This is a genomic window from Hallella mizrahii (assembly GCF_009695775.1).
Taxonomy (GTDB): domain Bacteria; phylum Bacteroidota; class Bacteroidia; order Bacteroidales; family Bacteroidaceae; genus Prevotella; species Prevotella mizrahii.
In genome coordinates, this window is sequence record NZ_VUNG01000001.1 from 1 (window position 1) to 115,343 (window position 115,343).

At 51.8% G+C, this 115,343-nt stretch carries 91 protein-coding genes and 1 tRNA gene (1 of these 92 running past the window's edge); 43 read left to right on the forward strand and 49 right to left on the reverse strand.

Going from position 1 to position 115,343, the window contains the following annotated elements:
- Positions 1-88 precede the first annotated feature (88 nt).
- Positions 89-685 carry a LemA family protein gene (locus FYJ73_RS00005; protein WP_154532337.1) on the reverse strand — a complete coding sequence of 199 codons (597 nt, stop codon included), beginning with the start codon at positions 683-685 and terminating at the stop codon, positions 89-91.
- Positions 686-720: 35 nt separating this feature from the next.
- Entirely contained in the window at positions 721-1,548 is an 828-nt protein-coding gene (locus tag FYJ73_RS00010) for a TPM domain-containing protein (RefSeq protein WP_235899159.1), read from the reverse strand.
- 194 nt (positions 1,549-1,742) lie between these two features.
- On the opposite strand from FYJ73_RS00010, the gene FYJ73_RS00015 reads away from it, so the two are divergent.
- Complete coding sequence (locus FYJ73_RS00015; protein ID WP_235899160.1) at positions 1,743-2,630, forward strand: SGNH/GDSL hydrolase family protein; 888 nt, start codon at positions 1,743-1,745, stop codon at positions 2,628-2,630.
- 30 nt (positions 2,631-2,660) lie between these two features.
- On the opposite strand, the gene FYJ73_RS00020 is transcribed toward FYJ73_RS00015, so the two are convergent.
- A complete protein-coding gene (locus FYJ73_RS00020; RefSeq protein ID WP_154532339.1) occupies positions 2,661-3,359 on the reverse strand; it encodes a peptidylprolyl isomerase in 699 nt (232 codons plus the stop codon).
- 235 nt (positions 3,360-3,594) lie between these two features.
- On the opposite strand from FYJ73_RS00020, the gene FYJ73_RS00025 reads away from it, so the two are divergent.
- From FYJ73_RS00025 to FYJ73_RS00045, 5 genes are read left to right on the forward strand one after another with little or no spacing between them, the layout of a single operon-like run.
- Positions 3,595-4,467 carry a hypothetical protein gene (locus FYJ73_RS00025; protein WP_336509560.1) on the forward strand — a complete coding sequence of 291 codons (873 nt, stop codon included), beginning with the start codon at positions 3,595-3,597 and terminating at the stop codon, positions 4,465-4,467.
- A gap of 48 nt (positions 4,468-4,515) precedes the next feature.
- A complete protein-coding gene (locus tag FYJ73_RS00030) occupies positions 4,516-6,030 on the forward strand; it encodes a TolC family protein (RefSeq protein WP_154532343.1) in 1,515 nt (504 codons plus the stop codon).
- Between the two features lie 35 nt (positions 6,031-6,065).
- Positions 6,066-7,061: an HlyD family secretion protein gene (locus tag FYJ73_RS00035; RefSeq protein WP_154532345.1), complete on the forward strand. Its 996-nt coding sequence runs from the start codon at positions 6,066-6,068 to the stop codon at positions 7,059-7,061.
- Positions 7,062-7,109: 48 nt separating this feature from the next.
- Positions 7,110-8,288: an ABC transporter permease gene (locus FYJ73_RS00040; protein WP_154532701.1), complete on the forward strand. Its 1,179-nt coding sequence runs from the start codon at positions 7,110-7,112 to the stop codon at positions 8,286-8,288.
- 3 nt (positions 8,289-8,291) lie between these two features.
- The gene (locus FYJ73_RS00045) at positions 8,292-9,566 is read left to right on the forward strand and encodes an ABC transporter permease (protein ID WP_154532347.1); all 1,275 of its coding nucleotides are present in this window, start codon (positions 8,292-8,294) and stop codon (positions 9,564-9,566) included.
- Between the two features lie 94 nt (positions 9,567-9,660).
- Here the strand turns inward: FYJ73_RS00045 and FYJ73_RS00050 are convergent, their stop codons facing one another.
- The gene (locus FYJ73_RS00050) at positions 9,661-11,772 is read right to left on the reverse strand and encodes a DNA topoisomerase 3 (RefSeq protein WP_154532349.1); all 2,112 of its coding nucleotides are present in this window, start codon (positions 11,770-11,772) and stop codon (positions 9,661-9,663) included.
- A gap of 247 nt (positions 11,773-12,019) precedes the next feature.
- Here FYJ73_RS00050 and FYJ73_RS00055 point away from each other — a divergent pair, with 247 nt between their 5' ends.
- From FYJ73_RS00055 to FYJ73_RS00070, 4 genes are all read left to right on the forward strand, one after another.
- Positions 12,020-12,757, forward strand: a complete 738-nt coding sequence (locus tag FYJ73_RS00055) for a (Fe-S)-binding protein (RefSeq protein WP_154532351.1) — start codon at positions 12,020-12,022, stop codon at positions 12,755-12,757.
- 5 nt (positions 12,758-12,762) lie between these two features.
- A complete protein-coding gene (locus tag FYJ73_RS00060; RefSeq protein WP_154532353.1) occupies positions 12,763-14,142 on the forward strand; it encodes a lactate utilization protein B in 1,380 nt (459 codons plus the stop codon).
- An 81-nt stretch (positions 14,143-14,223) separates the two neighbouring features.
- Positions 14,224-14,808, forward strand: a complete 585-nt coding sequence (locus FYJ73_RS00065; protein ID WP_154532355.1) for a LutC/YkgG family protein — start codon at positions 14,224-14,226, stop codon at positions 14,806-14,808.
- A gap of 67 nt (positions 14,809-14,875) precedes the next feature.
- Positions 14,876-15,646, forward strand: a complete 771-nt coding sequence (locus FYJ73_RS00070; protein WP_154532357.1) for a hypothetical protein — start codon at positions 14,876-14,878, stop codon at positions 15,644-15,646.
- A 40-nt stretch (positions 15,647-15,686) separates the two neighbouring features.
- Here FYJ73_RS00070 and FYJ73_RS00075 read toward each other — a convergent pair whose 3' ends face one another.
- From FYJ73_RS00075 to FYJ73_RS00090, 4 genes are all read right to left on the reverse strand, one after another.
- The gene (locus FYJ73_RS00075; RefSeq protein ID WP_154532703.1) at positions 15,687-16,805 is read right to left on the reverse strand and encodes a DegT/DnrJ/EryC1/StrS family aminotransferase; all 1,119 of its coding nucleotides are present in this window, start codon (positions 16,803-16,805) and stop codon (positions 15,687-15,689) included.
- Positions 16,806-16,894: 89 nt separating this feature from the next.
- Complete coding sequence (locus FYJ73_RS00080) at positions 16,895-17,845, reverse strand: GNAT family N-acetyltransferase (protein WP_154532359.1); 951 nt, start codon at positions 17,843-17,845, stop codon at positions 16,895-16,897.
- Positions 17,846-18,187 carry a PH domain-containing protein gene (locus FYJ73_RS00085; RefSeq protein ID WP_206081651.1) on the reverse strand — a complete coding sequence of 114 codons (342 nt, stop codon included), beginning with the start codon at positions 18,185-18,187 and terminating at the stop codon, positions 17,846-17,848.
- An 86-nt stretch (positions 18,188-18,273) separates the two neighbouring features.
- On the reverse strand, positions 18,274-18,684 hold the full coding sequence (locus FYJ73_RS00090; RefSeq protein ID WP_154532363.1) for a sugar 3,4-ketoisomerase: 411 nt from the start codon (positions 18,682-18,684) through the stop codon (positions 18,274-18,276).
- Between the two features lie 86 nt (positions 18,685-18,770).
- On the opposite strand from FYJ73_RS00090, the gene FYJ73_RS00095 reads away from it, so the two are divergent.
- The gene (locus FYJ73_RS00095) at positions 18,771-19,802 is read left to right on the forward strand and encodes a transposase (protein WP_154532365.1); all 1,032 of its coding nucleotides are present in this window, start codon (positions 18,771-18,773) and stop codon (positions 19,800-19,802) included.
- 165 nt (positions 19,803-19,967) lie between these two features.
- On the opposite strand, the gene purT is transcribed toward FYJ73_RS00095, so the two are convergent.
- The 6 genes from purT to FYJ73_RS00125 all read right to left on the reverse strand — a co-directional run bounded on the left by purT (position 19,968) and on the right by FYJ73_RS00125 (position 25,358).
- The gene (gene purT, locus FYJ73_RS00100) at positions 19,968-21,149 is read right to left on the reverse strand and encodes a formate-dependent phosphoribosylglycinamide formyltransferase (RefSeq protein ID WP_154532367.1); all 1,182 of its coding nucleotides are present in this window, start codon (positions 21,147-21,149) and stop codon (positions 19,968-19,970) included.
- 133 nt (positions 21,150-21,282) lie between these two features.
- Positions 21,283-21,615, reverse strand: coding sequence for an RNA polymerase subunit sigma (locus FYJ73_RS00105; protein WP_154532369.1), 333 nt, complete (start codon positions 21,613-21,615; stop codon positions 21,283-21,285).
- Positions 21,599-22,765 (reverse strand): dTDP-glucose 4,6-dehydratase, encoded by a 1,167-nt coding sequence (gene rfbB, locus FYJ73_RS00110; RefSeq protein ID WP_154532371.1) that lies wholly within the window; start codon positions 22,763-22,765, stop codon positions 21,599-21,601. The genes FYJ73_RS00105 and rfbB overlap by 17 nt, the downstream gene beginning before the upstream one ends.
- A 61-nt stretch (positions 22,766-22,826) precedes the next feature.
- Positions 22,827-23,324: a metallophosphoesterase family protein gene (locus FYJ73_RS00115; protein ID WP_154532373.1), complete on the reverse strand. Its 498-nt coding sequence runs from the start codon at positions 23,322-23,324 to the stop codon at positions 22,827-22,829.
- 12 nt (positions 23,325-23,336) lie between these two features.
- Positions 23,337-23,993, reverse strand: a complete 657-nt coding sequence (locus FYJ73_RS00120) for a cytidylate kinase-like family protein (RefSeq protein WP_154532375.1) — start codon at positions 23,991-23,993, stop codon at positions 23,337-23,339.
- Between the two features lie 15 nt (positions 23,994-24,008).
- Positions 24,009-25,358 carry an MATE family efflux transporter gene (locus FYJ73_RS00125; protein WP_154532377.1) on the reverse strand — a complete coding sequence of 450 codons (1,350 nt, stop codon included), beginning with the start codon at positions 25,356-25,358 and terminating at the stop codon, positions 24,009-24,011.
- A gap of 84 nt (positions 25,359-25,442) precedes the next feature.
- Here FYJ73_RS00125 and FYJ73_RS00130 point away from each other — a divergent pair, with 84 nt between their 5' ends.
- From FYJ73_RS00130 to trmB, 5 genes are all read left to right on the forward strand, one after another.
- Complete coding sequence (locus tag FYJ73_RS00130) at positions 25,443-26,852, forward strand: S8 family serine peptidase (RefSeq protein ID WP_154532379.1); 1,410 nt, start codon at positions 25,443-25,445, stop codon at positions 26,850-26,852.
- Complete coding sequence (gene xseA, locus FYJ73_RS00135; RefSeq protein WP_154532381.1) at positions 26,849-28,192, forward strand: exodeoxyribonuclease VII large subunit; 1,344 nt, start codon at positions 26,849-26,851, stop codon at positions 28,190-28,192. The genes FYJ73_RS00130 and xseA overlap by 4 nt, the downstream gene beginning before the upstream one ends.
- Entirely contained in the window at positions 28,179-28,385 is a 207-nt protein-coding gene (xseB, locus tag FYJ73_RS00140; RefSeq protein WP_154532383.1) for an exodeoxyribonuclease VII small subunit, read from the forward strand. Before xseA ends, xseB begins: the two co-directional genes overlap by 14 nt.
- A gap of 105 nt (positions 28,386-28,490) precedes the next feature.
- Entirely contained in the window at positions 28,491-29,507 is a 1,017-nt protein-coding gene (locus FYJ73_RS00145) for a branched-chain amino acid aminotransferase (RefSeq protein WP_154532385.1), read from the forward strand.
- Positions 29,508-29,780: 273 nt separating this feature from the next.
- Positions 29,781-30,551 carry a tRNA (guanosine(46)-N7)-methyltransferase TrmB gene (gene trmB, locus FYJ73_RS00150; protein ID WP_154532387.1) on the forward strand — a complete coding sequence of 257 codons (771 nt, stop codon included), beginning with the start codon at positions 29,781-29,783 and terminating at the stop codon, positions 30,549-30,551.
- Positions 30,552-31,024: 473 nt separating this feature from the next.
- On the opposite strand, the gene porE is transcribed toward trmB, so the two are convergent.
- The 3 genes from porE to FYJ73_RS00165 form a co-directional block, all read right to left on the reverse strand.
- The gene (gene porE / locus FYJ73_RS00155; protein ID WP_154532389.1) at positions 31,025-33,085 is read right to left on the reverse strand and encodes a PorE family type IX secretion system protein; all 2,061 of its coding nucleotides are present in this window, start codon (positions 33,083-33,085) and stop codon (positions 31,025-31,027) included.
- Between the two features lie 64 nt (positions 33,086-33,149).
- Positions 33,150-34,208: a bile acid:sodium symporter family protein gene (locus FYJ73_RS00160; RefSeq protein WP_154532391.1), complete on the reverse strand. Its 1,059-nt coding sequence runs from the start codon at positions 34,206-34,208 to the stop codon at positions 33,150-33,152.
- Positions 34,209-34,439: 231 nt separating this feature from the next.
- Complete coding sequence (locus tag FYJ73_RS00165; RefSeq protein ID WP_154532705.1) at positions 34,440-35,549, reverse strand: Mrp/NBP35 family ATP-binding protein; 1,110 nt, start codon at positions 35,547-35,549, stop codon at positions 34,440-34,442.
- A 180-nt stretch (positions 35,550-35,729) separates the two neighbouring features.
- Here FYJ73_RS00165 and FYJ73_RS00170 point away from each other — a divergent pair, with 180 nt between their 5' ends.
- The 3 genes from FYJ73_RS00170 to FYJ73_RS00180 are packed head-to-tail and all read left to right on the forward strand — an operon-like array spanning position 35,730 to position 39,824.
- Positions 35,730-37,886 (forward strand): glycosyl hydrolase 115 family protein, encoded by a 2,157-nt coding sequence (locus tag FYJ73_RS00170; protein ID WP_154532393.1) that lies wholly within the window; start codon positions 35,730-35,732, stop codon positions 37,884-37,886.
- Positions 37,887-37,923: 37 nt separating this feature from the next.
- A complete protein-coding gene (locus FYJ73_RS00175) occupies positions 37,924-39,336 on the forward strand; it encodes a methyltransferase RsmF C-terminal domain-like protein (RefSeq protein ID WP_154532395.1) in 1,413 nt (470 codons plus the stop codon).
- The gene (locus FYJ73_RS00180; protein WP_154532397.1) at positions 39,333-39,824 is read left to right on the forward strand and encodes a dihydrofolate reductase; all 492 of its coding nucleotides are present in this window, start codon (positions 39,333-39,335) and stop codon (positions 39,822-39,824) included. The genes FYJ73_RS00175 and FYJ73_RS00180 overlap by 4 nt, the downstream gene beginning before the upstream one ends.
- On the opposite strand, the gene FYJ73_RS00185 is transcribed toward FYJ73_RS00180, so the two are convergent.
- The 5 genes from FYJ73_RS00185 to FYJ73_RS00205 form a co-directional block, all read right to left on the reverse strand.
- Complete coding sequence (locus FYJ73_RS00185; RefSeq protein ID WP_154532399.1) at positions 39,821-40,342, reverse strand: Lrp/AsnC family transcriptional regulator; 522 nt, start codon at positions 40,340-40,342, stop codon at positions 39,821-39,823. The genes FYJ73_RS00180 and FYJ73_RS00185 overlap by 4 nt on opposite strands.
- A gap of 118 nt (positions 40,343-40,460) precedes the next feature.
- A complete protein-coding gene (locus tag FYJ73_RS00190; protein WP_154532401.1) occupies positions 40,461-40,940 on the reverse strand; it encodes an ExbD/TolR family protein in 480 nt (159 codons plus the stop codon).
- Positions 40,937-41,488: an ExbD/TolR family protein gene (locus tag FYJ73_RS00195; protein WP_336509557.1), complete on the reverse strand. Its 552-nt coding sequence runs from the start codon at positions 41,486-41,488 to the stop codon at positions 40,937-40,939. Before FYJ73_RS00195 ends, FYJ73_RS00190 begins: the two co-directional genes overlap by 4 nt.
- A complete protein-coding gene (locus tag FYJ73_RS00200) occupies positions 41,485-41,997 on the reverse strand; it encodes a hypothetical protein (protein WP_154532403.1) in 513 nt (170 codons plus the stop codon). Before FYJ73_RS00200 ends, FYJ73_RS00195 begins: the two co-directional genes overlap by 4 nt.
- Entirely contained in the window at positions 41,994-42,866 is an 873-nt protein-coding gene (locus FYJ73_RS00205; protein WP_154532405.1) for a MotA/TolQ/ExbB proton channel family protein, read from the reverse strand. The genes FYJ73_RS00200 and FYJ73_RS00205 overlap by 4 nt, the downstream gene beginning before the upstream one ends.
- Positions 42,867-42,932: 66 nt before the next feature.
- Here FYJ73_RS00205 and FYJ73_RS00210 point away from each other — a divergent pair, with 66 nt between their 5' ends.
- Complete coding sequence (locus FYJ73_RS00210) at positions 42,933-43,160, forward strand: hypothetical protein (RefSeq protein ID WP_154532407.1); 228 nt, start codon at positions 42,933-42,935, stop codon at positions 43,158-43,160.
- On the opposite strand, the gene FYJ73_RS00215 is transcribed toward FYJ73_RS00210, so the two are convergent.
- The 4 genes from FYJ73_RS00215 to FYJ73_RS00230 form a co-directional block, all read right to left on the reverse strand.
- Positions 43,124-43,211 (reverse strand) — tRNA-Ser (locus FYJ73_RS00215). The two genes, FYJ73_RS00210 and FYJ73_RS00215, sit on opposite strands and share 37 nt — an antisense overlap.
- 151 nt (positions 43,212-43,362) lie before the next feature.
- Positions 43,363-44,187 (reverse strand): TatD family hydrolase, encoded by an 825-nt coding sequence (locus tag FYJ73_RS00220; RefSeq protein WP_154532409.1) that lies wholly within the window; start codon positions 44,185-44,187, stop codon positions 43,363-43,365.
- 11 nt (positions 44,188-44,198) lie between these two features.
- Positions 44,199-45,173 (reverse strand): polyprenyl synthetase family protein, encoded by a 975-nt coding sequence (locus FYJ73_RS00225; protein WP_154532709.1) that lies wholly within the window; start codon positions 45,171-45,173, stop codon positions 44,199-44,201.
- An 86-nt stretch (positions 45,174-45,259) separates the two neighbouring features.
- Positions 45,260-45,964, reverse strand: coding sequence for an energy transducer TonB (locus tag FYJ73_RS00230; protein ID WP_154532411.1), 705 nt, complete (start codon positions 45,962-45,964; stop codon positions 45,260-45,262).
- Positions 45,965-46,074: 110 nt separating this feature from the next.
- On the opposite strand from FYJ73_RS00230, the gene porQ reads away from it, so the two are divergent.
- The 10 genes from porQ (at position 46,075) to FYJ73_RS16100 (ending at position 62,686) form a co-directional block, all read left to right on the forward strand.
- The gene (porQ, locus tag FYJ73_RS00235) at positions 46,075-47,022 is read left to right on the forward strand and encodes a type IX secretion system protein PorQ (RefSeq protein WP_154532413.1); all 948 of its coding nucleotides are present in this window, start codon (positions 46,075-46,077) and stop codon (positions 47,020-47,022) included.
- Positions 47,023-47,091: 69 nt separating this feature from the next.
- The gene (gene cmk / locus FYJ73_RS00240; protein ID WP_154532415.1) at positions 47,092-47,784 is read left to right on the forward strand and encodes a (d)CMP kinase; all 693 of its coding nucleotides are present in this window, start codon (positions 47,092-47,094) and stop codon (positions 47,782-47,784) included.
- Between the two features lie 578 nt (positions 47,785-48,362).
- Positions 48,363-53,876: an alpha-2-macroglobulin family protein gene (locus FYJ73_RS00245; protein WP_154532417.1), complete on the forward strand. Its 5,514-nt coding sequence runs from the start codon at positions 48,363-48,365 to the stop codon at positions 53,874-53,876.
- 262 nt (positions 53,877-54,138) lie between these two features.
- Complete coding sequence (locus FYJ73_RS00250) at positions 54,139-55,173, forward strand: DUF1573 domain-containing protein (RefSeq protein ID WP_154532711.1); 1,035 nt, start codon at positions 54,139-54,141, stop codon at positions 55,171-55,173.
- 12 nt (positions 55,174-55,185) lie between these two features.
- Positions 55,186-56,043: a 4-hydroxy-3-methylbut-2-enyl diphosphate reductase gene (locus FYJ73_RS00255; protein ID WP_154532419.1), complete on the forward strand. Its 858-nt coding sequence runs from the start codon at positions 55,186-55,188 to the stop codon at positions 56,041-56,043.
- 71 nt (positions 56,044-56,114) lie between these two features.
- On the forward strand, positions 56,115-58,703 hold the full coding sequence (gene clpB, locus FYJ73_RS00260) for an ATP-dependent chaperone ClpB (protein WP_154532421.1): 2,589 nt from the start codon (positions 56,115-56,117) through the stop codon (positions 58,701-58,703).
- Between the two features lie 451 nt (positions 58,704-59,154).
- On the forward strand, positions 59,155-59,544 hold the full coding sequence (locus tag FYJ73_RS00265) for an HU family DNA-binding protein (RefSeq protein ID WP_154532423.1): 390 nt from the start codon (positions 59,155-59,157) through the stop codon (positions 59,542-59,544).
- A gap of 22 nt (positions 59,545-59,566) precedes the next feature.
- Entirely contained in the window at positions 59,567-61,549 is a 1,983-nt protein-coding gene (locus FYJ73_RS00270; protein ID WP_154532425.1) for an OPT family oligopeptide transporter, read from the forward strand.
- 60 nt (positions 61,550-61,609) lie between these two features.
- A complete protein-coding gene (locus FYJ73_RS00275) occupies positions 61,610-62,476 on the forward strand; it encodes a BRO-N domain-containing protein (RefSeq protein WP_154532427.1) in 867 nt (288 codons plus the stop codon).
- Positions 62,477-62,557: 81 nt separating this feature from the next.
- Positions 62,558-62,686, forward strand: a complete 129-nt coding sequence (locus FYJ73_RS16100) for a hypothetical protein (RefSeq protein ID WP_262885108.1) — start codon at positions 62,558-62,560, stop codon at positions 62,684-62,686.
- 12 nt (positions 62,687-62,698) lie between these two features.
- On the opposite strand, the gene FYJ73_RS00280 is transcribed toward FYJ73_RS16100, so the two are convergent.
- The 4 genes from FYJ73_RS00280 to FYJ73_RS00295 form a co-directional block, all read right to left on the reverse strand.
- On the reverse strand, positions 62,699-65,422 hold the full coding sequence (locus tag FYJ73_RS00280; protein WP_154532429.1) for a 3'-5' exonuclease: 2,724 nt from the start codon (positions 65,420-65,422) through the stop codon (positions 62,699-62,701).
- A gap of 57 nt (positions 65,423-65,479) precedes the next feature.
- A complete protein-coding gene (locus FYJ73_RS00285) occupies positions 65,480-68,878 on the reverse strand; it encodes a trifunctional glycoside hydrolase family 18/polysaccharide deacetylase/glycosyltransferase family 2 protein (RefSeq protein WP_154532431.1) in 3,399 nt (1,132 codons plus the stop codon).
- Positions 68,879-69,255: 377 nt separating this feature from the next.
- On the reverse strand, positions 69,256-70,047 hold the full coding sequence (locus FYJ73_RS00290; protein ID WP_154532433.1) for a rhamnogalacturonan acetylesterase: 792 nt from the start codon (positions 70,045-70,047) through the stop codon (positions 69,256-69,258).
- Between the two features lie 304 nt (positions 70,048-70,351).
- Complete coding sequence (locus FYJ73_RS00295) at positions 70,352-72,769, reverse strand: alpha-L-arabinofuranosidase C-terminal domain-containing protein (protein WP_154532435.1); 2,418 nt, start codon at positions 72,767-72,769, stop codon at positions 70,352-70,354.
- A 453-nt stretch (positions 72,770-73,222) separates the two neighbouring features.
- Between FYJ73_RS00295 and dnaA the strand changes: the two genes are divergently transcribed.
- Positions 73,223-74,641, forward strand: coding sequence for a chromosomal replication initiator protein DnaA (dnaA, locus tag FYJ73_RS00300; RefSeq protein ID WP_154532437.1), 1,419 nt, complete (start codon positions 73,223-73,225; stop codon positions 74,639-74,641).
- Between the two features lie 67 nt (positions 74,642-74,708).
- Here dnaA and FYJ73_RS00305 read toward each other — a convergent pair whose 3' ends face one another.
- The 4 genes from FYJ73_RS00305 to FYJ73_RS00320 form a co-directional block, all read right to left on the reverse strand.
- Complete coding sequence (locus tag FYJ73_RS00305; protein ID WP_154532439.1) at positions 74,709-75,632, reverse strand: MlaD family protein; 924 nt, start codon at positions 75,630-75,632, stop codon at positions 74,709-74,711.
- Positions 75,633-75,644: 12 nt separating this feature from the next.
- On the reverse strand, positions 75,645-76,985 hold the full coding sequence (locus FYJ73_RS00310; protein ID WP_154532441.1) for an N-acetylmuramoyl-L-alanine amidase family protein: 1,341 nt from the start codon (positions 76,983-76,985) through the stop codon (positions 75,645-75,647).
- Positions 76,986-77,114: 129 nt separating this feature from the next.
- Entirely contained in the window at positions 77,115-77,486 is a 372-nt protein-coding gene (folB, locus tag FYJ73_RS00315) for a dihydroneopterin aldolase (RefSeq protein WP_154532443.1), read from the reverse strand.
- A 20-nt stretch (positions 77,487-77,506) separates the two neighbouring features.
- On the reverse strand, positions 77,507-80,089 hold the full coding sequence (locus tag FYJ73_RS00320; RefSeq protein WP_154532445.1) for an adenosylcobalamin-dependent ribonucleoside-diphosphate reductase: 2,583 nt from the start codon (positions 80,087-80,089) through the stop codon (positions 77,507-77,509).
- Positions 80,090-80,286: 197 nt separating this feature from the next.
- Between FYJ73_RS00320 and FYJ73_RS00325 the strand changes: the two genes are divergently transcribed.
- Complete coding sequence (locus FYJ73_RS00325; RefSeq protein ID WP_154532447.1) at positions 80,287-81,024, forward strand: nitroreductase family protein; 738 nt, start codon at positions 80,287-80,289, stop codon at positions 81,022-81,024.
- A 16-nt stretch (positions 81,025-81,040) separates the two neighbouring features.
- Positions 81,041-82,183, forward strand: a complete 1,143-nt coding sequence (locus FYJ73_RS00330) for an N-acetyltransferase (protein WP_154532449.1) — start codon at positions 81,041-81,043, stop codon at positions 82,181-82,183.
- A 47-nt stretch (positions 82,184-82,230) separates the two neighbouring features.
- On the opposite strand, the gene dinB is transcribed toward FYJ73_RS00330, so the two are convergent.
- Positions 82,231-83,328: a DNA polymerase IV gene (gene dinB, locus FYJ73_RS00335; RefSeq protein WP_235899161.1), complete on the reverse strand. Its 1,098-nt coding sequence runs from the start codon at positions 83,326-83,328 to the stop codon at positions 82,231-82,233.
- A 212-nt stretch (positions 83,329-83,540) separates the two neighbouring features.
- Here dinB and FYJ73_RS00340 point away from each other — a divergent pair, with 212 nt between their 5' ends.
- The 4 genes from FYJ73_RS00340 to FYJ73_RS00355 all read left to right on the forward strand — a co-directional run bounded on the left by FYJ73_RS00340 (position 83,541) and on the right by FYJ73_RS00355 (position 89,338).
- On the forward strand, positions 83,541-86,315 hold the full coding sequence (locus FYJ73_RS00340) for a TonB-dependent receptor (protein WP_154532451.1): 2,775 nt from the start codon (positions 83,541-83,543) through the stop codon (positions 86,313-86,315).
- A 135-nt stretch (positions 86,316-86,450) separates the two neighbouring features.
- Positions 86,451-87,845, forward strand: coding sequence for a hypothetical protein (locus FYJ73_RS00345; RefSeq protein ID WP_154532453.1), 1,395 nt, complete (start codon positions 86,451-86,453; stop codon positions 87,843-87,845).
- A gap of 44 nt (positions 87,846-87,889) precedes the next feature.
- A complete protein-coding gene (locus FYJ73_RS00350; RefSeq protein WP_154532455.1) occupies positions 87,890-88,849 on the forward strand; it encodes a metallophosphoesterase in 960 nt (319 codons plus the stop codon).
- Between the two features lie 222 nt (positions 88,850-89,071).
- Complete coding sequence (locus tag FYJ73_RS00355; RefSeq protein ID WP_154532457.1) at positions 89,072-89,338, forward strand: hypothetical protein; 267 nt, start codon at positions 89,072-89,074, stop codon at positions 89,336-89,338.
- Between the two features lie 11 nt (positions 89,339-89,349).
- On the opposite strand, the gene FYJ73_RS00360 is transcribed toward FYJ73_RS00355, so the two are convergent.
- The 11 genes from FYJ73_RS00360 to FYJ73_RS00410 form a co-directional block, all read right to left on the reverse strand.
- Positions 89,350-89,964 carry an HAD-IA family hydrolase gene (locus tag FYJ73_RS00360; RefSeq protein ID WP_154532460.1) on the reverse strand — a complete coding sequence of 205 codons (615 nt, stop codon included), beginning with the start codon at positions 89,962-89,964 and terminating at the stop codon, positions 89,350-89,352.
- A 184-nt stretch (positions 89,965-90,148) separates the two neighbouring features.
- Positions 90,149-92,098: a TonB-dependent receptor plug domain-containing protein gene (locus FYJ73_RS00365; RefSeq protein WP_154532462.1), complete on the reverse strand. Its 1,950-nt coding sequence runs from the start codon at positions 92,096-92,098 to the stop codon at positions 90,149-90,151.
- The gene (locus FYJ73_RS00370; protein ID WP_154532464.1) at positions 92,095-92,838 is read right to left on the reverse strand and encodes an HmuY family protein; all 744 of its coding nucleotides are present in this window, start codon (positions 92,836-92,838) and stop codon (positions 92,095-92,097) included. Before FYJ73_RS00370 ends, FYJ73_RS00365 begins: the two co-directional genes overlap by 4 nt.
- A gap of 72 nt (positions 92,839-92,910) precedes the next feature.
- Complete coding sequence (locus FYJ73_RS00375) at positions 92,911-93,447, reverse strand: calycin-like domain-containing protein (RefSeq protein ID WP_154532466.1); 537 nt, start codon at positions 93,445-93,447, stop codon at positions 92,911-92,913.
- Positions 93,448-93,651: 204 nt separating this feature from the next.
- A complete protein-coding gene (locus FYJ73_RS00380; protein WP_154532468.1) occupies positions 93,652-95,667 on the reverse strand; it encodes a glycoside hydrolase family 97 protein in 2,016 nt (671 codons plus the stop codon).
- A 73-nt stretch (positions 95,668-95,740) separates the two neighbouring features.
- A complete protein-coding gene (locus FYJ73_RS00385) occupies positions 95,741-97,288 on the reverse strand; it encodes an ATP-binding protein (protein ID WP_154532470.1) in 1,548 nt (515 codons plus the stop codon).
- A 24-nt stretch (positions 97,289-97,312) separates the two neighbouring features.
- Positions 97,313-98,860: an ATP-binding protein gene (locus FYJ73_RS00390; RefSeq protein WP_154532472.1), complete on the reverse strand. Its 1,548-nt coding sequence runs from the start codon at positions 98,858-98,860 to the stop codon at positions 97,313-97,315.
- A gap of 89 nt (positions 98,861-98,949) precedes the next feature.
- Positions 98,950-99,921 carry a hypothetical protein gene (locus tag FYJ73_RS00395; RefSeq protein ID WP_154532474.1) on the reverse strand — a complete coding sequence of 324 codons (972 nt, stop codon included), beginning with the start codon at positions 99,919-99,921 and terminating at the stop codon, positions 98,950-98,952.
- A 608-nt stretch (positions 99,922-100,529) separates the two neighbouring features.
- Positions 100,530-100,952, reverse strand: a complete 423-nt coding sequence (locus FYJ73_RS00400; protein ID WP_154532476.1) for an Hsp20/alpha crystallin family protein — start codon at positions 100,950-100,952, stop codon at positions 100,530-100,532.
- Between the two features lie 167 nt (positions 100,953-101,119).
- Positions 101,120-103,192: a cellulase family glycosylhydrolase gene (locus FYJ73_RS00405; RefSeq protein ID WP_154532478.1), complete on the reverse strand. Its 2,073-nt coding sequence runs from the start codon at positions 103,190-103,192 to the stop codon at positions 101,120-101,122.
- A 284-nt stretch (positions 103,193-103,476) separates the two neighbouring features.
- Positions 103,477-105,546, reverse strand: a complete 2,070-nt coding sequence (locus FYJ73_RS00410) for a TonB-dependent receptor plug domain-containing protein (RefSeq protein WP_154532480.1) — start codon at positions 105,544-105,546, stop codon at positions 103,477-103,479.
- A 174-nt stretch (positions 105,547-105,720) separates the two neighbouring features.
- On the opposite strand from FYJ73_RS00410, the gene FYJ73_RS00415 reads away from it, so the two are divergent.
- From FYJ73_RS00415 to FYJ73_RS00440, 6 genes are all read left to right on the forward strand, one after another.
- Complete coding sequence (locus FYJ73_RS00415; protein ID WP_154532482.1) at positions 105,721-106,470, forward strand: HAD family hydrolase; 750 nt, start codon at positions 105,721-105,723, stop codon at positions 106,468-106,470.
- Between the two features lie 101 nt (positions 106,471-106,571).
- Positions 106,572-107,528, forward strand: coding sequence for a methylenetetrahydrofolate reductase (locus FYJ73_RS00420; protein WP_154532484.1), 957 nt, complete (start codon positions 106,572-106,574; stop codon positions 107,526-107,528).
- On the forward strand, positions 107,528-108,673 hold the full coding sequence (locus tag FYJ73_RS00425) for a DNA polymerase III subunit (protein WP_154532486.1): 1,146 nt from the start codon (positions 107,528-107,530) through the stop codon (positions 108,671-108,673). Before FYJ73_RS00420 ends, FYJ73_RS00425 begins: the two co-directional genes overlap by 1 nt.
- A 3-nt stretch (positions 108,674-108,676) precedes the next feature.
- The gene (locus FYJ73_RS00430) at positions 108,677-110,020 is read left to right on the forward strand and encodes a PSP1 domain-containing protein (protein WP_154532488.1); all 1,344 of its coding nucleotides are present in this window, start codon (positions 108,677-108,679) and stop codon (positions 110,018-110,020) included.
- Between the two features lie 5 nt (positions 110,021-110,025).
- Positions 110,026-110,529, forward strand: a complete 504-nt coding sequence (locus FYJ73_RS00435) for a gliding motility lipoprotein GldH (RefSeq protein ID WP_154532490.1) — start codon at positions 110,026-110,028, stop codon at positions 110,527-110,529.
- Positions 110,530-110,557: 28 nt separating this feature from the next.
- A complete protein-coding gene (locus tag FYJ73_RS00440) occupies positions 110,558-111,274 on the forward strand; it encodes a hypothetical protein (RefSeq protein ID WP_154532492.1) in 717 nt (238 codons plus the stop codon).
- A gap of 230 nt (positions 111,275-111,504) precedes the next feature.
- Here the strand turns inward: FYJ73_RS00440 and rodA are convergent, their stop codons facing one another.
- The 3 genes in view from rodA to mreD are tightly spaced (at most 39 nt apart) and all read right to left on the reverse strand, a layout consistent with a single transcriptional unit that may run on beyond the window.
- A complete protein-coding gene (rodA, locus tag FYJ73_RS00445) occupies positions 111,505-112,974 on the reverse strand; it encodes a rod shape-determining protein RodA (RefSeq protein ID WP_154532494.1) in 1,470 nt (489 codons plus the stop codon).
- The gene (locus FYJ73_RS00450) at positions 112,955-114,805 is read right to left on the reverse strand and encodes a penicillin-binding transpeptidase domain-containing protein (RefSeq protein ID WP_154532496.1); all 1,851 of its coding nucleotides are present in this window, start codon (positions 114,803-114,805) and stop codon (positions 112,955-112,957) included. Before FYJ73_RS00450 ends, rodA begins: the two co-directional genes overlap by 20 nt.
- A gap of 39 nt (positions 114,806-114,844) precedes the next feature.
- Positions 114,845-115,343, reverse strand: partial view of a rod shape-determining protein MreD gene (mreD, locus tag FYJ73_RS00455; RefSeq protein WP_154532498.1) — the 3' portion only. 5 nt of this gene lie beyond the right edge of the window; 499 of the gene's 504 nt are visible here — the last part of the coding sequence; its start codon lies off the right edge, out of view; the stop codon is at positions 114,845-114,847.

A 115,343-nucleotide genomic window follows, 5' to 3' on the forward strand; every position in this document is an offset into this window, starting at 1 on the left:
GGAAACAAAAAAATAGTCCGCTCGACTCTAGATTGAGAGTTGAAGCGGACAAGCTTTTGTATGAATATTTCAGGAAAAGGAGAAATGATCACTCATTGAAGTTGAGCTCCGGTGCCTTTTCCGCACCTGCTGCAGCCTCAAACTTTTCCATGCGATTGAAGCCGAACATACCGGCAAAGATCACATTGGGGAAGGTGCGCACATCCTGATTGTATTTCTGCACAGCCTCGTTGTAATTTTGTCGAGCATAGTTGATGCGGTTCTCCGTGCCCTCCAGTTGTATTTGCAGACTATGGAAGTTTTGGTTCGCCTTCAGTTCGGGATAGCGCTCCGCGACTACCATGAGTTTGCCGAGCGCCTGCGAGAGCTGCCCCTGTGCGGCCTCAAACTGTTTGATTTTCTCGGGTGTGAGATTGCTGGCATCAAGTTTTATCTGCCCCACGGAAGCTCTTGCCTTGGTGACTTCCTCAAAGGTCTGTCGTTCATGCTTGGCATAGGCCTGCACCGTTTTGGCGAGATTAGGAATGAGATCGGCACGCCGCTGATAAGTAGCCTGCACGTCGGCCAACGCCGTAGTGGCCGTTTCCTGTTTTTCAACCATACCGTTATAGGTACTGCAAGCGCCAATACCAAACAATACTATCACCGCGACGATGATGAGCATGATCAAAGTACTTTTCTTCATATTGATACGATTTAGTTATAATTTTCATGATGATATTACCATCCACCACCGGCTCCGCCGCCGCCAAAGCTGCCACCTCCGAAGCTGCCACCGCTGAAGCCTCCACCGGATTCACCGCCGAAGCCTCCTCCGCCACCAAAGATGAAGGGCGGGAACCAGTCGTCATCATCACGACGGTGCCGGCGTTTCTTCTTAGGATGATACCATCCGAGTTTGACCAGCAACAGCATGATGAGTTGATAAATCGGAAAGCCAAAGCAAACCAAAAGAACAAAAAGGATCGTGAGCCACGAGACTTCATCGTCTTCGGAACCGATTTCCTCGCCATCAACGACGGCCTTTCCTGTTTTGAACTTAGAGTAGAGCGCCTGTGCCGTAGAGCAGACAGCGGCATCGATGTCGTTGACCTTCATATTCTTGACGATGCACTGCCGGGCTATGTCGTCGCACTCTACGTCGGTCAGATCAGCTTCAAGCCCCTTACCCGGTGCAATGAAATAGCGACGGTCACCCACAGCCAGGACGATGACCAACCCGCGCCGGTCCTTCTTCGTCCCCACTCCATAATGGTTGCCGATGTCTTCAGCCATACGGAAACAATCAGCGTCTTTGACATGCCCCACGACCACGAAGACCGTCTGAATGCCGCATTCGGTCTGCAAGCGACGGAAACAGACATCAGCAGAGTCGCGCATGGAGGGCGACATGAGCCCCTCTGGGTCGCAGACATAGCGGTTGCGATCCTGCAAGTGCACCATCGGTACGTCATCAGCTGTCCACACCTTAGCCGAGACAGGTTGGGCAAAGAGCCAAAACAAGATGACGATCATTTGCACAAAGAAACTTTGACGAAGCTGTTTCATGCCATTTTGAGCCTTTTAGCGTATGATTACTGCAAATATAATGAATTTCGATGAAGAGCAAGGACAATCGCAACAAATAATAACAACTTTTCATAAGTAATCATAGTTTTAGAAAGGAAAAAGACAGCAATCATGAAAATTTGATTATCTTTGCACAGAAATCATCTACGAAACATCTCTAAAAAACACCATCTATGACCAAAATCATGAAGTCCATGACAAACGTTTCATGGCGACAATCCCTCAAGACTTTAGCCCTCACCGCGGCACTGTCAGCCACGATGCTCACCACACAGGCACAGCAAAGATCCCTCACACCCCCTACCCTCACTCCACTGACCAGCCTCAAGGGCATCCATCCATGGTGGGGCGCACGTGTAGCTTTCTTCGGTGACTCACTGACCGACCCGCGCAACAATGGTTCGAAGAAGAAATACTGGAACTATCTGCAAGAGATGATTGGCATAACACCTTATATATATGGTGTCAGCGGACGGCAATGGAACGACATTCCGCGGCAAGCCCAGGCACTGTTGTCAGACCACGGTCGCGACTTCGATGCCATTGTCATTCTCATGGGTACCAACGACTATAACCATGGAGTAAAAATCGGACAATGGTACGACGAGAAGGACACCACCGTCTATGCTGCCGTAGGACAACCCAAGACGCTCGTCAAGCGCCGCTACCGCACGATGAGTTACGATGCCCAAACCTACCGCGGCCGCATCAACATTGCGATGAAAATGCTGAAGGACAGCTTCACCACCAAACAGATCGTGTTGCTCACTCCCATTCATCGCGCCATCTTCGACCCCAACGACAAGAATGTGCAACCCGATGAACGCATACATAACAGCTGTGGCGAATATATCGACGCCTACGTTTCGAGCGTCAAGGAAGCCGGCAACGTGTGGAGCATACCCGTCATCGACCTCAATGCCGTCAGTGGTCTTTATCCGCTCATCAACGGCACCACCTATTACCACAACCCACACGACCTGCTCCACCCCAATGATGACGGACACATAAGGTTGGCTAAGACACTGGTATGGCAGCTGTTGTCTCTGCCAGTGTTGTGACAGCCGACAATACGAAAAGGCAAGAACCGATCACTTAATGACCGAGGCTTTGATGATTCTCACATCCTCCAGCGGACGGTCGTACTCATCGGTAGCCACATGATCGATGGCATCCACCACATCCATTCCTTGGATCACCTGTCCGAAGACAGTGTACATGCCATCGAGATGGGGCGTACCGCCGATGGTCTTGTAATACTCGCGAATCTCCGGCGTAAACTTCACGGCACCATGCGTCAATGAATCCGTCTTGTGCTGAATGCGGTCGAGCGACTTGTCGGAATAGGTCCGTCCCCATACAATATAGAAATGCGCACCTCCGGAAGCCCGCTGCGGATTGACGCTGTCGGGCTCTCTTGCAGCAGCCAGAGCTCCCCGCTTGTGAAAATACTGAGGATAGCGGAACTCAGCAGGCACGGTATACCCCAGGTCATAATCGCCCAACTGCGCGCCCGGCTTAGCGTGGCGCGAGGTAGAGTCGCCCGCCTGAATCATGAAATCGGCGATGACCCGGTGGAAGAGAATGCCATTGTAATAACCCGAGCGCACCACCTTGAGGAAATTGTCGCGGTGGAGCGGTGTCTCGTTGTACAGTTCCACTACGATATTGCCTTTTGTCGTCTGCAACATTACCTGATGGCGCACGGTGTCGGTCTTTGTCTCTCCCTGTGCCCATGTTGCCGACACAGCGAAGAGCATGAGCGTCAATAACAATGCAATTTTTTTCATAGTCACTGATTAGAATTCTGATAACATGTGGTAAAATTACACAATCCTCGTTTAATTTTGGTCGTTTTTTCCCCAAAAATACTAAATTTTAAGATTTAAAAGGCTTAAGCGGTTGAAAAGACTTTGCCGTTTAAGATAAATAGCCTAAATTTGCATGTGATAATATAATCCATAAGGCGTGGAGAAGATACCATCATCCACTTCTTTACAACTCACTATTAAAAGGACAACAAAAATCATGAAGAAGATCATCATTCCGCTCGTCATAGTCGTATTATTGCTATTGGGAGGCATTGCCTGGCTCTATACCAGCCTGAACAAACAGAAGGAGGAGAACAAGGAAATGGTACAGCTTGCCGACTTGGACAAGAAGGAGATGGAAAACGAATACCAGCAGTTCGCCAATCAGTACGGCGAGATGAAGACCCAGATCAATAACGACTCCATCATCGCCCAACTGACCCAAGAGCAGGAGCGTACCCAAAAGCTGTTGCAGGAGCTGCGCAACACCAAGAGCACGGATGCCCGTGAGATCGCACGACTCAAACGCGAACTGGCTACGGTGAGAGCCGTACTGCGCAGCTATGTCATCCAGATCGACTCGCTTAACCGCGCCAATGAGCATCTCACAGCAGAAAACACACGAATAAAAGGACAATACGATCAGGCCACCCAGCAGATTGCCGGACTCAACAGCGAGAAAGCCGGACTGGCCGAGAAAGTAGCCATCGCCGCACAGCTTGATGCAACCGGCATCAACCTCTCGGCCATGAGCAAACGTGGCAAGGCAACGAAGAAAATCAAGAAAGCCAAGGCTCTGCAAGTCTCCTTCTCTATTGCAAAGAACGTCACGGCTGCCAGCGGCATGAAGACCGTATATGTCTGCATCAACACACCTACAGGAGCACTGCTTTCGGGCGGCGGCTCGTTTAACTACGAAAACCGTACAATTCCCTGCACCATGAAACGTACAGTGGAATACAACGGCAACGAGACACCCGTCACCCTCTTCTACAATATCGGGCAGGCACTGGAAGGCGGTACCTACCGCGTGAGTATCTTTGCCGACGGCAACATGATCGGCTCGCACAGCTTCACGCTGGAATAAGGACCTCACGGTCCGAACAAAGACACGGATAAACGTCAGTAAACAGATATGAGAAAGTTCACTTTCGCCATTTTACTTTCAGGATGCGTACTGGCCGCCCACGGACAGACCGTGCTGACACTGGACAGTTGCCGGGCTTTGGCCCTCCGCAACAACAAACAGATCAATGTCTCACGGCTGGGAAAAGAGGTGGCAATGAACACCCGCAAGGCAGCACGTACGAAATACCTGCCAAAAGTGGATGTTCTGGCCGGTTATGAGTTTACCAGCCGCGACATCAACTTGCTGAGCAATAAGCAAAAGAACCTGCTCAACAACATGGGCACCAACCTCGGCACACAGGTCAGCGGAGATCTGCAAAAAGGCATTTCCGAGAAGATGACCGAACTTGTCAAGCAAGGAGCCATCAGCATGGAACAAGCCCAGCAGATTGGGGCTATGATGCAACAGGCAGGCGCACCCGTCGGACAGTATGCTGCCGGGCTCGGCAACACGATAGGCCAACAGATTGTCGATGCTTTCCGCACCGACACAAAAAACGTTTTCGGCGGTGCCGTCATCCTGCGCCAGCCTATCTTTATGGGTGGAGCCATCAAGGCCGCCAACGCCATTGCCGACATAATGGAAGAAATGGCAGGCAACGACGAGAGCCTAAAGACTCAGGGAACAATCTATGACATCGACAAGGCCTACTGGACTGTCGTATCCCTCAAACATAAACAAAAGTTGGCATACAGCTATCGCGATCTGGTGAAAAAGCTTGATGACGACGTCAAGAAGATGATCCGTCAGGGTGTAGCCACAAAGGCCGACGGTCTGAAAGTAGACGTAAAGGTCAATGAGGCAGAAATGGACATCACCCGTGTCGACGATGGTGTAACACTGGCCAAGATGTTGCTTTGCCAGCTTTGTGGCATCCCAATGACCGACAAGATCACACTGGCAGACGAGGACAGCAACGGATTGGAAAAGAGCAACGTCCGATACACCGATTATCAGCCCGACTCCACCTTCTCAAGTCGCCCTGAAGTACGCCTGCTTCAAAATGCGGTGGATCTGAGTGAGCAAGGCACTAAAGTCATACAAGCCGAATATCTGCCTCACGTTGCACTGACAGGCGGATATATGATCACCAACCCCAATGTCTACAACGGATTTCAGAAACGCTTCTCTGGCGTGTGGAACGTAGGCATCACCGTGCAGATGCCGGTATGGAACTGGTTTGAGGGACGCTACAAAGTCAGAGCCTCGCAGGCTGCCACCAGCATGGCACGCATGGAACTGAGCGACGTGCAGGAGAAGATCAACCTGCAGGTGACCCAAAGCCGTTTCAAGGTGAAAGAAGCCCGTAAGCGTCTGACCATGGCCAACAACAATGTCAAAAGTGCAGAAGAAAACCTCCGATGCGCACAAGTGGGATTCCGCGAAGGCGTCATCCCCTCTACCGATGTCATGGCCGCACAGACGGCATGGCAGAAAGCCCACAGCGACAAGATCGACGCAGAGGTGGACCTGCGTGTCAGCGAGGTGAACCTGGAAAAAGCATTGGGTATACTCGAATAAACTATCAACGAGCCATTTAGAAAAAACATATAGAGATGTCAGCAAAATCACAACATAACAACATACTGCTTGCCGTGCTCGGATTCACTGTAGCAGTGGCGATCGTAGGTGTCATTGGTTTCTTCGCCTTCGGCAAGACCGACGAGATTATTCAGGGCGAAGTGGAAGTCGGCGACTATCGCGTCAGCTGCAAACTGCCGGCGCGTATCGAGGAAATACGTGTCAAAGAAGGCGACTACGTGCATGTAGGCGACACGCTTGCCATCCTGCAGATTCCTGAGGCCAACGCACAACAGAAAGTGGCGGAAGCCACTGAGGGAGCCACTCAGGCTATCAGCGATCTGACCGATGAGGGCGCACGCAAGGAACAGATCCAGAGTGCCTACGACCTGATGCAGCAGGCTATAGCCGCTGAGGACATCGCACGGAAGACTTACACACGTATGCAAAACCTCTACAACGAGGGCGTGATGAGTGCACAAAAACGCGACGAGGCTCTGGCAGCCTTCAAAGCTGCTGAAGCACAAGTGAAAGTGACGCAAAGCCAGTATCAGCTGGCCAAGAGCGGTGCACGCAAGCAAGAGAAGATCGCTGCCGCCAAAAACACTCAGGCAGCCAAAAGTGCCGTTGATGTCGTCAAGTCAATTCTGAGAGAGACCGTGCAGATCTCTCCCGTAGAGGGCGAGGTCAGCGATGTCTACCCAAAGGTTGGCGAGTTGGTGGGCATGGGCTCACCAATCATGAACATCAACATCATGTCGGACATGTGGGGAACCTTCAACGTGCGTGAAGACCAACTGAAAGGTTTGAAGGTCGGCGACGAGTTTACCGCTTTCTCTCCAGCTTTCAACAAAAACGTAAAGATGAAAGTCTACGACATCAAGGACGAAGGTTCCTATGCCGTATGGAAAGCCACAAAAAGCAACGGACAGTATGACTTGAAGACCTTCGAGGTGAAGGCTCACTTTGTCAACAAGTTCGATGGACTGCGTCCTGGCATGTCGCTGATTATCAAGAACACTAAGAAATAGCACAAAAGATTGAAAGAGAATAACCTCTACACCTATCGCCCCAAGAGCATGACACTCCACGAGGTCCTCTCCCGCATCTATCACATCTCGCTGCGGGAGGTGGGGATCATGCGCCAAAATCCAATCTACGGATTCTGCACGGTGATTTTTCCCATTGTCGTCATCATCTTTTTCACCACACTCATGGCAGGCGGACAGCCTACCGAGATGCCTATCGGCATTGTTGATCAGGACAACACCACGACCACCCGCGCAATGGTAAGGCAACTCGACGCCTTCCAGTCGTCGAAGGTCGCAGGCTATTATCCCAATGTCAACGCAGCCCGCGAGGCCATTCAGCGCAACGAGATCTTTGCCTTTCTTTACATCCCCAAAGGCACAACAAGCGGACTGATGACGAGTACCCAACCTAAGGTGTCGTTCTATTATAGCAATGTGACACTTGTGGCAGGTAATATGCTCTTCAAGGATTTGAAGACCATCTGCACGCTGGGCTCGGCGGCTGTCGGAAAGACCAAACTACAGGCAATAGGAAAGACCGACGATGAGGTGCGCACCTTTCTCCAGCCCATCGCCGTGGATACCCATCTGATCCAGAATCCTTGGGTAAGCTACAACATCTATCTGACCACCAGCATGGCACCGGGTGTGCTCATGGTCTTCATCTTCCTGCTCACCCCTTACTCCATCGGCACAGAGTTGAAGTTCAAACGCTCACGCCAACTGATGAAGATGGCGGGCAACAATATCTACATTGCCATTGCGGGCAAGATACTGCCAATGACGCTGCTCTTCCTTACAATGATGTATGGCTTTGAGTTCTACATCTTCCACACACTCGACTTCCCGCATCCGGGTGGTGTCATACCTTTACTGTTGATGGGACTCCTCAGCGTGCTGGCCTGTCAGGGATTCGGCATCTTTGCCTTCGGACTGATGCCCTCCCTGCGCATGTCAATCTCGATCAGCGCACTGTGGTCGGTACTGAGTTTCTCCGTAGCCGGTGCCACCTATCCGCTATCGGCCATGGATCCTGAGATACAGTCCCTGGCACAGTTGTTCCCCCTGCGCCATTATTTCATGTTGTATCAGATGTGTGAGTTCAATGGCTACCCGCTGTCTTACGCCTGGTTCAACATTATGTTCCTGTTGATGATAGCCGTGCTGCCCATCTTCACGTTAAGAAATATCAAGAGGGCAATGCTGGTATATGTATATATTCCCTAAGCCATGCAAAACGAGAACTTTTTCAGCCAAGTCAAGCAAGGACTCCTTGACACTTGCTATATCTGCGTGAAAGAGATGCGCGGCCTCGTCACCGACGAGGGTGTGCTGATCTTCTGCGTCCTCGTGCCGCTGTTCTATCCCCTGCTCTACTCTTGGATCTACAACAACGAAGTAGTCAGAGACGTACCGGTGGCTGTCGTGGATTTATCCCATTCCGAGGCCTCACGCGAATTTATCCGCCACTACGACGCAGGCTCTGACGTGAAGGTTGCTTATATGTGCAACTCGCTTGACGATGCGAAAGAACTCATCGGCAAGCAACAAGTGCATGGCGCACTCTATTTCCCAGAGGATTTCGAACGCCGACTGGGGCGTGGCGAGCAAGCCACGGTAGGCTTGTATTGCGACATGAGTCTGATGCTCCACTACAAGGCAATCTATCAGACCGCCATGGCAGTGGCCGGAGAGATGAACAGCCGCATTCAGCTCAGTCAGAGCAACAGTTTCACCAACCGCGACGATGAGACTACCACCAAGCCACTGGATTTTGATGAGGTGCCTATATTCAATGTCACTGACGGCTACGGCAACGCCATCATCCCCGGCGTGCTGATGCTCATTCTGCAGCAGACACTGCTACTGGGTATTGGACTCGCTGCCGGTACAGCCCGCGAAAACAACCGCTATCAGGATCTCGTACCTATCTCGAAACACTACAATGGCATCTTCCGTATCGTACTCGGTAAGTCATGGTGCTACTTCATGGTGTATATGGTTATGGCGGCTTACATCAGCCTGGTCGTGCCACGTATGTTTCACTACATCTCTCTGGTGACACCGTGGACAATACTCGGTCTAATGGTACCCTACCTGCTGTCGTGTATCTTCTTCGGAATGACGCTGTCGTGTATGGTACGCTACCGAGAAAATGTGATGCTATTGGTAGTCTTCACCTCTGTGCCTTTCTTGTTTATGACCGGTGTGAGCTGGCCACAGTCCAACATCCCAAGCTTTTGGCAGGGTGTGGCGTGCCTCATCCCCTCAACCTTTGGCGTGAGAGGCTTTCTGCGTATCTCGTCGATGGGAGCCACACTACAGGACATCAGCGTGGAGTATCATGCACTGTGGATCCAGACATTTGTCTATTTCCTCACTACGTGCATGGTCTACCGCTACCAAATCGCGGCCACCCGCAAGCGTGCCTTCGACCACATGCAAGCGGTGAGAGACAAGATAGAATTGGCAAAACAAAAGAAGTTGAGCAGCCAGGCTAAATAGCGAGAGCCAGGCCTCAAAGATAACACTTACCAACTATCATTATTTCAAGAAGAAGTCACATCCCTGCCACATTCTCCAATCATTTATTCACTATTCACAACAGCTGACGGAAGTCACAGCCCTCACGCCACCGCGAGCAGCCGAGAGCAGTCTTGCCCTGGATGATATGGCCCTGATGGCATTTGGGACATGGGTCACCGACTTTGAGTTTGCCCTTGGTGAGCACGGGAGCAGAAGACGGAGAAGCGGCGAACGCCGCTGCCGAAGCTGATGACGTGGCTTTTTTGCGCGAAGCGGCTGACCGCTTGGTGCTTTGTCTGGCTGATCCCGCCCCACCCTTCTTTGGACCGGACGGCTTCGGAGCGGGCTCAGGCTCACCGCTCTCTATCTGTCTGTTACTGTTATCGTGGAGTACATCCTGCACAATCTTTGTTACCTGCTCTTTCAATCCGTCGATGAAGAGTTGTGGCGAATATTTGTGATGCTCTATGTCGCGGAGCTTCTTCTCCCAAATACCAGTGAGTTCACAACTGGTGAGGAGCTTTTCGTGGATGGTGTCGATGAGTTGTATGCCCGTGGGAGTAGCCACGAGGTTCTTGCGTTCCCGGCGGATGTAGTGGCGCTTGAACAGCGTCTCAATGATGCTGGCACGTGACGAAGGGCGTCCGATTCCGTTTTCCTTCATCGCCGCACGCAATTCATCGTCGTCGACAAACTTGCCGGCAGTCTCCATGGCACGCAGGAGCGAGGCTTCGGTATAGTGTTTCGGTGGTTGCGTCATCTTTTCTGTCAACGTGGGCTTATGCGGTCCCGACTCTCCTTTGACAAAGGTTGGCAACGTCTTCTCCTCGTCCGTCGACTTACTGTCTTCTGCCGTCTGTACCAGTTCATCCTTGGCATACACAGCGCGCCATCCCGGTGAAAGGATTTCCTTGCCGCTGGTTTTGAACTCCACCTTATCGACTTTTCCCTTGACCGTGGTCGTAGCAAACTTGCAGTCGGGATAAAATACAGCAATGAAACGGCGCGCGATGAGGTCATAGACTTTCATCTCGGCATCGCTCAGCCCGCTTGGCACCTGACCTGTAGGGATGATGGCATGGTGATCGGTGACCTTGGAAGTGTCGAAAACGCGCTTCGACTTCGGCAGCTTCTTGCTGACAGCAGCCAAATCCTTGATGATTTGCAGATAAGGTTTCTGTCCGGCTTTTGTCATCTGACTAACGCCATTAAGGATACCCGGGCACTTGGGATAAATGTCATCAGACAAATATTGTGTGTCGACACGCGGATAAGTGGTCAACTTCTTCTCGTAAAGTGCCTGTATGAGATTGAGCGTCATCTCAGCGGAAAAACTGAACTTACGGTTGCAGTCAACCTGCAGCGAAGTAAGGTCATAGAGCTGTCGCGGTGCCTCCTTACCTTGTTTTTTCTGCACATCAGTGACCACGAAAGGCTTATCCTGAATGAGCGAGAAAGCCTGTTCTCCTTCCTCTTTACTGGTATATTTGCCAGCCGTGGCAGTGAACAACGTGTCGCGATAGAGGGTAGAGAGTACCCAGTAAGGTTCGGGCTTGAAGTTGTCAATTTCCTTTTGGCGGTTGACAATCAACGCCAAGGTAGGAGTCTGTACACGACCGATGGAAAGCACCTGATGGTTGCGGCCGTACATGCAGGTATAGAGGCGCGTACAGTTCATGCCCAACAGCCAGTCGCCGATGGCACGGCTTAGTCCTGCCATGTAAAGGCTCTCGTAGTCCTTCTGCTCTTTTAGGTTTTGAAATCCTTCGCGGATGGCCTCATCAGTCATCGACGAAATCCATAAGCGCTTAACAGGACACTTCACCCCCGCAAGCTGCATCACCCAGCGCTGGATGAGCTCACCCTCCTGGCCGGCATCACCGCAGTTGACAATCTCGTCAGCCTTGCTGTAGAGATCGGCAATCACGGCAAACTGACGTTTGATCGTTTCCTCCGGGATGAGTTTGATGCCAAAGCGCAACGGGATCATCGGCAGCGCAGCCAGCGTCCAATAACGCCAGTTCACCTGATAGTCATTGGGCTCCTTGAGCTCGCACAAATGTCCAAACGTCCAGGTCACTTGGTAGCCGTTTCCCTCCATATAGCCATTCTTGGGCACGTTGGCACCCAAGATACGCGCGATGTCTTTTGCTACGCTCGGTTTCTCCGCTATACAAACGATCATATATTCAGTGGTATATCTATTTGAAATACAAAAGTACGAAATAATCTCCTAACTGAGAAAAAAACAAAAGTTTTTTAGAGTCATGTCATCCTTACAAACAGATCTGCTTGCCTTTTGACCACAGTAAAAGAAATAGACCCAAGCTATGATTATGACTGAATGGAAAAATAATATGGTTAAAGTTATGCAAAGTAATGGCGGGTTAGAAAAAAATAATTAATTTTGTAGGGTTAGAATTAAGTGAGAAATGAAAATAGGATTGTTTATACCCTGCTATGTAGACGCTCTGTACCCTGAGGTCGGAAAGGCTACATATAAACTATTGTGCCATCTTGGATTGGATGTGACCTATCCCGAAAGGCAGACCTGTTGCGGCCAACCGATGTCCAACGCCGGCTTTGAGCCTATGGCCAGGCACCTTGCCAACAACTTTGAGGATATGTTTTCAGGCTTCGACTATGTGGTAGCTCCATCAGCGTCGTGTGCCGCTTTCGTTCGGTTTAACTATCCCCGACTATTGCCCAAAGACCACGAATGCGTCACGCCGAAGAACACCATGGACATCGTAGAGTTTCTGCACGATATCGTGAAGGTGAAGAGTCTGCCCGGCAGCTTCCCCCATGTGGTCAGCGTGCACAACAGTTGCCATGGTGTACGCGAACTGGGACTGTCATCACCATCAGAGCGTAACATTCCAAGATACAATAAAATTATCGATTTGCTGCAACTCAAAGAGGGCATCACCATCAAAGAGCCCGAGCGCGTGGACGAGTGCTGCGGCTTCGGCGGCATGTTCTCTGTGGAAGAGCCCGACGTGTCGGTGCGCATGGGTGAGAACAAGATCGAGCGCCACATGGCCACAGGAGCAGAATATGTCACCGGTCCCGACTCGTCCTGCCTGATGCACATGGAAGGCATCGCACGGCGGGAGAAGAAGCCTATCAAGTTTATCCATGTCGCACAAATATTAGCAAACGGTATCTAAGCATTATGAGCACTATACATTCAGAAAGAGCACACGAAATATTAAAGCACCGCGACAAGGTCAATCACCACGATGCTACTTTCTGGCAGTTGCGGCAAGGTCGCGACAAAATGGCTAAAAGCCTGCCAGAATGGGAAAGTCTGCGCGACCATGCATCAGCCATCAAGCGCCACACGCTCACGCATCTGGCCGACTATCTGGAGCAATTCAGCAGTCAGCTCGAAAGTCGTGGCGTCATCGTCCATTGGGCCAAAGACGCCAACGAACTCAACGAGATGGTCTATGGCATTCTCGAATCGCATAAGGTGACGAAGATGGTGAAGTCGAAGTCGATGCTTACCGAAGAATGTGGCCTCAATGCTTATCTTGAGCAGCGTGGCATCGACGTGGTGGAGACCGACCTCGGCGAGCGTATTCTGCAACTGATGCATCGTGCTCCGGCACATATCGTGGTGCCTGCCATGCACATCACCAAGGAAGAGGTGGCCGAGACTTTCGAAGCCAAAGGTATGTCCACAGACAAAGGAAACACAGATCCCACTTACCTGACCTATTGTGCCCGCAAGAGCCTGCGCCACGAGTTCATGGAAGCAGGTGCCGGTCTTACCGGTTGCAACTTTGGCGTTGCTAAGACAGGTGACATCGTCGTCTGCACCAATGAGGGCAATGCCGACATGACGACGTCTATGCCGAAACTCCATATCGTGACGATGGGCATAGAGAAACTTGTACCCGACTATGAGAGTCTGGCTGTATTCCAACGTTTGCTCTGCCGTAGTGCCACTGGTCAGCCGACCACCGGTTTCACTTCACACTTCCGCCAAGCCCGTCCCGGTGCCGAGATGCACGTGGTGCTTCTCGACAACTGGCGCAGCGACGCTCTCGCCAATCCCGAGCATTGGGAGACACTGAAATGCATCCGTTGCGGTGCCTGCATGAATACTTGTCCAGTCTACCGCCGCTCTACCGGTGCAAGCTACACCTATTTCATTCCGGGTCCCATCGGTGTAGACTTAGGAATGCTGGCCAACGCCCGTCGCTACAGCGACAATGTTTCAGCCTGCTCGCTCTGCCTGAGCTGCGACAATGTGTGCCCGGCAGAAGTGAAACCCGGCTCACAAATCTATCTCTGGCGACAAAGTCTTGACAGCATTGGCAAAGCCGACCATCTCAAAAAGTTCATGTCAGAAGGCATGGAACTGCTCTTCGATCATCCTACACTCTACACCGATGCACTGAAACTGTCACCACTGGCTAACTTCGTGCCAGAGATGCTTACTCACTACAGCCATCTGAATCCATGGGGACTGGGACATGCCAAGCCAAAGTTTGCCAACCAGTCGTTCCACAGCTGGTGGAAAGAGCAACAGAAAAAGAAGAAATAGCCAACGACGTCAAGCGATTAGTAATAATCGACAACGATGTCAAACGACTCGGAATAACAGTTATCAAAGTAACGACAAGCAATGAGAAAAGAAGAATTGCTCCAGAAACTACGCGCCAACACCAAGGTGCAATACGATATGCCTGCCATGGACGATCTCCACGGCATCACCTATGCTGACCCTTATCAGCAGTTCGCCGAGATGACAAAAACAGTAGGTGGCCGCATCGTGGAAGCAAGAAAAACCGATGACCTCAACCAGATCATCCGTAACCTCTACCCCAATGCCAAGATATTTGCCAGCAACCTGCCCTATATCTCCATCGCCCAGCGCAATCCCGACTCCGTGGAGGAGGCTCAGGATCTCAATGGCACTGATGTAGGGGTCGTTGAAGGACAACTCGGTGTGGCCGAGAACGCTTGTATCTGGGTGCCTCAGACGATGAAGGAGAAAGCCGTGTGCTTCATCTCGGAGTATCTCGTCATCATCCTTGACAAGCAAAACGTTGTGAACAATATGCACGAAGCTTACCGCCGCATCGAGATGGATCCACGCTATAACTTCGGCACGTTTATCAGCGGACCATCAAAGACAGCAGATATCGAACAGGCTCTCGTTATGGGAGCTCAGGCTGCCCGCGGTGTCACCGTACTGGTACTGAGCTAAACTATCATATCATACACAGCAGGAGGGGGATAGCCCTTCCTGCTTTTTTAAAACTGCAAACAAGGAAATGAAAGTTGCGACCTTCCTCACGACATTGGGACTATTGGCTACCTCTTCCCTTCTGACTACTCAAGCAGCAACAGAAAATCGTCAGACGGACTCACTGACCATAAAAGCGGACAGCCTCAATACCGACAGCACCACGAGTGCATTCCTCTCGCAGAAGAAGATAATCATCAGCAAATGGCAACGACAAAGCAAACTTCATCTCACAAGTTTTATAGCTTTAGCTGTTGAAGGATCACTGAGAGGCATGATGGCTCAATGGTTGCCAGACGACAAGACGAAGATCGTAGCACTATATAATAAGGTGTGCGGTGCTCAGCTGTCAGCTACAGCCATGAAGGCAATCATTGCCAAGGACGTCAACGCCATGCTACGGGAACTCAATGCTCAGCGCAAAGCTTTCGCAACAGAGCATCCTCAACTGGCCGTACAAATGGGACTGAACCATCGCGTGGGTGGATTCACCTATCCCATTGCGCGTCAGAAAGTAAACTGTCCGATCGACGATTTTCTAAAGATGCAAGCCTTACAGCGCGAAGTGGACTGGATGGCTTTGGGGCTGACTGCTGAGCAGGCAGTACCGAAAGGATGCGGTCAACAACTATTAAAAGGCATCGACCTGATAAAAATCGATCAGCATGCTTCACCAGACCTTAACCGTATTGCCCCGCTCGTCAACCGCATAGCAAAGCAGATGACTTGGTACATCAGCAAATCTGTCTATGCAACGGTGGATCATAGCTATGACGCCGTCAGAAAGAAATTGCAGTAAAAGCAAAACATATTTACTTGTCAACAAAATGCAAACGATGTCATTTCTCGAAGCGATTGATGACATCCACCACATAGCGTACTTCCTCATCCGTCATCGTCTGATTGCAAGGAATGCTCAACTCTTCACGATGGATACGTTCAGTAATGGGCAATGAAAGAGAGTGCCATTCGGGATAACATTCTTGCTGATGTGGTGGAATAGGATAATGTATCATCGTGCCAATACCTTTTTGTTTCAAATATTCTTGCAACTCATTACGACAAGCACAGAGCACGGGGAAGATATGGAAGACATGATTCACGTCTCCACACATCCAAGCCTCTGCACCAGGAAGCGTGATCTTTGGGTTGGAGATATGCTGAGCATAATAAGTGGCGATCTGCCAGCGTCGCCGATTGTCAGTATCCAGGTAGCGCAACTTCACGGAGAGCACAGCAGCCTGTATCTCGTCCATGCGACTGTTGCGGCCTTTATAGGGGAAGACATACTTGCGCGAAGAACCGTAATTGCCCAAAGCACGGCAGAGATCAGCCAGAGAAGCATCGTCTGTGGTAATAGCCCCTGCGTCGCCCAAGGCTCCAAGATTCTTGCCAGGATAGAAGCTATGAGCAGCAGCATCCCCAAAAGAGCCCGTACGGCGACCGCCATACATACAGCCATGAGCCTGCGCATTGTCCTCGATGAGTAGCAGATGACGACGATGACAGAAGTCGGCAACTTGCTGCGTCATGGCACAACGGCCATAGAGATGCACCAGCAATACGGCACGCGTGCGGTCACTAAGATGAGTCTCAAGCTGACTGTAATCAAGTTCAAGCGTATCAATTCGTGGTTCCACGAGTACAGGTTTCAATCCGTTTTCAGTGATGGAGAGGATAGAAGCTATATAGGTATTGGCCGGCACGATGACTTCATCACCATTCCGTAACTTACCTAATTCTTTATAAGCACGAAAGATAAGTGTCAGCGCATCGAGTCCATTGCCGCAGCCCACACAACACTGTGTACCAATAAACCGGGCATAATCATTCTCGAATCGTCGCGTTGCCTCACCTTGGAGATACCAGCCGCTCTCGATGACCTGCTTCACAGCAGCCTCTATCTCATCTTGATGCTGCGCCGTGACCTTTTGCAAAGACAGATAAGGGATACGCATCTGCTTACTCTGATTAAATTCTACGCATTTATCATTCATCATTCGTAACTTATCATTGTGCTTTCAAACAAGTCATCATTCAATATTCATCACTCGACATTCCAAGAGTACCAGTCGTAGCACACGGCACGACCGCCGAAACCTTCCTTCTGATAGATAAGCCCCTCGTTGAGATAGCGACCTCTGTCTTCGTTAGAGATGCCGAAATCAAAATAGCGACAGTCCCTGTAGTCTTCGGTGAGGACTTTGCGGTAGATGGCATCGATAGCATGCAGATGCTTGCCCTCAGGTGTGGCGGATATATACTGTGCATGCGCCACCTGCGAGGTGATGTACAGCAGAGTCCCCCCAATGACTTTCTCATCAAGGCAAGCTACATAAAGTCGGATGTTATCAGGGAAAGCGTCATGCAGTCGGCTGATCTCCGCTAAGGTATGCACGGGCCGAGTTTGGTAGGTATGTAGGAGATTGTCTGTCAAGACCTGCCAAAAGTCAGCATAAGCACTGTCATCTTGTACGACACGGATGCCCTCCTTTTCCGCCTTATCAGCACCATATTTGCGGATACGCCGCCACTTCAGCGCCCTGTCCTGCTCAATGGTAGACGACACGTTGCGTACCATCAGCTGAGCATGGCAACGGTTAAAGATGGCATAAAGATCCTCTTCCGCCGGCAACTGCTGATAGATCCACGGCATGGCTTTATAGACCACATGGCGGATACCGTGGTCATGAAGATAAGCGTTGAGCTCCTCAAAGAGCGTACATACCTCGGCTGTCGTAGCATGCGTATTGGTGATCAGCCCACCATAAGTCAATCCCTGATGTGACCATAGCGTGTCGCCGTCGATATTGGCGGGCAACAAAGCATAGAGTTTCCCCTTCTTATAGAAGAGAAGTGAGTAGTCGGAAAAACGGTCGCGATGGTAGTCCATATAATGGCGGTCGAAAAGGAACGTGCCTTGCTTCGACAGTGCTACAAAGTCGTTCCATGCCGTGCTGTCGGTGTCATTGTCTGTGTATTGCCGGATGTCAAACATTTACAAAGCTTTGGATATGTCAATATCAGGATTTATCGCTTTAAGATCTTCAACAAAATCTATTCTGTTACGCGGTGAGATCAGAATGCTGTCTGTATTCTTTTCCTTGAAGACAATCTCCAACCGGTCGACAGACAAAGCCGGAGACGCCAACAAGTTATGGCTGCGCCGCACATAGATAATCTGCGAGATAGAGATACGCTTACGCTGAAAGCCACAACAGATGAGGAGGTTGTCTCCGTCGATAATGTATTTGACGGGGAAAAGCAGAAGAAACATAGCCATCCATCCCATCACTATCAATAGGGTAATCAGCCATGACAACAGGGTTCTACTTTCCATCGCAGCTTTGATGGAGGATGCCAAAGAAACTATCAAACAAATAATAATAAAGATAAAGATGTCTTTCTTAGAAGGATATACCTTGTTCATGGGTTGTTTGCTTTATATGTTAGAAAATCTTGATAATCATAGATATAGTCACTCTCGTCGTAGAGTTCGTCGGCCAACACCATGCAGACAGCACCAGACGAGAAATCATCTAATGTCCGCCAAATACCCGGTTCTATCAGCAAGCCTTCCCAAGGGTGATTAAGAAGATAGCTGGCTTTACGAAAGCCGTCATCTAAATTGACAGTGAAACTACCACTCATCGCTACCAACAGCTGATGCAAAGCTTTATGGGCATGTCCTCCGCGGCTCTCGCCTGCCGGAACATCATACACCCAATATGCCCTTTTGATTTCAAAGTGCACATCCTTGCATTGTTCCACCACAGTGAGGTTGCCGCGTGGGTCTACTATCTTTTTCAGAGAAATGATTTTTCCTAACTGATCCATGTATTGATAACGACAGCCCCACGGTTTTATTTTGGCCTAAGGGGAATTATTAAACAATAAACACTAAGACATGGCGTTACAGAGAAATGGAACAGAGACATTCATCAGACCTGAATTCTGACAAGCCAACACTTCGCCATGCCACAATACCTTCGATGAAGCGAAGGATGAAAGGCAAGGATTACCATGAACGGACTATCTATATGATTACACTCGTCGTCGCCGGCAGGCGGAAGTTGTTTGGAGAGATAGAGGGGGATATTCGTTCGTGTTACGGCGAGGCCAGCTATCCGCATATCGTCCTCTCGACGTTAGGGGAGGCGGTGAAGGAGCAGATAACGGGATTACCCAGGTACTACCCACAATTAACGGTTAGTGGGTATCAGATCATGCCCGACCATCTTCATCTCATTCTCTTCGTGCATGAGACGCTTCCCTGCCACCTTGGAATGGTAATACGGGGATTTGTGCAAGGTTGCAACAAAGCCTACCGCCGCATCGTTCCACAGAAGGCAGTGACAGCCCCGGCAACGGAAAAGCGTGACCGGCGTGGTGACGGTATTCTCTTTGAACATGGCTACAACGACAAAGTACTACTTCACCAGGGACAGCTGAAGACATGGATACACTATCTTGCCGACAACCCCCGGCGTCTGATGGTAAAACGCTCCTACCCTGACTACTTCCGCGTTCAGCGGAATATTCAGGAGAAAGGGGTCACCTTTTCAGCTATCGGGAACCTTTTCCTCCTTCGCAAACCGTTGCTGCAGGTACAGTGTTCACGCCGTCTCTCCGAGACGGAGATTCAGGCTGTGACAGTGCGCGCCTTGACGGAATGTGCCGCAGGGGCGGTGATGGTGTCTCCCTGCATCTCCCCCGGGGAGAAAGCAGTGATGCGCACAGTCTTTGAGAAAGGCTATCCGGAGATCGTCCTGCTGGAAAACGGCTTCACGGCTCTTGCCAAGCCTGGCGGAGCTCGCTTCGATGCCTGCGCCCGAGGCCAGCTGCTGCTGTTAGCACCCTGGGAACATCATACTGACAAAAGGGTCATCACCCGCCTGCAATGCACCATGCTCAACAACATGGCTGCTGCCCTCTGCAACGGAAAAAGGCTATGAGCCACAACTCCTCGCCTTAAAAAGGCGAAGCACAGAACGAGACGCACCCCTTTACGAGGCGAAACCCTGAACGAGGGGAAAACCTGAACGAGGGGAAAACCTAAACGAGAGGGCATTCTATGCTTCGCCTTTTCAAGGCTAAGGCGCAGATGGCATGCCTAAAAGCTACTTCTTCATATACGGATCGGTGCCAAGAACGGTCTTTGCCAGGCGCTTGGTCTTGTCACGCAATGCATCCATGTCACAGCCAACCTTGTCGTAGCAGACAACGACGCCCATGCGACGGCCGACATGTGCCACGGGCTTACCGAAGATGCGCACACGGGCATGATCCTCACGGCAGACATCCTCCAGGTTGTAGCTTAGCGGCTTGTCGCTGTCTACGGGAGAAAGTACCACAGCCGAGGCACCACTGTGCTCAAGATGGATAGCCGGGATATCCAGTCCCATCACAGCACGGAAGTGCAGTTCAAACTCGCTGAGGTTGGTACAGTGGCTCAACGTCACCATGCCCGTATCATGCGGACGGGGACTCAGCTCCGAGAAGATCACCTCGCCCTGTTTGGTGAGGAAAAACTCCACACCCCAGATGCCGTAACCCGTGAGTGCCTTTGTCACCTCGGCAGCGATATGTTGTGCCTGCTTCAAGGCCTCATCACTGATAGCGTAGGGCATCCAGCTCTCGCGATAGTCACCGCCTTTCTGTACGTGGCCGATAGGCGGACAGAAGATGGTAGGCCCGTGCTTCTGTGTAACTGTGAGCAAAGTAAACTCCGATTGGAAGTCAATGAACTCCTCAATGATCACTTCCTTCACGTCTCCACGTCCTTCCTCCATGGCATCACGGAAAGCCTCTTTCAGTTCATCGTCGTTGTGGACATAGCTCTGGCCGTGACCTGACGAGGACATCAACGGCTTGACAACACAAGGGAAGCCAATCTCGTCAGCAGCATGTTTGAACTCATCGAAAGTCTTGGCATAGAAATACTTCGCTGTACGCAGTCCCAACTCCTTTGCTGCCAGGTCGCGGATAGCCCGACGATTCATCGTGTAGTTGACAGCGCGAGCCGACGGCACCACCTGTATGCCTTCCTTCTCAAAGTCGAAGAGACGCTCCGTACGGATAGCCTCAATCTCCGGTACGATGAGATCGGGATGATGTTTCTCCACCACAGCCGTGAGCGCGTCGCCGTCGAGCATGGAGAACACCTCACGCTCATCGGCCACCTGCATGGCCGGCGCATTGTCGTACTTGTCGCAAGCGATAACATACTGCCCTGCACGCTTGGCAGCAATGGTGAACTCCTTGCCCAGTTCACCGGAACCCAACAACAATATCTTTTTCATAATTACGAATGTTGAACGATCGATTACGAATGTTGAATGACCAATACTAAATGGCCAATATTAAATGGCCAATACTAAATAACCAATATTTAATGGTCTAAGAAGAGAGATCTGTGTCGAATGCTAAGGCTGATCATAGATGCATAGCCTCAGCACGCTTTTTCACCAACTCGGGCAACTTGCGCCACATCATCTGCCACTCTGGAGAGATGGCGATGCGACGCAGGTCTGTGTCAATGATATGCTGCATCTGCTCAACGCTGATATGATGCTTAGCGGCCAACTGCTCCACACTTTGCGGGGCTTGATTTCTCAATCCGAAATAGCTCTCGACGATATCTTTGTCAAGAGCACCAAGCATTGTGAGCAGTACATCCATGTTGGCTCTGTCACCATCCGTGATGAGCAGAGCCGATGAACGCATCAGTCGCAGAAAAGCAGCTAAGCGATTAGAGAGTGCGTCCATGACGCTCCTTTCCGTACATGATATCGTAGTATTTCTGGTAGTCACCCGAAGTGACCTCCTCGATCCATTTCTGATTTTCGAGATTCCATTTGATCGTCTTGACAATACCGTCGGCAAACTTCGTCTCAGGATACCATCCCAATTCGGTCTTAATCTTTGTCGGATCGATGGCGTAACGCGCGTCATGACCGAGACGGTCAGCGACATGCTCGATGAGCGAGTCGTTGATCCAACTGATATCAATGTCACCGTTAGCATCCTTGACCTGCTTCTTCAACACTTGGCGCAGGTTCTTGTCGGCAGCCATCATGTCGTGGATTGTCTTGATGGTAAGCTTCACGATGTCGATGTTCTTCATCTCGTTGTGGCCTCCGACATTATAAACCTCACCGGCTCTGCCCTCACGCACAACCAGATCTATGGCTTTGCAATGGTCTTCGACGTAAAGCCAGTCACGCACATTGAGTCCCTCGCCATAGACAGGCAGTTTCTTGCCGTGCAGAATATTGTTGATGATCAACGGAATGAGCTTCTCGGGGAAATGGTACGGACCATAGTTGTTGGAGCAGCGTGTGATGCTCACCGGCATGTGGTAGGTATCGCGATAAGCCTGTACAAAGAAGTCGGCACTCGCCTTACTGGCAGAGTAAGGGCTATGCGGGCACAGTGGCGTGGTCTCCGTGAAATAGCCAGTCTGGCCCAATGCTCCATAAACCTCGTCGGTGGAAACCTGGTGATAACGCTTACCAGGTTTCCAAGTAGGATAGCCCTGCGCATCCTTACCCGTCACCCATGCACGCCGTGCAGCATCCATCAAATTCTGTGTACCGAGAATGTTCACGCTCAGGAAAAGCTGGGGATCCTCTATCGAACGGTCGACATGACTCTCAGCTGCAAAGTTAACAACATAATCAATATCGTTCTCAGCAAACAGTTTATCCGCCAACTCGCGGTCGCGGATGTCACCCTTTACAAAGAAGCAACGCTCATTGTCTATGTCGTCCTTGATGGTACCAAGGTTTCCGGCATAGGTCAATGCGTCGAGGATAATCACCTTGATGTCTTCGTTCACATACTTTTTGTGGAGCAGATACTTGATGAAGTTTGAGCCGATGAATCCAGCGGCTCCTGTCACAAGATAAGTTTTCATATGATGCTTATTAAAATATTGTCTATTCTTTGAATGCTACACCTTATTATATATAGGGAGGCTATCGTGTGCCCAACTTCACGACTTCGCAATCACGGAAATCGTTCCCGTCAATCGTCAGTCTGACGATCGTTCGTTCCAATTGCCATCCCGACATTCCTGCGGCACCAGGATTGATGTGAAGGAGGTCCAGTTTCTTATCAGGCATGATTCTCAATATATGAGAATGCCCATCGACAAAGAGTTGTGGCGGATTGCGTCGCAGCATGTCTCTTACCGAGGGATCGTAATGACCGGGATAACCGCCGATATGCTTCATCAATACATCCACTTCCTCACATTTAAATCGCAGGATCTCAGGATAACGTGCACGCACGTCCACGTCATCAATGTTTCCACAGACTGCCCGAAAGCGTGGATGCATATCCTCAAAGGCGTTGGCCAGCGACAGGCTGCCGATGTCACCTGCATGCCAGATCTCATCACAATCTGCCATATAGGTGACATACTTCTCGTCCCAAAAGCCATGTGTATCACTGATGATCGCTATTCTTTTCATAGATTGTCTGTGTCAAGGTTTTATTTCAGAATGAATCTCGTGCTGCTGCAAGTCAAAACGTTTACGGATAAACCGGGTGATAAAATCCAAAGTACCTTCCATCCCGAGTACACTGGAGTTGATACACAGGTCGTAGCTTTCCGCTGCTCCCCACGTCTTGCCAGTATAGTAATTATAATAGGATGCGCGCTCCTCCTCATGCTTGTGGATATATTTCCGTCCGTTTGCCCTGTCGAGACCATGCCGTTTGCAGACACGCTGCAACCGCTGGTCGATATTTGCAGAGATAAAAATGCTCACCGTGTTTTTCATATCCCGAAGCACATAGTCAGCAGTACGTCCCACGAAGACACAACTGCTTTCTTCGGCAGCCTTGCGGATGGCATCGCTTTGAAACTGATAGAGGCTTTCCTGCGAGAACTCATTTTTGTAATAAGGACTCTCGCCAAAGAGTGAACCGTGGATATGAAAGAGAGAACGAAGGAAACCTTTATGCTCATCGTTCTGCTCGAAGAACTTCTCACAGAATCCACTTTCCTTGGCAGCCAAGTTGAGAAGTTCCTTGTCGTAAAACTTACAGCCGAACTGTTCTGCTAACTGCCGGGCGATGATCCGGCCACCGGAACCTATCTGCCGGCCAATGTTAATGATTATCTTCTTGTCCTCCATGTCGAGTCAGTTGTTTTACATATTAGATTTTCTGACAAACCAAATCATGGTCACACCCGCCATCACTGCCGCAATAAAGTCCGAAGCCGGTAAGGCATACCAAACACCGTCAATTCCGAAGAACAGCGGTAACACCAGCAGCAAAGGCAAGAGAAAGATCAGTTGTCGGGAAAGAGAGAGGAATATGCTTAGTTGTACTTTTCCTATACATTGGAAGAATGTCGTGATCACCATTTGCGCTCCCACGACAGGGAATACCAGCATGTTCAGCCGGATGGCCTTCACTGACATCTTGATCAACTGCGGATCGCTCGTGAACAAACGTGCCACAGCATGCGGCAGAAACATTGCTACCAGCCAGCCCACCGTCATGATACACACGCCAGCCATAATGGAGATGTCTACTACACGACGCAGACGGTCGAACTGCTGACTGCCATAGTTATAACCTGCTATTGGCTGCATACCCTGGTTGAGTCCCATGACAAACATCATAAACACCATGCTCAACGCATTGGCGATGCCATAGGAGCCGACGGACAGGTCTCCGCCATAGCGCACCAACTGGTTGTTCATGAAGATGACAATGACACAGGCGGTGGCGTTCATCAGGAAAGGAGAGACACCTATACTCAGAATCAACTTCACCAGACTTCCCTTCAAACGATAGATGCCCCGCTTGAGATGGAGCAACTGACGTTTGTCGGCAAAGAACTTCATCTGCCACGTCAGCGCGATGCTTTGGGCGACAACAGTTCCCAAGGCTGCTCCCCGTATGCCCCAACGCCACCAATAGATGAAGATGAAGTCAAAAACTATGTTCAAGCCCACCGACATGATAGTAGCCATCATCGCCTTGCGTGGCTTACTCGCTGCACGCAACACGGCGTTCATGCCAAAATACATGTGAGAGACGACGTTGCCCAACAGGATGATCTGCATGAAGGCACGTGCATACGGGAGTGTATGGTCGCTTGCGCCAAAGAAGCGAAGAATGGGATCGAGGAAGATAAGGCTGACCACGGAGAAGGCTACTCCTATAATAAGGTTGAGTGTCACCGTGTTGCCAAGAAGCTGTTCTGCCGTCTGATAATCACGTTGTCCAAGCTTCACCGATATAGAAGTAGACGAACCGACACCTACTGCTGCACCGAAAGCGGCGCCAAGGTTCATAAAGGGAAAGGTGATGGCAAGACCGGAGATAGCCATCGGACCCACCACCTGACCGATAAACACACGGTCGATGATGTTGTAGAGCGAAGCTGCCGTCATTGCCACCATTGCCGGCAATGCATACTGCAACAACAGATGCCCTACGGGTTTTGTGCCCAGCGCCAATGTCTCTTTCTTATTATCTGCTTCCATATAATTGCAAAAGTACGAAAAATATTTGGAGTTTTGCCTTTTTCCACGTACTTTTGCAATTCTAAACAATAGTTTTTTAGTTTTATGCGCAACGTCGTAGCCATCATTGTCTTCTTTTTACTGCAAAACCTCGGTGCTTTTGCGGCAAAGGGACGCATTGCATATCCTGGTGGCAAATTCTATATCTACCGTCTTTCCTTAACCGACAAGAAGGGTTCGCCCGGTACGCTTGACCATCCCGAGAAGTATCTTTCCCAAAAGGCTCTTCTCCGCCGTGAGCGCCAACACATATCCATCGACTCGCTCGACCTGCCCCTGTCGGCAGTCTATCTCAACGGGCTCAGAAACGAAGGCGCACAAGTCATCGGCGGCAGCAAATGGAACAACACTGTACTCGTCCGCACCAAGGACACCACTATCATGGCTCGTCTGCGCACCCTACCCTATGTCAAGAGTTCCATTCGTGTATTCAAGGCTCCCGATTCCACGACCGTGATGCTTCCCGACGACATCAACAAAGAGGCTCTTGGACAGAAAGCCTCCGGCGATCTCTATGGTCGCGGAGCCATCCAGCTCGACATGCTCAACGGCCGCAAGATCCATCAGGCAGGCTTTCGGGGCAAGGGCATGCTCATTGCCGTCATTGACGGCGGATATATGAATGCCGACAAACTCGCACGCCATTATCACTTCAACATCGTCGGGCAACACGACTGTGTGTGGCCTTACGACGACAACGTATACCATCTGCTGAGCCACGGCACAATGGTGCTCTCCACCATGGCTTCCAATGTCGACAGTGTATTCATCGGCACGGCTCCCGACGCATCTTACTTGCTGCTGCGCAGTGAGGACGGACGCAGCGAGCAGCTCGTGGAGGAAGACTACTGGGCGCAGGCAGCGGAATACGCTGATTCCGTGGGTGCCGACATCATCAACTCATCGCTGGGCTACACCATCTTTGACGACGAAAACACAAGCATCCGCTATCGCGACCAAGACGGAAAGACACAACTCATCTCCCGCGCTGCTTCCACACTGGCCAGCCGGGGCATGGTGCTCGTGTGCAGCGCGGGCAACGAGGGCATGAAGTTCTGGAAGCGCATCGGCTGTCCCGCCGACGCTTTTGACATTCTCTCCGTGGCAGCACTCTCCGACGACAGTGTCAACGCGCTCTTCTCCTCACTCGGACCTTCTATCGACGGACGCGTGAAACCCGACGTGGCGGCTCTTGGCGTGGGGGCTACAGTAGTCAGCGGAGCCGGAAAGATCATCCATGCCAACGGCACATCGTTTGCCTCGCCCATCCTCTGCGGCATGGTGGCGTGTCTGTGGCAGGCCATGCCCGACAAGACCGCCTACGAGATTATCGATATGGTCAAGAAAGCCGGCAACCGCTACAGCCATCCCGACAACATCTTCGGCTATGGCATTCCGGACTTTAACCAGATCTTGGAAAGCCAACGCACAACCATACCCATGCCCCGACAATGAAAGCCTTAACCCTATACGAACTCAACAATCTCGTCAGAGGTGTCATCGCGGCTACGCTCGACAGACCTTATTGGGTCGAAGCCGAAGTGTCTGAGGCTCGTGAAGTGCGTGGGCACTGCTACATGGAACTGGTGCAGAAAGACGAGCTATCCGCCACGCCTGTGGCACGCGCCTCGGCAAAATGTTGGCACAGTGTATGGATGAGGCTCAAACCGCGCTTTGAGCAGGTCACAGGGCAAACGCTCCACGCAGGCATGAAAGTACTGCTGCATGTCACTGCCAATTTCCATGAGGCGTATGGCTTCTCATGGATAGTCCAGGACATTGACCCTACCTACACGATGGGCGACATGGCCCGTAAGCGACAAGAAATCATCCGACAGCTCAAGGAGGAAGGAGTCTTCGACCTGCAACGGCAGTTGGAGCTTCCGCTTTTTGCCCAACATATCGCTGTCATCTCGAGTGAACAGGCTGCCGGATACGGTGATTTCTGCAATCAACTCGACAACAACGACTATGGTTTCTACTTCTCCTACACGCTCTTCCCAGCCATCATGCAGGGTGAGCAAGTCGAGAGCAGTGTCATCCATGCACTGAATGACATCTTTGACCGGGCCGACGATTTCGATGCCGTAGTGCTCATCCGTGGTGGTGGCGCCACTGCCGACATGAGCGGCTTCGACACGCTGGCACTCGCCGAAAACGTGGCCAACTTCCCCCTTCCCATCATCACGGGCATCGGACACGAGCGCGACGAGAGCATCCTCGACATGATCTCGTTCCAACGGGTGAAAACGCCGACAGCAGCAGCAGCCTTTCTCATCGACCACTTAGCGGCGGCCGACAGCCACTTACAACTGCTCGGGCAACGCACCGTGACGTATGTCAACACGCGTATGCAGCAAGAGCACAACCGTCTCGACCACCTCACCCACCGCATCCCAATGCTGTTTTCCCTTGTCAAAACCCGTCAGGGAGCAATTATCGACCGGTTGTCACAGCAGATCCTTTCGCTCATGCGGCAACAGCTCTCTCAGGCACGCTACCATCTTGAGCTGATTCATGGACACACGTTGCCAGCCCTCACGCAGAGACTCAGTACAGAGAAGCACCGGCTCGAACAGTACGGTCTAAGATTGAAGGCCGTGGATCCACAGATCATCCTGCAACGCGGTTATAGCCTGACAACTCTTCATGGCAAAGCCATCCGCGATGCCTCCACCCTCAAAGAGGGCGACACCATCGTGACCCGCTTCGCCCAAGGGTCTGTTTCCTCTATCGTGAAATCACATCAAAACACATCCGTAAAACCATCACACATCGATCATGAAAGCAATTAAATACGAGGATGCCATCCGACAACTGGAAGACATCGTAGAGAAATTGGAAAACAACGAGTTGGACATCGACGAAATGCCCGAGGCATTGAAGCGAGCCCAACAGTTGCTCAAGCTCTGCCGCGACCGGCTCACCAAGACCGACGCTGAGATACAAAAGATACAAGAGGAAGCGAAAGATGCACCTAATGCATAATTTTTCGCGATCTGTTCAAAAAACAAGATTAGAAAGTTGCAAATTACAACTATTATGTGTAATTTTGCACTAAATTATAAGAAAGCAATTTAAAACGTATTGTGTATGAAAGATTTAGATTGGGGTAATCTGTCATTTGGTTACATGAAGACAGACTACAATGTTCGTTGTTACTATCGTGATGGTAAGTGGGGCGAGATAGAGGTCTGCTCCGACGAATTCCTGAAGCTTCACATGGCAGCCACCTGCCTCCACTATGGTCAGGAGGCTTTCGAGGGACTGAAAGCTTATCGCTGCCCCGACGGCAAGGTACGCATCTTCCGCGTCAAGGATAACGCTGAGCGCTTGCAGAGCACCTGCGAGGGTATCGTCATGCCAAAGGTGCCGACAGAGCTGTTTGAAGAGATGGTCAAGAAAGTCGTACGCCTCAATCAAGAATATATCCCCACCTATGAGAGCGGTGCCACGCTCTATATCCGTCCGCTGCTCATCGGTACGAGCGCACAAGTGGGCGTGCATCCCTCCAAGGAATATCTGTTCATGATCTTTGTCACACCGGTAGGTCCTTATTTCAAGGGGGGCTTTGTCTGCAACAAATATGCCATTGTCCGCGACTACGATCGTGCCGCTCCACTGGGTACAGGCCGTTACAAAGTCGGCGGCAACTACGCTGCTTCCCTGCGTGCCCACATGTACGCAGCCGGCAAAGGCTATGGCAGTGAGTTCTATCTCGACGCCAAGGAAAAGAAATACGTCGACGAGTGCGGTGCCGCCAACTTCTTTGGTATCAAGAATGGCACTTATATCACACCGAAGAGCACGTCTATCCTGCCTTCTATCACCAACAAGAGTCTCATGCAGATTGCTGAGGATCTGGGCTTAAAGGTTGAGCGTCGCCCGGTTCCCGAGGAAGAGTTGCCTACCTTTGAGGAGGCTGGCGCTTGCGGTACAGCAGCCGTGATCTCACCGATCTCTGAGCTCGACGACCTCGACACAGGCAAGAAATATGTCTTCGGCGACAAGCCGGGCCCCTGGTCTACCAAGCTCTACAACACGCTGCGTGGTATTCAGTACGGCACCGTAGAGGACAAGCACGGCTGGACTACCGTTGTCATCGAGTAAGCATCAAGCAGATGATTACCCATATACTTAACCGGACAAGTTTCTTGCCCGGTTTTTTGTTTCTATACCGCCTATTCTCTTAGCAAGAATCTGGGGAAAGACAATTCTTCGTCCCCTACAAGACAAAATTCCATTGCTCTTCTTGCCTATCTCAGGGAAATACCGTATATTTGCACGTAATAAGACGATAAGCTATCACAGGAAGGGGACAAGCAGACTCTTCCTTTTATATCAATTTTTATCAAGAAACAAGAAACTGGAGTATTCCAAAATATGGGAAAAGGTAAGTTAGCCAAGTTTGCAGAGATGAAGGCGATGAGCAACGTCTTCGAGTATCCGTTCTCCGTCATCGACAATGTGCCCTTCGACATGAAAGGACACTGGCGCGAGCAGTATTTCCACAACGACAATCCCATCGTGCTGGAGCTTGGCTGCGGCAAGGGAGAGTATACCGTAGGACTGGGAAAACTCTTCCCCGACGTCAACTTCATCGGTGTGGACATCAAGGGCGCACGCATGTGGACGGGTGCCAAACTGGCTTTGGAGGACGGGATGACCAATGTGGCATTTCTGCGTACAAGCATTGAGATCATCGACCGCTTCTTTGCTGAGGATGAGGTGCAGGAGATTTGGCTGACATTCTCTGACCCTCAGATGAAAAATCCACGCAAGCGACTCACCTCCACCTATTTCATGGAACGCTACCGCCGCTTTCTCGTCGACGGTGGACTGGTGCATCTGAAGACCGACTCCAATTTTCTCTTCACCTACACGCGGCTGATGGTGGAGAAAAACCAACTGCCCGTGGATATGTGCACAGAGGATCTCTACCACGCTACCCCCGCTGCGCTCGTGGGCACACCACTGCTCACCATACAGACTTACTATGAAAAGATGTGGATGGAACGAGGACTGAACATCCGCTACCTGCGCTTCCATCTGCCTAAACAAGGCACACTCGTGGAACCCGAAGTGGAGATTCCACTCGACGAATACCGCAGCTACCACAGAAGCAAACGCAGCAGCAAGGAGACGGCTCGATAATACGTCAAGAAAGATATGTCGCTTTTTTAAACAAAAAGCAGTCGAGTTGAACTTGCAATCTAGAGAGTCAAGAACGCGGAAAACCAGAGCAGACCCACTAAAAAACTACTCTTTCACGCACAAACAAGTGAGATGACCACATCAAACTTATTGTTTCTGCCTCTCAAATCACTGGTTTCATCAAGTCAGAACAGTGTTTTTACACGAAATTCTCTAGAGAATTTCGTGTAAAAACATAGGTTTCATCCAATGTGAAAAATTAATTTTCTATAACTCATTATACATCAATAAGTTATAAAAATCGCTTATTTTGGCAGAAATTAGGTCAAAGGACACTTTGATTTCAAAGAAACGAATCTCAAGGCCCGAAAAATGTCAGTTTACAAGACAAAGTCTTCTCCTTACGCCGCATTGTAGACTCTATCAATTCAACCCAATTCCAGTAAATCCAAGAACGACACCTCTCCCTCACTTTACTGCAGGTCGAAGTACACGCCACCGTCGTCCTGCTTGTCCTCAGTCTTTTTGGGCTTAGGCGTCTCCTTGAGTTTGCCATTCTTATCGAAGAGTCCATAGGTAGTGCGCAGCACAGAGAACTCGGTACGGCGGTTGAGCTGGTTGCAGATCTCCTCTTTTTTCTTGTCCTTGAGTGCTTTGATGAAATCTTCCGTGAGCACGTCGCCCTCTTTCAACCACTGATATTTCTCGGTCAACTTCTTCTTGATCTTCTTTGGGCGCTCCTTGCCATAACCCACCGGCGTGAGTCGGTCGGCAGCGATGCCATGGGCGATAAGATAGGCCACTACGGCTTCTGCACGTCGCTGCGACAAACGTTTATTGTACTCCGCAGAACCCTTATAGTCGCAGTGAGCACTGAGCTCGATGGTCACATGGGGATTTTCGTTGAGCAGAGCCACCAGTTTATCAAGAGCCGTCTTGGACGAGTCGCGCAGCGTAGCCTTGTCGAAATCATAGAAGATGTTGTCGATGAGTGTCGGCGCAGAGATGTTTGCCAAGGCGAACTGCAAGGTTGTGTCGCGGCTTTCCTTTGGATTGACCAGTGCCTTGACTTGTTCCTGATGGTTGAGATAGCCTTTGCAAGTGGCAAGAAAGAGATAGCTGACACCGGGATCCAACACCTTGGTGAACGATCCGTCGCTGTGCACACTCATCTTCTCATTGGTCCCATCATCGCCGATGACATAGACTTGGGCGGCAGGAAGCTCATAGCCGTCCATCTCGTAGACCCACCCCTTGACCGTCTGCATGATCTCCGGGTTGACAAACGAGTAGATATGATCCCAGCCACGTGCGTCGCCACGGTTGCTGGAGAAGAATCCACGGTTGTAAGGACCCTCGAAGGTCATGCCGAAGTCATCGCCTTGGGAATTGAGCGGATAGCCGGGATGGGATAGATGATAACGTCCGTCCTTGCCTACCTTGGCGATGAAGATGTCAAGACCTCCAAGACCGGGATGGCCATTGCTGGAGAAATAAAGGTCGCCATTGGGACGGAATGTCGGGAAAGCCTCGTCGCCAGGGGTGTTGACAGGCTCGCCGAGGTTCTCCACGCCACCGTATCCTGCCGGTGTGATGCGTACGCGCCAAATGTCGAGACCGCCTTTTCCTCCCGGCATGTCACTCGTGAAATAGAGCCATTCGCCGTCGGGCGAGATAGCCGGATGGGCATAACTCGACAGCGTGTCGCCAGTGAGCTTCACCTCTGTGGCCTTGCCCCAAGCCGCGTCGGAACGACTTGACTTCACGATCTGAGCATAGCGGGGATAAGAAGGATCTGTGACGCACTGCGTGAGAAACATCTCACGGCCATCAGCAGAAAAGCAACAAGCACCCTCATCATAGGCTGTGTTCACGCCGCCGCTGACATCCTCAGGCTTCGACCACTTGCCTTTGTCGTCCTTCTGGGAGAAGAAGATGTCGCCCGGCTTGGTGCCTGTGATGCCGCTGAGCTCATCGCCCTGGGCCTCGTTGCGGGTGGAGGTGAAGTAGAGCTGGTCATACTCGTCGCCAAAGAGCATGGGACAGTAGTCGGCCCGGCGGGAGTTGAACACCTCCATGCGCTTGACCGTATAGCGGCTACCCAGCTGTTTGATGTCGGGAGCCTTGCGGGCTGCAAAGAGTCCGTCACGCGCCAGCTTGTCGTGGGGCAGTGAGTCCAGCACGAGCTGAAACTGCTCTTCGGCTTCCCGGTAATTGCCATTTTTCATCAACGTCTGTGCAAAGGCCAGACGGTCCGCCGTATCAGCCTGCTGATAGCGTATGGCATTGCGCCATGCCGCCAGTGCTCGTGCCGTCTGCAGGCTCTTGTCGTAGCACATCGCCATCTTGCGCGCTATCTGTCCGCGCTTGGCCCGCTCCTTGGCAGGAGTCTTTTGATAAGCTTGCCGAAACTCGTTGGCTGCATCGTAGTATTCGCCAAGAGCCAGATATTTCTCGCCCCGACGGAGATTGAGGTCAGCACCACAGGAGGTGACCAGCCATAATATCATAAAAAACAAGAGTGTCTTCTTCATTACCTTAGTAACGGAGAAGACACTCATATATTGTTCCAAAGAGTGTCAAACGACATGTCTACGCCTACTTCGTCGTGACAGCCTCAGGCTCAACGGCCTCAGCACTCACAGACCCGGAAATCTGAGCAGCGCGCTCGGCCTCGGCAGCCTGGACTGCAGCCGGATGGCGCAAGTCCCAACGCAGATAGAGTCCTGCCAGAATCGTACCGGAGATGCTATGCCAGGCACAACTGATGGCACAAGGCAGGAGCGTAAGCGGCTGAGCGGCAAAGAAGTTGGAAGCCAGCACGGTGGCCAGTCCGGCATTCTGCATACCCACCTCGATGGAAATCGTGCGCTTCTTGGCCACGTTGAAACCTGCCAAGCGTCCGGCGAACCATCCCAAAAGATAGCCCAGCGAATTATGACAGAACACCACAGCAAAGGTCCAGATGAACAGCACAAAGCCACGCGCCACAAGATCGTCATGAACGGCGGAGATCACACCACCGACAATGATCGCCAGACACGTGACACTCAGTCCGGGCATCAACCCTTGCAGCGTGGGGAAGAAGCTGCGGCGACTGAAGAAGTAGTTCAGCGCGCAACCTACGGCTACAGGTATGATCGTCACAATGATAATATTCTCAAACATGCCAACGGTGTCGATGGCGATAATCTGTCCGCCAAGAAACTGCATGAGCAGAGGAGTCATCACTGGCGCTACTAAAGTGGAGGCACACGACATACCCACCGAGAACGCCACATCGCCATGACACAGATATGACATCACATTGCTCGACACGCCACCGGGGCAGCAACCCACCAACAGAATGCCCAAAGCCAGGGCTGGCTCAAGATGAAACACGTGTACCAGCGTCCAAGCCACACCCGGCATGATGATGAACTGGGCACAGGCACCTATGAAGATATCGAGAGGCCGACGGGCCAAAATGCGAAAGTCATCGGTGGTCAGGGTCAGTCCCATGGTCAGCATAATAATACCCAGAATGACCGTCTGCGTGTTGCCACGTACCCAATCAAAGATGTGGGGGAAAAAGAAAGTAAACACAGCGATACCAATCACAAAGGCTGTAGCATTCTTTGCCAGCCATCCTGAAAACGATACTAACGATTTAACCATAAGACGTTTTTGTTTTATAACAATCTATTATCTTTTCTCGAAAGATGGTGCAAAGTTACAACTATTTTTGATAATAGAGTAATAAAACATAAGTTTTTCTTTCTGAAAAGTATGTTTTCATCAGAATTAGCACTAAAGAACTGCAGATTCTGCCATTCTCTTGATACCTCAGAGCACAAAAAAGCCCAACACCGACGGTTGGGCTTTGAGATTTTTGAAGGAAAGGCAATGCTATTCTTTGCCGTTGTTGACTTGCACGATCTTGGTCTTCGGCAGTTTCTTATTGCGCACGTTGACGGTAGTGACCACTGCTTGTGCCAGATTCAGGAAAGCCTGTCCCACGATGGAGTCTACATTCACGGCAGCCGGCTCACCGGCATCGCCGCTCTCGCAGATGCTCTGCACAATAGGTATCTGCGCCAGCAATGGGCACCCCATCTCCTTAGCAAGGTTCTTGCAACCGTCTTTGCCAAAGATATAGTATTTGTTCTCTGGCAGTTCTGCCGGTGTGAACCATGCCATGTTTTCCACGAGACCGAGGATGGGCACGTTGACTTTATCATTGCGATACATGTCAATGCCCTTGCGTGCATCGGCCAGTGCCACCTTCTGCGGTGTGGAGACGATGACGGCACCGGTGATGGCGAGCGTCTGCAACAGAGTCAGATGGATGTCGGAAGTCCCCGGTGGCGTGTCGAGCACGAAATAATCGAGGTCACCCCAGTCAGCGTCTGCGATGAGTTGCTTCAATGCTGAGGTAGCCATGCCGCCACGCCACAGCGTTGCCGTGTCGGGATCCACAAAAAAACCTATGCTCAGAATCTTCACGCCATACTTCACGATCGGCTCGATCAGATCACGGCCTTCTTTCTCTACAGCATTGGGCCGGGCATCTTCCACGCCAAACATCTTAGGCACCGAGGGGCCGAAGATGTCGGTGTCGAGCAGACCCACCTTATAGCCAAGCTTGGCCAGGGCAATGGCGAGGTTGGCAGCTACGGTGCTCTTGCCCACGCCGCCCTTGCCGGAGCTCACGGCAATGATGTTTTTCACCTGTGGCAAAAGCTTTTCTACCGAGGGACGAGGTGCGGATTTAAACTCTGTCTGAATGGTCACTTCCACATCGGGACTGATATGATAATGGATAGCAGCCTCAGCAGCTTTCACTGTTGACTGCAGGAACGGGTCGGTATTGCGTGGAAAGACCAGAATGATTCTCACCTTCATGCCGTTGATGCTCGGCGTGTCGGCGAGCATACCGCTCTCGATGAGATTCTTCTTCGTGCCTGGATAGATGACTGTTGCCAGGGCTTGTTCGATGAGTTTGGGATATAATGTCATTTGTATGTCTGAAATATGGTTGTCACCTACAAATGTAGCCATATTTCGTGGAAAGGACAAATTTTTTTTATTATTTATGTTAGCTCTTCTCAAAAAAAGAAAAATTAGCCAAAAGCAAAGACGCTACCTTACAGAAAATAGCTATCTTTGTTTGATACACAAAACGAAAAGACAATTCACATGAAGCGTATACACCTTATTATATTATATCTGGTTCTCACCCTTGGCTTTGCGCCCAACCAACTCTTTGCCGGCAACATCGTTTGGTACAATGGCAAGGGACATGTCACCTACTCCATACAGAAGAAACACGCCAGTGTGGTGGACAAGGCTCTGGACATGTTCGCCGCTGACATGAAAGCCGTCACAGGTAAAAAAGCTGAGAAAGGAGGTGACGGGATCATCAACATCTACCAGCTCGACCGTTCCAGCAACAAAGACATGCAGCAACTCAAAGAACTCGGTGTGCCTTTCATGAATTTCATCACCCATGACGATGCCTTCTGGCTGGGCGTACGCCAAAAACGAATCGTCATCGTGGGCAGCAACGGGCGTGGAACAGCCTACGGCATTCTCGAACTGTCACGGCTCGCCGGTGTGTCGCCATGGATCTGGTGGGGTGATGTCACACCGGAACATAAGAGCCGGCTGACACTCAGCGACCGATACGAGACCATGCAGAGTCCGTCTGTAGCCGAGCGCGGCATCAGCCTGCAGGGGACGCAATGGTCAACACTTGCCTGGGACCACCAGCAACTCGACAAGCATTTCCGCCAGGACGCATTGGGGCCGAGGTATTACCATCAGCTCTTTGAGCTCATGCTCCGGTTGCGCGCCAACACCTTATACACCGGAATGCCCACGTCGTCCAAGTCTCACCATCATATCAAGGACGACAACGAGGTCGCAGACTCCTTTGATATCAACGTCATCAACCACCCAAAAGGAAAGTTTTACTCCGACGACGGCTATGGCTATCTGCAAAATATGCCCGCCAGTGAACGACAGGATGGGCATGACAACGGCAAGCTCTTGTATCATCTCAGCTACCAAGGTACACCTCACGATTACCTTTGGCTGGCCACAACACAACCGGGACTGATCTACCAATCGCTGCGCAACTGTTGGGACAAAGACATCCGGCAGCAATGGATCGCCGTCATCCACGACCCCAAAGTGGCGGCCTATCCGCTCTCTCTCTTCATGGATATGGCATGGAACATCAACGCCACAGGGCCTGACGCGCTCAAAAAGCACCTCACAGAATGGCTCGTTCAGCAGTTTGGACAAGAAGCCGGTGAGCAACTGGCCAAGCCGATGACAAAGTTCTATTGGCTCTGCGGACTCCGCCGACCGGAATTTATGGGATGGAACCAAACGGGACTGAGCGAGAAAGAGCACGGCATGGACGAGCTACCGGTGCAGGTCTCAGAGTTCAATGCCGAGCAATTTGGCAATGAGTTGGAACGGTTCCTCAACGACTATCAAGAAATAGAGACCGACATCAACCGTGTCGAGGCTTCGATACCTTCACGGTTGCAGGATGCCTTCTTCGCAGCCGTAAAGTATCCGGTCTGTGCCGCAGCCGACATGGCCACCAAGCAGTTGCAGGCACAGGAAGCAAGGACCATCGGACGAAAGGAGAGCTTTCATCACGATGACGAAGCACTCGAGTCGGCGGTGAGAAGTTGGAAGGCTTACCAAGACATCATTCGTCTGACCAACTACTACAATGAGAAGATGGCCGACGGCAAGTGGAACGGACTGATGAACATGGCACCCCGTGGTCTTCAGGTCTTCCTTGCTCCCACGTTCATCGACAATCTGACGACCGGCGAACTGAAGAAATACGACGGCTATGACGGCATCGACGCTCCGATGGACGACGATGGCTGTGTCGTCAGAAACGCTTGTGATTATACTTCGGCCTCAAAGAATGTCAGCACCATCGAGATGCTGGGGCATTCCATGAAGGCCGTGTTGCTGCCCGAGGGCGCCTCTATCTCGTTTCAGTTCTATGCCCCTGAGGGAAATGCTGCCCTGCGCACGGCTTTAATACCCACGCTTCCCTGCAAGAAAGAGCAGTTGCGCTATCGCGTGACGCTCGACAGCGACACGACTTTCACTTATTCGCTGAGCGAACAAGGCATGTCGGAACGCTGGAAGGTAAACGTACTCCGGGGGCAGGCCATCCGCACCGATGACGTGAGACTCTCCTCCGGCACGCATACGCTGACCATTCAGGCTCTCGACGACGGCATCATCGTCGACCAGTGGATGCTGGACTATGACCGCGACCGACAGTTCTATTTGTTCCCCGTCAAGCCCGCCATCTAACTGGCTGAGATTCTTCCACCTTCAACATTCCAATCACATGACACTTCCTAAGTCTTTTGAAGATTATACCCTTCAGCTCATGGGAGCTGAACGTTTCACCCGTCTGTGCCAGGCACTCGACACGCCTTCGCCGGTCAGCATCCGGTTCAACCCGTTCAAGACAACCAACGAAGAACGGCAGAGCATGACATTTCCAGGGCACGATGGAGAAAGAATCAAGCAGACAGATAAGGTCTCCTGGTGCAACGAAGGGCACTATCTTGAGAGTCGTCCGGTGTTTACTCTCGACCCACTTCTCCATGCCGGTGCCTACTATGTGCAGGAGGCTTCGTCGATGTTCATCGACCACGTCATCAGAGAGTATGTCACGGAACCCGTGAAAATGCTTGACCTCTGTGCTGCTCCTGGAGGCAAGACAACAGCCGTGAGAGCGGCACTACCCGAAGGAAGCCTGCTCTTCTGCAACGAACCCGTCAAGTTCAGAGCAAACATCCTGTCAGAAAACATGCAGAAGTTTGGACATCCCGAGGTGATCGTGACCAATAACTACCCCAAGGACTACGCCCGCTCAGGACTCCGCTTTGACGTGATTCTGGCTGATGTGCCTTGTTCGGGTGAAGGCATGTTCCGCAAAGACGAGGACGCCGTCAGACTTTGGAGTCCACAAAACGTGGAGAAATGCCGTGACCTGCAACGGGAGATCATCGAGACGATATGGCCCTGCCTCAACGCGGGCGGCATTCTCATCTACAGCACATGCACCTACAACGCGAAGGAAGATGAGGAAAACATCGCATGGATCGCGGCCAACTTAGGGGCTGACGTATTGAAAGTACCCGTCGAGGATGGTTGGAACATCACTGGACCCTTAGTGGGCAACAATCCCGTATGCCGTTTTCTCCCTGGCTACACGATGGGCGAAGGCCTGTTTATGGCTGTACTCAGAAAACGGGGAGAACAAGAAGAGGCAAAAGAAAACAAAGTGCGGGAAGCAAGACAAAGAAAGAAGGAAAAAGGAAAACAAGACCACCAGCAGCCCACCACCGCCTACCAGCAATGGTTGAAAGAGCCGGTGAACTTCCACTGGGTAGCAGACCGGTTGGTAGCTATGCCGCAACAGTGGGACGCATACTACCTCCAAGCCACCAAGTATCTGCATATTCTTCACGCAGGCATCACCATCGGCACGGCAAAAGGCAAGGATCTGGTGCCCGACGAAAGCCTGGCCCTCTCTACGGCTCTCAGCACTGAGGCCTTCCCAAGATGGGAGGCAGACTATCACGAGGCACTGCAATATCTTCACCGAGAGGCTGTTGCCCTGCCCGCAGAAATGCCTAAAGGCTACGTGCTCGTCACCTATCAGGGGCATCCACTCGGCTTCGTGAAAAACTTAGGCTCACGTGCCAACAACCTCTATCCCAAAGAATGGAAAATCAAAATCGCGCTATGATCAGTATCATTGTGGCTATGTCACGCCAACGGGCCATTGGCTTCCGTAACCGACTGCCGTGGCATCTGCCCGAGGATATGGCTCACTTCAAGGCTCTCACCACCGGGCATACGGTCATCATGGGACGCAAGACCTTTGAGTCTCTGCCAAACGGTGCCCTGCCCCACCGTCGCAACGTGGTCATCACACGACAGACTGAAAACATGAGGCAACATCGTCACGACATCGTGCTCTATGATTCTTTGGAAGAAGCACTCAAGCGGGAAGCCAAGGAGCAGGAGATCTTTATCATCGGCGGGGAAAGCATCTATCGTCAAGCACTGCCTTTTGCCGACAAGATCTACGCTACCCTCGTCGAACAGGAGCCCCAAGAGGCTGATGCCTGGTTCCCGGAAATAGACATGAGAAATTGGCAGATAACAAAAAAGGAGAAGCACTCTGGCTTCTCCTTCCTACTCCTTGAGAGACTTGCTAACTCCCAGGATTAATCTACATTGTCGTTGATCTCAGACTCAGAATTATCGTCCTCGTCGTCATCTTCATCATCATTGGGGATCGGCAATTGCCGGTCGATGACAGCGTTGAAGTTGACGATGGTCTCACTGCGCGACAAACCCAATGGTTGGAGCTTGTCATGGATGATGTTCATCAGATGATGGTTATTGCGGGCATACAGCTTGATGAACATGTCGTAACCACCCGTAGTGATGTTGCATTCGGTGACCTCGGGAATTCTTTTCAGTTTCTCCACCACATCGTCAAATGTGGTTGGATCTTTCAGATAAAGACCAATATAAGCACAAGTCTCATAGCCGATCTTCTCAGGATCTACGATAAACTGAGAGCCCTTGAGGATTCCGAGTTGAGTAAGTTTTTGAATACGTTGATGAATAGCAGCTCCACTGACATTGCAGGCGCGGGCAACCTCCAAAAAAGCGATGCGCGCGTCTGACGAAATAAGCTGCAAAATCTTTCTGTCTAAAGCATCTAATTTGTGTCTAGCCATTGTTTCTATTAATTTGCGTACAAAGATACATATTTTTCTTCATATACACAACTTTTATAAGCAAATATATTATCAAATGATACTTTTACTTTAAAAGTTCATCAACAACAGAAGTCTTTTAATGCTTAGACGCACCTTTTTCTACTGGTGTAGCCGAATAACTGATCTTGAGAGCCTTCGCCTGACGCAGTGCTTGCTTTACGTCTGTGATGATCCCCATGGGCGTGTGGCGGTCGGCTTTGATCGACACAGTCATCTGCTGCTGGTCTTCCGGTGACATCCTGTCCTTTTCTTGTGAGACATAGTCCGTCACGTCGGCAGGAGAACCAAATTTGTCGTTCAACTGTATCATGGTACGACCGTGAGTGGCCTGTCCCATCGTACCCGCAGCCTTGCCTATATATATATAGGTGACGGCGGTTTTCTTCGTCAGTCGCGTCAACTCAGTACCTTGCGGTGTGCGATACTGCACCTTCACGGCCACCTTCTGCATGTGCGTGACTATCATAAAAAAGAACAGCACACTGAAGATCAAGTCCGGCAGCGACGCCGTGTTGAGTCCCGGAACCGTATGTTCTCTACGACGAAACATGCTCATGGCTGCCCTCCTTCCTGTGTTGGCTGCGTCGCATCCTGACTGCCATTATACTGCTCAGCAATGCGCTGGGGGATTTCATCTTTCACCTTGTCGCGCTGATCTTGCGACAATGCGGCGTAGCGGCGACCGAACTGGGCCATAGCGCGGCGGTCGCGCAAATTGCGATAAGCGTCGACGAGCTGGTTCTGCATATGGAAATAAATGTCGTAGCTGGCTTGAGGATCCACGCTTACCTTGATGAGATGACGCTTTCCAAGCCGTGTGACGAAGGCCTCTACACGCTGCTGCAGACGGTTCACAGCAAAGGGCTTACCATCGACAAGCAACCGGTTGCCACCCGTGATCTGCAAATCCAGTACCGTGCTTTTCTCCACAAAGGACTGCTCACTCTGCTGTTGTCCTTGTGGAGGCAGCTGGCGCGTGATGCCCTTGTCCACGTCCATATTGGTGGTAACGAGGAAGAAAATGAGCAGCATAAACGAAATATCGGCCGTCGACGTTGTATTCAGCTGAGGTACACTACGCCTGCGATGATGGAAATTCATCATAACTTTCGATTATATTTTGTGGCACCATAGATGACTGCGGCTACCGCAATGAGCATCATCACCAATGACGTGACAATGAACATATCGGATGTCCTGAGCCAAAATCCACTTGCATAGGTGGCACCATTGATCTTCATCGGTGCGGTACTGCCCAAAGCAAAGGTCAGCAGCAGCAATACTACGACACTACCAGCAACCAAGTAACCGATCTTCTTCACGGGGATTCCATTCTCCACAGCCTCGGTCTTGCCCCGCTTCTTCAGCAAACTGACCACCGACCATACAGAGAAACCGATACCCAACATCAGGTAAAGAACCATGAGCAACAACAAAGCATTGGTGAACAGAGGCGCATTGAAGTTGGGATCATCCTCAAACGGACGATCGTAGCCGACAAGCCAGAACAGCACAAAGATAACCAACGCAATGCCTACAAGCAGGTAGAGTGCACGCGAGGAAATCTTCTCCGCTGGCCAGCTCCGAAGCTGATGAATATTCAACCGTTTCATTTCTTCAACTTATATTTTACTACTGAGTCCAACAAAGAGATGGCACTCTCCTCCATCTGCGCGGTGAGATGCTCTATCTTTGAGAGGATATAGTTGTAGAAGATCTGGAGGATCAGGGCCACGATAATACCGAAGATTGTAGTGATCAGAGCCACCTTCATACCGGAAGCGACGATCGTCGGACTGATGTCGCCTGCTGTCTGTATCTGGTCGAAAGCCATCACCATACCAATCACAGTACCTAAGAAACCGAGCGAAGGAGCCATGGCTATGAACAAAGTAATCCATGAGCAGCCTTTCTCCAAGTTGGAACTCTGCACGGAGCCATAGCTGGCTACCGAACGCTCAATGTCTTCGATCGGCTCATCGATGCGTTCCAGCCCTTGGTAGCAAATGGAAGCTACAGGACCACGCGTGTTGCGGCAAAGCGTCTTTGCGCCCTCTACATCACCATCCATCAGCTTGTCGTCGACATCCTTCATGAGTTTCTTGGCATTGATCTCAGAAAGGCTCAGATAGATGACACGCTCTACACAAAATGCCAAACCAAGTACCAAGGCCAAAGCGACCAATGACATGAAGCCGGCATTGCCTTCTATGAACTTTGTTTTCAAGGCTTTGTAGAAACCGCCGTTGTCAGAGGAAGCATCGTCGCCACCGTCGGAAGACGCTGCCTGATCCAACATGCTCTCGGCAGTAGCACTGTCGAGATCCGCGTCATCAGCGTTGGATGACGCACTGTCTGTGGATACCTTCTCCTGCTGCGTTGTCGGTGTAGCCTGAGCTGCTGCTTTCTTTTGAGCCTGCGCCAGGCTGCAGCACGAAATAAATGACACGAGAATAATGAGACGCTGTATCAATCTATTCATCTCTTTTTTAAATGTATTGGTCTATCTATGCTAACTATTTACTATGTAAGTGCAAAGATACTACTTTTGAAGCATATAGAGACGAAAGAAAAAACTTTTTTAATACTTACTGCGAAAAAGGGGACTCTGACTGCAAAAAAGACAAATCAAGCGATCGTGAGGAAGATAACGAAAGAAGGCAAAGGAAAAGGGCAAAAAGAAAATCAAAAAAATAAATCACGTCTCTCAAACGAGAGCCGTGATCCATTCTTGCTTTGCGGAAAGAGGGGGATTCGAACCCCCGAAACGCTTTAGACGTTTACACGCTTTCCAGGCGTGCCTCTTCAACCACTCGAGCATCTTTCCCTTTCGTGTTTGAATGCCATTTTGCAATAGCGACTGCAAAAGTATTACTTTTATCGCAAACCGCAAACGAAACGCAAGAGCTTTTAAGACTCTTTAAGATTTTAAACACGCTTGTCCGCTTCCAAACCGCCACCATGCTGTCATTTTGCCGTCAGCATACAGCCAATGGACGTACTCCAAAGAGCGTTTCAACGTTTTTGTTGGTCACCAAAGCCACTTCGTCTGCCGACACGCCATAGGCTTGTGCCAACGTCAGCCTGACATCAGCCACATAAGCACTCTCGTTTCTCTTGCCCCGATGCGGTACCGGAGCCATATAGGGGCTGTCGGTCTCCAGAACAATACGGTTCAACGGCACTGCTGCGGGCAGATCCTCACGCAGATGGGAACTCTTGAACGTGGACACGCCACCCACACCTAAGCAGAAGCGGTCAAAGCGCAGATAGGCTTCTGCCTCTTTCTGATTGCCTGTAAAACAATGGAAGACGCCACCGGGAAGCACTTTCTCGTAAGGCTTCATGATGTGGAGGAGTTCATTCTGCGCCTTACGGCAATGGATCATCAGCGGCAACTGATATTGAACCGACCACTCTACCTGACGCTCAAAAGCCTTGAGTTGCTGTTGTTCGAACTCACGGCTCCAGTAGAAGTCCAGTCCGCACTCGCCCACTGCAATGTAGCGAAGCGGAGCGTCAGCCGCCAGAGAGTTACGACTTGACTCCAATTCCTGCTGCATGACACCGAGCACGCGCTCCCAGTCATCGCGCACCTCCTCTGGCTGCAAGCCTATCATCGGATAGCAATAGCCGGAATATTGACGACAGACAGCCATTACAGAGGCAATAGACGACTCGTCGATGCCGGGGACGAGAATGGCTCCTACCCCGGCATCCTTTGCCCGCTGTATCGTCTGCGGCAGGTCATCCTTGAATTCCTCACCATCGAGATGGGCGTGGGTATCTATAAAAGGTATCATCAAAAGATATTTTAGAACTTACGGTTCATCAGTCGCTCGACATACTGACGCAACTCTTGCTTACGGCCCTCGTCTACCTTTACAGCATCGAGATAGCCTTTGCTCTGCTCAAAACAACTGGCAATCTTCTCCTGAGCGAGTTTGTCTACTCCGATCTCATTATAGAGCCTTGTCACAGCCTTCACCTTTTCATCCCTGTCAAAGTCTGTTGACGAGATCCAACGGTCCAACTCTGCTCGTTGCGTAGCATTGGCATGATTGTAAGCATTAATGAGCATGAAAGTCTTCTTGTTGCAGGTAATGTCACCGCCGATGGCTTTTCCAAACACTTTCTCATTGCCGTAGACATCAAGATAGTCGTCCTGTAACTGGAAAGCCAAACCAATAAGTTCACCAAACTGATAGAGTCGCTCAGCATCGTCATGCGGAGCTCCAGCCAGCAGTGCTCCCATCTTTAAGGCACAGGCCAGCAAGACACTTGTCTTCAGACGTATCATCTCGAGATACTCCTCCTCGCTGACATCTGTACGGGTCTCAAAGTCGATATCGTATTGCTGTCCTTCCCCAATCTCCAAAGCAGTGGTGGTGAAGAGTTCAAGCACCTGCGGCAGTTTGTCTGCAGGGCACTCTGCCATCCGCTGATAAGCGAGCACAAGCATTGAGTCACCCGAAAGGATAGCCTGATTGGCATTCCACCGTTTATGCACAGTCTCATGTCCGCGGCGTAAGTCAGCATTGTCCATCAGATCATCGTGAAGAAGTGTATAGTTGTGATAAGTCTCCAAAGCCACAGCCTGCATGAGAATGTTTTCGGGATCATCCTTGTACAGATTATAAGCCAACAGCATCAGCACGGGGCGCATACGTTTGCCGCCCATTGACAACACATACTTCACAGGCTCATAAAGGCTGGATGGCTGACGGTCGTAGGGCAACCGGGCCAGAAAATCATTGACCTCTCCCAACAGTTCAGAGGCTGACTTCATTGATATTTCCTCATTCATCATCTATAAATTGATCATTCGTAATTGCGTAAACAACGGTTTTGTTTCTGCTACATTGTACGTTCTTGTCAAATAACAAAGTTCACGGGTATAGCAAACATCGTCCGACAAGGCTTTCCATTCATAATGCCGGGCTTCCATTTCGGCATCATCTTGATGACCCGCAAAGCCTCAGCGTCAAGCATAGGATGCGCTGACTTCTGCACTTTCGGTGAAGCGATCGAACCATCCGCATTGATGATGAAGCTCACCACCACCTTGCCTTCTATCTTCTGCTGCCGTGCTAAAGGTGGATAATGCAGGTTGCGTGTGAGCCACTTCATAAACTCCACGATGCCACCGGGGAACTCCGGCAACTGCTCAAGTGTCTTTTCCTCCAGCGAATCCTTGTTGGTGGTGATCTGCGGCAAAGCCTCCGTGACATTGGCATCCTTGGCCACACCCTGTCCGTCACCGATAAGCAGCTTGCTGGTAACGGGTGCTATCTGATCCGTACTGTTGCTCGTATGCTCCACCGTCTTCACGTTGTCAGTGATAGACTTCGAAGCCGGTGCCGGCGCAGCAGATATCATATCTTTCATATCCATGGCCGGTTTCATGTCCATCTCCTCGGTCATATCGTCAGAGAGATCACTGTCGTCGGCAGCATTCTGCGGCCGTGTCGTATATTCTAAAGCAGTAAACAAAAGGGCAAGCGCAAAGATCAGCCCCATGAGGAAGTACTCTCCCCGGTGCTGCTCCAAATTGGCTTTGTCGCTCTTCTTCGTTTCCATGATTTATAATAAATCTACCTGTCTTTCCGTTATCATCAAAGATTCACACTGCAAATTTACTGCAAATCTCGAAAAAAAGCGTATCTTTGCCAAAGAATTAGAGTAAATAAATGAAAAAAGCCGCTTTCTCCATTCTTCTCGCTCTTTGCGTCTCCTCTTCGTGGGCACAGTCTGAAAGCGAGACCGCGTATAATTTTCTGCGTCTGCCTGTCGGGGCTCACGCTGCAGCTATCGGAGGCGACAATGTGAGTTTGGTGGAAGACGACGAGAATCTGGCATCCAACAATCCTGCTCTACTCTCTTCATCCACACCGAAAACCATCGCGCTCAACTACATGAGTTACATGCAAGGGGTCAAAGCCGCCAGTGCCGCGTTTAACTGGGCAAGCGGGGAAAGAGCTACTTGGGCCGTCGGTGCGCAATATCTCGACTATGGCAAGATGAAGCAAACCGATGAGAACAACATACAGACCGGTGATTTCTCGGCACGCGACATAGCGGTGAACGGTACCCTGGCCTATATGCTGACCGACAAAATAGCCGGCGGTATCACTACAAGACTGATTACTTCCTATATCGGCGACTATAATTCCATCGGTTTCGGCGTGGACTTGGGACTGAACTACTACGACGATGCCCATCAGTTGTCAGTGTCTCTTACTGCCAAAAATCTTGGCGGGCAACTCAAAGCCTACGACGAGAACTATGAGAAGATGCCTTTTGACCTGCAGGCGGGCGTCACCAAAGGACTCTCAAGCATCCCTCTCCGGCTCTCATTGACGCTGGTGGATCTCAACCATCCTCATTATAAGTTCCTCAACCATGTCGTCGTTGGCGGCGACATTCTGCTTGGCGACAACCTTTGGCTCGGCATGGGATATAACTTCCGGCGCGCTGATGAGATGAAGATCACCGACGGCGACAAGGACAGCAGCCATGGCGCAGGGCTCTCGCTCGGCGGCGGTATCGACCTCAACAGACTGAAGATTGGAGTCAGCTATGGCAAATACCATGTCTCCAGTTCCAGTCTGATCTGCAGTGCTGCCTTTTCACTGTAATCGAGTCCCCTACTCCTTATTATATATATAGCAAACAGAAATAATCACAATCGCACTATCATTCATATCATGAAAAAGATTACTATCGCAATAGATGGATTTTCCTCTTGTGGAAAAAGTACAATGGCTAAAGCACTGGCAAAGAAACTCGGATATGTCTACATTGACACGGGTGCCATGTACCGTGCTGTTACACTCTTCGCCCTGCGCCATCAGCTGTTCAACGCCGACGGCACTGTGAAAGAAAAAGAGCTCAAGACACTCATGCCAGACATACATATCCGTTTCCAACTGGATCCGTCGACAGGCAATCCCCGTACCTTCCTTAACGGTGAATGCGTAGAAAAAGAGATCCGGGGCATGGAGGTCAGCCAGCATGTAAGCCCCATCGCCGCCATTCCCTTCGTTCGTGAAGCACTGGTAGCACAGCAACAGACTATGGGCAAAGAGAAAGGCATCGTCATGGACGGCCGCGACATCGGTACGACAGTCTTTCCCGATGCCGAACTGAAGATCTTCGTCACAGCCTCAGCACAAGTACGTGCACAGCGCCGCTACGATGAGTTGAAAGCCAAAGGGATGCCCGCTGACTTTGACGACATTCTGAAGAATGTGCAGGAGAGAGACTATATCGACACGCACCGCGAAGTATCTCCACTGAAAAAAGCCGATGACGCCGTAGAACTGGATAACAGCAAACTGACAATCGCCGAGCAGGATCAATGGCTCTACAAGCAATATCTTAGTCACCTGCCAGTCTAAAATAAGGTCTGTCAACATCTTGCTTAGTTCTTGAAGTAACCCTGTCTAACGAGGTATAGAAATTGTACATCTCATATCTGCTGATATTGTAAGGGGATGATGAAGCAACAGACTCTTTACTGAAGAAATATCACTTTTTACTGAAGTTTATTTGCAGAAACGAAACTTTTTCTTATCTTTGCAACCGAAATCAGAAATAGTCGAACAGACACCTTAGTAAAAAGGTATAGTTCGTCCGTCTGATGAAAATATAAAATTAGATTAGGGACAAAAGCAAGTCAATAGATTATAAATTTTGAGTTAATTACTGTTTTTTTAAGAACCCACCCGTGAGGGCAGGTTCTTTTTTGTTTCTATACTCTATCCCTTCTTGTTGCATTGGAAAAAATAGTCTTCAAAAAGGCAATCCACACAGTTATTCGGTCCTTTTACTGTTTTGTCTACATGGGCAATTACTCATTAGCCCCCCCTTCCCCACTATACTCTATTGTAAAAGCTACTAATTAAAGTTAGCAGATGAGGGCTAATCAAAAAAATATATTTATCTTTGCATTTACAACTAGCGTAAATTCTTCAATATGAAAAAGATAGTATGTGTTTTAGCCGCCTTGGCTTTGTCGGCGAGCATGTATGCCGACAGTTTCACAAGTCTGTGGAAGCAGGTCACCACTGCCCGGCAGAAGGACTTGCCAAAAACCGAACTGCAATGTTTGGATCAGATCGTCAGAAAAGCCCGACAAGAGAAAGCTTACGGACAACTGCTGAAAGCCAAATGGATGGAAGTGGAAACACAAAGCCGTGTCGCACCCGATTCACTCGAGGTGATGCGGCAGCGGTTGGAGACGGACTACAGCCTTCTGACCGACCCAACGCTCCGCGCCGTCTATGCCGCCGCACTCGGCAAAGCCTACCAGGGAAGCTCTGACAAGGACAGTCAGGCAAAAGAAAAACTATGGTTTGGCCGGGCTATGGCCAATCCCGACCTGTTGGCCAAACACAAATGCGAGGATTATGAACCCGCCATCGTGGAAGGCATTGACAGCAAAATCTTCTACGGTGACCTGCTCCACGTCATCGGACTTGAGGCAAAAGACTATAAAACGCTCCATGACTACTATGCCAAGCAGGGCAACCGACCGGCTGCATGTCTGACAGCACTGTGGATGCAGCAGGCAAAAGGCCAGCAGACCGACTGTGCCCTGCGTAAGTCGAAGTGCGTACAATGTCTCGACTCACTGATGAACGCCTATCAGGATCTGCGAGAGTGCGGTGAGATCGCCATCGCCCGATACAATGCAATGAGTCAGGCCAGCGATGTCACTGCTGAGCATCGCGTCAACTTCATCAACTACGCCCTCAGCCGCTGGGGCGACTGGCAGCGCATGAACGTTTTGCGCAACGCCCTTGAAGAACTGCAGGCTCCCTCGTTCAGCATCAACGCGGGCGACGGCGTGCTGCTCCCCAACCAGGAGCGGCTCGTACGCATCAACTCCATCAGAAACATCAACACGCTCACGCTGAAGGTCTATCGGTTGAACCTGAATGGTGACACCAAACTGAACCCCAACAACAAACGCGACTACGAGCGCATTGCCAAATTGATTTTCCCCGGTGAGATCCAGTCCGTCACGCGCCAATACTATGGTCAGCCTGCATGGAAAGAGAGCACCGACTCCATTCGTCTCAAGGCCCTGCCTGTGGGTGTATACCTGATTGAGACCACCACCAGCAACGCCAGCATTGATCCTCAGCGCACCCTGCTGCGCGTAAGCGACCTTAGCGTACTCCATCAACCTCAGCCCGGCAAGGCCATCCGCTTTGTCACTGTCAACGCCACCACCGGCAAACCTATAGCCGGAGCGCACCTGCGCTTCTTCAACTACGACGGCAACACACAGAAGACACTGCAAACGCTCACCACTGACCGCAACGGCGAAGCCGTCCTACACTATGGTGACAAGCGCCCCAACTACTTCGTGGCCTACACCAACGACGACAAGGCTCTGCCCATCCAAAACGTCTACGACAACTTCTACTACTGGAACAACAAGCGTGAGCATCACAACATCAGCCTCTTCACCGACCGCTCACTCTATCGTCCCGGTCAGACGCTGCACGCCACCGCCATTGCCTACAATGTCAACGACAGCACAATGAAATCTGCTGTTGAGGGCGGAAAGGCCATTACCCTGACGCTGCGCGACGCCAACGGCAAGGAGGTGAGCCGTCAAAACGTCACCACGGACGACTTCGGTACAGCATCGGCTGACTTTGCCCTGCCGCAGCACGGCCTCACTGGTGCGTTCTCGTTAACAGCCAGCAGCGAAAACTCGTCCATAGGCTACGCTTCCGTACATGTGGAACAGTACAAGCGTCCTACCTTCCAAATCGACTTCGACAAATACACCCAGACCTACCAAGCTGGTGACACGCTCCGCGTGCATGGTGTGGCGAAGACCTATTCAGGCGTACCCGTACAGGGTGGCAAGGTGGTCTACACGGTTCGCCGCAGTCCCATGCTGTGGTGGTATCGCACCGTAAGCGGTGAGACGACACTGCTGACCGACTCCACCGTCACTGCCGACGACGGCTCTTTTACCGTGAAACTGCCAATGACCTACCCCGACAACATCGACCTCAACCAGCGGTTCGGCTATCGTATCACTGCCGAAACGAAAGTCACCAGCCTCTCCGGCGAGACACAGGAGGCCACAACGACGATGCCGCTGACCAACCGCACTGCCATTCTCTCCTCCACACTGCCCAAACAAAGTCTGCGCGACAGCTTGAAGACTTTCCTGTTCTCCTGCAAAAACATGAGCGGTGAGAGCATCAAGGCCAGCGTCAGCTACCGCTTCAACAATGGAGCATGGGCAACCGCTCAGACAGACACACCTATTTATATATATAGGAAACTCGCTCCCGGTGAACATCATCTTGAGGCTATCTGCCAAGGCGACACGCTGCGGAGCGACATTGTGGTGTTTACCTATTCCGACCGTCATCCGGCCACAACCACACACGACTGGTACTATCTCTCCTCCCACCAATTCACCGAAGGCAACCCCATCTACCTTCAGGTAGGTTCTTCCGACAAAGATGTCCACGTCTTCTACACGGTCTTTGCCTCCGACAAGATCATCAAGCAGGGACAAGGCACACTCAGCAATGAAGTGAAAACCGAAAAAATTCAGTATAAACCCGAGTACGGCGACGCACTCACACTGGCTCTGGCTTGGGTCAAGGACGGCAAATGCTACACCCACTACGATGTTCTCTCCCGTCCCGAGCCCGACAAGCAACTCCATCTGACATGGAAGACTTTCCGTGACAAGCTCGTGCCCGGACAGAAAGAGACGTGGACGCTGCAGGTGACCAACGCCAAGGCTAAGCCCGCAAAGGCACAACTGCTGGCCGCCATGTACGACAAGAGCCTCGATGCCATCTATCCCCACAACTGGAACTTCTCCCTCGACTTTGCATCCAGCATGTTGTCGGCTCAGTGGAACACCAGCCGTTGGTCGGCCATCGGACTCTATGGCTATCAGAACTATCGTGCCTATAATGTGCGCGACCTCAGCTTCAGTCACTTCGACCCCGCTATGGAGGGCATCTTCAATCCTTACTTGACAGTTAGTACCATGCTGATGTCCACCAACCAGCTCCACGTTCGCGGAGCCAAGATGGCCTTACTACAAAAATCACGTGCCACCAGCCTGGCAGACAACAACGTTGCTTTAGCTGCTGCGCCGGAGGCTGCCATTGGCGAAGTTGACCACGATGAAGCACAACAGAAAGAAAGCGCTCCTACATCTAAAGCCAGCACACCAGCAGCTCTGCGTGACAACCTCAACGAGACCGCCTTCTTCTTCCCCAACCTCATGACCGATGCCAATGGCAACGTGAGTTTGACGTTCACCCTGCCCGAGAGCGTCACCACATGGCAGTTCATGGCCTTGGCTCACGACAAGGAAATGAACTACGGTCTGCGCAACGATGAGATTGTAGCCCAGAAAACAGTGATGGTACAGCCCAACTTGCCGCGTTTCATCCGCGCCAACGACCAAGCACAAGCTACAGCACTCATCGCCAACACCAGCAACCGCAACGTCAGTGGACGTGCCCATCTGCAACTGCTTGACGCTGAAACCGAGCGTCTGCTCGCTGAGTGGGAGAAGCCGTTTACGGTAGAAGCCGGAAAGACGGTACCCGTAACCTTTGACTTTGCCGGCAACCAACTGCCCACCGACGCCCGTCATGAAGGCCTGGTCATCGCCCGCGTCTTGGCTGATGGCAAGGGCTTCAGCGATGGTGAACAGCACTACATGGCCGTCATGCCAAGCCAGGAATACGTCAGCAACACCCGTCCATTCACGCTCAGCGGATCCGGCAACACTTCCTTCGACCTCAGCCAGCTCTTCCCCAAGAAGGCCAAAGACTGCAAGCTGACCATCGAATACACCAATAATCCCGCCTGGCTGATGGTTCAGGCTCTGCCTACCGTGGCCAATCCCAACAGCCGCGACGCACTCTCTCTGGCCGCGGCCCTCTACGCCAACACCATCGCACGCAGCATTGTCAACGCCGATCCAGCCATCGGCAAGACACTGAAGCTCTGGCAACAGGAAACCGGCAAGGAGACTTCTCTCACCAGCAGCCTGCAAACCAACGAGGAGCTCAAGAGTCTTGCACTCTCCGAGACGCCTTGGGTAGCTGACGCTGAAAGCGAGACCGCACAGAAACAACAGCTCGTCAACTATCTCGACAGCACACAGATCGATTACCGTCTCAGCAACTTCACCGACCAGCTCCGCAAGCTGCAGCTCTCCGACGGCTCGTTTGCCTGGTGGCCGGGCATGCCGGGCAGCGCTTACATGACCATGAGCATTGCCGAAACGCTTACCCGTCTCAACACCATGACCGGTGCCTCAAAGGAAGTGAACGACATGGTCAAGCGATCCTTCCCCTTCCTTGACAAGTACATCGCCGAAGAAGTTGCCGAACTGAAAAAAGCCGAGAAGAAAGGAGCAAAGCATCTCGCACCGAGTGAGACGGCTTGTCACTATCTCTATACCTGTGCCCTGGCCAACCGTCAGCGCACAGCCGACATGAGCTATCTCGTAGGTCTGTTGCAGAAAATGCCGACAGCACTGACCATCTACGGCAAGGCTGGTGCAGCAGTCATCCTCAGTCAGTATGGTCAGAGCCAGCGGGCTAAGGAGTATCTCCAAAGTCTGAAGGAATACACTGTCTATAAAGAGGAGATGGGGCGTTACTTCGACACGCCGCAGGCTCTCTACAGTTGGTGCGACTACCGCATCCCCTCGCAGGTAGCAGCCATCGAAGCCCTGAAACGCCTGCAGCCCTCTGATACCAAGACCATAGAAGAGATGCAGCGCTGGCTCTTGCAGGAGAAACGCACCACGGGGTGGTCGACACCTCTCAACACCGTCGATGCCGTCTATGCCTTCCTTACCAACGACAAGGGCAAAGCACAATTGTCGCTCCTTGCTCCGCAGACGCAAAAAACAACTTTCTCTGTCGACGGTCAGGCGATGACGATGCCTAAGGCTACAGCCGGACTCGGATATGTCAAGACCACCATTGACCAAGCTGCCAACAGCAAGACGCTGACCATCGACAAGCCTGCTGCCGGCACTTCCTGGGGCGCACTCTATGCCCAGTACTGGCAGACTGCCACTGAGACGGAAGCCTCGGGCAGCGGCATGACCGTCAAGCGTGAGATCCTCCACGACGGCAAGACGCTGAAGGTAGGCGACAAGGTGCGCGTGCGCATCACGATTGTTGCTGACCGCGACTACGATTTTGTGGCTGTCCAGGACAAGCGTGCGGCCTGCCTGCAGCCGGTCCGTCAGCTCAGCGGCTACTATGGTGGCTACTACTTGGCTCCGCAGGACAATGTGACGAATTACTATTTCAACACACTCTCCAAGGGCAAGCACGTCATCGAGACCGAGTACTATGTCGACCGCGCCGGCTCTTACACGACGGGCACTTGCACGGTGCAGTGTGCCTACAGTCCGGCCTTCAGCGCCCGTGACAAAGCCCAGAAGATCATCTGTGGGCAATAGACAAGACACCATAGAGGCTTTAGAAGCCATAGAGGCGATAAAACTATAGAAGCTATAGGAAGCTATAGACTCTATAGACTCTATAGAAGCTATAGACTCTATAAAAAACTATATAAAGAAGAAACCAAGCATGAACGCTAAGAAATTGTTTATCCAGCATATCACTCCCCTCTCCTTTGGAGAGGGGTCGGGGGAGAGGCTCTCTCCCTCCTATAGAGAGGGGCTGGGGGTGAGGCTCTTGGGTAAAGCTCTCCTCCTCCCCATGCTCTTCCTCCCCCTTTCTCTCTCCGCCCAGCATCTTTCTACAGAAAGCGCCGACATCGACTGCGGCCAGGTGCTCTTCGGCCATCCCGTGACCGCCGTCTACGAGATGCGCAACAGTGGCAACCTGCCGCTGACCATCCGCGCTGTGCGCACCAGTTGCGGCTGCACCACCGTTGACTGGCCTGCAACAGCCATCGCCGCAGGCAAAAACTTCCAGATCACCGTCCGCTACGATGCCCAGACCATGGGACATTTCGACAAGCAGATAGGCATAGAAAGCAATGCCGCCGACACGACAATGGTGCTTTCTCTGCACGGCGTCGTCGTTCCATCACTGGCCACCTTTGTAGGAACATACGATTACCAAATCGGTGACTTGAGACTCGACCGCAACAATGTGGAATTCGACGACGTGAACCGAGGGGACAAACCCATCCAACAGATACACATCATCAATAAAGGAAAGCAAACCCTGCAACCCGTGGTCATGCACCTGCCCAGCTATCTCAAGGCTGAGGTGAAGCCGACCCAACTGGCTCCCGGACACAGCGGCGTGGTGACGCTGATGCTCGACTCAAGGGCCATCCGAGGCTTTGGACTCACGCAATCATCCGTCTACCTCGGCATGCTCCCCGGCGACAAAGTAGCGCCGGACAAGGAAATTTCCATCTCGGCCGTCATCCTCCCCGACTTCGACCACCTCACCGATGCCCAGCGCGCCAATGCGCCAAAGATGGTTCTCAGTGACGAGAAGATTGATCTTGGACGCTTTGACGGCAAGGACAAGAAGAAAGGAGTACTCGAAATCACCAATACCGGAAAAAGTACCCTCAAGGTGCGCTCCCTCCAGATGTTCACCACAGGCCTCGAGGTGGCGCTGAACAAAACGCAGATCGAGCCCGGTGAGACCGCAAAACTCAAGGTCACCGCCTATGCCAAACAGCTGCGCACAGCACGCTCCAAGCCTCGCATACTGATGATCACCAACGATCCCAACCAGACGAAAGTCATCCTCAACGTCAACGTAGAATAACCAGCAACACAGATGAACCTCAAAATAGAAATAGATGCCGGCAGCGGCTTTTGCTTCGGCGTGACCACTGCCATCCGCAAAGCGGAAGAAGAACTGGCAGCGGGCAAGACGCTCTACTGCCTCGGCGACATTGTTCACAATGGCATGGAGGTGGAACGACTCCACAATCAGGGCCTCGTCACCATTGATCACGAACAACTCAAACAACTCCATCACGCCAAGGTGCTGCTCCGTGCCCACGGTGAGCCACCCTCCACCTACGAGATCGCCCGGCAAAACGACATTGAGATCATCGATGCCACATGTCCCGTGGTCCTCGCCCTCCAGCGTCGCATCAAGAAGCAATACGACAACGATCCGTCGGCCCAAATCGTGATCTTCGGCAAAAACGGACACGCTGAGGTCCTCGGACTCGTAGGCCAGACGGCCCAGCACGCCATTGTCATCGAGAAATTCGACGACGTGAAGCATCTCGACTTCAACCGCAATATCTATCTCTACTCGCAGACGACGAAAAGTCTCGACGAGTTCCACCGCATCATCGACTACATCCAAAGCCACATCGCCCCCACGGCGACCTTCCGCAGCTTTGACACCATCTGCCGTCAGGTGGCCAACCGCATGCCCAACATCGCCGAGTTTGCCAAGCACCACGATGTCATCCTCTTCGTCAGCGGCCGCAAGAGCAGCAACGGCAAGGTGCTCTTCAACGAGTGCCTCACCGTCAACGCCAACAGCCACCAGGTCGAGAGTCCCGAGGAAATCGACTTTAAATGGTTTGACAACGCTGAAACCGTAGGCATCTGTGGAGCCACTAGTACGCCAAAATGGCTGATGGAGCAATGCAGAGATGCCATTTTGTCATACTAATCTCATAGGGCACATCATTTGAGAATGTCGTGTTAGAAAATAAAAATAACAAATAAGAAAGGAGTAACAACATGACATTTGACAAATTTACAATCAAGGCGCAGGAAGCCGTGCAGGAAGCAGTCAACACAGCTCAGCAAGCCGGACAGCAAGCCATCGAGCCGGTGCACTTGCTGCAAGGCATCCTGGTGAAAAGCCGCGATGTCACCAACTTCATCTTTCAGAAGTTAGGTGTCAACGCCATGCAGATTGAAAAGCTCGTACAAGAGGAGTTGAAACATCTCCCACGCGTGGAAGGTGGGCAACCCTATTTCTCCAACGACACCAACAAAGTGCTGGAGCGTGCCATCGCAGACTCGCAGAAGATGGGCGACGAGTTCGTCAGCGTGGAGCCTATCCTCTTGGCTTTACTGGAGGTAAACACCACAGTGAGCCGCATTCTCAAGGATGCGGGCTGCACAGAACAGGAGATGAAGAAGGCCATCGACGAATTGCGCCAGGGTCAGAAAGTGCAAAGTGCCAGTGGTGACGAGAACTATCAGGCTCTCTCGAAATACGCCCGTAACCTCATCGACGCTGCCCGACAGGGCAAACTCGACCCGGTCATCGGACGTGACGAGGAGATTCGCCGTGTACTGCAGATTCTTTCTCGCCGTACCAAGAACAATCCTATTCTGATCGGTGAACCTGGTACCGGTAAGACGGCTATCGTCGAGGGACTTGCCGAACGTATTGTGCGCGGCGATGTTCCCGAAAATCTGAAGAACAAACAGCTCTACTCGCTCGACATGGGTGCCCTCGTCGCCGGCGCCAAGTACAAAGGTGAGTTTGAGGAACGACTCAAGAGCGTCATCAAAGAGGTGACCAACGCTCAAGGCAACATCATTCTCTTCATCGACGAGATCCACACTTTGGTGGGTGCCGGCGGTGGCGAGGGTGCCATGGATGCCGCCAACATCCTCAAGCCGGCACTGGCCCGTGGTGAGCTGCGTGCCATTGGTGCCACGACACTCAACGAGTATCAGAAGTACTTCGAGAAGGACAAGGCACTGGAGCGCCGCTTCCAGACCGTCATGGTCAACGAGCCTGACGAGGTCGACGCCATCTCTATCCTGCGTGGATTGAAGGAGCGCTATGAGAACCACCACAAGGTTCGTATCACCGACGATGCCTGCATCGCAGCCGTGAAACTCTCGGAGCGCTATATCTCTGACCGTTTCCTCCCCGATAAGGCCATCGACCTGATGGATGAGGCTGCCGCCAAGCTGCGTATGGAACGCGACTCAGTGCCGGAGGAGCTCGACGAGATCACCCGCCACTTGAAGCAACTCGAAATTGAGCGCGAGGCCATCAAGCGCGAAAACGATACCGACAAGATCCAGCAACTCGACAAGGAGATTGCCGAGCTGAAGGAGAAAGAGCATCAGTTCAGGGCTAAATGGGAAGCCGAAAAAGGGCTCGTCAACAAGATCCAGCAAGACAAGCAGGAGATCGAGAACCTGAAGTTCGAGGCCGACAAAGCCGAGCGCGAGGGCGACTACGGCAAAGTGGCTGAGATCCGCTACGGCAAGCTGAAGGAGTTGCAGGACGACATCAAGAAGATCCAAGAGCAACTCAAGTCGACCCAGGGCGGTGAGGCCATGGTGCGCGAGGAGGTTACTGCCGACGACATCGCCGAGGTGGTGAGCCGCTGGACAGGCATACCCGTGACACGAATGATGCAGAGCGAGCGTGAGAAACTGCTCCATCTCGAGGAGGAACTTCACAAGCGTGTCGTCGGTCAGGACGAAGCCATCCAGGCTGTTGCCGACGCTGTGCGCCGCAGCCGTGCCGGACTGCAAGATCCGAAACGCCCGATCGCATCGTTCATCTTCCTCGGTACGACCGGTACGGGTAAGACTGAACTCGCCAAGGCTTTGGCTGAGTATCTCTTCAACGACGAGAATATGATGACGCGAATCGATATGAGTGAATATCAGGAAAAGTTCAGCGTCACCCGTCTCATCGGTGCACCTCCGGGGTACGTCGGCTACGATGAGGGTGGTCAACTGACTGAGGCTGTGCGTCGGAAACCCTACAGCGTGGTGCTCTTCGATGAGATCGAAAAGGCTCATCCCGATGTTTTCAACATCCTGTTGCAGGTACTCGACGATGGCCGTCTGACTGATAACAAAGGCCGCACGGTCAACTTCAAGAACACGATCATCATCATGACGTCGAACCTCGGCAGCCAGTACATCCAGCAACGTTTCGAGAATCTCAATGACAGCAACCGTAAGGAGGTCATTGACGACACGAAGAAAAACGTGATGGAGATGCTCAAGAAGACCATCCGCCCCGAGTTCCTGAACCGTATCGACGACATCATCATGTTCCTGCCACTAACGCAGACTCAGATAGCACAGGTGGTGACGTTGCAGATGAACCGCGTTAAGAAGATGCTCGAACCACAAGGCTTCGAGTTGAAGTGGACACCCGCAGCCATCGACTACCTTGCTAAGGTCGGTTACGATCCGGAGTTTGGTGCCCGTCCTGTGAAGCGTGCCATCCAGGACTACGTGCTCAACGACCTCTCGAAGAAGATTCTCGCAGAGGAAGTAAAGCGCGACAAGCCCATCATCGTCGATGCCAACGGCGCTGGCATGCAGTTTAGAAACTAAGGCAGAAGGCTGAGGCAACACCCAGCTTTCCAATCCTATACCTTTAAGCCGGCTCTTTCCCGCGAAGGAAAGAGCCGGCTTTTTTTGTTTTTCTACGCAATCCGAACTGTCGTCAGCCAATTATCTGTCTGAAAATTTGCATATCTCAAACGTTATGATTACTTTTGCGAAACGAGTGGAAAAACGCTTTGAAAAGATGAGCTCGCCGAGATGACGAAAAATTCTCTAGAGAATTTTGGCTCAAAAAGGTGAGATGACCTGATAAAAGTACCGTTTTGACGAAAAATTTTCTAGAGAATTTTTTAGACGCTAATAGCACGCTGATAATCAACAAGTTGCACATCGCCTATCAGAAAAGCTTTCACTCGCTGAGACACGGAGGCGCTCGCCAACATGACGAAGCCCGGAAGAAAGAAATAAACGTAAAACAAATTTACCGAATATTGAATCTATGGAATACAAGATTGTCAAAGAGACACATCCTACGCTCAAGAACTACGGCAAATACAAGGCTGTAGCTATGCACTACAAGACTGTCACGCCCGAGGAGATCGCTGACGAGATCGAGCGAAACTGCTCGGCAAAGAAGTCCGACGTGGACTTGGTGATGGCTGAGTTCACCGACACGTTGGTGCGACACCTCAAAGACGGCGACCGCGTGCGTATCCCGGGACTGGGACTGGCTAAGCTGGAGATCGACAGCGAAAAGGTCGCCAGTCCGCAGGCATTCCGCTCCACGCAGCACATCCATGGCGTGAAGCTCCATCTGCTGCCCGAGAGCAAACAGGGCATGCAGGAACTCTATAAGGACATCAAATACACAAGAGCAAAGACAAAATAAAAACTAACAATCAACAATACACATGGACGAAAAAGAAAAAGAGGCAGTGCAACTGCCCGACAATGCATTTCGAGAATTGAAAGAGGGCGAGGAATACACGCCCATCATGCGCCCCGACCGCGCCTATCCCGAGGTCAACGCGTGGTCTGTGACGTGGGGTCTGATCATGGCCGTGGTGTTCTCGGCTGCCGCCGCCTACTTAGGGCTGAAAGTGGGACAGGTCTTCGAGGCCGCCATCCCGATCGCCATCATCGCCGTGGGCGTGTCGACGGCGACGCACCGCAGCAAGGCACTCGGTGAGAACGTGATCATCCAGAGCATAGGTGCCTGCTCGGGCGCTGTGGTGGCCGGTGCTATCTTCACCCTGCCCGCCATCTATATCCTCCAGGCCAAATACCCGGAGATGACGGTATCGTTCCTTCACATGTTCCTGGCCTCAGCGTTGGGCGGCGTGCTGGGCATCCTTTTCCTCATCCCCTTCCGCAAATATTTTGTCAGCGATATGCACGGCAAGTATCCCTTCCCAGAGGCTACGGCTACGACACAAGTGCTGGTCAGTGGTGCCAAGGGCGGCAGTCAGGCCAAGCCACTGCTCATCGCCGGCATCGTGGGCGGCCTCTACGACTTCATCGTGGCCAGCTTTGGCTGGTGGAACGAGAACTTCACGAGCCGCTTCATCGGCTGGGGACAGGTCCTCGCCGACAAGGCGAAGCTCGTCTTCAAAGTGAACACGGGGGCTGCCGTGCTCGGTTTGGGATATATCGTCGGACTGAAATATGCACTCTACATCTGCCTGGGCTCTCTCGCCGTGTGGTGGCTGATCGTGCCGGGCATGTCGCTCGCCTTCCACGACCAAGTGCTGAACATGTGGGATCCGACCATCACGGCTACAGTAGGCAACATGAGTCCTGAGGAGATCTTCAAGGCTTACGCCCGCAGCATCGGCATCGGCGGCATCGCCATGGCCGGCATCATCGGCATCGTCAAGAGCTGGGGCATCATCAAAGGCGCCATTGGCCTCGCTGCCAAAGAGATGAAGGGCAAAGGCGACGCCACGGTAGCCGTGAAGCGCACACAGCGCGACATCTCGTTCAAGATCATTGCCATTGGCAGCATCGCCGTGATCGCTATCACGTTTCTCTTCTTCTGGTTGGGCGTGATGCACGGCAATCTGCTCTTTGCCGTCGTGGGCATCCTGCTCGTCGCCATCATCGCTTTCCTCTTCACCACAGTGGCTGCCAACGCCATCGCCATTGTGGGCAGTAACCCGGTGAGCGGCATGACACTGATGACGCTGATCCTTGCCAGCGTGGTGATGGTGGCCGTGGGACTGCGTGGTCCCGGTGGCATGCTCGCCGCACTCGTCATGGGTGGTGTGGTCTGCACGGCGCTGAGCATGGCCGGCAGCTTCATCACTGACCTGAAGATCGGTTACTGGTTGGGCACAACGCCCAGCAAGCAGGAGACTTGGAAATTTCTCGGCACCCTTGTCAGTGCCGCTACCGTGGTGGGCGTGATGATCGTGCTCAACAAGACCTACGGTTTTGCCAGTGGCAAGCTCGCCGCACCGCAGGCCAACGCCATGGCTGCCGTCATCGACCCGCTGATGAATGGTGTCGGTGCACCTTGGATACTCTACGGCATCGGAGCGGTCATCGCCATCGTCCTCGACCGTCTTCATATTCCAGCTCTCGCCGTGGCTCTGGGCATGTTCATCCCATTGGAGCTCAACGTTCCGCTCGTCGTGGGAGGAGCCATCAACTGGTTTGTCACCACTCGCTCGAAAGATGCAACCGTGAACAAGGCACGTGGCGAGAAAGGCACGCTCATCGCCAGCGGTTTCATCGCCGGCGGCGCGCTCATGGGCGTAGTAAGCGCACTGATGAAGTTCGGCGGCATCGAGTGCTCCATTGCCGACACTTGGTGGACCAACCCGCTCTCTGAGGTCTGCTCTCTGGTGGCTTACATCTGTCTGATCACCTACTTCATCAAGGCTACGAAGTAAGAAGACTTTATAACGGGAGAATACACACAGAACGCGAAAGAACAATTAAATGGCTAAGCTATGACAAGGAAACAAATGATCAAACTGTTCGGTGAGAAGAACATTCGCACCGTATGGGACGACAAGGAAGAGAAGTGGTACTTCTCTATCGTGGACGTGGTCAATGTATTGACCGACAGTAAAGATCCCACTGCCTATTGGCGGAAGTTGAAACAACGCCTAAAAGAGGAAGGAAATGAAACCGTGACAAATTGTCACGGTTTGAAATTGAAAGCAGCCGACGGCAAGATGCGCATGACCGATGTGGCCGATCAAGAGCAGCTGTTCCGCCTCATCCAGTCTATCCCTTCTCCTAAGGCTGAGCCTTTCAAACAGTGGATGGCGCAGGTGGCAAGTACGCGCGTCGACCAGATGCAGGATCCGGAACTTGACATCCAGCAGGCCATTGCTGACTACAAGCGTCTTGGTTACTCCGACAACTGGATCAACCAACGCATCAAGTCGATAGAGGTACGCAAAGAGCTCACCGACGAATGGAAGCGAACAGGAGTAAAGGAAGGACTAGAATACGCATCCCTCACAGATATCATCACCAAGGAGTGGAGTGGCATGACCACGAAACAGTACAAGCAGCACAAAGGCTTGAAGAAAGAAAACCTCCGCGACAACATGACGAATCTTGAGATGGCCTTCAATATTCTTGCAGAGGCTTCAGCTACCGAGCTCTCCAAGCAACGCGATCCCCAAGGCTACAGCCAACAGAAAGGCGTGGCAAAGGATGGTGGAAGTGTGGCTAAAGTGGCGAGGGAGAAACTGGAATCGCAACTCGGCCACACGATCATCTCCAGTGCAAAGGCGAGCGACTACCTGCCGCCCATTGAGAACGCTGAAGCAAAAGAGTTGCCGGATGACGGTTCACCGCAATAGTGCTTATTCTCCATACTTACGCCATTAACTGATCATCGTAGTCACACAAGTTTGTGTCACACAACATTGTGTGACACAAACTTGTGTGACTCGTTTTTTATTCGTATCTTTGCCCTCATCAATGCCAACCTCATCGACTCTTCGCCACAGACTGGCATCACCATCACCGACCCCGTCTTTGAGCAGTGGATCAGAAGAAAGATGATGTAAGCATCTTGACGATCACTCCATCATCTCCTTCACACTGTCGAGGAAGCGGGAGAGACGTTGTTGCTTGATGCCATAAGCCGTCAGTTTTGCCTTGCTGTAAGCGATGAACAGACGGCGCTTGGCACGCGACATGGCAACATAGAGCTTGCGGGCATCCTCGTCATTGAGCTGTTGGTTGTCACCATTGTAATAGTTGGGGATGCGGCCATCAACGACATCAAAGACAATAACATTATCAAACTCCAGACCCTTGGCCTTGTGGATGGTAGAGACAAAGACACGATCCTCTATCGTCGTAGAACCGCAGAGATCGGCTTCCTTGAAGGTGTTGAGTTCCATGACATGGCGGTCCAACTGCTCCTTGAGCGAGTGTTCCTTCTCCACATCAATGATGTCATAGGCAAGGAAACGAAGGATGACGGGCAGTTTTTTCACTTGTTTCATCCATCCTTTCTTCACTGTATAATCACTGAAAAGCTGAAGCTCAGCCACCAAAGCAGGATCTTCTGTGGGCTGCCGTTGCTGGTAGAGTCGTTGCAGAGCTTCTGTATAGAACGACGCATAGTGGTCGCGCAAGAGCTTAATCTGTGCGGCAACGCCCTTACGCGACAAGAATTCCTGCTGTTGGGGCACCACCTCCTGAGCTTTCTCATAACAGTAATTGACCAACGACACGGTAGCAAAGACATCGTCGTCGGCAAGGTGGGAGTTCTGTCCCTCAAGATGAAGCTCCTGCAAGAGCAGTTTCAACTTGAATGCTTTCAGATCGGGACGCAACAATCGGATGAGCCGCAGAGAGTCGAAGCAGACGGGCTGCCGCTCCACCCAGCTGACTTCTGGCAGATAGCGCGCCACATTGAACTGCATGATGTGGTAGTCGTAATCGGCATTATGCCCCAACAGCGCACTGCCGTGGGCAAAGTTGAGAAACATCCTTAAAGCCTCAGCATGACTATGAAGCTGCTGATGCTTGCGCTCTTCGATGATCGGATTGACGATGTCGCCAAGCATCAACGGTATCTCGCGGTCGGTCTCGACATAGACAGAGAAGGTGTCCACTACTCTACCCTGCCGGATACGCTCCGCCGCAATCTGCACCACATCATCCTCAAAGACATTCAGTCCCGTGGTCTCCGTGTCGAAGACTACGATATCCTCTTGCTGATAAGTCTCAACAAAACGTTGCAACATCGTCTTGTCGCCGGTGAGCAACTCTGCCGGCGAGACAGCCCGCTCCTTGAGCTGGTGCATCAGCCTTCGGGCTGAGGCATGAGTGGCACAGACCTGCAAGCCCTTGAACAGCCGTGCCCAAGCCAGAAACTGCTGGTCATTGTCCAGTACAGTGAGATGAGCCAACAACAGTTTCACCTCATCGGAAGCAAAAAGATCACTGCCCGAGACCTTGAAATGACGAATGTCCTGTGCGGTCAATGCACGGCTCATGGCATCGGCGTCGCGGTTGGCATTGACGATCACAGCCACCGTCTCCTCGGGATGGGCATGCCGCAACTGTTCGACAAGATGAGCTGTGTCGTTGAACTCACTGTCCACATCATCGCTGGCCACAATGGCGAGACGCCCATTTGCCTTGTCGTCGCAGTCAGCTGTCTGCGGCAAGAGCTCCGGATCGGTATGTAGTTCGTTCACGGCATAGCGATTGAGAAAGTCGAGAAGGTATTTCGGAGAACGATGGTTCTGTCCGAGATAATGTATGTTGCCCTTGCAACGGTCCTTGAGCAGTCCCAGCGTGGAGAGTTTGGCACCCATAAACGAGAAGATAGCCTGCTGCTCGTCGCCAAGATAGATGACGCAGCCCTCTTCAGACAGTGACTGGGTATCGTGCTGGGAAGACTGCTCTACAAGGGAAGCCGTAGAGAGTTCATTGATAATGGCGAGCTGCAAAGGGTTGAGGTCCTGCACCTCGTCGACTTGTATCCACGGATAGCGCTTATAGTCTGCATTGTCGTGGAGTGCAAAATAAGTAAGGAGAAGGAGATCCTCGAAGTCGAGAAGCAGGTTCTGCCGCTTATAAGCCTGATAAGCATGGGCATAGCGCAGGAACTGCAACATCCGCTGGGCAGAAGGGCGCAACACAACGTCGAAATCGGGCTGGAGCACAGCATCGCGATAGAAGTCGTTGTGATGATAGATGTCGAGCAGTGCTTCGCGGGTGAACTCTCTGCGCTGCATCTTGCAGATGGCGCGCAGTGCCGCAATATCCTCAGAAGACAGACTGTCGGGATGCTGTCGAAGGGCTTTGGGCAATCCGTGCTCAATCTCATACATCAGATGGGAGATGAAAACGACACGGTTGTAGTCGCTGCGACGCTGGTAATTGCCCAAGACCTTATCCTCATCCTCATTGAGATAAGTAGCAAGGATGCTCACTGCCGTGTCGTCGTCGATAACCGAAGTCTCACCGGGCACCACGGCATTCTCAAAGAGGAAACGGGCACAGAAGCGATGCACATTACCCACAAACACCTGCGTCGTGTCGGGATCACCGAGATTGGAGCTGATACGCTCGCGCATACCACGGGCAGCCCTGTTGGTAAACGTCAGACAAAGCATATCGCTGTAGGCCACTCCCTCGGCATGAGCCTTACGGACGCGCTCGGCAAGAATCTGTGTCTTGCCACATCCCGGTGGTGCCAATACGAGGTGACGGCCATGGCTAAGGCCGATAATTTCCTGTTGGTCTCGATCAGGTGTCCATGTCTTCTCCTTGCTTTCCATCGTAAGTGCTTTTAGTTATTACATGCAAACTTACGAAAAAAAACTGATACTGCCAAGCTACATCTTCACATTTCCCGTACGCTTAAGCACACCCCACGACTGCAACTCGCCTTTGATGGCTTTGAGATAACTCTTGAAGAGTACGTAGTACATGATCCAGCGGTAGAAGAAACGCTGCGGGATGATCCACAGCAGTACCCACAACCGCTCGTGCTCGAAGAGATAAGCCATGATGCTCACACTCGCATCGACGGCGAGGAAGAGCAGGTAATAGCCGAAGATCTGCAGCGCATTGCCTGAAAACAGACCGATGAACATCAGCACATCCGCCAACGGTGAGAACGTGGGGATGATATACTGGAAGATGAGCATGTTGGGCATCGCCCACAGTCCGAAACCTTTCTTCCTCGGATTGAAGAGCGAGGCGCGATGCTTCCAGAACGTCTGCATGACCCCAAAGCACCAGCGCACCCGTTGTTTGACAAACTGTCGCACGTTCTCCGGCGCCTCCGTCATTGCCACGGCATAGTTCTCGTTCTCAATGATATAGCCTGCCTCGTTGATACGCATCGTCAGGTCACAGTCCTCAGCCAGCGTGTCGGTGGTCAGGCCGCCAGCCCGCTCGATGGCCTCCTTGCGGAAAGCACCAATGGCACCGGGCACCACCGTGATGGCATTGATATAAGAGTAAGCCATCCGGTCAAAGTTCTGACTGGTGGTGTATTCGATCGCCTGCCAGCGCGTGAGCATGTTACGCTGGTTGCCGACCTTGACATTTCCTGCCACAGCCCCGATGCGGTGGTCCTTGTCGGTCAGGAAATGCTGCATGAGCTTACGCACCGCATCGGGACGCAGCTGGGTATCGGCATCGATGCACACGACAAACTCGGAGTCGGTATGGGCGATACCATAGTTCAGTGCCGAAGCCTTGCCGCCATTGGGCTTGCCGAGGATGAGCACCTTGTCATTGCCATCGAAGGCGTGGTGGATGCGCTCCAAGGTATGGTCCTTACTGCCGTCGTCGACAAAGATGATGTCGAACGACGGATAATCCTCCCGCAGCAGCGTCTCCACGGTACGCACACAGTTGACCTCCTCGTTATAGGCAGGGACTATGATCGACACGTGCGGCGCGTTGTCTTTGGTCAGCGCGGGATAGTGGCGGTGGCGCTCTACACGCTTCTCCCGAATCATGAGATAGTACATGAAGCCCAGGCGCAGGAAGCCGAGGACGAGGAATACCATGAAGAGGGCGGTGAGGAAGTCACTGGCATGATAGATCATCTCCGCCAGTGTCAGGTTGGCCTGCATGGCATAATACGTCTTTCCCTTAGGGATCTGGGGCATGAGCTGGGCGCGCGACATACCGAGATATTGTTCCAGGGAGATGAAGTGATACCCCTCTTTCTGCAGCGTCTCAATGATACGGGGCAGAGCGGTAATTGTTGGCTTACGGGTGAGTCCACCGGCATCGTGCATCAGGATGATATGTCCGTCGCCCCGGTGCACGCCGTTGATGACACGCCGGTAGATCTCGTCGGCGGTGATGCCCGGCTGCCAGTCGTCGGGGTCTATCTCCTCACCCACGAAGAGATAGTTGCGACGGCTAGCGAGGATCATCGGCTCTATCTCCTCGTGCTGCGTGGGATCGGCATCGGCATTGTAAGGCGCACGGAAGAGGATGGTGCTCTGTCCGGTGACACTCTCGAGGAGCATACGGGTGAGCTTGAGCTCGGCATAGGTGCGGTCGTCGGAGTTCTCGATCATATTGTGGTGGGTGAAGGTGTGGTTGCCGATGGTGAAGCCATCCTCATAGACTTTCTTCACCAGTGGCAGGTTCTTCTCCATCTGCAAGCCGACCATGAAGAAAGCGGCTGGCGCATGATAGCGCTTGAGGGTGCGCAGGACCGTGGGCGTCCAGCGGGCATCAGGGCCGTCATCAAAGGTCAGCAACAGATCTTTGGCACCACAATGGCCGAGTTTCGAAATCGTGTAGGTAGAGGGCAGGCGCTGGTAGCGCTCCTCCGTGATGATCTGATCATCGGGGTCTATCTGTACGGTGACCTTTCCGGGCTTAGGCTCTGACTCCACGTCGAGGACCTCGCCCGTACCGACGAAGTTGACATCGTCGTAACCGCTAAGCCTCAGCACCCGGTTCATGTTCCAGCGCTTCACCTGCTCCCATGCCAGGTCTTTGCCATAGAAGTTCCACAGGCGGTGGTCTTCGGTGCCGAGGCGCCAAAGGCCAAAGCCTGCCAGATGATAGGTGACGCCGAAGCGCATAATATTATATAAGGTGGCGGCATCGGTGAAATGAACCTGATGGAGCTGCCCATCATCGTCGTCGTAGGAGAAAGAGAGGTTGTAGGAGTCGTCGTCAAACAGTATCTGCGCACCGGCATCAAGGGCAGAGGCGATCGTCTGGTCGTAAGACACCGTCTGCCCTTTGTCGCCCTGTGCCCAGTCGTAGCCGTAGGCGGCGAGACCGAGCACGAGCTTGTCGTTGGGAATATTCTTCGCCGCCCAGTCGGTGGCGCGTTCCACCCAGTGTTGCGAGGCGATGGCGCCGGGCTGGCTCTCACTGTTGTGCTCGTCGTAAGCCATGAGGAAGAGGTAATCGTTGTAACGGGCGAGGGGCTCCACGTCGTAGTCCTCGTTGAATGGTGCGATGTCCTGCGTGACGTACATATCGTTGTCGTGGAAGAGCATCGAGAGTTCCTTTACGAAATTGGTCAGTAGGGCATTGTCGTTGATGGCGAGTTCCTCCAAGTCGATGTTAATGCCTTGGAACCGGTTGCGGTGGCAGATGGTGACAAGGTTATTGAGGAACTGTTTGCGAAGGTGTTTGTCACTCATGATACGGCCGATGCCCTCGGGACGGAAGGCATCGCCATAGTTATTGGTGAGCATCGGCACGATGGGCATCCCTGATCTGCGCATGGCAGCCAATGCCTTCTTGTCGATCCGCACCTCCAGACGGCTGGTCTTGGGATTGATGAAGAACCACTCCGGGATGACCATGTTGAGGTGCTTCATGTTCTGCTTGAGGGAGCGTAGGGAGTGAGCGTCCCAGTTGACGTACCAGGCAGCGCGCACGCCGAGGCGCGGGTCACGCCACTCGTTGATGAACTTCTGCGTGAGGCCCTCGCCGTGCCCTACGAAACGATGTGCCTTGTCATAGTGTTCCTGGTAGGCGTTGTGCATACGCTGTTCCAGGAAGTTGTCACGCAGCGAGCGGTAGGCTTTTGTCAACTTGGTGTCGCGCATGAGCGGCTTCGAGGCAGTCATCACCCCACGATAGTCGTGACGGAAAGGCATGTTTGGACTGCCCTCCAAGGCAAACATGGTGATGAAAACGATGAACAGCAGCACGATGATGGTGACGAAGAATCGCATCGTCCACTTAAACCGACTCCAACGACGGCGTGAGTCAGTTTGAAACACTTGTCTTTCCATGACGTTAATCCCTTAAATACAATCTTTCTCTATAATTCTTAGAAGTCTCTAATACGGCTTCTATATAACTAAACAGTTATTCACTGACTTTGTAGTAGAAGGTGTGGCGTCCCCGCCGCACCTCCTTGCACGGCAAGATGCCGTGCCTTCTACATGTCGGCTGCAAAGATACTCCATTCACAGATGACAACGGAAAGACATGGTGCAAAAAAGATTAATATCAGATTAAAAAGGTGTAATAAGATAGTCGCACACAGCCTCTGATAAACAATATTCCTAATCACCGTATATTATATAGTTCTGGATAAAAGAAAACAAAGACAAGAGGTTTGAAAGGGAAGCGATTGTTCATAGTTATGCGATGCGATCATTCTTGATTACTTCTTATTCACACGTACGTGGCTTTTCAATGCGGGAACAGCATCACCCAATGCTTTGGCGAGGGCTTCCGCCACAACGTGAGCACCACATATATTATAATGAGTGTCATCTTTGCGACCATCCTTAGCCCAACTGTATTTGCCGGGCTCCACCCACATGTGCAGACGGATCGTGCCGTCAGGCCCAAGCCGCTGCTCGATGTCGTGGGTAATGGCGTTGGCATCGACATAGACGGCACCATACTGCCGTGCTACCTTCTCCGCCACCAAGCGATAAGCTCCGTGCGTGTCGACGAGGCTGTCGCCTTGAAAGTTACGGCGCACCACGGGACTCATCAGCACGGGAGTGGCCCCCTTGGCCTTTGTCTCGATGACATACTGCGCAAGATGGGCATCGAAAGTGGTCCCCACGTCAGTATGTCGATCCGGTTCTGGCTTCTCGTCGTTGTGGCCGAACTGAATGATCACGTAATCACCGGGCTTCACTTTGTCGATAACTTTCTTCCAACGGCCCTCAGTATAGAAGCTGCGCGAGGAGCGACCGTTGACAGCATGGTCCTCTACCCGCACACCATCGTCGAGATATTCATGCAGGAACATGCCCCAGCCACGCTCGATGCGACCCTCGGTGGTGTCTTTGTTCGCTGCCGTAGAGTCACCGATGATGTAGATTACCGGTGTAGCAGAGTCAAAGGATCCGAGAACCAATGTCAATAATAACAAAAAGAAAGGTACAGCCTTTGCGACAGTTTGAGGCCGATACCAATGTTCAGGTCTTTGATTGTTCATTTGCTTTTACTATTAAATATTATAATTGCAAAAGTACGAAATATCTAATAGTAAAATCATAAAAATCGTTCAGAAAGAGGGTAAATTCATACAAAGGCAGGCATTGAGATTGCCATATATAGTGACTTTACCTAGAATCACTTTATCTGCCCCTATCATTCATCAATACCCAAAGGACACGAAGTCCGAAACAAGACAAATTACTGTTTAACCAAGTAACTACACCCCTCTCCTTTGGAGAGGGGCGCGGGGGTGAGGCTCTTCTCTCCCCCTTTTAAAGGGAGTTAGTGAAAGTCTTCTACTTCTATTTGATTCTTACGATGTTGAGTGAATTTGCCGGCAATTCCAGGCTCACGCCGTCTCCGTCAGGACTCAGCGTCGAAGTCATCGGCACAATGCGTGTCGGTGTGTCGAGCGTGTTTTCGTCTGTACCTTTCGGAGCAGACAGACGGATGAGACGCGCCTTGGTCGGATGCAGACCGGCAAGCGCGATTCGGGCTGTGGTAGCCTGAGAATGCGTGTTGACAAGTTTCACGATATACTCGCCCGTAGCCTCGTCATAGGTCGCATTCTGGAAGAGTCCCGCAAAAGTACTGGGCTTGAGTTGTGTGGCAAAGAGCTGCTTGCCGTCGAGCGAAGCATAGATGCTGTCGCCCTTGACATGCAAATCCACGTCGTACCAACGTCCGGTCTCCACCTTTCCGGCTGCCGTGACGAGCTGCGACTTACTGCCATTGACAACTTGCTCGATAGCATTCTGCGTATTGCCCCAGCCTCCAATGTTCAGCCAGCAATAGTTATCGGGGTCTACATAGTTGAACACAACGAGGAAGCCCTCGGCGCCGCCATCCTTACGGGCACGCACGTGATAGGTGTATTCGTTGCCGTCGGTACGCTGAGGATTCAGACGCAGTGCGCCCTCGGAAGCAGACTGCTGACTGACAATGCCATTGGCCTGCTGCCACGTGCCACGGATGTCTACCTTACCACCAACCTGCTCCACCTTGCCGTCACCGGCTGAAAGCGATGGCTGGGCAAAACTGGCTTGCGTAGCCCACGTGCCCACACCGACACGGCAGACCTGCGGTTTGACCTGCTGCTGGGCCTCAGCGATCTGATAGGGATTCGTCAGCGTTGTCGACACGGTGCGCGTGCCTACGTTGTCGGCCATCATCTTCTGTACATAATAAGAAGGAGTGCCGAGCACACGGGTGGCGTCGTACTGGATCATATCAGGGCGCCAACGCGTCTCGTTGACATTGGCGAAGATGGGCGCGTAGCTGGCCATACGCACGATGTCGGAATTGTTTTCCATACCCATCATAAACACGGCCTCGCCCAAAGCGGCATTCAAGTCACCCACCTGACCGAAGCCTTGCGTCACGGCATACTCGCCGACATAGACTTTCGGGCCACGACGGTCGTAGTTATCATAGTGATGGAAGTGCTCGGCAAACCACGCCGGAGAACGATAGTAGTGCTCGTCGACAAGCTCGGTCTGCTCCTTTGACTCCCACTTCGGCTCGTCAGTGCCCCATGCAGCCACGTTGCCGATGATGTGCATATCGGGATATTTCTTCAGCACAGCATCGCGGAAGAGCTTGAAACGCTCGTAGTAGTGGTCGCTCTGCTGACGCTGGTCAGGCTGGTTGTTCTCGTTTCCGATTTCCAAATATTGGATGTTATAGGGCTCGGGATGTCCGTTCTTGGCACGCAGGGCGCCATACTTACTTGTCACGGGGCCGTTGGCATACTCCAACGCATTCATCGTCTCGTCGATCCAAGGCTGAATGGAATCGAGCGGTGTATAGCCGCCATGCCAGATACCCACGTTGACAACATAGAGCGGTTTGGCATGCAAATCCTCGGCAAGCTGCAGATATTCGTCGAAACCCAGTCCGTCGGTAGTACGATAACCCCAGTTGACATTCCAGTGGCCTTCACGTTGCTCCACAGGACCGATGGTACGTTCCCAGCGAAAAGCATTGTCAGGACTATCCTGTCCCTCGACGAAACAACCGCCGGGGAAACGCAGGAACTTAGGATGGAGGTCATAGAGCATACCGGCCAACTCTGGGCGCAGGCCATTCTGACGGTTGCGGAAGGCAGGCGGGAAGAGTGAAACTACGTCGAAAGTTAGTTGTCCCTTGCCGTCAGCCAGGAATTGCAGTTGTCCCCTGCTGTCGTTGCCGTCGGCAACCAGTTCGGCTTCATAGCGTGTCCACTTATTACCGAAGCTCTTGCCGGCAAAGGAGGCAGATGCAAATGCGTGCTTACCCGTAGCATCTGTCAGCACAGCACGCAGCTGTCCCTTGAGCTTACCCTTAGCCCAAAAGGAGAGACGATAGCAACGGCCCTGTACGACAGGAATGCCCCAAAAGCCCTCGTTAGAGATACCGTCACCGGCTTGTCGGAAGGTCACCAGCAGAGCCTGATGCTGCTTGGCGTTGAGCAGTCCCTTGGCGGTAAGCTGCAGGGCAGACTGCCCGACGGTGGCCCAGTGCTCTGCCGCCTTTGTGTTGTCCTCAAAGGAGCGGTTGCGCACAAGCTCGGCATAAAGGCCACCGTCGGCAGCATGGTTGATGTCCTCATAAAAGATGCCATAAAGCTCGGGCGACACCTCGTGCCCCTTCTGCGCCGTATTGACATTGACGGTGATTTGCGCTGATGCCTGCATGGCAGACAGCAAAGCAGTAGTGAAAAGTAGTTGCTTGTAATGCATGTTTTGTTTAGGATATGAGTGATACAAAATTAGTTATTGGCAAAATTACACTTTTATTTTGAAAACGCAAGAGCTTATACAAAGATTAACAAAGGGAAGCAGACGAATGCTGAGAATGCAAAACCTTAATTAAGTTTAAATCGTATCGAATGATGTTTCACAAAGGAATACAGCAGATGAAAAGCGTTCATTCTTACCTACATGCGTGATGCTACAATGATGTTTCACAACAAAAAGCCTATAATATTAACTCAGTATGTTTCAATCACTTATGGATTTGCTTCATTTAGGCATGAAGAAAGGACTTCATTTGCACGTTTGCGAAAAGTTTTCTAACTTTGCAAAAGATAGGCGACAGCGGTGCTCAGAGAGTGAGATCTTACCACGCTCGCCGCACTATTGTTTAAATAAGGCATGATCCTTTTCAGATATAACCGCTGAAACAAACATTTCATGAAGAAAGCAGGTCCTGATGCTCGTTGGGACAGGAGTCTTGCGCTGATACGCGAGAACGTCACGGAGCAGATATATAATACATGGTTTAAGCCTATCGACTTTGTACGGTATGACGAAGAAACCAAGACGGTGCAGGTGGCTGTACCGAGTCCGTTCGTATATGAATATCTGGAGGAAAACTTCATCGACCTGCTTTGTAAGGTGATGTACCACTGCTTTGGCACTGGCACCAAACTGTTTTATCAGGTCGTCACAGACAAGGAGCACAACCTCACGCAGAATATCGAGGCTGATCCCACCGACGCGCTGCCCAAGCCACAACCCAAGACACGCGCCAACCAGCCGCCGACGATGCTCGACGCTGCCATGCCTCAACTCGACCCGCAACTCAACCCGCATCTGACTTTCGGCAATTATATCGAGGGAGAAAGCAACAAGTTGCCACGTGCCGTGGGGCTCTCTATTGCCGAGCATCCCAACACCTTACAGTTCAACCCGATGTTTATCTATGGTCCATCGGGCTGCGGAAAAACCCATCTCGTCAACGCTATTGGCGTGCATACCAAGCATCTCTACCCACAGAAACGTGTGCTGTATATCAGTGCCCGCCTCTTCCAGGTACAGTTCTCCAATGCGGTCATTCAGAACCATCTCAATGACTTCATCGCTTTTTATCAGACGATCGACATGCTGATCGTCGACGACATTCAGGAATGGATCAACTCGCCGAAGACGCAGGACACTTTCTTCCACATCTTCAACCACTTGTTCAAAAACGGCAAGCGCATCATACTGGCTTCCGACCGTCCGCCTGTAGACCTCAAGGGTATGCCCGACCGACTACTCACCCGTTTTTCCTGTGGTGTCATCGCACCATTAGAGAAGCCCAACCGCCAGTTGTGCATCGACATCTTGCGCAGCAAGATCTGCCGCGACGGACTGAAGATTCCCGACGATGTCATTGCTTTCATCGCACAGACGGCCAGTGGCAGCGTACGAGACCTGCAAGGTGTGGTCAACTCGCTGATGGCCTACTCCATCGTTTATAACAGCGACATCAACATGCAGCTGGCTGAGCGTGTCATCAAGCGTGCTATCAAGATCGACGACCGTCCGCTCACTATCGACGACATCATGGAGAAGGTGTGCAACCACTACAATGTCACGCAGGCGCAAGTGAGCTCGAAGAGCCGCAAGCGCGACTATGTGATGGCCCGTCAAGTATCGATGTATCTTGCTCAGAAATACACCAAGATGCCTGCCAGCCGCATCGGCAAGCTCGTCGGCAACCGCGACCACTCCACTGTGATCCACAGCTGTGCACAAGTGGAGAAGCGCTTACAGGTGGATCGTGCATTTCAGGCTGAAATCGTAAGTATTGAGAATTCATTCAAACTGAAAGACACTGCAGAATAGCAAATAAAAAAATGCGTCACCAAAAGATTTGGTGACGCATTTTTTATATCTTCCTTTATGCCTTCCTTTATTTATCTTTCTTACCGAAGAGCGAGAAATGAACGTAGCGCTTTGGGTGAGCTTTCAGGTCAGTCAGAAGCGAATCGGCACTGCCCACCGTATTGTTCAATCGGTGATAGAGCTTGTCATCGTTCATCAGCAGTCCGAGCGTACCCTCCTTACCATTCAATTTGGCCGTCACCTCCTGCACGTTGGCAAGTGTCTGATCGACTTTAGCCATCGTATTGGCAACATCGATAGATGCCAGATTAGCAGTCAGGCGCGAAGTATTGTCGAGTGTAGTTCCCGCTTTGTCCAAAGCATAGTCGGCTTTGTTCATCATACCTGGCACGCGGCCGTTGACCTGAGCCATCAGCGTGTTGAGATTGCGCGATGTGGTGTTGAGATTGTTTGTGATCACCTCCACGTTGTGAAGCGAATGGGCCAGGGCAGGATCGGCAAGCAGAGCGTTGACACTGGTGAGGATGCTGTCTATCTTCGGAATGAGCTGCTTCACAGCCGGCAACATCGTACGCACAGAGCCCAACATACCCTCGTTGATCTGCCCTTGAATCGTGTCGCCCGGCTCCACACGTTCGCGGGGATTGTTGGCCAAGAGCAGGTTCATCTTCACATTGCCCATCAAATCGCTGACGATCTCGGCGGAAGAGCCCTTGGGAATGCGAAGGTCGTTGTCCACGTCAAACTTCACGACGATGTCACCATTGCCGTCATAGTCGTAGTTGATATCCTTCACCACACCCACTTGGTAGCCATCGGCGTAGATAGGGTTGGAGCGTGACAAGCCGCTGATGTCCTTAAACTTGATATAGTAGGATTTGTCACTGGAGAACACCGACATGCCTTTCAGGAAATTCATGCCGAAGAACAGCAGCGCAATACCTACGATGGCCACAAGGGCAATCTTGACTTCATTGGTGAAAAACTTCATGTGCGTATGTTTTTATTTCTTTCGTTTATTTGAGAGGAACTCTTTGATCGCTTCATTGACATCCATCTGCTTGCCGTCTTTATAGGCTACGATGAATGCGCCGGGAAACTTGTCCAGGATTTCCCTGCGCAAGCGGTTGACGGTATTGTAGTCGGTATTGGAGCCATAGAAGTATTTCCATTTGCCTCCATCCTCCATCCGCTCGACCCCTGTGAGTTCCTTAAACTGCCGGTCGTTGCTTGGCAACTTGTAGGAGCCTTGGAGTATCTGAATCTTAAACACCGGAGCATGCTTTGCCTGCTGACCGACTGTTTTGTCATTGCCCTGTCTCGGTTGCTTGGCTGCTTTGACAACTTTTTCAGTCTTTGTGTTTGAAGTATTCGCAGCCGTAAGCTCACGTTTCTGTTGAGCATCATTGTTTCCCTTCCTTCTATTTGCACTTTCCCGTACAGTGGTCTTTGCCGCAACGCTGTTTCTGCGATCGTCGATTACGGCTTTGTCATCATCAGTTTTGTCGTTGACCGGTGCGCTGACCTCGATCACATTATTCTGATAAGGCAGTGCCGACTGTGTATCGTACTTATTCTTATAGGTGATGAAAGCATTATAGATGCCCTTGGTATAGAGATCCACAGCAGAGTCGGAATTCATAAACTGCTCCTCGTCGGGTGTAGAGATGAAACCCAACTCCAAGAGAATGGCAGGCATGGAGGTGAGCCGGAGCACCGCAAGATTGTTTTGATGCGAGCCACCGTCCTGCCTTCCCGTAGCCTGGCAGACGCTGTGCTGCATCAGCCGTGAAAGCTCCACACTGCGCTGGCGGTTGTTGTCAGCGATAAACTCAAACATGATGTCGCCTTCTGCCGAGTTCATGTCCAGTCCACTGTATTTCTTTTGGTAATCTTTCTCAAGGAAGATCACAGAGTTCTCACGCTTTGCCACATCGAGATTCTCACGGATGCCACGGTCACCGGAGCGTTCCCCTCGGCCAAGGGTATAGCTTTGGAAGCCGTGCGCCGTATGTGAGCCATCCACGGCATTGATGTGGATGGAGATGAAGAGGTCGGCTTTGTTGCGGTTGGCAATGTCGGCACGCTCATGAAGCGGGATGAAGACATCGGTCTTGCGCGTGTAGATGACACGCACGTCGGGGCAATGGCTCTCCACAAAGCGGCCAAAAGCCAGGGCATATTTCAGTGTCAGGTCTTTTTCATTGGATACCGCACCGGGAGCACCGAAGTCGTTGCCGCCATGACCAGCATCAACGACAAGCGTAAAGCGAGAGGCAGCACTTGTAGCCACAAGCGCGAAAAAGAAGAAGAGAGGAATTATAAGAAGTATCCTTTTCAACATATCAATGATTCTTTCCTTTGCAGCACCAACAAGCGTAAACTTGTATCAACTTAATGCAAAGTTACGGATTTTACATTAGGAAACTGAAAAGTAGCAATGAGTTTTATTATTTATTAATGATGTAAACACTTACAGTTTGGTCAGATGCAGTTCTACGCCCGCGCCCTGACAATCAGCACCCATGGGAGGATTGAGCTTGACGACTTGAATATCTATCGCCTCTATCTGAGGCCATCGTTGAAACAGTCTTTCACCAACCACTCCGGCAAGATGCTCCACGAGATCTACAGGCTCAGACATCGTCTTGTTCACCAACTGATACACCTCGGCATAGTTGATGGTGTCCGTCACCTTGTCGCTTTCGACGGCACGACTCACATCAGCCTTCAGCCTGAGGCTGATTTCATAGTCGTTACCAACAAGACGCTCCTGCGCCTCCACACCGTGAAAGGCATGGAAACGCAGGGAGCGTAAGAGAATATAGCTTGATTCGCATTTCATACGTCAAACCTATAGCGTGATTATCCACAGCGGCTGGCACCGCAGTTGGTACAGATGAGGCAACCCTCCTGATAGACAAGAGTCTCCTGACCGCAGACCGGGCACTTCTGGCCTACAGCCTTGGTACCGTCGGTAATATACTTCTTTAGTGCACGCTCCACACCGTTTTTCCATGTGTTGATGCTTTCGTCCTTAAGTTGCAAAGAGCCGACGAGTTTAATGACATGGTCGATAGGCATACGGTAGCGCAGCACGCCGGAGATCAACTTGGCATAGTTCCAATACTCTGGATTGAATTTCTCGCTCAATCCTTCCACCGTGGTCTTGTAGCCGCGCTTGTTCTCGAATTGGAAGTCATAGCGGTGGGAGCCGTCAGGATTGGTCTGCTTGATGATCTTACCCTTGGTGACACTCTTCGGCAGCACAATGCCCTCATCGTCATCCTGGAGACCGGTAAAGATCTCATAAGGATAGCCGTCGAGCAACCCCACAAAGGCCACCCACTTCTCACGGTTGTTTTGGAAGCGGACCACATCACAGTCGAGCTCCTTCGGACGGACCTCCTGCACAGAGGGACGGGGAATCGAGGGTGCGGTAACAGGCTCCGGTGACTCCTTATGGTCGGCGTCTTTCTTTTCTTTCTTGTCTTTCTTCGACACGGCAATCATCACACCCGAGCGGCTGCCGTCGCGGTAGATGGTACAGCCCTTGCAGCCTGAGCGCCAAGCCTCGACATAGAGTTTGTTGACGAGAGCCTCGTCGACATTGTTAGGCAGGTTGACCGTCACAGAGATGCTGTGATCCACCCACTTCTGAATAGCGCCCTGCATGCGCACCTTCATCAGCCAGTCCACGTCGTTGGCGGTAGCTTTATAATAAGGAGAACGGGCGACAAGCTCGTCAATCTCTTCCTGCGTATATTTCTTTTCGGTGTCAATGCCGTTGATTTTCATCCATTCAAGGAACTTGCGATGGTAGACGATGTACTCTTCAAAGGAGTCGCCCACTTCATCGACAAAGTCCACATGTACGTCAGCATCATTGGGATTGACCTTGCGGCGACGCTTGTAGACGGGCATGAACACGGGCTCGATACCACTCGTGGTCTGCGTCATCAGCGAAGTAGTACCTGTTGGAGCGATTGTCAGGCAGGCGATGTTGCGGCGGCCATGCTTCACCATATCCTCATATAGCTGAGGATCGGCGTCCTTCAAGCGAAGGATAAACGGATTGTTCTTCTCTCGGTCTGCGTCATAGATGCTGAACGCGCCACGCTCCTCAGCCATCTTCACAGAAGAACGATAAGCATTGATGGCCAGATCACGATGTACGCTCACGGCAAAGTCTGTAGCCTCCTGTGTGCCATAGCGTAAACCCATGGCTGCCAGCATATCGCCCTCGGCGGTGATGCCGACACCTGTACGGCGGCCCTTGCCGCTCTTTTCCTTGATCTTCTCCCAAAGATGATACTCTGTATGTTTCACGTCCTCGCTCTGAGGATCACGACGGATCTTGTCCATGATCTTGTCGATCTTCTCCATCTCCAAGTCCACGATGTCGTCCATGATGCGCTGCGCGAGTTGTACGTGACGGCTGAACTTTTCGAAGTCGAACTTAGCCTCCTTGGTGAAAGGATGCTCGACATAGCTGTAGAGATTGATGCTCAGCAGACGACAACTGTCGTAAGGGCAGAGAGGGATCTCGCCACAAGGATTGGTGCTCACCGTCTTGAAACCCAAGTCGGCATAGCAATCGGGAATGCTCTCACGGATGATTGTGTCCCAAAACAGCACACCGGGCTCAGCACTCTTCCATGCGTTGTGCACGATCTTCTCCCACAGCTTGCGGGCAGAGATCTCCTTGCTTACCATCGGTTGATCGCTGTCGATTGGGAACTGCTGAGTGTAGGGCTTGTCGTCTACGGCAGCCTGCATGAATGCGTCGTCAATGCGCACGCTGACATTGGCACCGGTGACTTTTCCCTCTGTCATCTTAGCATCGATGAAAGCCTCAGAGTCGGGATGCTTGATGCTCACGCTGAGCATGAGCGCACCACGCCGGCCGTCCTGAGCCACCTCACGTGTGGAGTTGCTGTAGCGCTCCATGAATGGCACCAAGCCGGTAGAGGTCAGTGCGGAGTTGTTCACGGGGCTGCCTTTCGGGCGAATCTGACTCATGTCATGGCCTACACCGCCACGACGCTTCATCAGTTGCACCTGCTCCTCGTCGATTTTCATAATAGCACCATAGCTGTCAGCATTGCCATCAAGACCGATGACAAAACAGTTGCTCAGTGATGCTACCTGGTGATCATTGCCGATACCCGTCATCGGGCTACCTGCCGGCACGATGTAGCGGAAGTGATCGAGCACGTCGAAGACTTGTTGGGCAGAGAGCGGATTAGGATACTTCTTCTCGATGCGCGCAATCTCGTTGGCAATACGCCAGTGCATCTGCTCCGGGCTTTTCTCAAAGATATTGCCGAAGCTGTCCTTCATAGCGTACTTGTTGACCCACACACGTGCCGCCAACTCGTCGCCGCCGAAGTACTGCAAAGAGGCCTCGTAAGCCTCTTCGTAAGTGTATGTCTGTTTGTTTTCCATTGGTTGATAACCCCTTATATCAATCCTTTCGGACTGGGGGCTGCATGATTGTGTTGATGAATTATTTGCTTTTAAATGTAGACTGCAAAACTACAAAAGTTTTCTCATATTCTATCAACTTTCTAAAGATATTTAGGAGAAAACTTTTCCCTTTTGGAAATTTTCTCTATCTTTGCAATTACTAAATTGAACAAGAAATGGAAAGCTTAATACATCGTAGAAGTATAAGGAAGTACCAAGATAAAGAGGTGGACGAGCAACTGTTGCGCCGTCTTTTGGAACAGGCTGAGCATACGCCCACAATGGGCAACCTGCAACTCTACAGCGTCGTCATCACACGCGATCCAAAGATGAAGAAGCGATTGGCTCCCGCGCATTTTGCCCAACCGATGGTGACGGGAGCACCCGTGGTACTGACGTTCTGCGCTGACTATCGCCGCACGACGCTTTGGGGCGAGCAGCGCAAAGGACATCCCGGCTACGACAATTTGCTGAGCTTTGTCAACGCCGCCACCGACGCTCTGCTCTATTGCCAGACATTCTGCAATCTGGCCGAAGAAGCCGGACTGGGCACTTGTTTCTTGGGTACGACCATCTACCAACCACAAGCGATCATCGATCTGTTAGAGTTGCCGCCTTTGGTATTCCCCATTGCAACTATTACGTTGGGCTGGCCCGATGAGGATCCGGCACAGAGCGACCGCTTGCCTCTTAACGGCATCGTCCACGAAGAGGTTTATCACGACTACACGCCGCAGCAGATTGACGACATCTATGGTCCGAAGGAAAATCTGCCGGAGAACAAGCACTTTGTGGAGATCAACCACACCGATACACTGGCGCAAGTATTCACCGACATACGCTATACTGCCAAGGACTGCAAAGCCATGAGCGAGGAATTAAAGAAAGCATTGCACCATCAAGGTTTCATGTAAACCATTTGTAGAAGAGATGAACAATATTGAAATAAAAAAGGTAGAGACACTGAGAGAGTTGAAGGCTTTTATTCAATTCTTTTATGATCTCTACCGCGACAACCCTTGCGCCGTACCTTATCTGTATGGTGAAGAGTTGAAGACATTGCGCAAGGACAAAAACCCAGCGTTTGAATTTTGTGAAGCCGATTATTTTTTGGCTTATCACGATGGAAAGGTAGTGGGGCGAGTGGCTGCCATGATCAACCACAGGGCAAACGAGCGGTGGAACAAGCGCATGGTACGTTTTGGCTGGTTCGACTTCATCGATGACATCGACGTGTGCCGGGCTTTGGTCGACACCGTTGCTCAATGGGGAAAAGACAAGGGTATGGACTGCATCGGCGGTCCCTTTGGCTTTGAGGACATGGATCGTGAGGGCATGTTGGTCGAAGGCTTTGACCGTCTCTCTACCTTATATATTAATTATAATAACGAGTACTACCCCCGTTTCATGGAGCAGCTCGGCTTCCGCAAGGACAACGACTGGGTGGAATGCAGGATAAAGGTGCCGGAGGTGACACCCCGAAAGTTTGCGCTTACGGCAGAGTTGGTGCAGAAACGCTACAACCTGCAGGTGCGAAAATACGGTGTTCTTGACTTTGTAAAGCGCGGCAAAGGCAAGGAGCTCTTCGACATCGTCAACCGCACCTACGATGGTCTCTACGGTTTTTCTCATCTTTCCGACGACCAGATCTCGCGTTTGGTCAATGACTACATCCGTCGTGCCGACCTCAACCTGGTCACCTGCGTGGTCGACGCCAACAACGACGACCGCATGGTGGGCTTCGGCGTGTCGTTTCCCTCTTTTTCCCGTGCCTTGCAGCATACCCGCGACGGCCGTCTCTTACCAATGGGCTGGTGGCAGCTGCTGAGGGTGATGAAATGGCACAAGACCGATACCGTCGACCTGCTGCTCATTGCCGTGCTGCCCGAATACCGAATGAAAGGTGCCAACGCTCTTATCTTCAACGACCTCATCAGCTGGTACCGACGCTATGGCTTCAAATGGGCGGAAGCCATGCCACAGATGGAGACCAACCATGGCGTGCTTGACCAGTGGCAATATCTCGAAGCCGAGCAACATCGCAGACACAGAGCCTACATACGCAAACTGTAATGCTGTCTTTTGCTTCCAATGGGATCAGCACGAAAGTAACGATGTCCCTAGAAGTCGATGTCCAATTCTATCCATCGGTCCTTCTCGCGATACTCACCCGCATGGGGATTGACGACAGCGAGACCGATCAGGCGGATAGGATGGTTAGCATCGTAGTCCACACGGCTCATCAGTTTCTTGGCTAACGGCAGGATATCGTCTTTGGTACGCAAGACCTTTGCCTGTGTGATGCTGCGCGAAATGGTGGTAAAGTCACCGTACTTGACTTTCAGCGTAAGCGTGTGTCCTCTGAATTGAGACGATTGCAGCCGCTCGACAAGCTCCAACGTCACATGGTACAATTCGATGATCACCGCAGACTTCAGACAAATGTCTTGTGAGAACGTGTGCTCACAGCCCACTGACTTACGGATGCGCTCTGAGACTACTGGCCGTTCGTCAATGCCACGGGCGAAATCATAGAAAGCCCGTCCCGCCTTACCAAAAGTATGAAGAAGATAACCCAATGAAATGCTACGTAGCTGCGCACCATTATAGATTCCAAGACTGTGCATGCGCTCGGCCGTTTTGCTGCCCACGCCCCAAAAATCCTCAACGGGAAGCGTGGCTATGAAGTCCAGTGCCCGGTCGGGATGGATGACAAAGAGTCCGTCGGGCTTACGATAGTCCGACGCTATCTTAGCCAGAAACTTATTGTACGACACACCAGCCGAGGCCGTCAGTCCCGTTTCCTCATGGATACGCTGCTTGATTTCCTTGGCGATGTCCACTGCCAAGTCCATATTCTTTTTATTATGCGTGACATCAAGGAAAGCCTCATCAAGCGAGATAGGCTCAACCAAGTCGGTGTAATCGTGAAAGATGCGATGGATAGATGCCGAGACCTCGCGGTAGACCTCATAGCGTCCCGGAGCAATGATGAGATCGGGACACTGACGCTTGGCCACCTGGATAGACATTGCGGAGTGTACGCCATATTTGCGTGCCTCATAGCTCGCCGTGGCCACCACACCTCTTGTACTGTCATGCCCGACAGCCAGCGGCTTGCCACGCCACTCCGGGTGGTCTCTTTGCTCCACGCTGGCAAAGAAGGCATCCATGTCGACATGGATGATCTTTCGTAGATTAAGTTCATTGCTCATCATCAGACAAAGTTAGTACCTTTTCCGCACATCAGCAAGCGAATTGATGCTTTTAACCTATCGTCCTTTCTTCTGCCTTTTTCTCTACGTCTGTTTTCTAATACCATTTATTCCCTTTTCCTTACTTGTCATTCCATGTTATCATGTATGTAACGGTATTGCAATATGTAATATCTACCTTTGCCGTCGAATAAAAATATCATCTCCATTCAAGTATGAAAAAACTTATTCTGACGGTGGCGCTGAGTGCTTCCTTCCTCCCCGCTTGTCTAGCCGGTCCCATTGATGGCGTGGTCAAAGACAAGAAGACGGGCGAGACACTCATCGGCTCCGTGGTCCAGGTAAAAAGTAACCAGGATAACATGACAACAACTGGCCTGGACGGTTCCTTCACATTGAAGAACCTGCCCGACCAGGGCACCATCACCCTCGTAGTGAACTATATCGGCTACAAGCCAAAGGAGGTCACCATCGACATGGCCAATGCCAGTCACCTCAAGATTGAGTTGGAGCCCGACACACATGAACTGAATGAAGTAGTGGTCAAAGGCTTCAAAAGCAACCGCACCGATGTGAGTGCCGTGAGCATGGTAAAGAACTCTCCGCAGGTTCTCAATGTGATGAGCGCACAGACTATCCAGCTCTCACCCGACGTCAACGTGGCCAGTGTCTTACAGCGCGTCTCCGGCGTCACCATGCAGCAGGATGCCGGTGGCGAGGCCTCCTACGCAATTATGAGGGGCATGGACAAACGCTACAACTACACGCTGGTCAACGGCGTGAAGATCCCGAGTCCCGACGACAAGAACCGTTATGTTCCGTTGAACCTATTCCCCTCCGACCTCATGGACCGTCTCGTCGTAGCCAAATCGCTCACCGCCGATATGGAGGGTGACGCTGCCGGTGGTGTCATTGACATGAACATGAAGGACGCACCGGGCGAGTTTCGGCTTCAAGCCAATGCTGCCGTCGGTGCCAACGACTTCTTCTGGCAGGGTGACAAGAACGTAACACCGTTTGGCAACATCAGCTATGACTATCTCAGTGCCAAACGCAGCAACACTACTTCCAAAGCTCCTTACGAGCGATATGGCAGCACCTACGACGCAACCGCTAAAGATTTCAAAAACGGAGGCTCGCAGGTGACCAGCCACTCCATGCCTATGCCCAACATCAATGCCGGCATCTCTGTCGGCGACCGCTTCTGGCAGAAACGACTCGGACTGCTCATTGCCGGAAATCTCCAAAACACCTATCGCGGCACCGAGCGTGACTTGAACAAGGAGGTGATGGCAAACGGTGATGAGACAGAGTATATCTCTTCCATCAAGAAGCGCCTCTACTCCATCCATGACCTCAATCTCGGACTTCATGGCAAGGTTGATCTCAACCTTGGCAACCATAAGATTGAATGGTACAATATGCTCGTGCAACGCCGGGAAGACAACACACGGTACAGCAAGAGTATCATCACAGACTATGGCTTCGACCTCGACGCCGGTAACTGGACACGATCCGACGAGCTTAGAACTATGACGCAGACACAGACGATCTTCGCCACCACGCTCAAAAGCACGCACCATCTGACGAAACGTTTTACCGTTGACTGGGCCGGACTCTTTGCCGACGCACGAGAGAAAGACCCAGACCGTGTCTATACCACACTCAGCAACTCCGTGACCGACGGCAAGGTATCCAAGACCTATCCCGCTTCGCAGGAACGCCGTTTCCAGCACAACGACGACAAAGACTGGACGGGCTACCTCAACCTGACATGGGAGACACCCTTTAAGCACGATGTCAAAGCTGTGTGGAAAGCCGGTGGCATGTACCGCAACAAGAAGCGCAACAACCGCTTCTATTCCTATATCTTCAGCCCCATCAACAATGACGAGTCGCTTGATGACAACAGCATGAGTGACTTCGATGGCATCGACTGGACTTGCAAGACACCACGCTCTCAAGCCTCTCAGCTCAACTACAACTCCAAGGAGCGCATCGGTGCTGCATACGCTATGGTGACGCTGTCCTCAAAACTCGGTGAACTCATCGCCGGATTCCGCGCTGAGCATACCAATCAAATCTACACCATGCTGCAACGTTTTGAGACTACCGGTTCTCTCGGCGAGCAAAGCTATTGGGACTATCTTCCCTCCGCTGCCTTGCGTTGGAAGATCAACAAGGAGATGAACCTGCGCTTCAACTATTACAAAAGCATCAACCGACCGGGATTCTACGAGCTCGTGCCCTACCAACTCGACGGTGAGGACTATACCGAAAAAGGAAACCCTCTCTTGAAACGCGCACGCATCGACAACCTCGACCTACGGTGGGAGTGGTTCCCTTCTCAGAACGAGCAGATTCTCTTTGGCGTGTTCTATAAATATCTCAAAGACCCTATCGAAACAAGCTTTGAGGTAGATCAGCGGCAGACCAACGCCAGCTACTACATGCCCCAGAATCTCGGTAATGCCAAAAACTACGGCTTGGAATTCGATGTAGTGAAGTATATCCGCCACTTCGGCCTGAAGGGCAACTACACCTATACCCATTCCGCCATCACCACGCCCAAACGGCACTTCTTAGGCAAGAACCAACTTGAGACCGTCGACCAGACACGCCCGCTCGTCAACCAGGCACCGCACACCGCCAATGTCTCCTTATTATATAAGGATACCAACCACGGTTGGAACGGTCAGCTTGCAGCCTCCTACACCGGTACACGACTCGTACTCGTCTCACCTTATCTAGACTCCGACGAATGGGAACGTCACTTCTTCACCCTCGACCTCAGCGGTGAGAAACGATTCAAAAACGGTTTGGCCATCTTCCTTAAAGCCAACAACCTGCTCAACGCCAAACGAGAGCGCTACTTGAAGACTACCAATGAGTTCAACACCACCATTCCCGGCCAACCTTCCGACCGTACCATCGTTGGTTCCTACCGCTATGGACGCACATTCCTCGTAGGCGTGAGATACACTATGTAAGTCCTCACCTTATCCCTCCTCCAAGGGAGGGAGCATAATTACCGACAAGAGACGAGATTATCAGGAACGTAATAAGTGAATATTCATCACTCAACACTCAATATTAAGAATTAAGACAACTCAACATTTAACATTATGAATTATATGTTTACCGCCGGACTTCTTGTCACGGCACTTGCTTTCGGACTCACCTCCTGCGAGAACGAGAATATCAACCCCTACGACTACGCCGCTAAAACCGACACCATCACCATCAACACCGGTGATGAGAACACTGTGAAGACAGCCTTGGCCTCCTACCCCACAGGTTCTATCGTGTGGAGCCACGACACAACACTGGTCACCTCGTTTAAAGTTCCCGAAGGTACATCACTCTATATAGAGCCCGGCGTCCACGTTACCGTCAGCCACGATTCGCAGGAAGAAGACAAGCACCCCATTGAGATTGTTGCTCTCGGCAATCTCTATGCTATGGGTACTGCAGATAAGCCCGTTGTGATCACTTCCGACACCGGGAAGCCCAACGACTGGGGTGGCATCATCTGCGGGTATAACTGCAGCGAAGTTGTGCTCAGCCACGTAGAGCTTGCTGACTGTGGTGCCACGCCTACCGAGAGCTCCATGTCATTCCAAAACAAACTCTTCAAGACCACCATCGACGGCGGCGTGCCAGCCTTCCACTTCTGCAACACCAATGGCCGCTTTGCCATGATCGGCTGCTATCTCCACGACAACTACAACGACCAGACATATTTCACCGGTGGAAAAGGTGTCATCACAGGATGCACCTTTGCCGACAGTGGCAATAGCAATGATGGCGGCGAGGCCGTCAACGTGAAATCGGGATGCACACTCGACGTAGCCTTTAACCTCATCTACAACGCATGCACCAATGCCTTCAAACTCTCTGATGGCGGTGTGGAGAAGAACTTCGCCTCGAAACTCGTCATCTATAACAACACAATCGTAGATTGCGGATGGCGACGCACGAAAAACAAGAAGGGTGGCAACGTGTGGCTCGAAAAGGGTATCGCTCCCGTCTTTGTCAACAACCTCATGGTCGACAACCGATACGGGATCCGGCAACCTCAGAAAGATGGTGGCGACATCGACAACAGCATCCTGGCTCCCAACTGCCTCTTCGCTTCCACAGACGATGTTGTGAAACAGCAAGCAAAAGACTACAGCATGATTGTATGGGACGATAACAATAAAGTAAGCACCTCACCCGAGGACCTCTCCAAGCTCTTCGTCAACTTTGCGCAAAGCGACAAGATGAACATCAACTGTGAGAGCGATGACGTGGCCAAAGGAGCACCGCTCGCATGGAACAGCGGCTGGGACTTCCATCTTAAGGCTGATGCCGTGGCTCTCAGCGGAGCAACCTCTTCTGTAGCCCGCAACTTTGTCACCGGCCTGCCGTTCTTCGGCATGAAGAAGGTGAAATGGGTCGACAGCGACAATGACCAGAACTATTATTTCACAGCACCTATGGCCAGCGCGTTCTTTGGTGCCTTCGGTACGAAATAGCAACCATTATCTATAGCTTCTATAGCATCTAAAACGACATCATCATGAGAAAAACTATATTCCATTCACTCTTTGCAACACTTCTGCTCACCGTAGCCGTCATTCTCCCTTCCTGTGCGCAGACACCAGCCGAGTGGAAAAAGCTGAAAGCCGACGTCAGCCTCTACTGGGTCAACGACATGGGACGCAATGGTTACTACGATCAAAAAACCATCGCCGAACTCATGGGCCGCATGGCACTCTCGGTAGACCCGGAGGCCGTCATCGCCGTAGGTGACATCCACCACTTCAATGGCGTGCAAAGCACCAGTGACCCACTATGGATGACCAACTACGAGCTGGTATATTCCAACCCGGAGCTCATGTGTTTCTGGTATCCTGTGCTCGGCAACCATGAATATCGTGGCAACACGCAGGCCGTGCTCGACTATGCCAAGGTCAGCCGCCGTTGGGCCATGCCCGCGCGCTACTATTCCAAGGTGTTCAGCGGCAAGGACTGCAAACTGCGAATTGTCTTTATCGATACCACACCGCTCATGGACTGCTACCGCAACGACAGCACCACCTACCCCGACGCTCACAAGCAGGACCGCGAACGCGAACTGGCCTGGCTCGACAGTACGCTGACGGCTGCCCATGAGGATTGGGTCATCTGTGTGGGCCACCATCCTATCTACGCCCAAACGCCAAAGAAGGATGTGGAACGCGCCGACATGCAAAAATATCTCCTGCCCGTGCTCCGACGCCACAACAACGTGGCTGTCTATGGCTGCGGTCATATCCACAACTTCCAATACATCAAGAAGCCGAACGATCCCATCGCTTATTGGGTCAACTCCGCAGCGGCTCTCTCCCGCTCCGTACAGCCCACCGACGGTACTCAGTGGTGCGATCCATCCACAGGATTCACCGTCATCAGTGCCGACAAACGACAACTGACGCTCTCCGCGATCAATAAGGACGGAAAGATTCTCTATCAGCTGCCCATCAAGAAGACGAAATAGACCGAACTGCTATAACGGCGGGGATTGTCAAAATTAACCTATTCCCCGCCGTTATAACATAAATTGCCTATAGAACGGCAAACATCGTTAAACTATCGCTACTAACGACTACATATAGCCACGAAAATCCTATCTTTGCATTGCATTCTATAAGAAAAGCCCAAGGGCTTAATACCACAGTGATGCAAAGACAACCTCTAACAGAAAGGAATGAACATGAAAATGAACATCAGAATCAACAAGGACATCAAGAGCTACATCCATGACCTTACCGAGCTCGTTTGGGCTTATATCCGCCATCGTGCCTTCTATCCCGCCAATGCTTTACTCGCCGTGCAGCGCGAACTGGCCTGCAACGTTTTCGACAGTCCCGACAACTGCCGTGGCTGTGACTTCTACGCTCCCGAGATGCTGCTCACCTGTAACGCCAAAGGCGCCACAGTGCCCAATCTCAACGTCATCAAGAGCATAGCAAAGAGATACTATTAAGGCCTAAGTGACTACTCGTCCAATCCCAACAACTTCTTTATCTCGCAAATGGTCTTCTCAGGATGCTCCCGGTCAAAGCGGATGCCCTGCATCCCTACCTGCCGGCAACCTTCTATGTTCTCTTTCTTATCGTCAAGAAACAGACATGTATCTGCCTTGAGGTGGAACTTATCAAGGAAAGCCCAGTAGATGGCCGGATCTGGCTTGAGCAAATGCACATCCTTGGACACCAACTCGTCGGTGATAAGGCCGAAGACACTATATTTCTCTTTCACCTCACTCAGCTTGCTCGACCAGTTGCTCAGTCCATAAACGTGGAAGCCACGATCTTTCAAGAGTTGGATGAGGTCGCGGATACCGGGTGTCTCCACGGTGAAGACATCGGTGTAGTGACTGTCGAAATAGCTGAGCGTATCGGCGTACTCTGGCCATCGCTCCTGCTGTTGACGGATATAATAGTCGAAAGAATGCAATTCCCGGTCCATGGCAGCGCCTACCTCTTCCGGCAGCACGTGGTCCATGAACCACTGTCCTCGTTCCCGACTTCCCAACAACTTGCCGAAGAAAGCCACAAAGTCGTACTGCACCAGCACGCCACCATAGTCAAAAACGATGTTCTCTATCATTGCTTTAGCTTATTTTCCCACAAAGATAGCGAAAAATATCCAAACGGCAAATAATCTCTTCAATATTACCGACAAGAGTAGTTAGGACTTCCTCAACCCCATACCTTCCGCTAAAGCCTGCAAACGTGTCACCCGCCATACATTTTACTCCCCTCTCCCTTGGAGAGGGGTATGGGGGTGAGGCTTATAGTCTGATCTTGCACCCCGCCATCATATTCGTGCCATCAACAACCGGACTGTTGAGATAGTAGTATTTTGGACGATAGTTCAGCAGGTTGTCGACGGCAAATATTAACTTCAGATGTTTGCCGATGCTCATTTGTGCCGATAACTTCCACAGCGTATAAGCCGGATAATGCACTGTAATGGTTCCTTCTTCCACCTTATAATAGTTTTTAAACTCTTGGTTGTCGATACCTGACAGGAAGCGACCGTCAAGAGCCACCATTCCATCCAACAGCGTAGAGAAGCGATGAGTCCAGTCGGCATGTGCCGTCAGAGTATGCTTGCGAGCAGGGAGATACGGACTGGCAAGCTTCTGTCCATCCTTGTGCCCTGCCTGCTCATCGACAAAGGCATAGGACAGCCGGGCATCAACGCCACAACTCCACCGCGCACGCGCCGTGGCCTCAAAACCGGCCACATACAGCCGGTCGATGTTGACATAGGGCAGCCGGGGCATAGTCTCCGTAGCACTCGCGTAATAAGGATTTCCCGACGTAATCTTATTGGTCACACGGTTGCAGTATCCTGCCACCACAAAGCCATAGTTGCCCTTGACATATTCCACACTGAGATTGAAGTTATGGCTCACCTCAGGCTTGAGCAATGGATTGCCGGTGATCGTCCAGATACCTATCATATCGAAATCGTAGTATTTCTCTTTCAGCGTAGGCGCACGGAAGCCCATGCCATAGCCGAAGCGCACGTTGAGATGGTCGACAGGCGTATGGCGTACACTGAGCTTCGGTGTGAGACGCTGGATATGATGATCCGAGAAATAGTCATAGCGCAGCGCACCCACAAATTCCCATCGTCTGTTGAGCTTCCAGTCAAGTTGTGCGAAGACGTCAGCACTCTGCTGGCGGTGTACGGCATCGAGTTTGTTATTACTGAGATAGTCATAAAGGTAGTCGGCCCCTGCAGTAAGCACATTGTCGCCGAAGGTGTGGTTATAGAGCAACCGCACGCTATTCTGCACATTGCTATAGTTGCGCGTGTCGATCTTCTGACTCTTCAGCCATGTCGACTTATCATATTGGTCGAAGCTGTAGGAGCCTTCCAGGACATCATTGTCAGACAATGTCCAAAGAGCCTTACCACCGGCGCTGAAGTCACGATAGCGTTCGGGCGACTCTTCACTGCGTTTCACCTGGCGGAAGAAATAGCCTGCGCGCCCCGTAAGTTTCAGCCTGTCCGACGGTTGCCAGAGAGCTTTGTCGGCAAAGTTCCAAGTATGGTCACCGAAGATGGTGGTGACGGTACGTGCCACGGCACCGTCGTCACTGTGCACGTCATAGTTGTCCTGAGTGGTATGGGTCATGTTGAATGCATTGCTCCACCGGCTGCTACCACCTTGCAGAGCCAGTCCATAGCGTTGCTCGTTATGTTTGGCCCGGCGCGCGTCAAGGCAGGCGTTGAGTTTCTTTGCCGCCTGCTTAGTGATGATATTGATAACACCGCCATTGGCATTGCTGCCATAGAGTGCCGAAGCCGCACCCTTGACGATCTCGATGTGGTCTACGTTGTCCATCGACAAACGCGTGAAGTCCACGTCGTCCATTGTCTCTCCCGCGAGACGCTCACCGTCGACGAGGATAAGCACGCTCTGTCCGCCGAAGCCCGAGAAATTGAGGTGAACCATCTGGTTTTGAGCAAAGGAGAATTCCACTCCCGGCATCACCTGTTGGAGCAAGTCCTTGAGGTTGGTGGCATCGGCCTTCTCTATGTCGGCGTGGCTGATGACCTGCGTGAGCACAGGCGTCTCCATGAGCAGTTTGGGAGAGCGTGTGCCGGTGACAACGACCTGCTCCAGGTCGTTGCCGGTGAGCAACGAGTCGGCAGGCTCCACAGCGAAGGTGCCTAATGGGAGCGCAGCGAGGGCGAGCGTCGTGAAAAGGGAGGTATGGCTCATAATGCTATTTTTCTATAATTGATGGTCAGGTAGCACGTGGTGCCCTTACTGTCCGTGTAGTTCGCTAATTGCAGTGCGAAGTACTCCCCGTCTTTCGTGCGTAAAATGAACACGTGGTTGTTGAACGTATAAGTGGGCGGGATGGGAGGTATGTTGAAGACGAGCCAGGAGGACAGCACCTGATTGATCTTGATACCCTGGTTGCCCATGATGCAGTTGAGCATCTCCGTGCGGTCTACCCACACGTCACGCTCCGACCACGTGTCGGCTGTAAACGTCTTGTCGACGAAGGATGAGGCTGATGCCGGCAGTTCCTCCATCGACGTATAGCTGGTCTCGAAGACGCTGCCGCCGTTGGTGCGTACGTTGTCGCGGTGCACGGCAAAGGTCCAGTGCTCAGGCTCGGGCTGCGGAGCCGTAGGCTTGTAGCCGCGACGCTCATAGTAGGACATACCCTTGCCGAAGATGTCGAACCAGTAGATGTACATGCCGCTACTGTCGCGGGCGGCGTCGGCGTTCTCGGTCTGCGGGATAGGCCACGGCGTGAACTTAGTCTGTGCTTGCTGCAAAGCTGCGACATCACCTTTATCAGTCAGTTCTAAGAGCGAGTCGAGATCGACATAGTACCAGTCGTTCCAACTGGTGGCGTCGATATAAAGCTGTCCTGCCTTCACCTCGGTATCGCTTCCCGCACCTTCGTCATAGATGCCATCAAAGACACCTTCGCAGGATGCCGCCATTGAAAGGAAGCACCCTGCGAGGAAATATATTAAAAGTCGGTTGATGTGGTTCACTATATATAATAATGAGAGTTACTTGCGTGTGCCAACAAATGTACCGGTCATGACCATGGGCATTTTTCCGAACTTATGAACGTTGACCACCGTGACCTTGTTGCCGCTGAAGCTCACCGTAATCTCTCCCTCAGTGACAGTATAGTTATTCTTATTGCCATAGACAAAGACCTCAGCACTGACCTTATTGCTATAGTCGAGGTAATAAACATTCTTAGCCTTGTCGTAAGGGATATTGGTCACAGAATAGGTTCCCTGCACAATGTTCCCCATGCTCATGTTGCCCATCTTTTGAGCCGTAAAGTCGAAAGTCTCCTCCGGGATGACCACGCTGATGGTGCCATTGTTGTTCTGGTTGATGACATAGTTCACGTCTGCCGTGTTGGGCTGTTTGAGATCCATGCCCATGACAGAAAAACTGAGCGTATCCTTACCAGTATAACTACCGGCCACTGACGGAGTGTTGTCATCATCGTCGTCGCCACAAGAAGTGAATGTGGCGGTTGTCATCACGGCTGCCATGAAGAGCAGCATGAGGGTAAACAGTTTCTTCATTGTCCTTAGTGTCTTTTTATGATTTAGTTGTGTGATTCTGATTTACGACTGCAAAGTTACGGCTTTTCACGGATATTCACAATCCCTACTTATGAGGAAATTTACTGAACTTGTACACTGACACGCACGCCCTTCATAAAATAATAGTGCCTGTACGCTTGCGTAAAGCGTACAGGCACTATTCGATTTTTACAGGTTTCTTTTTTATTTTTGTCGTATGACAATTCCTCCCATAGGCTGGAACGAAACCTTGAGTTTGCCTTCCTTTCCGACTTTCACGGTTTTCTCCACGGCCTCACGGTTCTTACCATCTGTGAGGAGCGTCACCTGCTGACCGGCGAGCATAGGCAGGGAGAGCGTGAGCTGAAGAGGCTTGCTCAGACCGTTGAGACCACCGACAAACCATTTGCCGCTGACAGCGTCCTGACGGGCGATGACAGCATAGCGGGTTGGATATCCGTCGATGAACTTCGTCTCGCGCCAAGTCGTCGGGATGTCCTTGAGGAAGGTGCGCTCCACGGCGTTGACGGTAGAGTCGGACTGCGGCGTGACCTCCACACAGTTGACGCTCGTCTGATTGGTGATTGCTGTGGCAAGCTCAAAGACATTGCTGGTGTAGCGCGGGTGGCGGCTGCGATTGTCGCGGCTGAGATAGCGGTTCATGATCACGCCGCCCCAGTCGAAGCTGCCTATGGCGTTGCGACTGAAAGGATGCATGGTCATCTCGAAGCCTTCCTTCTTGGCGTGGTACTCTGTGAAGAAGACGTTCTCGCTGGCCAGTGCAGCCTCAGAGGCGATATAGTTGGGATACATCCGCTCCCAGCCTCTCGGTATCGTGCAGCCATGGAAGATGACGGCAAGGTGATGGTCTTTCGCATCGCTGAGAATGTCTTCGTAGAGTTGCATCGTCTGTTGCTTGTCACCACCGAAGAAGTCCACCTTGATGCCAGCGATGCCGATGCGCTCCATCCATGCCATCTCGTGCTTACGGGCGATGGCGTCGTTCATGATGCCGCGAGGGGTCTGTGGCGCGTCGCTCCAGTAGCCGTTGCTGTTGTACCACAGCATGAGGCGGACACCTTTCTCTTTGGCGTAGGCGGCAAGCTTCTTGATACCCTTGCGCCCGATGTTCTTGTCCCACCAGTTGTCCACCAATACATACTCATAACCATATTTTGCGGCAAGGTCGATGAACTGCACTTGGTCGGCGTAGTTGATCGAGTTGTCCTGCCAGACGAGCCAGCTCCAGGTATAGCGTCCCGGCTTGTAGTCGTATTTCGTCTTGTATTTCGGTTCTACCACATCGAAGGGAATCGTTGTCTCTACGATGGGTGCCAGCGTCTGTCCAACGGTGATCGTGCGCCACGGTGTAGTACCCGGTAAGGCGATGCCGGGTGCCGCGCTGCCATTACCGTTGTTCTCTCCGGGCTGCGGATAGGCTACTGTGTAGCCCGTCTGCGGGTCGTAGTCGCTCAGACGGCTGCCACAGTAGCTGCCGTCGACACCTGTCTCAGAGACCAGCACCCAGTAGTTGGCTTTGCTCTGACCGGTTTTCTTGGCATTGCCATTGCCGGACAGTTGCTCATGGAAGAGGCAGGGAAAGGTGTAGCCCACGCCGAACTGTGACTTGGCGGCCATGGGGGCATCGGCAGTGTACTCCTCTTCGTAGGAGGGCTTTGTGCGTTCCCATCCCGTCATAGGCGTGATCTGAGGGCAGAGAAACGTCGTGGTGCCGTCGGGGAAGCGGAAGCTCGTCGCCTCACTACGGATGACGGCGCACTTGGGGTTGTCGTTTTTCTGCCGGGGAATGGCGTAGCGCAGTGCAATGTTGTTGTCGTCGACGACGAAGGTGACGACAAAGTGCTGTCCCTCGGCGTTGGCGAAGGTCACATCAGTGGCGTTGGCCTTGAAGTCGACATGGGCGCGTTTAGTGCGGGTCATGTCGTAGTGCTTCTCCATCGGATAGTCGCGGCTGCCGCTGAGCGTCATGCCGTGGGTGAGGTCGCCAAAGTCAGCGACAAAGCCAAGCCGGGACGGACACAGCACTTCCTTGCCGTTGAGAGTGACGGTATAAGTCGGTTTGCCGTCCGTGTCGGAGAGCGTCACGACGAGCTGTCCGTTTGGCGAAGCGATGGTCTTGTCCTTGGCTATTGCGGGCAAAGCCACGGCGAGAGCCATAGCGAAGAGAGCTGTTTTGAAGATTGTTTTTTTGTTTGTCATGTGTGGGTATTTTAGATTTGGTTGAGCAAAGATACAACTTTTCCGGCAGATGATCCTTTTTGCACTCTATTATTTATGCTTCTTCGTATTTCCATTCATCCACGGTGCGCTTCTCCGTGGAGAAGTTGATGCCGACCTTGAAGATACGACGGCCGTCGTGCTTGTAGGGCAGGATATAGTCTTTGGCGTCGATCTGCTCAAGGGCTTTCTCCGCACTCTGGTCAATCTTCAGTTCCATGACGAAGATCGTGGTCTTGGTAGAGACCAGCAGGTCGACGCGTCCGCGTGCTGTCCGAGCCTCGGCGCGAATGGTGAAGTTGAGCATGTTGAAGATGGTGTAGAGGATAGCCTGGAAGAACGCCTCGCTATTGTGATGGATGTCGTACGGAAATCCGGCGAGATAAACCTTTAAGGCTTCCATGGCGGCATCGATATTATCAGCGCGCATGGCTTGACCGAACTCCCATGCGAAGTTGTCGCGTGGTCCTGCATAGTAAGGCGCGATGTAGTTGAGCATGCTCTCGCTGAAGCCTTGACGCACCTCTTCGTTGGGGAAGCCTAACAGATACATGCCGTTCTGCGACTCTTTGATGGTGATATAGCCACTCTGATAAAGCACCGGTACCGGGTCCGTGATTTTCTCCGTAGGAGCATCAAAGCGCTGCGGCGTAGCCATGATGCCTTCCAACTGCGGGATGAGAATGTTGTTTTTCTGCAACAGTTCCAAGAGAAAGGTCGGTGTGCCCGTGGCGAACCAGTAATTGTCGAAGCGACTGTCGAACAAAGCGTTGAGGATGCTATAGGGGTTGTACAGTCCCGGGCAGTGGGCGGTGAAGTGATAACCATCGTATTGCTCTTTCAGTTTTTCTACAGCCTCGTCGAAGGTCATACCGTTGGCAGCAGCTAAGTCGGTGATCCCCTCGTGAAAGTTGTCGAGCAGCTCCTTTTCCGTGAACCCACAGATGGTGGCATATCGGTCGTCAAGACTGTAGTTCTTGATGTTGTTCAGTTCGCTGAAGATGCTGAGCTGTGAGAACTTCGTGATGCCGGTGAGGAAGACAAAGCGCAGCAGTCCCTCGTTGGCCTTTAAGGGACTGAAGAAGTCGCGCATGATACTTCGGATCTGTTCCTGCAGCTCCGGCTTAGCGTTGCTGTCAAGCATGGGTGCGTCGTATTCGTCGATGAGGACAACCACTTTCTGTCCGGTCTGGGCAGCTGCGGTCTGGATGATATTATTAAACCGGTCTCCGAACCCTGACAGGTCTCTCGGAGTGATGTCATATTTTAGTTCATAGCGCGATAAGAGAAAGTCAAGTGTAGACATGATGCGTTGCACTTCGTAATACTTACCGCTGCTCAGGTCTATATGTATGACCGGATATTTCACCCATTCCTTCTCCAACTTCTCGATGGCGAGTCCTTTGAACAAATCTTTCTTTCCCTCGAAATAAGCCTGCATCGTCGTGACAAGCAGCGACTTGCCAAAACGGCGGGGACGGCTCAAAAAGTTGTTCTGCGAGCCTTTGACAATGTTATAGATAAGATCGGTCTTGTCTACATAAAAGAGGTTCTCTTCTCTTATTTTCTCGAAGGTCTGTATGCCTAAAGGATATCTGTTCATAGACTCTGATTTTATGGGTTGTTTTTATGCTTCCTCGTATTTCCATTCATCCACGGTACGTTTCTCCGTAGAGAAGTTGATGCCGACCTTGAAGATGCGGCGGCCGTCGTGCTTGTAGGGCAGGATATAGTCTTTGGCGTCGATCTGCTCCAGGGCTTTCTCCGCACTTTGGTCAATCTTCAGTTCCATGACGAATATCGTGGTCTTGGTTGAAATGAGGAGATCAATTCTGCCTCTTGCCGTTTTCACTTCTGCATGGATGGTGAAGCCTAAGGTGATGAATATTGTGAAGAGGATGGCCTGGAAATAATCTTCTCGATTGTGGTGAATGTCATAAGGGAAGGCAGCAAGGAAAGACTGAAGCACTTTCATGGCTGTGTCGATGTCGTCCTTGCGCATGGCTGCTCTGAACTGGGCAGCAAAAGCCGTCGTCTTCAACCCATATTGCGGAGCGATATAGTTCAGCATACTTCTATTCAGGCCCATCCGTACCTCCTCGTTGGGATAGCCAAGTGTATAGATGCCTTCATCGTAATCTTTAATGGTCAGATAGCCGCTTTGATACAAAACGGGAATAGGGTTGCCAATATTATCTGTCGGGGAATCGAACTGGTCTTCTGTGGCAACGATCCCTTCCAACTGTGGCATTTCGATATCGTTCTTGATCAGAAGTTCCAACAGGAAAGTAGGCGTGCCCGTGGCAAACCAGTAGTTGCTGAATTTCTTGTCATGCAGCGCATTGAGCACACTATAGGGATTGTAGATATTGGGGCAGTGTGGCGTGAAGCGATAGCCGTCATACTGTTCTTTCATCTTGGCGACCGTTTGCTCGGTGGTGAGGTCGTTGGCTTTGGCCATTTCATGGATTCCTTCGTGGAAGGTGCTGAGGATCTCCTCCTGGGTAAAGCCACAGATAGCTCCGAACTCATCGTCGAGACTGTAGTTCTTGATGTTGTTCAGTTCGCTGAAGATACTGAGCTGCGAGAACTTCGTGATGCCGGTGAGGAAGACAAAGCGCAGCAGACCCTCGTCGGCCTTTAACGGACTGAAGAAGTCGCGCATGATACTTCGGATCTGTTCCTGCAGCTCCGGCTTAGCGTTGCTGTCGAGCATGGGCGCGTCGTATTCGTCGATGAGGACAACAACTTTCTGCCCGGTCTGGGCAGCTGTCGTTTGGATAATCTCATCCAAACGGGTGCCGTAGGTAGTCCCTTCGGCTACCGTTATGCCAAGTTTTGCTTCATAGAAGCCAAGCACGGCGTTTAAGGTAGAATGAACCACCTGGATTTCATAGTACTTTCCGCGACTTAAATCGAGATGTATGACCGGATATTTCACCCATTCCTTCTCCAACTTCTCGATGGCGAGTCCTTTGAACAAATCTTTCTTTCCCTCGAAGTAAGCCTGCATCGTCGTGACAAGCAACGACTTGCCAAAACGGCGGGGACGGCTCAGAAAGTTGTTCTGCGAGCCTTTAACAATGTTATAGATAAGATCGGTCTTGTCTACATAAAAGAGGTTCTCTTCTCTTATTTTCTCGAAGGTCTGTATGCCTAAAGGGTATCTGTTCATAGCCTCTAATTTTATAGCGTTCTATCTGTTGCAAAGATACAAAAAAAATAATGAGTAATTCCCTCTTTATGACATTTTTTCCTTCCTTCTTAGAACTCATGCTGCCACCCTATGCTGATGTCGGCCATCGTGGTGTGCTTGGCGTTGGAAGGGTTCATCCACGCTGCTTCTGCTTTCAGGGTGAATCCGAGAGGCAGGGATGTGTTGAGGCCTGCCGTCCATTTGTTGCAGAAGATGTTGCTGACGTGGAAATAGCCGTCGTAGCGTGCAAAGGGGATGATCGAGAAGGCGGGAAGTCCCAGACAGGTGGCGAGGTCGTAACCCGCTTCCAGTCCCGCCGCCTTGTTGTCGTGGGTGTTGCTGGCGACGAGTTGCCCATCAATGGTCCATCCGTGTGCAAGATAAGTAAAGTCGAAGGCAGCGTGGAAGGCATGGTCATATTCTATGAGGTTTGGGTTGTCGCGCTGGCCCATCCCCTCCTTGGCACTGCCATAGAAGCCGGAGAGGCTCAGGTCGAGGCCATTGAGAGGTTCGATACCCACGCGCGTGGCGGCACCGAGCAGACGGGAATGCTTCAGAGGGGCGGAAGGATAGACATACGCACCCACCTCATAGTGAACATTGCCGTGTCTTCCCCAGACGGCGGCACCACCCTCGTGCCACGTCATCGGCATGAGCGTACTCTCGCTGAGCGGGTCGTAGATGGTCAGTGCCGGTCCGCCGGAGTTGGTGGTGCCCACAGGGATGTCAATGATACCGGCTTTGACATTCAGAGCCTCACTCCATTGCTTGTTGATATAGAGCTTGTTGGTCGTGTAGTTACTGCGGAAGTTGTTGATCCACACTCCTTCTGAGCGAAACCGCTCATATTCCACTTCGGCCACCGCTGACCAGCCTTTGCCCAAAGCCAACGTGGCGTTGGCCAACAGATGCGGGAAGTCGGTGAGTGTCGGATGCTCCTGTCCATGTCTGTGGCCATAGTTCATCTCGGTCATCACATAGCCCGTAAAACGCTGTTGCGCTGTGCTGTCTTGTGCCAATACTTCTATGTAGCAAGCCATGAGACACAGCATGCTAAAAAAAAATTTGAGTTTATACATTTCAACATCATGTTTTGCAAGTGCAAAGTTACAACATCGTCGGAAATCATAGCATTAAGGAGGTATACCTAAAAATAGTGATTTTTTAAAGCAAGTGTTATGAGCACTAATATATATATCATCATTTTCTACGACAAAAGTACATCACGGTGAAGTTACAATCTAGAAAGGTCATTCTATATGAAAACAGAGATGACTTCGCCATTTTTGCTGTTTTTGAAGGTAAAAAGGGTAGTTTGTGTGAGTGAAAGCACTGAGATGAGGAAAAATTCTCTAGAGAATTTTTCCTCATCTCAGTGCTTTTATCGGCACATCTCGGTTGAATGACATGTAAAAAATGGATTTTTACCCTTATTAAGGTGCAAAAACGGAGGAAAGAGAAAGAAAATATGATGAAAAAGAATAGGTAATTGTCTGATAGATAAAAAGTTATACAGATTTTTGTAAACCAATGCGAAAATCACGCAAAAAGGCGAAATTTGGAGCCAAGGACACCCTTGATTTCAAATTTCGCCTTCTCGTTGGCGGAAAAATGTCGTTTTACTTGACAGTTTCCTATTATCTAATTGTTATGCCACCTCAATGTTTTTGGTGATCTCCTCTTTCTCTGTCTTACGTGGCAGACCGATGCGGAGCACACCGTCCTCTACTCTTGCGATGATCTTGTCGCGGTCGACGTCGTCGGGCAGTTGCAGACGCTGCTCAAAGTTGGCGTATGAGAACTCACGGCGCAGATAGCGCACAGTGCCGTTCTCCTGCTGTTTTTCATCCTTATGCTCCATCTTGATGTTGAGCACTCCATCCTTGTCGACGCTGACGTGGAAGTCGTCCTTGGTCATGCCCGGAGCGGCCAGCTCAATCTCGTAACCAGCTTGGTTCTCCTTGACGTTGATGGCCGGAGTGGTGGTTTGCACGTGGGCTGCGCGGTTGTTGTTTAAGAACTCGTTAAGTGCGTTGTCGAGCATAGTGTAGTGGAATACTGGATATAACATATGAAAACCTCCTAATGATATTGTTTCTAAATTGTGATTAAACTCTAATGTTTTTTTTCTTTGCCCTTGTAAATACAATATGCATACCTACACAAAGAAAGCGACAATCCGTCAGTTCGATATGACAGATTGTCGCCATTTCCTATGTTTCTCTGCAAAAAGATGGTTTAGTAGATGACTTTCTTTCCTTTTTGGATGACGATCTGATGTTTGGAGGGGTGCTGGACGCGTACTCCATTGAGGCCGAACATGAGACTATTGGAGGCTCGGCTGCCGACACTGGGAGCAGAAATACCTGTCATGGGCGAATAATCGTTGTTGTTGGTCACGTAGATGTCGTCGATGGTGATTGGCTTGCCGCCCAAGGACCACAGTGCAACGATGTAGATTTTCGAGGGGGCGATGGCGTTGCCGTTTTGCTGGCTCTTCATCGTATGCAGCGGAACGACGATCTGCGTGCGGTTGTCGAAGGCTTGCTCATAGTTGTTTTTCGCCCAGATGTTGTTCTGTGGATAAATGAAGATTTTGGCGCTATTGTTGTCGGGCTCTTTGAGTTTCACCACGAGGTATTTGTAAGCACTGAGGTCTACACCGTCGCTGTAAGTCCATCCTGTCTGTCCGTACTGTCCGTTGACGAACGTATGGGTTGTTTCGTCGTATGAGCTACCGTTTTGTTCCCAGACTACCTTCACATAGTTCTTGCTGAGCGGGAAGAAACTTGATCGGACGTTGAAACTCGTGGTGTAGCTGTTGCCAAAGGCATCCGTGACCTTGGCGGAGATGTGGGCCTTGCCCTGTCCTTTGGCCAGGATCTGACCATTGACGACTTTGACGTTTTCCGGATCGCTGACCTCGTAGGTTGCCAGCGAAGAGACATCCTCCGAGTGTCCGTCCTGAAAGGTGGCTTTCAATCCGGCGAGCCGTGCTTGTCCGGCCATCATGTCGAGGTCGCCGACGGGTTGCAGACTGGTGATGGTGGCTTTCTTCGGGTCGGGCAAGTGTGTGTTGTCGTTGTCGGGCCAGGCGCGGTTCACCTCCGCCCAGTCCTTGTACCACTGCCAGCAGGCACCGGCGCAGGTCTCGGGATTGCCGTCGAAGTCCGGTGCCACGATGCCGCTGTTGATGTATTTGTCGATGTCGAGATAGCAGGCAGTGCTGGAGAGTGTCATGGAGATGTTGTCGTAGTGGTCCATGAGAGCTTTGAAGGCAGAGCCCCACTTCGATGTGGATCCCGTGGCCCAGGTGCCCCAGTTCGACTTGACGTATTCTCCGTGCTCATTATAGTGTCCGGTGCCTTCTTTCTCCGGGCTCCAGTCCACCTCAGTAATAATAACAGGATTGGTCATCACCACGGGCACAGCATCAGTGAACGACTGGATATAGCTCTGAGCATCGTATTTGGTGTCATCAGCACCGTACCATCCTACGTAGTCGTGCACGGCATATCCGATGTTCTCACCCTCGATGGGATGGGAAGCATAGCCGCGGTAGTTGGCCTGCCAGCCGGTTCCCGGCACCCAGATGACACCTGTGAATCCATTGGCGCGTATCTTGTCGACGATGGGCTGGAAGAAGTCGTGCATGGCCTCGGCCGTTTCCTTGCCTTGGGCGTCGTAGAGTTTAACAGGCTCATTGGCGAGTTCTATCGAGATGGCACCGGCGTTGGCTTTGACGATGGGATTCTTGCTGACCACATCCCAGACGTAGAGCAGATATTTCTGATAGTCATCTCCAACCTTGATCTCACCCGGGCATACGCCCGGCGGCCGTACGACAACATACATGCCGTGGTTCATGGCCTTTTGCATCAGGGGGATGTAGAGCTTGTCGAGGAAGTGGTTGAAGCGGTCTTTGCTGAATGCTGAGATGTCGTACTCACCGGCGGACTTCTTAGACGGGTCGTTGGTCCAACAAGGATCGAGGTGCAGACGGAAGACATCGCAGTAAGCACCTTGGTCGTTGTCGGTCATGGCGGTATAGATCTTCTCGAAGTAGTCAAGACAAGGCTGTACGTGGGCATCCTTCAACTCGGGTATCCATGGGGTCCATCTCCAGCCGTTGAAGTAGGGACTCGGCGTGTCCATCACACCGTGGAGCGTGACGCGGTTGCCATGCGTGTCGCACAGATAGCGGCCCTCGACGTGCAAGGATGGCAAGGGTACAGCGTAGATGGAGGAAGCGTGAGCACAGAGCGTGGTCAGGCAAGCCAGCAAGGAAAGGAAAGTTTTTCGTAATTTCATTATTGATTTGTTTAGGATTATCGGTTGCAAAGGTAGAGAATAGTTGGCAAACTCGGTTTGCAAGATGTAACGAATAATTTTGCGGAGGTTACATACGAGGGGAAGGGGGAGGGCGTTTGCTAAGCAAACGAACAGAACACTGGAAGGAACAAGAGACGAAAAGCCCCCGGGCTGAGGTCGCTGCGCGGCCTTGACCCGGGGGAAAGAAGGGGCACCCCTAAGTAACAGACAGGGTTGACCCCGAGATACGGGGCTGTAGCGGTTTGCCACTTATCGTTTACTGCTTACCACTTAATGCTCACGCCACCCATGACCCACGTGCCGGGTTGCGGCACATTGCCGATATCGACATAGTCGCGGTCAAGGAGGTTGTTGCCTTTGAGGTAGACGGTGTAGTGTGGGGCCGTCCAGACGAGGTTCGCGTCAAGGATGCCGTAGCTGCCATAGCTGTGGAGTTCGCCCTGCAGATCGTTGTAGTGACCCATGCGGTGCTGGAAACGGTAACTGACGTCGAGCGTCAGCTGTCGCCAGAGGTTCAGCCCCAGTGTGGTGACAACCTTGTTTTTAAGATATTCCAATGCATAGAGGCTGCGGATGCCCTCACCCTCGTGCTGGTCTTGGTTGATAAAGCAGTAGCTCACGTTGAGTCGACGCAGCACATGCTGCTCAGGCAGCAACTTGCGGAAATCGAATTCTGTCATGGCCTCCACGCCGAGGGCGTTGATCTTGCCGTAGTTGACCGATTTCCACACCACATTGCCGTCGTCGTCTTTCGTGCCGTCGTCGATCCAGTCGATGAGGTGAGTATAATGGTTGTGGAAGACGCTGGCCTTAGCCGAGATGCCGTCGACGACATAGCGCAGTCCGCCTTCTACAGCCCGCAGCTTCTCGGGTTTGAGATTCGGGTCAGCCTTGTGGCCACCGACCGAATAGAAGAGTTCGGTAAACGACGGCATGCGCAACGAGCTGTTGTACGAGGCAAAGAGACTCCAGCCCTTGCCGAGCCGCACGCTAGCGTCGATGCCGGGATAGACCCGCATGTTCATATCGGCCCCACTGTTCTTAGCCGCTACGAGTCCCGCCGACACCGTCAGCGGTCCTGTCACCACGTTGTGCTCCAGAACAAACTGCAGGTTGGTACGGTTGAGTCCCTTGACATAGTCGCGGGAGGAGCCATGGATGTGTCGGCTGCGGCTGAGCGCATTGCCGAGGTTGGTGCTTACCAGGTCCTCGTTGCGCAGCTCGGCACCGAGCGCCGTACGGCCGAGTGCCCAATCAAACCATGCATTGATGTTCGCGCCATATATGTCGGTGCGGTGATAGTTGAACGGCACCTTCGACTCGTCGCCGCGCAGAAGCTCAAAACGGTCGTACTGATGGTTCCAGTAGATAGAAGGCTTGAGATGCACAGTCCCCTGCTGAGTCTCAGCCTGCAGAGCCGTGAAAGTCTTGAAAGAATGTTCAAACTGATTGTCGAACTTTGGTGAATAGAAAGTCGAGGATCCAAAGTTCTTGGCCGAGGCACCGGCGTGCCAGTTGACACGCACATCTTTGTCGAGATACTGTCCTTGGTAGAAGCCCTTGGCCGTGCTGTAGTCCGTGTTGAGCTGTCCGGCTTTGCTGCGTGTGTATCCGTCGCTTCGCGTGAACGTACCGGAGAGCGACTGTCCCCAGCGGCTGCCGCCCCATGCGCCCCTTGCGCCAAGGCTGAGGTAGCCATAGCTGCCGCCCTCTACATGCGCGTCGATGGATGTTGCGTTGGGTTTGCGTGTGACGATGTTGATAGCACCTAACAGGGAAGAAGTGCCGTAGACGCGCCCTGCAGGTCCCTCGAGCACCTCGATACGCTCGATGTCGCTGATGTCTACGGGGAAGTCAAAGGCGTTGTGCCCAGTCTGCGGGTCACAGATGTTGATGCCATTGAGCAATAAGGTGATCTGCTCGTCGTTGCCGCCCCGGATACTCACGTCGGTCTGAGCACCGATGGCTCCCCGCTGTCTGACATCCACGCCAACGGCGTATTTCAGCAAATCGTTTACACTCTGTACCGGCGCCGCCTGGATCTCCTCGCGGTTCAGTACAATCACCATTCTGGCTTGTCGGCTTTGTGCCAGCGGAGCGCGTGTTGCCGTGATGTCGACCTCGCCGAGTGTCTCACCCTGCCGGATGAGGGAGTCGGGATTGGCCTTGTCCACGTCGGTGCTGATGCCTTCTGCCTTGGCATAGGTCAGCGTGGCCACTGAAAGCGTGCCCACTAACACCTCGCGTCCCAGACAAGCAAAGAGCGCGTAAGGCTTACGCGAGAAATGCGTAAACTTCATGGGGCGCTGCTTGTTGAAAACTGTTTTGAACATAAAAAAAATTGTCATTAAGTCTCGCCAACTTGGCAAAACGAGTGCAAAAGTAATAAAAAAATGTGAAAGCTAAAAGAAATCATTTTCTCAATTTGCTCGGATTGACAGGCTATCGTTTGGCAGATAACAGATTTATCGTTACCTTTGCCATTCTTAATCATATGATGTTGAAGGATGAAAAAACATATTCTGAACAGAAGCGAAGGCAAGAACTCTACGACAGGTTGGGCGCAGCCGGTCGGTCTGATCGCCTTCGACGCCGATGATACGCTGTGGGACAACCAGGGGCATTTTGAAGCCGTAGAGAAGGCCTACTGCCGTTTGCTCTCGCCCTACGGCACGGCAGAGCAGGTGTCGGCGGCGCTGTTTGAGACAGAGACCGCCAACATGCCCCTGCTCGGCTATGGCTGCAAAGCCTTCACGCTGTCACTGATCGAGAATGCCGTCAGCTTCAGCCAAGGACAGATCACGGCACAAAGACTGCTCGAAGTGGAGCAGCTCGGCAAATCGCTGCTCTCCTTGCCCGCAACGCCGCTGCCCGGAGTTGTGGACACGCTGAGAGCACTGCGACAGAGCGGCCGCTTCCGGTTGGTCGTCTTCACCAAAGGTGAGCTGCTTGACCAGCAAAACAAGGTGATCCGCTCAGGCTTGCGCGAGTTTTTTGATGACGTGATCGTCGTATCGGACAAGACGCGTCACGAGTATCAGCGACTTTGCGACATGTTTGACACCGACGTGAGCCGACTGTTGATGGTGGGCAACTCGTTTAAGAGCGACATTGCGCCCGTCTTGCAGTTGGGCGGCTATGCCGTGCATATACCTTTCGACAAAGTGTGGCAACACGAAGTGGTGGAGGAATACGAGCATCCGAGGCTGAAACGGTTGCAAAGTATCAGCGAGTTGCCCTCGTTGCTTGCTATTTAAGAATAATGAGGGGCTTAATCTATATATTATTTGCTGATGCGCTTTTTTTTTGTTATCTTTGTAGCCAAAAAATTAGAATCGCCAGCTATTTCTGACAAGATATGAACGTCATAGATATTCTTAACGACAGCAGTCGCCCCAACGGCTTCTCCATAGAGGTGCTGCCTCCTCTGAAGGGAAACGGCACGGGAGCATTGTTCCGCAATCTCGACAAGATGTGCGAGATGAAACCGCTGTATGTCAATATCACCACCCACCACAGCGAATATGTCTATCGTGAACTCGAAGGCGGACACTATGAGCGACAACGCATCCGCCGCCGTCCGGGTACCATCGCCATCGCGGCCGCTATACAGAAACGCTACGGCGTGATGGTCATCCCGCATGTCATCTGCAGCGGAGCCACGGCGGAAGACATCGAGTATGAACTGATCGACCTGCAATTCCTGGATATCAACAATGTGCTACTGTTGCGCGGTGACAAGGCCAAGGACGACAAGACCTTCAAACCAGTGCCCGGCGGCTATGCCCACACGACACAGCTTATAGAACAGGTCAACCGCTTCAATGAGGGATTCTTCGTTGACGGCACGCCGATCAAGCATCCGGGCGATCCTTTCCACTATGGTGTGGCCGCCTATCCCGAGAAGCACGAGGAAGCGCCCAACATCGACATGGACATGGCCTACCTGAAACAGAAGCAGGACATGGGCGCGGACTATGCCGTCACACAGCTCTTTTATGACAACCGCAAGTATTTCGACTTTGTGAAGCGGGCGCGTGCCATGGGCATCACCATACCCATCGTGCCGGGCATCAAGCCTTTTGCCAAGTGCTCGCAGATCACGATGGTGCCCAAGACGTTTCATTGCGACATGCCGCAAGAGCTTGCCGCTGAGGCCGTGAAGTGCAAGACCGACGACGACGCACGGGCTTTGGGCATCGAGTGGACGGTCAACCAGTGCCGCGAGCTCTTTGCCGCCGGTGTCAAGGATATCCATTTCTACACCGTGTCTGCCGTGGACAGCGTCGTGGAGGTGGCTCAACAGTTGATGTGATGCAGAGCACTGAGGTGATAGGACAGCAGGAGGCATGGCAAAGACTCATGCAGCTCGTGGATGAAAACCGCATCCCGCATGCCTTGATGTTTGTCGGGCCACAAGGATCCGGCAAGTTCGCTTTGGCGCTTGCCTTTGCTTCTTTTCTCTTGGGCGAGCCGTGGAATGGCAAGTCGATGGTGGACAACGAGGCCATGCGGCGCAATGCCGTGGCAATGCTGGCCAAATGGCAACATCCCGATCTCCACTTCTCTTTCCCGATCATCAAGCCAAAGGGCACCGGCAGCGACCATAAGATGATATGCGACGACTTTGCGAAGCAGTGGCACGAAATGCTGGCAAAAGGACCTTACTTCACCATGGAACAATGGATGACGATGATGGGTGCCGAGAACCAGCAGGCCGTAATCTTCGAGGCTGAGAGCGACGCTCTGAGCCATCGGCTGTATCTCAAACCTACCCAGGGCGGCTATAAGGTCAGCGTGATATGGTTGCCGGAACGTATGAATCTGACGTGCGCCAACAAGATGCTGAAGCTTTTGGAGGAGCCACCACAGAAGACGGTCTTCCTACTGGTGAGCGAAGAGCCGGAACGACTGCTGGAGACGATACGTAGTCGCGTGCAGCGTTTCGACGTGCATCGCATAGCGGACGAGGATATCGAGCAGGCTTTGGTGGCGCGGCGTGGACTCGACGAGGACACTGCACACCGTGTGGCACGCTCGGCAATGGGCAGTTGGCTGCAGGCTCTGCAGGAACTGGATGCCGGAAACGAAAACCGACAGTTCTTCGATCTCTTCGTTATGCTGATGAGAAAAGCCTATACGCGTGACTTGAGAGAACTGAAAAGCTGGAGTGAGGCCGTCGCCACCTTCGGACGTGAAAAACAGCGGCGCATGCTCGTCTACTTCCTCTATCTCGTCCGTGAAAACTTCATGTTTAATTTCCGGCAGCCCGATCTCAACTATATGACGTCGGAGGAGGAACATTTCGCACAGAACTTTGCGCGCTTCATCAACGAGCGCAATGTCGTGGAGATGGGCGAGCTCTTGCAACTTGCACACAGAAATATTGGACAAAACGCCAACGCCAAGATCGTATTCTTCGATTTGGCGATGAAAATGATAATATTATTAAGAAGATAGTTCATGATAAACTGTAATGATCATATATGTACCGGATGCGACCGTGGTCTGTGTTGCCGTGGCGTCAGCCGGCAGGACAAACAACTCAACACCTATGATTGGCTGGCCGACGTGCCGGGCAATGCTGAGTCGACAGACTTGGTAGAGGTGCAGTTCAAGAATACCCGCAAGGGTTACTACCACAATGTGAACAATCTGGATTTGCAGAAAGGCGACATCGTGGCCGTGGAGGCGAATCCCGGTCACGACATCGGCGTGGTGACACTGACGGGACGACTGGTGAAGCTGCAACTGAAGAAAGCCAACCTGAAATCTGCTGACGAGATCCGACGCATATACCGCATCGCCAAACCAGTGGATATGGATAAATATAAGGAGGCCAAGAGCCGTGAGCACGGCACGATGATTCAGAGCCGGCAGATCGCCAAGGACTTAGGACTGCAAATGAAGATCGGCGACGTGGAATACCAGGGCGACGGCAACAAGGCCATCTTCTACTATATCGCCGATGAGCGTGTGGACTTCCGAAAACTCATCAAGGTGCTGGCAGAAACGTTTCATGTGCGCATAGAGATGAAGCAAATCGGCGCACGCCAGGAGGCAGGACGTATCGGTGGAACGGGTCCCTGCGGCCGCGAGCTCTGCTGTGCCACGTGGATGAAGAACTTCTCCAGCGTGTCGACAAACGCCGCCCGCTTCCAAGACATCTCGCTCAACCCGCAGAAACTGGCAGGTATGTGCGCTAAACTCAAATGCTGTCTCAACTACGAGGTGGACGAATATATCGAGGCCGGAAAGAAGTTGCCACCGAAAGATGCCGTGCTGGAAACTGCCGACGGTGAGTATCATCTCTTCAAAACGGATATCCTTGCCGGGCTCTGCCAGTATTCTACTGACAAAAACTTGGCTGCCAACCTCGAGACGATCACGGCAGAACGCGCCCGCGAGATCATTGCGATGAACAAGAAGGGCGAAAAGCCGTTGTCGCTGCAGGAGGATAACAAGGCAAAAGCCGTGAAGAAACCAATAGACCTCCTCGCCGACACGGACATCAGCCGCTTTGACAAGGCAAAGAAAAAGAAACGGAAAAACAATAAAAATAAGGCCGACAAGCAGGCTGCCGCCGGTGAGCAAGGCAATGGAAAGCAACCGAAAGCTCCACGCACTAACCGGCCGGACAACAGAAACCGGAAACCGAAAGCCGAAAAGGCTCCGGCTACCGGAAATGATAAGCCCAAGGCCGGTTTCGCCAATGCTCAGCCACAACGTGAGCAGGCAAAAGAACCGAAGAAGGATAATGGGAATAAGACAAATGCTCAGCCCACGGCTCCTTCTACAAACGAATGATAGTCATGAGACGTTTTTTGTTTTGGGGTGTATGGGCCTTGGTGATGCTCTGCTGCTGTTGTACGGGCAACCAAGTCTATGACCACTATCAAAATGTGCCCATCTCGGGTTGGGACAAGGCCGATGTGCTCAGCTACGACGTAGCAGCACTGCGTGATTCCGGTTGGTATGCTACCGATTTGGGACTACGCATGAACAATATGTATCCCTTCCTGAGCGTCACCATGGTGGTCAGTCAGGCTGTCTATCATCCTACTGCTGCGGGGAAGAAAGAGCCATACCTCCAGCCTTCAATGGTGAAAAACGACACAATCAACTGCTCGCTCCGCGATGACAACGGAAAGGTAAAAGGTCAGGGCATCATCTTCTACCAATATCACTACCATGTCTCTGCCATGAAACTGCAGCAGGGCGACTCGCTGCATATCACCGTGCGCCATATTATGAAGCGTGAGATCCTGCCGGGACTCTCTGATATCGGTATCAGCATGAGGCGGATGATGAAGTAACGAAAAAATTGAAGGTTGGATTTGAGTGATGAGGAGCTATTTCTTGCGTAGCACTTGCCTTACTGCCGGTCTGTTGTTGCCGTTTGCTTCCCATGCGATCAACGTGGACTCTTTGGCACAAGTGGAAGCGAAGGAGATGGGGCGGTTGCCCAAACAGGCAGCCAGCCTGCAAGTGGGACTGAACACGAGTGAGGAAACCAGTGTAGCATACGAATTAGATTATCAATGGTATCCGCTGAACTACGTCGGTATTGGCATAGGTCTGGAACTCGACGACGACTACGGCGACCGGCCACTGATCGAAGCCGGAGACGATGACGACTATGATCCCGACCGCATTGTCAAGTTCAATATCCATCCCATGCTCTCGTTCCGAACACCAACCTTATGGATGAATAAACGGCACAGCTGGGGCTTGTTGCTGCGCTGCGACCCTGGTTTGGTGCTGTCCTTCCCACGCAATGACAAGGTGTATTACTCAAAAATTAAGTTCGTGGATGGTAACGATATCGTCTATGACAGTTTTACATTGAAAAACCGTGGCGGAAGATGGAAGTTCTGGCGGGTAAAGTCGGCAATCTCTGTCCGCGCTGATCAGTCGCTCATCTCTTTGGGATGGAGCATTTCCAACTATAACATCGCCTATTGTCGCAACAATATGTATTATCAGGGCAAACGCTACTATGGACACGAGAGCTACGACAAGACATTCTCGCTGTTTGCCTCTTTCACGTATTGCTTCTGATCATTGCTATTCTTGCATCGGGCTATCGCTATGATAGCTTCTGTCTTGAAAACATAAAAAAGAAAACGCTCAAAACGAATACTCTTGTGGAGTGAATCGTTTTGAGCGTTTTCTGTTGTTGCATTCTGTTGATACCGGATCTACTACACCTTATTATATATATAGGAGACTCGGCATTCGTAATATAGACTACACCTTATTATATATATGGGGTCAGCCATCTGATGGCTTTATGTCCTCACAAGGTTTCTGCCGGCATCAATGCGTAGGAAGATGAACAGCAGGATGGTGAAGCCCCACAATGACGAGCCACCATAGCTGAAGAAAGGTAGCGGGATGCCGATCACAGGTGTCAGTCCCAACACCATGCCCACATTGATGAACACATGGAAGAGAAAGACGCTGAGCACACAGTAACCGTAGACGCGCCCAAATTTAAATGGTTGTCGCTCGGCAAGGTGGATGAGTCGAAGAATCAATGCCAGAAAGAGCAGTAAAACGCCGGCTGAGCCGAGGAAGCCTTCCTCTTCTCCCACGGTGCAAAAGATGAAGTCGGTGTCCTGTTCTGGTACAAATTTCAGTTTGGTCTGTGTGCCGTTGAGGAAACCCTTACCTTGCAGTCCGCCTGATCCGATGGCAATCTCACTCTGATGGACATTGTATCCGGCACCCGCAAGGTCCTCGTCAAGACCTAAGAGCACGTTGATACGCACGCGCTGATGAGGCTCCATGACATCGTTGAGCACGTAGTCGGCACTATAGAAAAAGATGATGGAACCCACCGCAAACAAGGCTGTGAGCATGTAGTTGATGAGTCGTGTCGACAAACCTTGGAAGGTGAGGTAGCCTATCAGCGCGGCACAGATGCAGAGCTGGATCCAGACGATGTCGAAGCGAATGACAAACTCGGAGAAAAGCAGCGAAAGAAGGGTCACGCCAAGGCTAATGCCAATGATACGCAGTGCCTTGTCGCGGTCATGACAATAGACGTAGATCATGCCCGCGGAGAAAATCTGCACCAACAACAACACGACAAATTTACCGACAGAAGTCGGCGTGTCCCATAAGAACACTTGCTCGTATTTGATACCTACGACAAAGTATACGACCATAGCAACGCCTGTGAAAAGAATGCTGCCAGGCATGCCTTCGCGATAAAACATCAGAAAGAAAGACAGATAGACCAATGCTGAACCCGTCTCACGCTGTCCGATGATGAGCAGCACGGGCAGGAAAACCAATGCACAGGCTGCCATGAAGTGCTTGAGCTGATGCATGGTGAAGCCGTACGTGCTCATCAGTTTGGCTAACGCCAACGCTGTGGCAAACTTCGCGAACTCTGCCGGCTGTAGTCGCAGCGGCCCCAATACCAGCCACGATCGTGAGCCCTTGATCTCATGAGGATTGAAGATGGTCAAGAAGAGCAGTACCATGAACAGTCCGTAGATGACGTAGGCAAACGTGTCGTAGAAACGATCATCGAGCATGAGAATGATAAAGCCCAGCATCAATGACGTTCCTATCCATACGACCTGCATACCCGAACGGGTACTCAGACTGAAGATGTCGGTCTCGCCATAGGTGTAGCTCGCACCACAGACGCTGATCCAACCGAAGACCAACAGTGCCAGGTAGATGCCAATCGTCCACCAGTCGAGACTCCGGAGTATTCCGGGTTGTTTATCTGTTTCTTGAGCCATAAGCGATTCTACGTTTCTGCAACTCGTCGGCTTCGCGGGCGCGGGCCGGAGAGAGTTTGCCATTGATATATTGATCCATCAACACAGTGGCCATAGGTACGGCAAAGTCAGCACCGAAACCACCATTCTCCACATACACGGCCAAAGCGATCTTCGGCTTGTCCATAGGGGCGAAGGCCATACACACCGAGTGGTCTTGTCCACGGTTTTGGGCGGTTCCTGTCTTACCACAAGCGGGGAAGTTGAGTGTGGAGAAGTGTTTACACGTTCCACCCATGGCAGACGAGCGCATACCGGCAACGATAACGTTGTAAGCCCAAGGGGCGGCTTTGGTGTAATGACGCTGATAATATTTCTTGTCGATGCTTCCCCCTTTGACATCTTTCACGACGTGGGGGATATAGTAATAGCCGCGGTTGGCAATCGTCGAGGCGAGATTGGCAATCTGCAACGGTGTGAGGTTGACCTCACCCTGACCGATAGCGATACTGATGACGGTCAAGCCATTCCAAGAACCATGATAGGCTTTGTCGTAGAAGGCGGCATTAGGAATCAGTCCGCGCTTCTCACCCGGCAGGTCTATGCCCAACTTATAGCCGAAACCCATGCTGACCATATAGTCGCGCCATGTGTTCATGGCTATCTGCACCTTGGGGTATTTCATTCTGTTGGCAAACATGTGATAGAGTCCCCAACAGAAGAAGCCGTTACAGGACGTGCTGATGGCAGGAATGATCGCCAAGGGCGAGGGGTGTCCATGACAACCTACATGCAAGCCCTTGTACGAGAAACCATGGTGACAGGGGTATTGTGTATGAGTGTTGATAATGCCTTCAGTAAGAAATGTCAGGCCTTGAGCGGTCTTAAACGTAGAGCCTGGAGGGTATTGTCCCATGATGGCACGGTTGAGCAAAGGCTTCCATACGTTTTTCGAAAGAGCTCGATGGTATTTGTTGCGGAGCTTTCCCTCCAGCAGACGTGGGTCGTAAGAAGGAGAGGAAACCATGCACAGCACCTGCCCGGTGCTCGGTTCGATGGCGACAATAGCACCGATCTTGCCTTCCAGCATACGTTCGCCAAGTGCCTGAAGACGGATGTCCAAACCCAGCGTAAGGTCTTTTCCGGCTACGGGACGACGGTCGTATTTGCCATGTTGGTATTTTCCCTGGATACGTCCATGGGCATCACGGAGAAGAATCTTCACGCCTTTCTCACCACGGAGATCCTTTTCGTAGCTACGCTCAACGCCCAATTTTCCGATGTAGTCGCCGGGCTGATAATAAGAATCCTCGTCTATGTCGGCTTGAGAAACCTCACCGACATCGCCTAAGACGTGGGCACCATAGGGATATTCGTATTGACGGATGGTACGACGCTGGATGGAGAAGCCTGGAAAACGGAACATCTTCTCCTGAAAGACGCTGAAGTCTTTGTCGTCGATCTGGCTCATGAACAACTGCTGAGTGAACCGCGAATAGCCTGGATTCTTATTGCGGTCCTTGATATCGTTCATGCGCTTGATGAAATAGTCCTTTGTGATACCCAAGGTTTCACAAAAGTCCAAAGTGTCGAGATGACCCTTCTCTTCGTTCATCACGACCATGATGTCGTACGCCGGCTGGTTATAGACCAACAGCTTACCATTGCGGTCGCGGATGACACCGCGAGAGGGAAACTCCACCTGCTTGAGGAATGCATTGGAGTCGGCACTCTTGCGATAGTCATCGCTCAGAAGCTGAATCGTGAACAATCGCAAGATATAAATGGCCACTATGACGATAGCAATACCGCCAATGACCAGTTTCCGATTTTCCAGGTTATAATCTTTCATACCTACAGTCCTTCCGGGCTTCACTCGCCATCGCGTAGTTTAAGCCTTCTTGCGCAAATTATCCACTACAAGGATGAGCACAGCAGAGAGAGCCGTGCTGGTGATGATACACAAAATCCACTGACCCCAGTTGAAGAATGAGAACATCTCCACCGTGAAGAACACTATACAGTAGATAAACGTCAGGATCAATGAGAAGTAGACGTACTTAGGCATTCCCATGGTAAAGATGGCTGGCTGCAGTGCCTCGTCGCTGTCACGTTGCATGAAAAGCTCCAGCACATACGGCTGAAGCAGTCCAAGCAGAGTCATCGACGACGCCGCCACTCCAGGAGTGTTGGCAAAGATGTCGATGCTTAAACCTAAGAGAAAACTCCACACCAGTATGGCCCATTTGGGATAGTTGCGGTTGAAGCTGATGACAAAATAGATATATAACAATGGCGTAGCATAGTCGAACAGATGGATGTGGTTGAGCACAAGCACCTGTACGAGCAATAGCACAACAAAAAGCAACAGCCTTTTCAGAAAGTCTATG

What these genes read in the sequence shown, in the direction of transcription:
- FYJ73_RS00010 (WP_235899159.1), bottom strand. Translation starts at nt 1,548, where the DNA reads ATGAAACAGCTTCGTCAAAGTTTCTTTGTGCAAATGATCGTCATCTTG.
- FYJ73_RS00330 (WP_154532449.1), top strand. Translation starts at nt 81,041, where the DNA reads ATGAACAATATTGAAATAAAAAAGGTAGAGACACTGAGAGAGTTGAAG.
- FYJ73_RS00190 (WP_154532401.1), bottom strand. Translation starts at nt 40,940, where the DNA reads ATGAGCATGTTTCGTCGTAGAGAACATACGGTTCCGGGACTCAACACG.
- FYJ73_RS00015 (WP_235899160.1), top strand. Translation starts at nt 1,743, where the DNA reads ATGACCAAAATCATGAAGTCCATGACAAACGTTTCATGGCGACAATCC.
- FYJ73_RS00420 (WP_154532484.1), top strand. Translation starts at nt 106,572, where the DNA reads ATGAACGTCATAGATATTCTTAACGACAGCAGTCGCCCCAACGGCTTC.
- FYJ73_RS00325 (WP_154532447.1), top strand. Translation starts at nt 80,287, where the DNA reads ATGGAAAGCTTAATACATCGTAGAAGTATAAGGAAGTACCAAGATAAA.
- FYJ73_RS00160 (WP_154532391.1), bottom strand. Translation starts at nt 34,208, where the DNA reads ATGGTTAAATCGTTAGTATCGTTTTCAGGATGGCTGGCAAAGAATGCT.
- rodA (WP_154532494.1), bottom strand. Translation starts at nt 112,974, where the DNA reads ATGGCTCAAGAAACAGATAAACAACCCGGAATACTCCGGAGTCTCGAC.
- FYJ73_RS00375 (WP_154532466.1), bottom strand. Translation starts at nt 93,447, where the DNA reads ATGAAGAAACTGTTTACCCTCATGCTGCTCTTCATGGCAGCCGTGATG.
- xseA (WP_154532381.1), top strand. Translation starts at nt 26,849, where the DNA reads ATGAAAGCCTTAACCCTATACGAACTCAACAATCTCGTCAGAGGTGTC.
- FYJ73_RS00405 (WP_154532478.1), bottom strand. Translation starts at nt 103,192, where the DNA reads ATGAAATTACGAAAAACTTTCCTTTCCTTGCTGGCTTGCCTGACCACG.
- FYJ73_RS00305 (WP_154532439.1), bottom strand. Translation starts at nt 75,632, where the DNA reads ATGAAGTTTTTCACCAATGAAGTCAAGATTGCCCTTGTGGCCATCGTA.
- FYJ73_RS00065 (WP_154532355.1), top strand. Translation starts at nt 14,224, where the DNA reads ATGAGAAAAGAAGAATTGCTCCAGAAACTACGCGCCAACACCAAGGTG.
- FYJ73_RS00400 (WP_154532476.1), bottom strand. Translation starts at nt 100,952, where the DNA reads ATGTTATATCCAGTATTCCACTACACTATGCTCGACAACGCACTTAAC.
- FYJ73_RS00175 (WP_154532395.1), top strand. Translation starts at nt 37,924, where the DNA reads ATGACACTTCCTAAGTCTTTTGAAGATTATACCCTTCAGCTCATGGGA.
- FYJ73_RS00020 (WP_154532339.1), bottom strand. Translation starts at nt 3,359, where the DNA reads ATGAAAAAAATTGCATTGTTATTGACGCTCATGCTCTTCGCTGTGTCG.
- FYJ73_RS00385 (WP_154532470.1), bottom strand. Translation starts at nt 97,288, where the DNA reads ATGAACAGATATCCTTTAGGCATACAGACCTTCGAGAAAATAAGAGAA.
- FYJ73_RS00230 (WP_154532411.1), bottom strand. Translation starts at nt 45,964, where the DNA reads ATGGAAACGAAGAAGAGCGACAAAGCCAATTTGGAGCAGCACCGGGGA.
- FYJ73_RS00165 (WP_154532705.1), bottom strand. Translation starts at nt 35,549, where the DNA reads ATGACATTATATCCCAAACTCATCGAACAAGCCCTGGCAACAGTCATC.
- FYJ73_RS00115 (WP_154532373.1), bottom strand. Translation starts at nt 23,324, where the DNA reads ATGAAAAGAATAGCGATCATCAGTGATACACATGGCTTTTGGGACGAG.
- FYJ73_RS00040 (WP_154532701.1), top strand. Translation starts at nt 7,110, where the DNA reads ATGACACTCCACGAGGTCCTCTCCCGCATCTATCACATCTCGCTGCGG.
- dinB (WP_235899161.1), bottom strand. Translation starts at nt 83,328, where the DNA reads ATGATGAGCAATGAACTTAATCTACGAAAGATCATCCATGTCGACATG.
- FYJ73_RS00290 (WP_154532433.1), bottom strand. Translation starts at nt 70,047, where the DNA reads ATGAACAATCAAAGACCTGAACATTGGTATCGGCCTCAAACTGTCGCA.
- FYJ73_RS00425 (WP_154532486.1), top strand. Translation starts at nt 107,528, where the DNA reads ATGCAGAGCACTGAGGTGATAGGACAGCAGGAGGCATGGCAAAGACTC.
- FYJ73_RS00350 (WP_154532455.1), top strand. Translation starts at nt 87,890, where the DNA reads ATGAGAAAAACTATATTCCATTCACTCTTTGCAACACTTCTGCTCACC.
- FYJ73_RS00005 (WP_154532337.1), bottom strand. Translation starts at nt 685, where the DNA reads ATGAAGAAAAGTACTTTGATCATGCTCATCATCGTCGCGGTGATAGTA.
- FYJ73_RS00045 (WP_154532347.1), top strand. Translation starts at nt 8,292, where the DNA reads ATGCAAAACGAGAACTTTTTCAGCCAAGTCAAGCAAGGACTCCTTGAC.
- FYJ73_RS00280 (WP_154532429.1), bottom strand. Translation starts at nt 65,422, where the DNA reads ATGGAAAGCAAGGAGAAGACATGGACACCTGATCGAGACCAACAGGAA.
- FYJ73_RS00125 (WP_154532377.1), bottom strand. Translation starts at nt 25,358, where the DNA reads ATGGAAGCAGATAATAAGAAAGAGACATTGGCGCTGGGCACAAAACCC.
- FYJ73_RS00285 (WP_154532431.1), bottom strand. Translation starts at nt 68,878, where the DNA reads ATGGAAAGACAAGTGTTTCAAACTGACTCACGCCGTCGTTGGAGTCGG.
- FYJ73_RS00120 (WP_154532375.1), bottom strand. Translation starts at nt 23,993, where the DNA reads ATGGAGGACAAGAAGATAATCATTAACATTGGCCGGCAGATAGGTTCC.
- FYJ73_RS00055 (WP_154532351.1), top strand. Translation starts at nt 12,020, where the DNA reads ATGAAAATAGGATTGTTTATACCCTGCTATGTAGACGCTCTGTACCCT.
- FYJ73_RS00390 (WP_154532472.1), bottom strand. Translation starts at nt 98,860, where the DNA reads ATGAACAGATACCCTTTAGGCATACAGACCTTCGAGAAAATAAGAGAA.
- FYJ73_RS00060 (WP_154532353.1), top strand. Translation starts at nt 12,763, where the DNA reads ATGAGCACTATACATTCAGAAAGAGCACACGAAATATTAAAGCACCGC.
- clpB (WP_154532421.1), top strand. Translation starts at nt 56,115, where the DNA reads ATGACATTTGACAAATTTACAATCAAGGCGCAGGAAGCCGTGCAGGAA.
- FYJ73_RS00195 (WP_336509557.1), bottom strand. Translation starts at nt 41,488, where the DNA reads ATGATGAATTTCCATCATCGCAGGCGTAGTGTACCTCAGCTGAATACA.
- FYJ73_RS00075 (WP_154532703.1), bottom strand. Translation starts at nt 16,805, where the DNA reads ATGCGTATCCCTTATCTGTCTTTGCAAAAGGTCACGGCGCAGCATCAA.
- FYJ73_RS00360 (WP_154532460.1), bottom strand. Translation starts at nt 89,964, where the DNA reads ATGATAGAGAACATCGTTTTTGACTATGGTGGCGTGCTGGTGCAGTAC.
- FYJ73_RS00245 (WP_154532417.1), top strand. Translation starts at nt 48,363, where the DNA reads ATGAAAAAGATAGTATGTGTTTTAGCCGCCTTGGCTTTGTCGGCGAGC.
- FYJ73_RS00410 (WP_154532480.1), bottom strand. Translation starts at nt 105,546, where the DNA reads ATGTTCAAAACAGTTTTCAACAAGCAGCGCCCCATGAAGTTTACGCAT.
- FYJ73_RS00145 (WP_154532385.1), top strand. Translation starts at nt 28,491, where the DNA reads ATGAAAGATTTAGATTGGGGTAATCTGTCATTTGGTTACATGAAGACA.
- FYJ73_RS00200 (WP_154532403.1), bottom strand. Translation starts at nt 41,997, where the DNA reads ATGAAACGGTTGAATATTCATCAGCTTCGGAGCTGGCCAGCGGAGAAG.
- FYJ73_RS00205 (WP_154532405.1), bottom strand. Translation starts at nt 42,866, where the DNA reads ATGAATAGATTGATACAGCGTCTCATTATTCTCGTGTCATTTATTTCG.
- FYJ73_RS00380 (WP_154532468.1), bottom strand. Translation starts at nt 95,667, where the DNA reads ATGACAAACAAAAAAACAATCTTCAAAACAGCTCTCTTCGCTATGGCT.
- FYJ73_RS00225 (WP_154532709.1), bottom strand. Translation starts at nt 45,173, where the DNA reads ATGAAGTCAGCCTCTGAACTGTTGGGAGAGGTCAATGATTTTCTGGCC.
- FYJ73_RS00295 (WP_154532435.1), bottom strand. Translation starts at nt 72,769, where the DNA reads ATGCATTACAAGCAACTACTTTTCACTACTGCTTTGCTGTCTGCCATG.
- FYJ73_RS00185 (WP_154532399.1), bottom strand. Translation starts at nt 40,342, where the DNA reads ATGGCTAGACACAAATTAGATGCTTTAGACAGAAAGATTTTGCAGCTT.
- FYJ73_RS00345 (WP_154532453.1), top strand. Translation starts at nt 86,451, where the DNA reads ATGAATTATATGTTTACCGCCGGACTTCTTGTCACGGCACTTGCTTTC.
- FYJ73_RS00265 (WP_154532423.1), top strand. Translation starts at nt 59,155, where the DNA reads ATGGAATACAAGATTGTCAAAGAGACACATCCTACGCTCAAGAACTAC.
- cmk (WP_154532415.1), top strand. Translation starts at nt 47,092, where the DNA reads ATGAAAAAGATTACTATCGCAATAGATGGATTTTCCTCTTGTGGAAAA.
- FYJ73_RS00180 (WP_154532397.1), top strand. Translation starts at nt 39,333, where the DNA reads ATGATCAGTATCATTGTGGCTATGTCACGCCAACGGGCCATTGGCTTC.
- dnaA (WP_154532437.1), top strand. Translation starts at nt 73,223, where the DNA reads ATGAAGAAAGCAGGTCCTGATGCTCGTTGGGACAGGAGTCTTGCGCTG.
- FYJ73_RS00340 (WP_154532451.1), top strand. Translation starts at nt 83,541, where the DNA reads ATGAAAAAACTTATTCTGACGGTGGCGCTGAGTGCTTCCTTCCTCCCC.
- FYJ73_RS00395 (WP_154532474.1), bottom strand. Translation starts at nt 99,921, where the DNA reads ATGGCTTGCTACATAGAAGTATTGGCACAAGACAGCACAGCGCAACAG.
- FYJ73_RS00275 (WP_154532427.1), top strand. Translation starts at nt 61,610, where the DNA reads ATGACAAGGAAACAAATGATCAAACTGTTCGGTGAGAAGAACATTCGC.
- porQ (WP_154532413.1), top strand. Translation starts at nt 46,075, where the DNA reads ATGAAAAAAGCCGCTTTCTCCATTCTTCTCGCTCTTTGCGTCTCCTCT.
- folB (WP_154532443.1), bottom strand. Translation starts at nt 77,486, where the DNA reads ATGAAATGCGAATCAAGCTATATTCTCTTACGCTCCCTGCGTTTCCAT.
- FYJ73_RS00080 (WP_154532359.1), bottom strand. Translation starts at nt 17,845, where the DNA reads ATGTTTGACATCCGGCAATACACAGACAATGACACCGACAGCACGGCA.
- FYJ73_RS00170 (WP_154532393.1), top strand. Translation starts at nt 35,730, where the DNA reads ATGAAGCGTATACACCTTATTATATTATATCTGGTTCTCACCCTTGGC.
- FYJ73_RS00430 (WP_154532488.1), top strand. Translation starts at nt 108,677, where the DNA reads ATGATAAACTGTAATGATCATATATGTACCGGATGCGACCGTGGTCTG.
- FYJ73_RS00270 (WP_154532425.1), top strand. Translation starts at nt 59,567, where the DNA reads ATGGACGAAAAAGAAAAAGAGGCAGTGCAACTGCCCGACAATGCATTT.
- FYJ73_RS00085 (WP_206081651.1), bottom strand. Translation starts at nt 18,187, where the DNA reads ATGGAAAGTAGAACCCTGTTGTCATGGCTGATTACCCTATTGATAGTG.
- FYJ73_RS00030 (WP_154532343.1), top strand. Translation starts at nt 4,516, where the DNA reads ATGAGAAAGTTCACTTTCGCCATTTTACTTTCAGGATGCGTACTGGCC.
- FYJ73_RS00255 (WP_154532419.1), top strand. Translation starts at nt 55,186, where the DNA reads ATGAACCTCAAAATAGAAATAGATGCCGGCAGCGGCTTTTGCTTCGGC.
- FYJ73_RS00090 (WP_154532363.1), bottom strand. Translation starts at nt 18,684, where the DNA reads ATGGATCAGTTAGGAAAAATCATTTCTCTGAAAAAGATAGTAGACCCA.
- FYJ73_RS00440 (WP_154532492.1), top strand. Translation starts at nt 110,558, where the DNA reads ATGAGGAGCTATTTCTTGCGTAGCACTTGCCTTACTGCCGGTCTGTTG.
- FYJ73_RS00220 (WP_154532409.1), bottom strand. Translation starts at nt 44,187, where the DNA reads ATGATACCTTTTATAGATACCCACGCCCATCTCGATGGTGAGGAATTC.
- FYJ73_RS00095 (WP_154532365.1), top strand. Translation starts at nt 18,771, where the DNA reads ATGGAACAGAGACATTCATCAGACCTGAATTCTGACAAGCCAACACTT.
- FYJ73_RS00320 (WP_154532445.1), bottom strand. Translation starts at nt 80,089, where the DNA reads ATGGAAAACAAACAGACATACACTTACGAAGAGGCTTACGAGGCCTCT.
- trmB (WP_154532387.1), top strand. Translation starts at nt 29,781, where the DNA reads ATGGGAAAAGGTAAGTTAGCCAAGTTTGCAGAGATGAAGGCGATGAGC.
- rfbB (WP_154532371.1), bottom strand. Translation starts at nt 22,765, where the DNA reads ATGAAAACTTATCTTGTGACAGGAGCCGCTGGATTCATCGGCTCAAAC.
- FYJ73_RS00355 (WP_154532457.1), top strand. Translation starts at nt 89,072, where the DNA reads ATGAACATCAGAATCAACAAGGACATCAAGAGCTACATCCATGACCTT.
- FYJ73_RS00415 (WP_154532482.1), top strand. Translation starts at nt 105,721, where the DNA reads ATGAAAAAACATATTCTGAACAGAAGCGAAGGCAAGAACTCTACGACA.
- FYJ73_RS00070 (WP_154532357.1), top strand. Translation starts at nt 14,876, where the DNA reads ATGAAAGTTGCGACCTTCCTCACGACATTGGGACTATTGGCTACCTCT.
- FYJ73_RS00435 (WP_154532490.1), top strand. Translation starts at nt 110,026, where the DNA reads ATGAGACGTTTTTTGTTTTGGGGTGTATGGGCCTTGGTGATGCTCTGC.
- FYJ73_RS00310 (WP_154532441.1), bottom strand. Translation starts at nt 76,985, where the DNA reads ATGTTGAAAAGGATACTTCTTATAATTCCTCTCTTCTTCTTTTTCGCG.
- FYJ73_RS00250 (WP_154532711.1), top strand. Translation starts at nt 54,139, where the DNA reads ATGCTCTTCCTCCCCCTTTCTCTCTCCGCCCAGCATCTTTCTACAGAA.
- FYJ73_RS00370 (WP_154532464.1), bottom strand. Translation starts at nt 92,838, where the DNA reads ATGGCGGCATCCTGCGAAGGTGTCTTTGATGGCATCTATGACGAAGGT.
- FYJ73_RS00365 (WP_154532462.1), bottom strand. Translation starts at nt 92,098, where the DNA reads ATGAGCCATACCTCCCTTTTCACGACGCTCGCCCTCGCTGCGCTCCCA.
- porE (WP_154532389.1), bottom strand. Translation starts at nt 33,085, where the DNA reads ATGAAGAAGACACTCTTGTTTTTTATGATATTATGGCTGGTCACCTCC.
- FYJ73_RS00130 (WP_154532379.1), top strand. Translation starts at nt 25,443, where the DNA reads ATGCGCAACGTCGTAGCCATCATTGTCTTCTTTTTACTGCAAAACCTC.
- purT (WP_154532367.1), bottom strand. Translation starts at nt 21,149, where the DNA reads ATGAAAAAGATATTGTTGTTGGGTTCCGGTGAACTGGGCAAGGAGTTC.
- FYJ73_RS00105 (WP_154532369.1), bottom strand. Translation starts at nt 21,615, where the DNA reads ATGGACGCACTCTCTAATCGCTTAGCTGCTTTTCTGCGACTGATGCGT.
- xseB (WP_154532383.1), top strand. Translation starts at nt 28,179, where the DNA reads ATGAAAGCAATTAAATACGAGGATGCCATCCGACAACTGGAAGACATC.
- FYJ73_RS00035 (WP_154532345.1), top strand. Translation starts at nt 6,066, where the DNA reads ATGTCAGCAAAATCACAACATAACAACATACTGCTTGCCGTGCTCGGA.
- FYJ73_RS00050 (WP_154532349.1), bottom strand. Translation starts at nt 11,772, where the DNA reads ATGATCGTTTGTATAGCGGAGAAACCGAGCGTAGCAAAAGACATCGCG.
- FYJ73_RS00450 (WP_154532496.1), bottom strand. Translation starts at nt 114,805, where the DNA reads ATGAAAGATTATAACCTGGAAAATCGGAAACTGGTCATTGGCGGTATT.